The organism is Rhizobium favelukesii (genome assembly GCF_000577275.2).
GTDB lineage: Bacteria > Pseudomonadota > Alphaproteobacteria > Rhizobiales > Rhizobiaceae > Rhizobium > Rhizobium favelukesii.
In genome coordinates this window covers 401729-515001 of the sequence record NZ_HG916855.1, presented here as the reverse complement: position 1 = coordinate 515001, position 113273 = coordinate 401729, and the positions used below count along the sequence as shown (strand labels likewise).

Here is a 113273-nt window from a genome sequence, read left to right as displayed (position 1 = left end):
TCTGTACAAGAACGACGCGCGGCCGACGAAAATGGATCTCGGCGTCGGCGTCTACAAGAATTCGCAGGGTGCGACCGTCATCATGCGGGCCGTGCGCGAGGCCGAGAAGCGCCTTTATGAAAGCCAGACGACGAAGACCTATGTCGGCATGGCAGGCGATGAGGGTTTCAACAAGGCCATGCTGCAGCTGGTCTTTGGCAAGAAGGCCGACCTGTCGCGCATGTTCGCCTGCCAGACGGCGGGTGGCTCGGGCGCGCTGCGCACGATCGCCGACTTGCTCGCAAAGGCCCGGCCTGACGCAACCATCTGGCTCTCCGATCCGACCTGGGCGAACCATGTGCCGATCCTGAAGGCTGCAGGCTTCAAAACCGCGACCTATCCCTATTTCGATCCCGCAAGCGGCACGGTGAAGGCCGATGCGATGCTAGAGGGATTGAAGCAGGCGAAGGCCGGTGACATCACTCTGCTGCACGGCTGCTGCCACAACCCGACCGGCGCCAATCTGACGATCCAGCAGTGGGCTCCGGTCGTGGATCTTCTCGTCGAACGCGACCTCTTCCCCTTCGTCGATCTTGCCTATCAGGGCTTCGGCGATGGTCTGGAGGAAGACGCCGCCGCCGTTCGCCTGCTCGCCAGCAAGATGCCGGAAATGGCTGTCGCCACATCCTGCTCGAAGAACTTTTCGGTCTACCGCGACCGCGTCGGCGCCGTCATCCTGATGGGCAAGGACGCAGAAGGCGCAAAGATCGCCGGCAGCCAGGCGCTCGCCACGACCCGCGTGCTGTATTCCATGCCGCCGGACCATGCCGCCGCCGCCGTCCGCATCATCCTCGAAGACGATGCGCTGTGCGCCGACTGGAAGTCCGAACTCGAAGCCATGCGGCTTCGCATGCTCAACCTGCGCAAGGGCTTTGCCGAGGCGCTCCGTCGCCAGTCCAACTCCTCGCGCTTCGACTTCATCGCCGACCACCGCGGCATGTTCTCGCGCCTCGGCCTGACCGAAGCGCAGGTCGACCGCCTGCGAGACGAGTTCGGGATCTACATGGTCGGCGATTCCCGCTTCAACGTCGCGGGCCTCAGGGAAGACCGGCTCGATGACCTCGCCAAGGCTGTTGTTTCGGTGCTCTGAGCCTGAGACCTTTGCCAGCTCAGTTGATGAAGGTATGGCGCGTATTCTGCTGATTGGAACTGATACCTCAGCAAATTGAAGCCTCAACGCCATTCGAGATCGTGGCAACGAGCTCTGACAGCGAGGATCGTCTTAAGTAGATTTGAAGTTCCGACTCTCCATATCATTGAACGACGAGCTTCTGCGATGAGCCGCAACCCACGCTCTTGAAGGGAATCGAACAGCTGGCGACCTAACTCATCGCTAGGAAATCAGTGCTTGAAGCAGTTCTCTCGGCGCCACTGTAGAAATCGAGGATGTGGCCGCTCGCGGTTCTCGCTATGCCATACCAAGCCACAAAGGACTAAAGCCTCAAAGCTCGATCGCCATGAAGCAGCGGCCGCAGCGCCTGGAACTCTTTGGCGAGGAATTCAGACAGGACCCTAATGCGGCTTGTGTGGCGAAGTTCGCTATGCGTCAGGGGTCGATGCCATTTGCGACGGCTTCGGTGAGCGTTTGGAAGCTATTCACCTGCAGGGCGGCGCCGGCGTATCGGCCAGTTTCCTTCGGCTGGCCACTCCAGCGGCTGGGCGACCCGAAGCAGATCGGTGTGACCTTGGCAGTGGCGGGAACGTTGCAGGCAGACGCCGCGACCTTCTCCAAGCTTCGCCCGGCAAACTACCGATCCGCCATATCTGACCGCCTCGGCCGGGCAGCATAGGCGGCGCGATGACCCAGCTTCGTTCTCATCCCCGTCTCGTTCGTAAACTCCGGGAAGCGCTCGGTGATCAGCTGTGTGTCGTTCTCGACGAGTGCAGTATCGCAATCCGGCCACCACGAAATCCCGGTCCGGCTCCAGGCAGGCTTGCGAATCGCATAAGTGTGTGCTTATGTGTAATCATGATCGAACATGATATTTTCCGCGCTCTGGCGGATCCGACCCGCCGCACGATTTTCGAAAAGCTCGCGAAGGGCAGCATGAATGCCACCACGCTGCGCCAGGGCATGGATATCAGCCAGCCGGCGATGTCCCAACATCTCGCCGTACTGCGAGCGGCAAGGCTGGTGCGTGAACAAAAGGAGGGCCGCTTCGTGAACTATGAAGTCGATCCGGACGGGCTGGCTCTTATCGCGCAATGGCTGGCGAAATACCGCGCCTACTGGCCGGCTCGCATCGACGCTCTCAAGCTCTTGCTGAAGGATATGGATCAATGAACGACGTGAAGGCCGAGGTACAGGCGAAGGTGCAGGAAAGCGGTTTCGAGCAGAGATACGAACTGGACGCGTCGCCGGAGAAGGTCTGGCGGGCGATCAGCATCGCGGAATTCCGGGAGAAGTGGCTGCCGAGGGAGGCGCTTGCCGATCCACGCTCGCTCTCCGAAACGCCGTGTAAGGAAATCCGCTACAAATTGCGCGACGATACCCCGCCCCATCTCGAAAGCACCGTCACCTTCACGATCGCCCCGAATGGATCGGGCGGAACCAGCCTGCGGATCGTCCACGAGCTGACCGGGGCGACCTTCGAGCGGCTGGCGAAAACGGTCGCCAACGGCAACAGCCCGACTCTCATGCTCGCCGCCTGACGCGGCAAGCCCTCCCGAAAATCTCGAATGATTGGAGTTCGCCGATGCGCGAAGCAATGCAACTCGTCCCTATGGTCGTCGAACAATCCAGCAGAGGAGAGCGGTCTTTCGACATCTATTCCCGCCTACTTCGTGAGAGGATCATCTTCCTCAACGGGGAGGTAAACGACACGGTCTCGGCGCTTGTCTGCGCACAATTGCTGTTTCTCGAAGCCGAAAACCCCAAAAGGCCGATCCATCTCTACATCAATTCGCCAGGTGGCGTCGTAACCAGCGGTCTCGCGATGTACGATACGATGCGTTACATTCACGCCCCGGTGCATACGCTGTGCATGGGAACCGCCCGCTCGATGGGCTCGTTCCTGTTGATGTCCGGCCAGCCGGGCGAACGCACTGCGCTTCCCAATGCCAGCATCCATATTCATCAGCCGCTGGGTGGATTCCAAGGACAGGCATCGGACATGCTGATCCATGCCGAGGAAATGCAGAAGACCAAGCATCGCATGACACGGCTCTACGCCGAGCATTGCGGCCGCACCTACGAAGAATTCGAGCAAGCGATGGATCGCGACCGCTTCATGACGGCGGAAGAGGCATTGGAATGGGGCCTTATTGACCGCATTCTGCAGGTTCGGGCAGTTGCCACCGACCACGTCGGCGCGACGTGAAACGAGCCCGGCGCAATCCGGCGCGACCGCTACTTCGCGAACGCACCTCACGCGCGGGTTTCGATCGAGCCTCTTTGCATTCACCGGTCTTGAGTGGATATGAACCGACGTGCCGCGCTCTTGCCAAAGAAGCTATTGTATCCAAACGCTTATTATTCCCTTTGCGTGGTTTGACTTCACGTTGAATCATCAAGAACCCCCACCTCGAGCTGCGCCCCGGCCCTGAGACGGGTACGCATCCCGTCCGTCAGCGCGCCGGTATGACGTGGCGCTGCGCCCTCGCGACGGTCGCCGGCACGCGCACAGATTGCGCGGCCCCAAGATCATGGTCGTAGTCGCCGAGGTGAAATTGCAATCCGTTCAGGATCCGCTCGCAGGCGTCGACGATCTTCTTGCGGTCCTTAATCGGATTGCTGTGAAACAGCTCGTTGCGTGTCTCCTTAATGACCCGCATCGTGTCGTTGAACATGGTTTTCGTGAAAGTGAAGCCGAGAACGTCCGTAGCGAACATGTTGCGGATCAGAGGCCAATCTGCCTGCATAATCGTCCAGAGGTCACCCAGGGTAAGGCAGTAGTAGAACTCGTCGGTCTTGTTGTTGCCGGTAACATTGTTGATATGCTGCTGATTGACCATATTGTCGAAGACTCGCCAGACAGCTTTCACGAAGGCTGGATTGACGGGCGTACCGAGAATGTTGGGAAAGGCAGTATAGCTCTGCCCGTTCTGCCGGGCATTGCGGACCAGCGTCCACCACTCCATCCGCCCGAAGCGTTCCTCTAAGTAGTCGGCGAGCACCGAGCGCAGTGCGTTCTCCACCGCGAACACGAAGGGGTAGATCGACGAAAATTCTTTCACCTTGCGAGTATAGATCTTGTGGATCACCAGCCTCTGCTCAGGTATGGGTATCTGCTGTAGGGCCTGGACCTGAACCCCTTCGTGGATACTGTCGCGTAAGAGGGTCGGGTTAAGGGTGCGCATGTCCGCCTTGAAGTGATCCACCTGCTGCGGGGTGGGGACGAATGTCAGTTATTCACCCAGTAGATGTGATGTCGGCACATGCCGCTTGGTGATGCTGGACACTTGCTCCCCCTTGCAATGCGAGTCTCTTTTCCCTATAACAAAGCTACTCGCTGAGTGGTGGCACAATGGTGTTGCGAGCCCATGGCCTTACCATGGCACTTGGAGAGTCTAAACGGAATTCGGCTAGGCGTGGTCTTCACAGACTGCGCCTTTAGTCGTTCAGGGATATTGCTGGACTTTGGTATGCAACGATTTGGCATCCTTGAAAGGGGTCGAACCTACGACCCGGTCGTTCAGCTTTATAAATATGCGAACTTTTGCAATTAATTACCCTCCGCTTTGGCAGGCCTGGGACCGTCAGCGGTCCAGCAGGTTTGGCAGTATAGATCTGGAGCGCATGCCGGTACTAGGCTGCGTTATGCCGGCATGCGTATGCGATTTCGAGAGTGAACTGGACGGCTAAACCTGTGGCTTTCTAACAGTTCTCCCTTGCGACAAGGCGGCAGGCTTATAGCTTGCATCGAAGCGCGTATAGCGCGACGATCAGGATGAGATGCCGTATTGCCTCGTTTGTGAATGTTCCTGGTCTCCTGGACCATTGCCTCACAAGATTGCTCCTTTCCGCTGTGAGCGTTCAAGTCGCGGAGAGTTGAGCTGTTTCGGAATTTGCGCCGAAGATCATGGCATGGGCTTTATTTCGACGCCACTCTTTGACGCGCCGTTGCACTGTTCGCAGGAGTCCGTCGGGGTACTCATTCGGATAACGCGCTTGAAGCCGCTAGAGCAACTCGCGGCCTGTCCGCCAAGGTTCCTCCTCAAACCAAGAGCGGAGATCGTCGGTCACGCGGATGAGCGGGTCTGGTCTACGTCGCTCTCGGCGCAGTTTTGGTTTCGCTTTGGCCGTCGGACGGATTTCGCCTTCCGTCCAGGCGTGGCTCAGGTTCTGCAAGAACGTTTCGATATCCGGCGTGGCTGTTGACAGCGAGGCGATTGCTGGCAACCTCGACAAGACGCTGCTGCGCTGTTCGAATATCGCGCAATAGTTTCACAGGATCCAACTGATCGCAGATGTGCGATAGCTAGCGCATCGCACTTGAATTGAGAATCGAGTGGGGTTTTCACGAGGGTATTGGTGTGATTCACTGCGGTTGGAGGTGAATCACATGGGTAAATCTCATTCTGTTGATCTTCGTCAGCGTGTTGTTTCCATGGTCGCTAGCGGCCAATCACGGCGAGCCGCTGCCCGTCATTTCGCAATCAGCGACAGCAGTGCGATCAAGCTGCTGCAACGCCGGGAGCGGACTGGGCTGATAACCCCCGCGCGTCAAGGAAGGCCACCAGGTGCAGGGAAACTGTCGGCGTTTCGCGATTTCCTGGTCGCACAGGTCGAAGGCAAACCGGATATCACCATGCCAGAGCTTGCCCGTCGCCTTGAGGATGAACATGGATTGGTTATTCCACCATCGTCCCTGTCGCGGTTTTTGATAACGCAGGGATACACATATAAAAAAACAGATAATGGCGTCGGAACGCGCTCGCGCTGATATCCGAAAGGATCGTGATGTCTGGATTTCGAAACGCCAACCCCGGATGCGATTTGAACCGCATCGACTTGTTTTCTTGGACGAAACCTCGGTGAACACAAAGATGGTGAGACTGCGTGGGCGCTCCCCGCGCGGCGAGCGTCTCATCACGGATGCGCCCTTTGGCCACTGGGGGACACAGACATTCATTGCAGGCTTGCGCTGTTTCGGTCTTACTGCGCCCTGGATTATTGACAGGCCGATGAACCGGGAAATCTTCGACACCTACATCGAGACCCAGCTTGCGCCGACACTCGAACCAGGCAATGTCGTCATCCTGGATAATCTTCGCGTTCACAAGAGCGATAAAGCCAAAGCCTGCCTCAAGGAAGTTGGTGCGTGGCTCCTGTTTCTGCCGTCTTATTCGCCAGATTTGAACCCGATCGAAATGGCCTTCGCCAAAATTAAGGCCCATCTCCGAGCCGCCGCCGCTCGCACGTTTGACGCACTCTCAAATGCGCTCGGATCCATCTGCAACCTCTTCAACGTAAGCGCTAATTTCTGTGCGCCTTCTGTAGCGGAGTGCTGTGAGGCATGAAGCGTCCACCAAAAAATAGGTGGACACCAAATCATGGATGAAGATGCTCCTAAACTGCAGGTACGGCTTGTTGGTCGCGACGGCCGCCGTCGATATGACCCTGCGTCGAGAGATCAGCTTGTCGCGGCGTGCTTAGAACCCGGCGTTTCGGTCTCGCGGCTGGCGCTGGAGCACGGCGTCAATGCGAATCTCGTCCGGAAGTGGATGAAGAAGTCCAGAGCGGAGCGTCAATTGCCTTTGGCCTCGGCGTTCGTTCCGGTTCAGATTGCTCCGGATATGCACTCGGGTTCTGCTGGCGATCTGAAGAAGACCAAGCCATTGAGCCAGTGCCTTCCCGCATCCAAGGTGAGCGCACTCCTGCCGAACGGGGTCAGCCTGACCGTCGAGTGCGCCGGTGTGGAAGTGCTGGAAGCAATCATAGGAGCGCTGGGTCATGTTCAGACTGGGCGGTGATCTCAAGGTTTACCTGCATCGCGAACCGATCGACTTCCGCGCGGGCATCAACAGCCTGGCGGTCCTGGTCCAGGAGACGATGGCGCTGGATCCGTTTGCGCCTGCGGTTTTTGCCTTCTGCAATCGCCGGCGTGACCGAATGAAGCTGCTGTTTTTTGATCGTTCCGGTTTTGTGATGGTCCTGAAGCGGTTGACCGAGGACAGGTTCAGATGGCCCCGTTGCGAGGTGCCGGTGGTCATGCTGACGACAGAACAGCTTCACTGGATCCTCGATGGCATCGATATCGACGCAATGGTGCGCCATCCGGTGCGGCAATATCAGATTGCCGGCTGACGGATGTCGAATTGAGCAGTTGACGCGGCTGGGCGGTTCAGATTCAAGAATCTGATGACTCGCACCGGCGAACCGAGCATTGCAGAACTGATGGCGCAATTGGCAGCCAATGCTGCCGAAATCGCTGCGCTCAAAGCCGAGAAGGAAGCGCTCTCGCAGCGGGTCGTCAAGCTGGAAGAAGAGCTTGCACTGGCAAAACTCCATCGCTTTGCCCCCCGCAGTGAAAAGCACATTGATCGTCTCTTCAACGAGGCCGAAGAGGCTGCGGTCGAGGATGGCAGCGAAGCAGGCGATGTTGTCGAGCTTCCGGACACCGGCCTGCCAGCGGTAGAAGGTCAAACGGGAAAGAAGCGTGGACGCAGACCTCTGCCAGAAGACCTGCCACGCGAGCGCGTCGAATATGACCTCCCCGACGATCAGAAGTCTTGTCCCTGCTGCCAGGGTCAGATGCATCGCATGGGCGAGGCTGTTACCGAGCAGCTCCATATCGAGGTCAAGGCAAAGGTCCTACAGAATGTGCGGTTCAAGTACGCTTGCCGCCATTGCGACCGCACCGGGATCAACACACCCGTCGTGATCGCACCGATGCCGACGCAGCCCCTGCCGGGCAGCATCGCTACCGCCTCGACGTTAGCCTTCGCGCTCGTCCACAAATACGTCGACGGCACACCGCTTTACCGCGTGGCTCAGACATTCGAGCGTGCTGGTGTTCCGATCAGCCGCGGCGCTCTCGCTCACTGGGTCATCGGCTCAAGCGAGAAGCATCTGCACCGCATCTATGATGCGCTGAAACTGCGGTTGCGATCGCAGCCTCTCATTCATGGCGATGAGACGACGGTTCAAGTCCTCAAGGAAAAGGACAAGGAGGCCACCAGCACATCGTACATGTGGGCCTATCGCAGCGGCGAGGACAGTGACCAGCCAATCGTACTGCTCGATTATCAGCCCGGGCGCGGCCAGATCCACCCGCAGACCTTCCTTGGTGACTACCGCGGCATATTGGTGAGCGATGGCTACACAGCCTGGCGCACATTGCATGGCGCAACCCATGTCGGATGCATGGCTCACTCCAGGCGGCGCTTCGTCGAAGCCCTCAAGGCAAGAAAGAATGGCGGCGGCCCGCCGGAGCAAGCGCTCAGGTTCTTCGAGCAGCTCTACCGGATCGAGAGGCAGGCGCGAGAGATAAAGCCCGACGCCGGTGAAACGCAGGCCGCCTGCATTCGCCGCTTCCGGCAACAGCACAGTTTGCCTGTCCTGAACGCCCTCAAGACGTGGCTCGATAACATCGCGCCGAAGGTCGTGCCGGATACCAAGCTCGGCGATGCTGTGTCCTACACCCTGAACCAATGGGATTATCTGACGCGCTACACCAGCGACGGCAGGATGCCGATCGATAACAACATCCTGGAACGCGACATCAGGGTTTTTGCGACCGGAAGAAAATCGTGGCTGTTCAGCGACACTGCTGACGGAGCCAAGGCCAGTGCTGTGATTTACAGTCTGATGCTGACATGCCGCGCCTGTGGCGTCGACCCTCTGATCTGGCTGCGCCACGTACTCACCGAGTTGCCACAGCGCGAAGAGAATGCCGACATCGGCGACCTGCTCCCGTTCAACTTCTCCAAGACCTCCACGACCGAATAGAGCCGGATACCGCGACCGATGCTATCCGCCGTTCGGTGTGGAACAGGCGTCAATACGCATCGAAAATCGCGCTTACTCTTCAACAGCCAAGAATGTCGAAACTATTTTACAGCCGCAGGCTATGGGTTCGATTAAAGGTACGGCGCTCTAATTTCGGACTTCGGTTGGTGTTCTCGGATCTGCCAAGAGCCTCTGATAGGGCGTTGCAGGAGGATGATAGATCTTTTTGACCACTGCGCCATCGCGATGCTTCTCCCGCAGCTTAAAGGATGGCTGAAAGAAGTTATGAAGAAGCGCACCGATCGGTAGAGATCGGTCAGGGTCGCAGCGGCCTCGACCCCCTCATAGCGATGATAACCAACAATGCGGCGAACGATCGACCCATTCTTCTGCTCGACGAAAGCCCGATCATTCTTGCGGTAGGGACGGCAACGCGTGAACTCGATAGAATTTCGATGCAGACTTTCGACAGCATATCGGCCGCGCTTCGATCCATGGCGATGCGCCGGTTTGGGGTACACTAGAGATAGTGAGCCTCGAAGGCTGCACAAGCCGGCAGAGATCGCTGTAGAAGACGATCCGATCCAATATAGTGCCACCTTCCTGACGATCTTCACGCAGGTCCAAAGACGCTTCCACAGGCATCAGAGCAAAAAATATTTCCAACGATGCATCCAAACGGAATGACCTGTCTTTCTCTTATCGGTTGGCGCGCATAGAAACCTCTCTTGCTGCACTCGCATGTCAGGGCGCACGTTTTGAGAAGGCTCCGCAAGCAGTTCGATGAAAGCTTCAATTTCAGATCACATCCTCGCGTCTGCCGGCGCACTCTTCTACCGCGAAGGCATCCGCGCTGTCGGCATCGACCGCATCATCGAAGAAACCAAGGTCGCCAAGGCAACGCTCTATAGGCATTTCCCGTCCAAGGATCATCTCGTGGCGGCCTATCTTCAGGACCGTCACGAGCGGGTCATCCGCTCTCTGGAAGAGGTTTTGAACGAAGTCCCGAGCCCGCGGGATCAGCTCAATCTCATCTTCGAGCGGCTGCATGAGAAGGCGGACAGCCCCGAGTTTCGTGGATGCGCGTTCGCCCTGGCGGTGGCCGAGCACGGCGATTCAGAACGCGTTGTTACCGTCGCGCGCGCCCACAAGGCGACCGTCAGCCAGATGTTTCGCGCGCTGATGGAAAGAGCGGGTGTAGAGGCCGCCCAGCCGGCCGCTCATCTTTCTCTCCTCTACGAAGGAGCTCTGGCGACCGTCGCCGTTGGTCGCGATCCCCAGGCTGTTCTCACCGCCAGAGACTGCGCTCTCTTCGTATTCGACACCGCACTTTCTTCGATCAAGACCGCTGAAAAAGGCAGAGCATGACAAAGGCAATAGACTATTTCTTCGGCATCGGTTCACCCTGGTCCTTCATTGGTCTTGATGCTTTTTCAGAACTTGCATTGAGACATGGAGCGTCGATCCGACCACATCTGATCTCGGTGATCGAGGACAACGGCGGGATCTATTCCCGCAACCGGCCGGAAGCCCGGCGTGCCTACTGGACCAAGGACTTGAAGCGCTGGGCATTCCTGCGCGGCAAGGCGCTGAACTTCGAAAACCGTGCTGCCCTGTCCGATCCCACGCCCGCCGGCTTCATGGTCATCGCCGCCATCGAGGACGGCTTGGACTGGCTCGGGCTCACCCGCGCGCTGCAGACGGCATTCTGGACGGACGCGGCGGATATCGGGCGGAGCGAGGTGCGTCAGGCGATCGCCAGTTCTGTAGGGATCGACGGGGCGAAGCTGGAAGAACGCGCTCAGGCCGAGGCCACCCAATCGATCTGGAGATCCAATATCGAAAGCGCCAGGAACTCCGGCGTCTTCGGCCTTCCGACGTTTCGCTACGAAGACGAACTTTACTGGGGGCAGGACAGCCTGCCTTTCCTTGAGCGCCACCTGAACGGCGAGAAGATCGCCGTCTGACGGCTCACTTTTGAGACTTGGTACCGGTCAATCTGCATCCATGCCTGATCGTGACGGCATGGCGCGATTTCGGCTGGCACGGTCAGCACCGAAAAGGACGTGAAAGATGGGTATCCTATCCGCTGAGCTATCGGGCCAATTGCAGGCAAGGTTCGGCGATCGCTTCTCGATCTCGCAGGCGCTGCGCGAGCAGCATGGCCGCGGCGAGTCCCATCACACACTGGCAATCCCGGATGCCGTGGTATTCGCGCAAAGCACCGACGACGTAGCCGAAACCGTCCGGCTCTGCGCCGCGGCAGGCGTGCCCGTCATCGCCTCGGCGCCGGAACCTCGCTCGAGGGGCACCTGACCGCAGTGCGCGGTGGCGTTTCGATCGATCTTTCGCAGATGTCACAGATCATTCGCGTCAGCGCCGAGGATCTCGACTGCACCGTCCAGGCCGGTGTCACGCGCGAGCAGCTCAACGCGCATCTGCGCGACCAAGGCCTGTTCTTCCCGATCGACCCTGGGGCCAACGCGTCGATTGGCGGCATGGCGGCGACACGGGCATCGGGCACCAACGCCGTGCGCTACGGCACCATGCGCGAAAATGTGTTGTCGCTGACCGTCGTGCTGCCAACGGGTCAGATCATTCGCACCGGTGGCCGGGCGCGCAAATCGTCTGCCGGTTACGATCTCACGCGCCTCTTCGTCGGCTCGGAAGGCACGCTCGGCATCATCACCGAAGTCATCTTGCGGCTCCAGGGCGTTCCGGAAACCATTTCGGCAGCCCTCTGCTCATTCGAGAGCGTGGAGCAGGCGGTGAAGGCCGCGATCGCGATCGTGCAGCTTGCCATCCCTATCTCGCGGATAGAGCTTTTGGACCGCGGCCTGATTGCTGCCTCCAACGCCTATTCCGGCCTCTCGCTGAAGATCGAAGATACCCTCGCCTTCGAATTCCACGGGTCTCCTGCCTCGGCTCAGGAGCAGGTCGAACTGGTTGCGGAAATCGTCAAGGATCACGGCGGCAAGGATTTCGAATGGGCCAATGCGCCAGAGGAGCGAAATCGCCTCTGGAAGGCCCGGCATAACGCATTCTACGCAGTCGTCTCGCAGAGACCGAATGCCAAGGGCTGGTCATCCGATGTCTGCGTTCCGGTATCGGAACTCAGCGGCTGCATTCTCAGGACCCGCGCACTGTTGCAGGAGTGCAGTGTTCCGGCTGCCATTCTCGGCCATGTCGGCGACGGCAACTATCATGTAGTCTTCGCCGTGGATCCCGAAAACACGGCGGAACTCACCGAGGTCGCGGCCATCAACGAGGCGATGGTCGAACACGCAATCTCTGTCGGCGGAACCTCGACCGGGGAACATGGCGTCGGCACCGGCAAGATCGGCTATCTACGTCAGGAACACGGAGACGCCGTCGAGCTGATGGCCCTGCTGAAGCAAGCCATCGATCCCCAGGGCATCATGAACCCCGGCAAGATCCTGCCGGTGTGAGTGTTGCCGATCTTTCCAACGTTGTTCACGGGAGACGGTGCGATGGACGGCTTCAAACCCCACAGCTCTCATTGGGGCGCATTCTTTGGACGGCATCAGGGCGAAGCCCTCGAAATCCGCCCGCATCCCGCCGACCCACACCCATCTCCCCTGCTCGGCAATCTGCCCGCAATCGCCCATAGCCCCGCCCGCATCCGGCGCCCGGCCGTCAGGCGCGGCTGGCTTCAAGGCAGGCCCGATAATGCCGCGAAACGCGGGAGCGACGGTTATGTCGAGGTCAGCTGGCCGGAAGCGCTCGATCTTGTCGCCAACGAGCTTCGCCGTGTTCACGCCGAAGCCGGACCGCGGGCCATTTTCGGCGGCTCGTACGGCTGGTCCAGCGCAGGGCGGTTTCATCACGCCCAAAGCCAGATCCATCGTTTCCTCAACGTGCTCGGCGGATATGTCAGATCGGTCAATACCTACAGTTCAGGCGCGGCGATGGTCATCATTCCGCATGTGCTCGGTCCTTACGATACCTTCGACCGAAAGAGCGTCACCTGGGACGCAATCGAACGCAGCAGCGAGCTGATCGTTGCCTTCGGCGGCATGGCGGTCAAGAACACCGACGTCCATGGCGGCGGCATCAGCCGGCACGTCGTGCGCCCGGCGCTGAGCGGTGCCCGTGCGCGCGGCGCCCGCTTCGTACTCATAAGCCCGCTCAAGGATGACATTGCGAGTGATCTCGATGCCGAATGGCTGCCGGTCACCCCTGGAACCGACGTCGCGCTCATGTTGGCGATCGCCTTCGTCCTCGTCAGCGAGGGACGTCACGATCGGGGATTTCTCAACCGCTATACGACAGGCTATCCACGCTTCGAGGCTTATCTGCTGGGACGCGAGGATGGCGTCGAGAAGAGCCCGCAATGGGCAGCCGGTATCTGCGGTATCGCGACCCAGACGATCGTGGATCTGGCGCGGCGCATGGCCAACGCCCGAACGCTGATCACCGTCAGCCATTCCCTGCAGCGCGCCGACTACGGCGAACAGCCGGTCTGGATGGGGATCGTGCTCGCGGCCATGCTCGGCCAGATCGGGCTCGATGGCGGCGGCTTTTCCTATTCGCTCGGCGCGCTCGGCAACATCGGCAAAAGCCAGCTCGCCGTTCCCTTGCCGACGCTCAAGCAATTCCACAATCCAGTGCCGGATTTCATTCCCGTCGCACGGATCGCCGACATGCTGCTGAACCCGGGCGAAGCGTTCCACTACAATGGCCAGGCTCTGTGCTATCCCGACATCCGCCTTGTCTACTGGGCGGGCGGCAACCCGTTCCATCATCATCAGGATCTCAACAGGCTTCGTCAGGCGTTCAAGAGGCCCGAGACGATCATCGTGCACGAGACGGCCTGGACGTCCTCGGCACGCCACGCCGATATCGTCCTGCCCGCGACCACGACGCTTGAGCGTGACGATATCGGCGCGGCCGACCATGATCCGATAATGATCGCAATGAAGAGGCTGATCGAACCAGTCGGCGAAGCACGCGATGACTATGAGATATTCGCAGATATCGCAGAGCGCCTCGGCAAGCGCGGCGAATTCACCGAGAACCGGTCGAACCGCGAGTGGCTCGCTTTCCTCTTCGAGAAAACACGCGCGGCACTTGCCACCGCTGGTCACCCCGCGCCGGATTTTGAGACGTTCTGGGAGATGGGCGAACTGCAACTCCCGGTAAAACCTGACGATGGTGGCCCTGCGCGCGCATTCCGGACCGATCCGGACGCCAATCCGCTGCCCACGCCATCGGGCAAGATCGAGATCTTCTCCGAAACGATCGAAAGCTTTGGCTATGACGATTGCCGCGGCCATTCGCGCTGGTTTGAACCGGACCCGACGGCGAAGGCGGCGGAGGGCCGCTATCCACTCTATCTCGTCTGCAATCAGCCGCACTCGCGCCTGCACAGTCAGCTGGACTACGGCGACTTCAGCCGCTCCACCAAGATCAACGGCCGCGAACCGGTGCGCATCAACCCGGTGGATGCGGCAGAGCGTGGCATTTCGGATTGCGATATCGTCAGGCTGTTCAACGCCCGCGGCAGTTGCCTGGCGGCTGCGGTGATCAGCGCGGATGTGAAACCTGGAGTGATGCAGCTTGCCACCGGAGCTTGGTTCGAGCCTGATGATGCCGATGCCGAGATCGCCATGTGCATTCATGGCAACCCGAATATCCTCACCCGTGATGCCGGCACGTCGCAGCTTGCCCAGGCCTCGACCGGACAGCTGACAAAGGTCGATGTCCAGCGCTATGCCGGAGAATTGCCGCCGGTGCGCATTCTCGACGGGATGGCGTTCATCGAGGAACAGAACGCCTGAGCGATCGAGCTCATCGCGCTAGCAATTGCTGGAAATCCTGATCCTCGTGCTTCAGATTGCGCTGATAAAATAATCTACAAATTTGGTCGAAAAAGAACAACCAGTCTTTCTCGAAATCGATCCACTACCATAGGCTCCTGTTCGTAGTCAGCCCGGCAACCAAACAGGACCGCTTCATGAACGACCATTCTTTCCGCCCTCTTCTTTCCCGTCGTCGTCTGCTGACCGCCACCTCTGCACTGGCATTTGCCGCTCTGGTCGCGACAGCTAGTGTAACCCCGGCCCTGGCTGAGGACGGAGCGCATGATGGCGGAGACGTCGTGTTCCTGATCGACTCCCTGGGCGACACCTGGATCCCCAACAACAGCGCGATCTCCAGTTTTCAGGGCCATATCTGGGGTCATGTAACCGACAAGCTTCTCTACGTCGATGCCGATGGCAAGGTCAGCCCGTGGATCGCCGAACGCTGGGAGCAGAACGACAATGCGACCGAATTCACCTTGCATCTCAAGACCGGCGTGACTTTCTCCGATGGCAGCCCGCTGGATGCGGCAGCCGTCGTCGCCAATCTCGACATCTGGTATGCCGGGCGCAAGAGCGAGGGCATCAATCCAATCGGCCTGTTCCCCAAAACCTACGATCATGCCGAAGCCGTCGATGCGGCAACCGTTAAGGTTTTCTTCAAGAAGCCGACCCTCGGCTTCATCCCGACGCTCGGCTACCACGGCTCGATCCTCATCTCCCCGAAGACCATCGCCTCGCCGGCAAGCGCCCAGGCGGACCTGGGCAAGACCTCCGGCAGCGGGCCTTATGTCGTCGAGTCCTGGAAGGAGGGCGACTACGTCAAGCTCGCCAGGCGCAAGGATTACAACTGGGGCCCGACAGCGGTCGGCCAGACCGGTCCCGCCCATCTCGATACGATCACCTACAAGCTCGTCTCCGAACCGTCGCTGCGCGTTGCGGCAGTCCAGTCCGGCCAGGCAGACGTCGCCTACAACGCGTCGCCTCAGGAGCTTGAATCCCTCAAGTCGGAAGGCCTGACGGTGGCGACGCCCCGCTATCTCGGCTTCGTCAACGGCTGGGCTGTTAACACCAAGCTTGCCCCCTATGACGACGTGAAGGTTCGCCAGGCGCTTCAGGCCGGCATCAATCGCCAGGAAATCATCGACACCGTCTATACGCCCGACTGGAAGCTTGCGACCTCCTTCATCCAGAGCAACGTTCCGGGTGCGACCGACCAGAGCGCGCTGCTGGCCTACAATCCTGAAAAGGCGGAGAAGCTTCTCGACGAGGCAGGCTGGAAGAAGGGCTCGGATGGCATCCGCGTCAAGGATGGCAAGCCGCTGTTGCTGACGCTGAATTCGAATCCCTACCTCGCAACATCGAAGTCGATCGACGAACTGATTTCGCAGCAGCTCGGCAAGATCGGCTGGAAGGTTAATATCCGCGCCTATGACGTGGTCACGTTCGGCCAGAAGGTCAAGTATGGCGGCGCCGGAGTGCCTGCCTATGAGGTGACGCGCTCCTTCATCGACGCCGGCACAGTCGCCGGCATTCTGACCAGCGCCAACAATGGCGAGAACTGGTTTGCGCTCGACGAGAGCGACAAGACCCTCAACGATCTGCGCGACAAGATCGCCGGCGCCGGCTCCATCGACGCTCGCAAGCCGCTTCTCGACGAGCTGCAGAAATACGTCCTCGACCAGGGCTACTTCATTCCGCGAACGCAGATCGTCCAGCGCATCTACGTGCAGTCGCCGAAGCTCAAGGGCGAAATCTACAACGGCGTCGCCTATGCCAGCTACTACACGGCAACGAAGAGCGAATAGCCCGGCATTTCAACAGACACAGAGGTGATGGGCATGAGCAAAGCCTATTTCAACTATGCCCGAAAACGGCTGCTGCAGGCGATCGTCGTGATCCTGCTGTCTTATGTCTTCACCTTTGTCGTCGTCAGCATCCTGCCCGGCGATCCGATTACCAATGTCCTCAACAACCCGCAAAACGGCTTCACGCCGGATGAGATCAAGGAGATCATCGCTGCGCAGGGACTGGACAAGCCGATCCCCGTGCAGCTTTGGAACGCCTTTTCCGGCTTCGTGACAGGGGATCTCGGCCTGTCGATGCGGACCAACAGACCAGTGGCGACGCTGATCGGCGAGGTTCTGCCATCGACCCTCGTGCTTGCCTCGGCCGGCCTTGCGGTCGCGCTTTTCCTGGCAACGATCATCGCTTACGGCACACAATTTTTGCCCCGACGCTACGGACAGGGTCTGCTGCGCGGCTTCCCCTCGCTGTTCCTGTCGGTTCCGAACTTCGTGATCGGACTGGTGCTGATCCACCTCTTCGGTTTCCAGCTCGGCGTCTTTCGCGTCATCGAGCCCGACAGCTTCTGGGCAACGATTTTCGCAGCGATCGCCCTCGGCATTCCGATCTCGGCGCAGATTGCCGAAGTCCTGATTGCCAATCTCGACCATGAGTCCGGCCAGGACTACGCCGCAGTCGCACGCGGCCGGGGACTTGGCCAGATGCGGCTCTTCGTCATGCACCTGCTGAAGCCGTCATCGCTGCCCGTCATCACGGTCGTCGCTCTGACGATCGGCGAGTTGCTCGGGGGCTCGCTGATCACCGAGACGGTGTTTGGCCGCAACGGGCTTGGCAGCCTGGTGCAGCGGTCGGTCAGCACTCAGGACCTGCCGGTCCTACAGGCCGTCGTTTCGCTCGCGGCGGTGGTCTTCGTCGTCGTCAACTTGATCGCCGACCTGACCTACCCGCTGCTCGATCCTCGCGTGAAACTCCTCGGCACGCAGCCGCGTCGCCCGACGACCGCTGATGACAGCTCTCTTCCCATATCGAAGGCGGTGACCCCATGACGCTCGCCTCGATTTCTTCCATTCCGCGTGTGCCGCTGATCGGCCGCCTAACGGGCCTGCGTGTCCCGCCAGTCGTGATCCTGTCGTTCCTGGTCGTCGCCCTGGCGATCGCCTGGTCCTTGGCGCCTGGCCTCTTCACGAGCTACGATCCGGTGAACGGCACCCCCGCCCAGAAATTGCTCGGCCCGAGTGCAGCGCACTGGTTCGGCACCGATCATCTCGGCCGCGACCTCTACGCACGCGTCGTCTATGGCACGGCCTCATCGGTGGCGAGCGCTCTGATCGCGGTCGTGATCGGCGTTGTCGCCGGCGGAATTATCGGGCTGCTGGCCGGTTTCTTCGGCGGCTGGGTGGACACTGTCTTTGCCCGCCTCGTCGATGTCTTGCTGGCAATCCCCAAATTCCTGCTTGCCGTCATCGTCGTCACCGCAATTGGTTTCGACACGACCAATGCAGCAATCGCGACGGGCGTCTCCGCCGTTGCCCTTTTTGCCCGGGTGATGCGCTCCGAAGTCATCAAGACCAGGCAGGCGACATTCGTCGAATCGTCCTTCCTGCTCGGCGGATCGCGCTGGCACATTCTGTGGCGCCACGTGCTTCCGAACGCATCGCGATCGGTGCTGCCGCTTGCCGTCCTGCAGTTCGGCGATTCCATCCTGGTGATCGCCAGCCTTGCCTTCCTTGGCTACGGCGACCCGCCGCCTGCTTCCGATTGGGGCCTGCTGATCTCGATCGGCAAGGATTACCTCAAATGGCCCTGGCTGGTTTACGCCCCGGCCCTCGTCACGATCGCAACCGTTCTCTCTGTAAACAGGATCAGCCGATGGCTCCGCAAGACAGACTGACCACGTTTTTGAATCGCCCATCTTCCCCATTGCTGCGGGCCGAAGGATTGTCGGTGGCCTACGGTACCCACAAGGTCGTGACCAGTGTCGGCTTCGAGCTTGGACGCGGCAAAAGTCTCGCGCTGATCGGCGAATCCGGATCGGGCAAATCGACGATCGCCCGCGCCGTCCTGCGGCTGCTTCCCGCAACGGGGCACGCCACCGGCCGCGTCGAATTCGATGGCCAGGAGCTTCTGGGGCTTCCTGAGCGCCGCTTTCGCCCGTTCAGGGGACGCAGGATCGGCTTCGTACCGCAGGACCCCGGCAATTCTCTGAACCCGGTTCGCACCATCGGCGCGCAGGCAATGGAAGCCGCCGCACTGCTGGACGAACCGGACAAGGCGCTTCGCAAGGCGCTCATTCTGGAGACATTCGCGCAGGTCGGGCTCGACAATCCGCAGCGTGCCTATGACTCCTACCCCCACCAGCTTTCCGGCGGCATGCTACAGCGCGTTCTGATCGGTCTCGCCGTTCTGCCGCGGCCGTCGCTGCTGGTCGCAGACGAGCCGACCTCCGCACTCGATGTGACGATCCAAAAGCGCATTCTCGACCTGCTGTCGAAGCTGCAGGAGGAGCTGCAGATCAGCCTTCTACTGATCACCCATGACCTGGCGATCGCAGCCGAGCGCGCGGATTCTATTGTCGTCCTCAAGGACGGCGCGATCCAGGAAGCCGGAAACACCGCTACAGTATTCTCCGCCCCTTCCTCGTCCTACGCCAGAAAACTCCATGGCGACGTGCCGGCGCTCAATCCTGACCGTTACAGGCCATTGCGAGAGCCCGGTTTCCGGCACCTTGTCGCGAGGCGCGAAAAGGCACCGAAGATCGAGGTCAGCGGCGTAACAAAGAATTTCACCGTCGACGGCAAGGTTCTGACCGCCGTCAACGACGTCTCGTTCGAGGTTCAGGCGGGCACGACGCATGCGCTGGTCGGGGAATCCGGATCCGGGAAGACGACGGCCATCCGCCTTCTGCTCGGGCTGGAGCAACCCGATACCGGAAAGATCGCCGTTGGCGGCGAACAGGTGAACGGTCGGTCCCCCGAGCAGCTTCGCTCTGTCTGGCGGCACCTGCAGCTTGTCTATCAGAACCCGTTCACATCCCTCGATCCGACCTGGACCGTCGAGAAAATCGTGCGCGAGCCGCTGGACCGCTTCAGGATCGGAACACATCAGGAGCGGGCACTCGCGGTGCACAAGGCGTTCGCAGATGTCGGGCTGGGCGGGCATCTCTTGTCCAGCAAGCCGGCCGCCTTGTCGGGCGGCCAGCGCCAACGCGTTGCCATCGCCCGGTCGCTTGTCCTGAAACCCGATGTGATCGTGCTTGACGAGCCTACCTCGGCGCTCGACGTCAGCGTTCAGGCCGACATCGTCGAAGTGCTGCTGTCGCTGCAGGTCAAGCTCGGCCTCACCTATGTTTTCGTGTCGCATGATCTGGCGCTGGTGCGCCAGCTTGCCCACACGGTCTCTGTCATGCAGCGCGGTCGCATCGTCGAGCACGGTACTGTCGGAGAGATCTTCGACACGCCCCGCCAGCCCTACACCCGCTCGCTGCTGGAATCGATCCCGTCAGGGACCGCGCGCTTTGCGCGAACCCAGCCCCTGCAGCAGCGGCAGATCTTCAATGGGGAAAAGATCGCATGACCGTCATCGCCCCCGCCCCGACACCGTTGGCGTCATTCCGTCCGAAGAAGCGGCTCGGGTTCAACACGCGTGTCTCGTTCACCGATGAAATCGGCCCCGCACACGGCTTGCGGGAAGGCATCGAGCTTTTCAAGGCGGCCGAACGTCTGGGCTACCAGTCAGGCTGGGCCTATCAGCGGCATTTCGACCACTATCTATCCTCGCCGCTGCCCTTCTTCGCCGCGGCAGGTCAGCATACCAGCCATATCGTGCTGGGTTCTGCCGTCATTCCGATGCGTTATCAGGACCCTATCCTGCTGGCGGAAGCCGCAAGCACTACCGACCTCCTGATTGGGGGCCGATTGGAACTGGCGATCTCGACCGGCGCCAACGCAGCCTTCGATGCCGTCTTCGGCACGGTCGACACCGACGCCAGGACGGAAGCCAAGCGCCGTCAGGCGCGCTTCCTGTCCGCGATCTCCGGCGAGGTTCTGCACACCGTCGCAGAACCAGGCCAGGGTGTCGCGGAAGGCAGCCAACTGAGGGTGACACCGCACAGTCCGACCCTTCGCTCGCGCATCCGTCAAGGTTCCGCCAGCCTCGGGTCAGCGATCCAGGCCGCCGAACTCGGCATCGGCCTGATCGCCGGAACCGTACAGCACGACCACGCCGAGGGTGAGAGTTTCGGAAGCTATCAGGCCCGTTGCATCGAGGCCTTTAGGGCCAACTGGCGAAAGCAGCGGACGAGCGAGCCGCCGCCTGTCGCCGTGGCGGCTTCGGTCCTGGTCGGCACGACGCCGGAGCTTCGCGAGAAATACGCAGCCTATGATCTCGAGCGCCGTACCCAAGGCATCGCCGCATCGCGGCCGAAGGGCGCTCTCGAACCGAGCTCGCGAACCAACCAACCGCCTGGAAGCCAGATCTCGCCCGTCTTCCACGGGACAGCGGATCAGGTAATCGAAGCGGTGCTGAGTGATCCTGGGCTCGCTGCGGCCGACGAGATCGTTTTCTTCCTGCCGCCGGCCTTCGGCCTCGCCGAGAATATCCAGCTGCTGACCGACCTTGCCGGGACCATCGCCCCGAGCCTCGGCTGGTCACCGGACTGGTAAAACCTACACCGGATCTTAAAGCAGGGAGCTGCGGGTTAGAGATATTTTCTATAGTTTCAGTAGAAATAGAAAGACCTGTCTTCCTTAGCCTTTGTCTGCCGCCTAACTTTCGACCACCATCGACAATCAGAGGAGCTCCCATGTCCGCGGAATTCATCAGCGTCAGCTTTCCCAACGCCTCGAACGATCTCAATCCTCTTCCCGACGCTCCGGTCGATCCCCGCTATCTCGAGCGCTACTCGCGCGCCCTCGACGACTACGGCTTCAACTACACGCTGATCCCATACTCCTCCTCGTCCTTCGACCCTTTCACGATCGGCGCCACGGTTCTCGCGCATACGAAGAACATCAAGATCATCGTCGCGCTGCGGCCCAATACCGTCTACCCGACGGTTGCTGCCAAATCGCTTGCCACCCTTGATCAGTTGAGCGGCGGCCGCGTCGTCGTCCACTTCATTGCCGGCGGCAGCGATGACGAGCAGGCCCGCGAAGGCGACTTTCTCAACAAAGAGGAGCGGTACGAGCGGCAGGAAGAATATATCCGGATCCTGCGTCAGGCCTGGACGTCGGAAGAGCCTTTCGACTTCGATGGGAAATATTACCAGTTCAAGCAGTTCCGCAGCGCGGTGCGCCCAACGAACGGGCTGATCCCGATCTCTGTCGGCGGCTCTTCTGATGCCGCGTATCGCATCGGGGGATCACTGGGCGACATTTTCGGGCTCTGGGGCGAGCCGCTGGCGGAAACCAAGCAGCAGATCGAACGTATCTACGCCGAGGCGGCAACGGCAGGCAGGACGGACCGGCCGCGGATCTGGGTGACCTTCCGCCCGATCGTTGCGGAAACCGACGAACTGGCCTGGGAGAAGGCACACCGGGTGCTCGACCGTCTCAAGGACAACCGGGAAAAGGGCCTTCATCGCGCGCCGCCCTCTGCCCCTCGCCCCGCCAATGTCGGATCGCAGCGGCTCCTTGATATCGCCGCGCGTGGCGACGTCCATGATCGCGCACTCTGGTATCCGACGGTCACGGCGACCAACGCCTCCGGCGCCACGACCGCACTGGTCGGATCACCGCGCACCATTGCCGATTCCATCCTCGACTATATCGATCTCGGCGCCGACCTGATCTCCATCCGCGGCTATGACAATTTCAACGATGCCGTCGATTACGGACGCTATATCCTGCCCCTCGTGCGCGAGGGCATACGCGAGCGGGAAGAGGCAAAGAAGAAGGCCGCCGCCTGATGATCGCGCGCGAGACGGCTTTCGATCCACGTCTGCTGAGCGCGACGACGCGCGCTCTTGCGGACGCAGCTCCCGAGGCGGACCGGACCGGGGATTTTCCTTGGACGGGTATCCGGGCGGTTCATCAAAGCGGCCTGCTCGAAAGCACCGTCGCGGCGAGATATGGCGGCGCCGGCGCAACACTCCACGAGGCCGCAACGATCCTTGCGGCCCTCGGCCGCGGTGATCCATCGGTCGCGCTGATCAGCGCCATGACGATCTTCAATCACCTCGGTCAGGCAACGAAAAGCCATTGGCCCGAGGACCTCTACAAGCGCCTGCTTACTCAGGCCAGGCAGCATCCGCTGCTGCTCAATGCCGCGCGTGTCGAACCGGAACTCGGCTCGCCCGCCCGTGGCGGCCTGCCGGCGACGGTTGCCCGTCGTACCGCATCCGGCTGGTCGATCACCGGCCGCAAGCGCTTCGTCACCGGTGCGCACGGTCTGACTCATTTCCTGGTCTGGGCACACACCGATGAAACACCCACCCGGGTCGGAACATTCGTCGTTCCGAACGAGCTTCCCGGCATTCGCGTCATCGAGAACTGGAACAGCCTTGGCATGCGGGCCTCCGGCTCTCATGATGTCGAATACACCGACGTGGAAATCCCGCTGGAAAATGTCATCGATCTGGTCGATCCATCCGTTGCGCAACAGGACAACCGCGCGCACGCGGCAATCACGCTGGCGCTGACCGCGCTCTATCTCGGGGTGGCCGAAGCGGCACAGGAGGCGTTCATCCGCTTTGCTCACGAACGTGTTCCGACCAACCTCGGCCATCCGATCGCCCGCACCGAACGCTTCGTGACGCTTTCCGGCGAAATCGACCTTCTCGTCTCCGGCGCCCGGCAAATCATTTTCGATGCCCTGAAGGACAAGCAAGCCGAGGCAGAAAAGCACATCCGGGCCCGGCTGCTTGCAGGCCGGCAGCTGCGCGACGCGGTGCAGATCGCCGTGCGTGGCATCGGCAATCCCGGCCTCGGGAACGAACTGGGGCTGGAGCGCCATTTCCGGGACATTCAATCGGTGCTCGTCCATGCCCCCCAGGAAGACACCTCCATCTCCATTCTCGGGCGCGCTGCCTTCGAACGTTGGAAGAGCGAAAGCGACGCATCATCGGCGCCTCCGGTCAATCTCACTGTGTTGAAGACGGCCTGAACATGACACGCTACATCATCATCGGCGCCGGTGCAGTCGGCGCGAGCCTCGCGGCCGAGTTCGAGATCCATGGCATCCCCTATGTGCTCGTTGGGCGCGGCGCCCAGATTGCCCATATCGCCGCTCACGGTCTCTCGTATCGCCGGCCGGGCGGACACCGTGTGCTCCGGCTCACCACCGCCGACACGGCTACGCCACCGGCGCTTCAGCCGGATGATATTCTAGTCCTTGCGGTCAAGGCACAGGATGTCGAGTCGGCCACGGAATTCTGGGCCTGGCGGCAGGTCGAGGGTGCAGGCTTTGCATCCGAACTGCCCCTCGTGACATTGCAAAACGGGCTGGCTGCAGAAGACATCGCACTGAGGCGCTTCGATCGTGTCTATGCTGCCAGCATCCGCATTCCGGCGCGCTACACCGTCACCGGCGAGGTCGTTGTCGGAGGCGAGCCGAATGTCGGCATCGTCGCCCTGGGACGCCACCCCGACGGGCTCGACGACACGGCCTTGTCGATCGTCGCGGATCTTTCAAACGCGGGCTATCTCGCCGAAGCGCGCCCCGACATCCGGCGATGGAAGGCGGCCAAGCTGGAGCATAACGTCACCAATGCGGTCGAGCTTTTCGCAGGCCCTCCCGAAATCCGTTCAAAGGCCGCAGCCGGCCTGGCGCAAGAGGCACGTGCCGTTCTCATGGCCGCCGGTTACGATCCGGCGGCCCCCTCGGAGTGGAAAATCGACATCTCATCCTGGCGGGTCGCACCAGAGAGCGGCATCAAGCCCGGCCAGCAGTCGACCTGGCAAAGCTTCACCCGCGGGACTTCGAGCGAGGTCGATTATCTGAACGGCGAGATAGTCCGGCTGAGCCGCATCCACGGCGTAGCGGCCCCTCTCAACACCGCGTTCCAACAAGCAGCAGCGAGGCTTGCGCTAGAGGGCCACGCGCCGGGCACCAGGGGTATCGCCGAGGTCTTGGACGGCGTTGCCCTTTAAGGCAAACGAAGCTTTAAGACTGCATCGAGAGGAAAAACACGAGAACACCAAACATCGTCGGGATTGCAGGGAGCTTCAATCGGCCTTCGAAAACTCGGTCGCTGGTCAGCCATGTCGCCGAAGTCGTAAGTGGCCGGTATGGCTTTAATTTCGACGTCTACGACATGATTGATGTCGGGCCATCGCTTGGCGCTGCCCTTTGGCGCAAGCAGCTCGATGAAAAGGCTCAACATGTGCTGCAAGAAATTGTCGCCGCCGATGCCCTTATCATCGGCGCGCCGACCTACAAGGGCTCATATCCGGGCCTCTTCAAGCACCTGATAGACCTCATCGATCCGCATGAGCTGAAATCTAAGCCAATCCTCATCACCGCAACAGGCGGCGGCGATCGTCACGCGTTGATGGTAGAGCACCAACTTCGCCCCCTCTTGGGCTTCTTCGTGGCTCACACCCTGCCAACAGCCGTCTATGCATCGGATCGCGATTTCATCGACTATGCTGTCGCTTCCGAGCACCTCAGCAAGCGCATTGAGGAAGCGGTAAACGAGATGGGTGTCTTCTTCCCCGGACGAGTGCCGGTGGAATATGCCGGCAAGATAGATATCGTCTCCTGCTCCTCCGACGAGAGCATGCCCTGAAGTGGAAGAGCCCAAGGTATCGGCGAAGGACGAGCCAACGACGCGCTCGAAGCTGCTCAGAACGTCGCCCGCCCCATCGCCACCGCTTACGGTATTGGTCGTCAGGTTGACGTCAACCGCAGCGCTGGAGAGCGAATAGCGAATAGTCAATCGTATCGAGCGTGCCAACTCCACCGTTAAGGTTGTCAGCAGAAGAAGAAGCAAAGAAAGTATCGTTGAAGTTCGATCCCGCAAATGCTTCGATGCTGCTGAAGATATTGTCCGCGGCGTCGCCAGTGTGAACCCCGGTCTGCAGATTGAGAGTGAACGCTCCCCAATGGCTTCCAGAAGCGCGGTCGCGAGCCGGCCGGCGGACGGATTTCATGAGCGATCCGGAAGTCATCGCCAAGAAGTAGAAGGCGCTGGCGCATGTCCACCTCTTCGGGCCGCCGGGAACAAACATACGCCACTTGCCTATCGCAGCACTTCATCTCCAGGCATCACCGCTGTAAGGAAGCGGTAAGAATGGTTGGCAAGGTAGCGAGGATCGGCCTTTATCAACTGCATGAACTTTCTGTGCCCATCCTTTGTTCGCCCGACCAAACAGCCAGCGCTTGTGCGACCAAGGTCATCTTTTGGCGCGTCGTAGCCCCAGTGCTGATTGATCGCGAACAGACCGGTGTCTAGTTCATCGCCAGTTCTCTTGAAATCCTTGTTCAGGTCGCGACAAACCGTAATGGGCTCAACTTGTACCAGAGCCTCGTGTGCTGAGGCCGAGTTTGGATGATGGGTTCCGACCACCCATGCCTTGTACTGGTTGAAAGCGATCCGGGCAGCGCCTTTTGGGTTCATTGGGTTCACTGTCCAAAATTTCCCGGGTTCGGTGGTTCCTTCCCATATGGAATTCTGCAGTTTTACCTGCCCATCAGCTCCCACACTAAAGAAAATCCGGAGGTCGTTGAACTTATTGGGTGCATCGTCATTCAGTGTTCCGTCCTGGTTCGCACCTTCGAGATAGACGATGTTCTTGCAATCCGGATGGCGAGAAATGAAATACTTTCTGTTTCGCATGTAGCTTATAACTTTGTCGAACCAGGTTCCACTCGCAGCGATCTCGGGAAGGAGAACGGCTGGGGAAATAAGTCGCTCGGCCACAGATCGGTTGAACCCATTTTTGAGCGAGATATTGTTGCTCGCACAGAACTCGGTCAAAGCCCAAGTTGATACCGGTCCAAAACTTCCATCGGCGGGAGGATCGAGGTAGCCTAGCTCGGACAGCCGCCATTGCACGGCCTTTGCTAACCCGGTATTGCGGCTCATCTCTGACAGGACGATGGGCGTGCCATCGTATTGAGAAAGTTCTTTGGCTGCATCGCTTCCTAACAAAGGAGCTTCGACATCAGCTGCCTTTCTATAGCGTTCCGGCTGAATATGCTCTTGGATGTAGCTGTTAAGCCAGTTTCGATAGGCCTGTGCGGCATTACCGCCGGCGGCATCGAGGTATTTCTGGGCCTTCGTCGAACCTACTTGTTTTGCCAAATCGCTGAACGTGTAGCCCTTGTTTCCCCGCAGAAAAGCCGTCGCGCCCCCAAGGCCTTCGTGGTGCGCAAGATAGATGAACTGAGCCTTTTCGTCGTCACCTGTCTCGTCGTCGACTAGGCCAGCGGCAATGAGGGCCTTCAGGTTGGAAGCTCCGTATTCTGCTGCCGCGACGATTGACATTTTCGGTTCGAACCGCAGCTTGAGCAATTTGTCTTCGCTGCCAGGAGATATCGCGTTGGCGTCGGTGACATACCCTTCGCGCCTCGCATGTTCATTCAAGTAAGTTCGGCTTTTTTTGGCTTCTCCGAGCCAGGTCGCGGCCAGGAATTGGGTTAATCCGGCTGCGGTGCTCGTGGAAGCTTTGCTATTCCTATCCCATTCACCATTTGCGAGCTTTGCGGCCTCCGCGTTGATCACTGCCGCTAGGGCCGCCGCGTCTATTTCAGTTCGCTCTTCAGCGAGAAGCAAGTGAGGCCGATAAACATCATTTACTCCCAGCACTAACTCACCCGCAGCTTCTGGCTTGGCATCGGCGTCTCCCTTTGGGACCGTAGGTGACGATGTTGAAGCGGTGTTCAGCCACCCTGACTCGACCGTTCCGTCCTCGATCAAGACATCGACCTTCTGCCACGGCGGCAGCGACAGACGAATAGTCAGGATTGAGCCCTTAACGCTTCTGGACTGGCCATCCGGTTCGTCGAAGAGATCAAATGTTATAGCTTCTGACTTTTTAAGAATGGCGGAGTGAACCCAGCCAAGAAACTGCCGGCCATCGCGAAATAGCGAGATTTTCATCCACGGTCCGATCTCCCGCAGGGCCGAGACCTGTTCCCCTTCCAAAAGTCCCGTAACGTCGATGGAAGCATCATCAGGGTCCGGTCGCAGGACCGCAGCTTCGGCAAGCGTATAATCAACCACAATCGCCCTCCCCGGGCGCAATGTACGCCCAAGCCTTGTTCGCCTGCGTTTAATATGGTACTTTTTGCAACCTACTCGCAAAAGTTACTTATGTCACGCAGAAACCTTCTTATAGAATACCGTAAGAATGTCTCGCTCGCGCGACGGAGACTGGTCTATGTTTCAGCAATAGATCGAATGGCTGACTTAGGCTTCGTTTTTAAAAGAAATCATCTCCGTGTTATTGGCGCGGTAGTCGGCACGTAGGAGATGTTTGCCGTGAGAGTTCCCGTTAGCTCACGAGTTGCAAGCATTCGTAGTGACATCATTCAGCGCTTCGATAGCAGGTTTCAGCCCTCAGACGTTGCGGGTCCCAAACAGCTATTGGAGGCCTGGTCCGCAAAATACTATTTGAATCTAAATTCAAAGTTGCTAATATAAATTGAGTAACAGGAGCGCGACCGATGACTAGGATTGTATTGGCCTTGGTCGTCTACAGCATAACATTTGCTACACCCTGCGCGTTCTTTCCACATTGGAACGCGACGCTAGTCATGGCACAAGCATGTCCGAATGGTGTTTGTCCCAATAGATGAGGCGCGACAATGGCCGAATTGGTGTCGTCACTCCAGTTCTGGGTCGGGGCTGCGCTATTGATGTGCTTCCAAATTGGCAAGTACGGTGAGCTAAACGACCAAGATGACGACCTAAAGCCGTGGTACGGCGCAGTGCCGAACTTGCGCGTCCGGCATTTCCTTGGGTTTCAAAAGTACCTCGCAACGCTCTTGCTGTTTCTTGCAGTCACCTTTGCCGGATATGTCATTGCCTGCCTCGTCTCTCCGTCAATCATCTCCGGATGGCTGCGTGTCACGGCAGAGGCTCCTACCGCTGACAAGATGAAGGCATACATCGACTCGGTGCCCTACCCGCTCTTCATTGCCGCTGCTTTCATGGGTCTGACCAACCAGTCAATTCCGGGCTTTTCGAAGATTGCGAACCTTCAGCGAGACGTGTTCCATGAACTTGTGGGAGTTCCGCGGATCGTGGCGACAACGGCAACTGACATTTCAGTTCAGCTCTGGGCCAAGCTTCCTACCGACGCCGATCGACTAAGAGAGATTGAACTCTGGGCTAGCCCGACCTGGGAGGCCTCCATACGTAATATCGCCGACCTCTCCTTCTACGACGCGGAACTCAAGCGACGCTCCAACTCCTTTACAAACTTGAAGAGCAAGTCGTCAGCAGAATCCATGGCGCTGTTTAGGGAAATGATCTACGTGATGGCGATCGCAGCCGTCAGAAAAGATGGTGGCGCCGCCTTGCGGACACTCGCCTCCAGGCTTGGAGTGGATCTTCCGCCCAAGCCCAATCCGTTTAGAGGCTTGATAGTTGCTGGGCTTTTTTCGATCGTTGCCTTGTCGGTGCTTTGTTTCGCTGTTCCCATGCTCGCGCCGATCGTTGACGCCCTGAACGGAGCGCAGCCACTCACGTTCTGGCCTAATGGAGGCGAAGCTTTGAGGGCGTCGAGCATATACGTGGTAGCTCAATGCTTCCCGGTACTCTTGGCTTCCACGTTCCTTTTCCTGTCGCTGCCACCAGGCGCCGCCGGCACGGAAATTACCGTCAGGAGCCTCACAGAGAAACATGCAGGGAAACTCGTGCTCATTATTCTGCTAGTTCTGGCATTCGATTATGCTCAGCTGATTTCCGATTATGGAATCTATAATCCCGCGCTGACGTCGTCACCTGGCAAGATCTTCGGTGGGTGGCTGCCTTATAACATTGTTCACTCGATCATTTCCGTGGCGATCTGCGTGGTGCTGCTTCATTATGTGGCTCGTGGCCAAGCAAAGACGCCAGGTGTGTCAACCGCATATATTGCGGTAATGACGGGGGTCGCGATCGCGACCGCCAGTTTTTATGCCATAATCAGATTACGCTTCGACTTCAGAGTCCCACTAGCCTTCGATTACATATTGATTATTGGTCTGTTAAATGCGGTAGCGGCAATGATCGCGCTCTTCATGTCGCAGTCGCTCTACTATGGGCGGATGGCAAGACAAGTTGAACAGATACCTCGTGTGGTGGAGCCAGTCCCGAGCCCTCCTTCTGGCGCGATAGCGAAACCGGCGATACCAACACCTTAAACGGTACAGTAACATAGCAACGGTCTATCCTCGACGTTGCCTGGTGGGGCCGAACCCGCTTCGCTTGGCAGGACGAAGTTCGATGCGCTTAGTTTGTCACTTTGGGCATTCACCTTCGCACCCACAATCAAGGCTAAATCGTCCAACTCCTGTAAGGGTACTCGTGCCAGGACGGCGGGTCGTCGACCTGAAGATTGGCGTCCTGCTGTCAAGCCCCAACTAGGTAGCGCTCGGGTTTGAATAGATAGCCCGATCCGTCCGGAAGCTCAATCGAGAAAGGCACTGCGTCCGGCGCGGGGCGGATTTTCAGGCATCAGGAAGCTGATGGTCGTGTCAACGAACTCTACGGGTCCCGATTTCGCATTTGCACGAATGTCGTACCCGGCGTCGCGTAGCTTGTCCGGATAACCAGCATGACCAATGACGCCGCCATCAAAGATCATAGCGAGCCTTTTCCACGGCCGAGTGAAGCAATTGCGCTCGAAGATCATCAAATCCTCGACGTGACTTTAAAGTTGCTTATCCGGCCGCCACTTCGAACTGAAGGGCAAACTCGCTTTCCATTCAGACCTACCCCCCTCTCAGCGTAACCAACTAGGTTGTTGCGGTGTTGAAGACCCGGGAACCGCTTCTTCGTTTGCAACTCGCCGGCGTTCAGGAAGTCGAGCGTAGATGACACCATTCGAGCTGCTGACGGTCGCGCCGACAGCTTTGGGGGCGTCAATATTGACAGCCCAACGTAATTTCCGACGGGCGTATATTACCAAATTTACAGTACGCCGTAAGTTGAATTCAAAGCTCCCATTATGCTCGCTCAACTAGAAGATATTTGCTATATTCACCGGAGGCAGAGGGTCAAACCAATGGCTGACGGAAACTATCCGCAACCGGCAATGCGCCGGCTACGCGTTTACGCATTCGATCCGCAAGCATCCACTAGACTGGATAGTGCTGGGGTCAATGTTGCTACGATCAAGCTTCCATGGGAGCAGCCTTATGAGGAGCCTCTTTGCCCCGGGCCCGTCAACGATTATTTGGAAGTAATCGACGTTGATCCCGTCAGCGGGCAATTTTACGAAGCTGTCGACCTCAACGATCCATATCTGCTGGCACAAGATGGCTTGGCTCCCTCAGAAGGGGATCCGCGGTTTCATCAGCAGATGGTTTTCGCCGTCGCCATGAAAACTATTCGGACGTTTGAACGCGCCCTCGGTCGCCGTGTATTCTGGGCGCCGCGTTACGTTCCCAAGTCCGAGCGTAAATCCAAGAGCGATATCTATAGGCCAGTGCGTAAATTACGCATATATCCTCACGCGCTTCGCGAACCAAACGCCTATTACAGCCGCGAAAAAAAGGCGCTGCTTTTTGGATACTTTAAGGCCAACGCTCAAAGCGCTGGGGCAAGCTGGGTGTTTACAGCCCTGTCTCACGATATCATCGTACATGAGATGACACATGCAATTCTCGACGGGTTGCATCGCCGTTTTGCGGAGCCGACAAGCCTCGACAGCCTTGCTTTCCACGAAGCCTTCGCCGACATTGTCGCGTTGTTCTCGCACTTCACGCTTGAGGAGGCCGTACGAACGCAAATCGTCAAGGATGGGGGGCGCCTTGACAACCGGTCGCTGTTGAGCGGCCTCGCTAAGCAGTTTGGGGACGCGATTGGTCGGGAAGGAGCTCTTCGGGAGGCGATCGACGAAGAGCCTGGCAAGGCCGCTCCGATCGTGCTCACTGACGACATGACAGAGCCACACGAAAGAGGCTCCGTACTCGTGGCAGCAGTTTTCGATGCCTTTCTGTCGATCTACGAGAAGCGGACCGCCGACCTTCTACGCATTGCCGGCATTCGACCCAATGCCCAATACGCGCAAGACCTTCATCCCGACTTGGTGACCCGGTTGACACGCGAGGCGAGCAAGTCAGCTGAGCACGTTATGCGGATGTGTATCCGCGCTCTCGATTATATGCCTCCGGTTGACCTACGCTTCGGTGACTTTCTGCGAGCCATCATTACGGCTGACCAAGATCTTGTTCCCGATGATGTGCTGGGCTACCGGCTCGCAATCATCGAAGGATTTCGCAGGCGGGGCATCATGCCGAAGGACTGCCTGTCACTGGCGCCGGACAGCCTGCTTTGGGAGGCACCACAGCATGTTCTTTCAGTTGACCGTGATCTGATTAAGCTCGATCTTGAAGCAAAATTCAGCCGCGAGGAGGCAATCAATGTTGCCGAAGCAAACGCGCTGGCTGTCTGGAAGTGGATGATCGAATCGGACGATCTGCATTCTGGCAATGGAATGCCCCTGACCCCAGACGCATCTCAGGATGCGAAATGGCAGGAGGTTTGTGGCGTCGTCTTCCACCGTGATCTCATTCCCAGCGACAACCGCGAGACCATTCTAAGCCGACCGAAACTAAAAAACGGCGTGAGCCCAGGCATTGAAATTCATTCCGTTCGAACCACACGGCGTACGGGGCCTGATGGGCAGGACCTGCGACAGCTCATCATAGAGATCACTCAGACAAGAAGGGGCTTTTCTGATCGCGACGTTCAGATACAGCAAGACTGTCCCAGTGCGGGCAATGCCCCCCAGGCGGCGGAGTTCACGTTCCGCGGTGGCGCTACGCTGATATTCGATCTTCGTGAAAGGAATCTTCGCTACACTATTCGCAAGCGCGTGACCGACGACGCACGGCTTGATGCACAACGAGACTTTCTAATCAATCAAGGCATTGGCCAACTAGGTTTTGCTTACACGGAAGCCGACACCCTATCCGGCTCGAGCGAACCTTTTGCACTCGTCCACCGCGGAGCATGAGATGTCCAAGCTCAAGTCCCTTAAAATCAGGATGTATCGGGGAATCCTCGGCGACTGCTTCCTACTTCAGACGACGGTCGTTGACGAAGGCAATGAGGAAGTTCGAAAGATCCTTATTGATTGTGGTGTTTTGCAAAACATTCCTTCGGGCGAAGAACTGATCCGCAAGCTTGCTAGAGAGGTTGTCCAGGAAGTTGGGATTCTCAAGTTGCAGGAGATTGTCGCAGGCCCCGAGCGAATCTCAGCGGTCGTAGATGATTTGATAGAGACTGTCGGAAGCCGGATCGATTTATTGATCCTCACACATGAGCACTTTGACCATCTTTGCGGCTTTGCTGTTAAGAAGGATGTGTTCCTCGACAAGAATCTGGAGATAGGTGAGCTTTGGCTCGCTTGGACCGAGGATCCAAATGACGAACAAGCGAAAACATTACAGGCTCGGTTCAACAAGGGCCGACAAGCGCTTATTTCTGCCGTGAAGCTTACCGAAACACTCGGTGCGGATACGCCTGCGCGTTTACAAAGCGTGGCTTCGCTCGCAGCATTCGCCGGCCCCGGCGACCAGCCGAATGCTTCCGACGAAGAGAAAGCAAGCGGCCGGATGAGCACGGGTGCGATTATCCAGATGATGAAGAACAAGGTCGGCGCGGCCAAGACGCGATATCTCGAACCAGGGGAAGTGATCGATCTAAAAGCATTCGGGCTTATAGCATATGTCCTTGGTCCACCGCGGGACGAAACACTCTTAAAGAAGGATTCGCCATCCAGCCAAAACAGCGAAGTCTACCTGATGCGACTGGATGCTGTCGCGGCCGTTGAAAGTAGCCTCGCGTCACAGCTAGCACTTCAAAAAGATGCAGACGCACCGGCATCGACAAATGACGGAACCCCGTTTGCGCGACCACATCAACGCCCGTTTAAGAGCCAGGTCACAGCAGAGGCATACGGACCCGAGACATTCGCTCGGGCACTCTATGCCGATCCAGCGGAGAGTTGGCGGACAATCGATGACGAATGGTTGGGTGCAGCGGAAGCTCTCGCGCTCAAAATGGATTCGGATACCAATAATACCAGCCTCGCGCTTGCTTTTGCACTGCCCGACGAGCAAGTCCTGCTTTTTCCAGGCGATGCTCAAGTGGGCAACTGGCTCTCTTGGAACAACCAGACCTATCCGCACACTGCAGCGAAAGGCATTACCCCTACCACTGCAGAGGAACTACTCAATCGTGTGACCTTCTACAAGGTTGGCCATCACGGAAGCCACAACGCCACACTCAAGACGCTTGGGCTTGCGAGGATGATCGATCCCCGACTAACCGCCGCAATTCCGGTTGTAGAAGCCGTCGCAGCCATACAAGGCAAGGGTCGTTCTGAGCCGGGGGCGGGATGGAAGATGCCGTACGGCAAGATGTACGACGACCTCCAGAAGCGCACAAAAGGCCGCATCTTGCGCGGCGACGGTGACATTGAAACAGAAACGCTTGCTTTCCAATCCAATCCCACCCACCCGGAGAGGCCTGTAACGGTGACATATGAGGCGAGTGGCCTTTGGACTGAACTTCACTTGCCGCTTGAGTGAGCAATTTGATCACAACGAAAACGACCATCATCGGCAGCTAACTAAAACGGGGAACGACAATGTCTGTGAATGTAAACGGGAGCCAAAAGAAGATCGGCCTTGCTCTTTCCGGTGGTGGCTTCAGGGCGGCCGCATTTCATCTCGGAGTGTTTACGGAGCTCAATGCTCTAAAGCTGCTCGACAAGGTGGATCTAATCAGTTGCGTTAGTGGCGGCAGTATTGCGGGAGCGTTCCTAGCGACAAACTGGGGACAGCCCGACGTGCTCGATAAGCTCAAGAAATATCTAACCACCAAATCGATCGCGATCTCCTCCTTTGTTGGCGGCCTCCTTAGTCCGTTCGAAAGCCGCTTGGAAAAGCTAGCTGAGACATATGACCGCGATCTTTTCTTTGGCAAGACGCTCTCTTCTCTACGGAACGGCCCCCGCATTTATCTGAATTCGACTAACCTCGCGACGGGCAACATGTTTTTCTTCGTTGCTGGGCACGCCCTTGCCGATGGCGAAGACACGGGAGAGACAATCGGAGAACATGAGAGCGGAACGGTTGCCGCTAGCGAGTTTCCAATTAGCCGCGCAGTTGCCGCCTCTTCAGCTTTTCCGCCAGTATTCCCTCCCCTGCGAATTGATGCTGACATATATCCAAACGCAATGACGGAGTACGTTACACTCACGGACGGAGGCGTTTATGACAACCTTGGCGTAAACCCACTCCTACGCCTGAAACGAAATCCTCTGGACTATTGCATAGTCAGCGATGGTGGCCTGCCCTTTGCGGTCAGTAGCGAACCTACGGAATCGGGAACCATCGTTCTAAGGGCAGCGCTGAATATCCTGATGGAGCAGGTACGAGGACTGCAGTTTGCTCGCCTTCAGCTGTCCTTCGATGCCCAAAAAGGGCCGAGACCGCTCTGGTTTTCGATCGACAGTGCAATCGGACAGGAGCGCGACGGCGATGCCGCGTTTGCCTCTGCGATCGCAACTGATCTCAAAGCGCTCAGTGCACCTGAGATGGACGTGCTGATCCGGCATGGCCGATCGTTGGTGCGCGCTCGCTTGACCCAGTATGCCGCTGAGTTGTTGGCGCTCGAATGAAGAGATGCGAGCGAACTCTTTAGTAGGACGCCTTGAAAGACGATCCCGAGTTACAGGCGATGTTCTTTCCCGGCTTTGTCTCACGGATAGCTGGAACATCGTCCCGTGCCGCTGAGCTGGATACAACCCGTATCTTATTTCAGCTTTGACGCTGCCTTGTCAGCCGCGTCACGGTCGGAACCGGGATCATCGCCGCTCGACCACGTCGAGGATCCGAGCGAGCGCTTCAGTATCGACATCGCTCTCCACACGAATGCGCCGGCCGCGGCCAAGCTCGATCGTCACAATGCTTATCTTCTGTGAGCGTCCGGCGAACGCATTTTTTGCGTCTACGAGGCGCGGTTTAGGACTTGCGGCTTAGTTCATCTGCCATGACGCGCTCGATCATCTCGGGATCGCATTGTTCATCGACGAGGAACTGGCGGATTCCACCATCCCACGTCCGTATGTCGGCCAGGAGATCTCGAAGGTCGTCAATTCCATTTTCGGTCAGGCCTGTTGTGCCATCTTCACTGCCATCGCGGACATATACCAGTTCGCCCTCGGCGATATTGTCTGAGTTGGCGGTCACCTCCTCGATTAATTCGAGGTTCTCGCCGATCATGCCGGCGACTTCTTTCAGCGTATAGATGAACCTCGAGCGTGCCATCACGCAGCCTCGTATCGGTCTTTTGCAGGCGCCCACTGCCACGGTAGCAATTCCTGGAGCCGATCCTTTGGGTGGCTCTGTATCCGGGTCAGGACGTCTGTGAGATAGACCTCCGGATTGTGGCCATGGAGTTTGGCAGTCTCGATGATGGTCAGGATGTTGGCGATGCGCTCACCGCCCTTGTCTGACCCGGCGAAGAGCCAATTTTTTCTTCCGATTCCAAGCGGACGCATGGCTCGTTCAGCTATGTTGTTATCGATTTCGACACGGCCATCATCGATGTAAACGCTCAACGCTGCCCATCGCGAGAGGGCATATCGCATCGCTTCAGCCAGCTTCTGCTTCTGTGGCAGCGTCGAAAGCGTCTCTTCTATCCAGCTCTTGAGGTCCTCCAGAAGGGGCCTGGCGTGTTGCTGGCGCAGTGTACGCCGCTGGTCAGCCGACATGCCGCGGATACGATCTTCGATATCGTAGAGCGTACCGATGCGCGACAGCGCTTCGTCAGCGATTGGAGATGGCTTCAGCTTGATCACATCGTGGAACTTGCGGCGTACATGCGCCATGCACGCAGCCTCGATGATCTGGTTGCCGTAAAGCTTCTTATAGCCACCATAGCCATCCGCGTGCATCACGCCGCTGAAGGCAGCGAGATGGTCGGCTGGATGCGCGCCCTTGCGGTCGGGGCTATAGTAGTAGGCAATGGCTCTTGGAGTGGGATCTTGATAGCCGCTGCCATCGAAGACATAGACCCAGACCCGCCCGGTTTTTGTCTTTCCTCGCCCAGGGTCGAGAACATCCACCGGGGTATCGTCCGTATGTATTCGATCGACCGCCGCGATATGGGCTCTAATCAGCAAGATGAGAGGAGCCAGCAGAACTGACACGCGGCCGACCCAGTCGGCCATCACGGATCGGGAGATATCTATCCCCAGCCGGTCGTACATCTCGGATAGACGGTAGAGCGGGATGTGATCGTCGAATTTGGCGACCATGATATGGGCCAGCAACCCCGGTCCGGGCTTGCCGCGTTCGATCGGCAGGGTCGGCATTTCGCCTGCCACCGTCGTATCGCAGTCCCTGCAGATCATGCGCTTTTCGACGTGGCGGACAATCTTGACGGACGCCGGCACGTGCTCCATCACCTGGACCACCCTGTCAGCGGCCTTCAGGAACGATGTACCACCACAGGTCGGACAATTGCAGGGTGCCGCATAGACCAGTTCTTCGGTTGGAAGACCATCGGGCAATGGTTTGCGCTTCGGCTTGTCCGGTGCGTCGTCCAACTCCGGCAAAGGAGCTTTCCCGGAGCGAAGCTCGGCCTCGGCACGGGAGGCTTCGATCTCCTCCAGCATCAGCTCGAATTGCTCGATCTTGCGGTCGATCTTTTCCGAAGAAGCGCCATGCTGCCGATGGCGGAGCAAATCCAACTGCGCGCGCAGGAGCCCGATAATGGAGTCTCGCTTGCTGACTTCAGCTTCTTGGCTCTCAAGTTTCGCCGCCTGTTCAGCGACGAGAGCGCGCAAAACAGATAGCTCGTCCTGACTGTCCAGCGGCGTCGTTTCCATACCCGCATACGTAGCCGATTTGCGCCGGAAACGCTAGCATTATGCCTCGGATGTCATTGCAAAATATAGCTTTTAACCCGTTCGACCGGGAGCGGAAGTCCACGCAGGTCGGCGCCAGTCGATCCCCTCAACAAGCATCGACAACTGGGCTTGCGTCAGATGCGCAACCCCTTCTTTCGCCGTCGGCCAGGGAAAGTATCCGCGTTCCAAAATTTTGTAAAATAGGCAGAACCCTTGGCCATCCCACCATAAAAGTTTGATCCGATCAGCACGTTTTCCGCGGAAGCCGAAGATTGCGCCGGAACCTGGCGCCTCCTTGATAACCGTCTCAACGAGCGCCGACAGTCCATCAAAGATAAACCCGCACATTTCCCGAAGGCCCGATCATGCTGCCTCCACACAAGCGACCAGCGACGATAACACCTGGAGATCCATGTCCGCTGCAATTCTTAGCAAGCGGCCATTCCTCAGAACGATCTCAACGTCTTTACACTTCGACCGAACACCGCTCTTCTTGGTATCGTCGCTGTGGCTCGCCGATGCTCCGATAAGCGAGACCGGAATGAATGCGGTCTCCGGAGATTTCAATTCAGGTGGAAAGAACTTCTTTCGCCAGGCGTATATCTGTTGCGGAAGGACGTCGTGCCGGCGCGCTACGTCGGAAACGCTCCCATCCGCACTAAACGCTTCTTGCAAAATCGAAAGCTTCAATTCTGTGGACCATCGACGTTGTCGCTCCGTACCCGTCAGGATCTCAACCTTGGCCATTCATACCCTGTTACGTCACAAATGATTCATCTGTGTCGTAACTTGCGCCAATTCCCCGCCTGACCAAAATCCCCTCACCGGACGCTCACCTTGAACTTGTCATCTGTCATGCATGATCTCCTCTTGCCGAAGCAGAACGCCTGAAGGAATCCAAAGTTCCAGACGCACACCGACTGCGGCGGAACCTGTCGCCGTGGGCAGAGTTCGATGAGATCGCCTTACGAAGTCCAGGCGATCGAGAGCATCATGGAACAGTGAGCCTGTGTCGGGGATGGGATGGTTGGTCGTAATCGTGAGACGCAACGAGGCGGTCTACGCGATCGCCTCGGCAGAAGAGGCGCTCGGCCTATTATTCTCTGATTGGCCAGTTAACAGCGGGCTCCCCTTCATTCTGGCGATGGAAGCGTGCGCAGGGGCCGCGAGGGGCGCCATTGCCGAAGAAGAAGCGCAGTTCGCCTTTCTTGCCGCCGCGATGGATGCGCAAGTCCCATTCGACTTCCCTAGCAACCCAGAGTTTCGCGATTAACTGCGTCATCGGACAAAGCCGCACGTGCTGGACAGCAGCATGGTCTTGGACTGACGCGGAACAAAAGACCGGCAATCGCATTTTAGCGATCAGAGGCTTTGCCTCGACCTTTCCTTGTCTTCAACACTAGCTCCGCTGTCATGGCGGAGCCTCTTTCGCGATGGCAAACGCGATGTTCTTCATGGAGGATGTTGTGATGTCTCGAAAACAATTCAGTCGCCACGATGAACCCTTGGATTCTGATGACCTGCGCAAATGTCGTGCAGTTCTCGATGCGATTTGCGGAGACTTCAGAATAGAGCCTGGCTCCGAAGAGGCGAATCGCATGGCCGCGATGACCATCGAGCTTTATCGGCAGGGCGTGCGCGACGTGAAGCAGCTGCAGCAGATTGTCGATGCCGCACGCGGTCTCAATCTTAGCCGAGAGGGGACCAGGGGGTTCGGGAAGTTCTGAAATTCGCTTTAAGGCCTCTTTAAAGGTCTACATGCTGCCTCGAGTGCCTTCGACGGCGAGCCGGTCTAGCCGAAGATCAACCCAAGTCTGTGATCTCGTATACCGCCGCGTTGTCTTGCTCCTCTCGTAGTCCCTTGTAGGACGCGCTGCTTGTAGGGCAGTGTCGGCAACATCCTGTGCGGCCCGATCAAAAGGAACTCAGCGCGAGGGCGCTTATTCATCAGAAGCGCGGTCACCATGATGCCGGCGCCGCCCGTCGTCTTGGAATTCTTTTTCGGCGCCAGGCCGAAGACGTTTCTCACATGGCGCTTCTCATCGATCGAGCCGAAGATCGCGCGGACGATATCGCAAAACCATTCTCCGGCCGCGTCATCCGTGACGGCTTTCATGGAAGACCCTCGCTTCAACCGCTTTCGCTATGGAGTGGCGGTGCTTCTGATGCGCCACCCACATCTCCGACCCTATGCCCATAGCGCCCATTGGTGGATCGAAGATATCGAGAACTATGCTGACGCCGTCCGGTTCCCCGACAGGTTGCGTGCTGCTAGCCTATTGGGAGCCTATGCTCGGATTATGGAAGGTTATCTTCGGCGAATAAGGACACCGTATGGCGGAGGACAGGCGCGCCCTGAGCCTTACGGCCACTGGAAGCCTTGGGCTGGCCGGCACGGTGGAAGTTTACCCCCATGCGCACCGATAAACTCGAAGAGAACATCCTCGCTCTGTTGAACCGTGGCGAAACGCGCGGCGGCCTTAACGAGTGCCGGGAGCGCGATCGTGCTTATCGGTGGATCTCGGATTTCCGGCGTGGCCGCTATCGAAGCGAAAACCAACGCCGGCCATCGCGCTCAGTGCCCGACGGCAGCTCTTGCGAGCGAGATTGATGTCGAGACCGCTCCCGGGGATGTTCGTCGCCTTTTCGCGCTGGGCCAATATCGTCGCACATTACACCGAGGCGATCGCCGCCGCTAATAGAGCCGGTGCGACTAACGCTCGCAAGCCGGAGCGAGTAAACGTGCCAGCACTCTGGCGACGAACATCGCTCGCTTGATACGCCATCAAGCGGCTTGGGAAGTCGACGAGACAAAGGGCCTGAGAGCGTCTTCCGTCAGGTATCGTAGCACCGATCGAGTTCTCTGAGGGCAGACTGAACCTCATCATCGAAACCGGCTCCGGTGTCCCTGGAACGTGACGGAGGCACGCTTTCGAATCGATCGCGTAAAAGTCCGAAGCCCATGCCGCGAGGATCGTTCGCTTATCGTCGACAGAAAGTGCGGGCGCCCCTACCACAATCGATTGGCCGTCGAAGCCCTTGCGGCGCTAGAACTGTTGGCCCGATCGTCATGGCATTGCTGGCAGCCTGCTCCAACATGTTGTCCATCATCGCTTTACCTCAGCGTACGTGCGGATCCCTGTCCCGGCGCAGGCGAGACGCGGCGATGACGTTGGTTTCCGGCGCCAGCAGATCGTGCTTTTCAGCAAAGGCGGCAAATAGGCCGCGGGCGGTCTCCGCTTCGATTTCACCGCGCAGCGCTGCTCCGCACGCCTTAAGCGCTACTGAGTGCGCGTTATCTCTGAGCGCCGCCGGCCACTCGACGAGATGCCGGTAGGCGTCCATCACGCTGCGAACCTCTGCCGGAAAGCCGAGGCCGACAAGAATGAAAACAGGCTGTTTGAACATATCGGGTTTCATAATGCTCTCCTTCCCAACCCGCGATGTAGACGGGCGCCGCCACAGCGACGCCCCCTCCTTGATGGGTTCTGCTTAAGCGGCGTTCTGCGCTTCGATCTGCGCGGGAGAAGCCGACGGCTCAAGAGTCGGCGCAGTCTCGATGTCGATTTTACGCGGCTTCATTTCCCCCGGAACCTCACGAACGAGATCCACGGACAAGAGACCGTTCTTTAGGTCCGCTCCGTTCACCCTGACATGGTCGGCGAGCTCGAACCGGTGTTCGAACGGCCGGCCGGCTATGCCGCGATGAAGGTAGGCTTCGGCAGCCGCCTCCTGCTTCTTGCCGGTTACGGTCAGAAGGTTGGACTGGAATGTGATGTCGAGATCGTCCTGGGCGAAACCTGCCACCGCGATCGAGATCCGATAGCTGTCATCGCCGGTCTTGACAATGTCATAGGGCGGCCAGTCGCTGATCGAGCGGGCGCGCTGAGCACTTTCGAGAAGATTGAAGACCCGATCGAAACCGACGCTGGATCGGAACAGCGGTGCATAGTCGTAGGATGTTGCCATAGCCATATCCTCCTTGAAGCAACATGGGTACGGAGCGCCGAAAGATGGCGCTTCCAGCAAGGCCAGCTTTATCCTCAGCGGCTGGCGGCTATCGATTTGGTTTTTGAGAATTTCGGATTCAAGAGCTGCGCCTGAGAAAATTTAGGGTGTCTTCAGTCCTAGCGAACCGCTCGATCGAGCTCAAACTGCAGCTATATTCTCTATATAGCGCAGGCTTTCACAAAAGGCGGCGCAGATCGCCGCCGTCGGTCCAACCGCGGAATTCAAAGCCGGCAAAGACGGAAGAAGGGTTGGTCAACCAGGCATGGAAGGATAGCCACGACTCCATTTTCCACGCGGACGGTACGCTGGCCAAGGGGTCCGATCGCGATCGCCGAAGTTCAGGCCTATGTCTATGGCGCCTTTCATGCGGCCGCCGAGATCTTTCGGATCCTCGGCCGGCCAGAACGGGCCGCGGGCTTCTTAGCGCGGGCGGAGGGCCTGCGCCGCGCCTTTGATACAAGCTTCTTCGACGAGGAACTTGGCACATACGTGCTGGCGCTCGACGGGGACAAGCGACCCTGCAAGGTCCGCTCCTCCAATGCCGGCCATGCCCTGTTCACCGGCATCGCCTATCCCGAACGGGCCGCGCGGCTCGCCCTCACCTTGATGAGTGCCTCATCCTTCTGTGGCTGGGGCGTCCGCACTATTGCCTCCACAGAGGCGCGCTATAATCCCATGAGCTACCACAATGGGTCGATCTGGCCGCATGACAATGCCCTGATCGCCAGCGGCCTTGCTCGCTATGGCTATCGCACTGAAGCCGCGCGGATCTTTGAGGGACTATTTGCCGCTTCGACCTATATCGACTTGCGGCGGCTTCCCGAACTCTTCTGCGGCCTGCCGCGCCGGCGCGCGCAGGGACCGACCTTCTATCCGGTCGCCTGCTCGCCGCAGGCATGGGCAGCGGCAACACCTATGTCGTTATTGCAGTCGTGCCTCGGTCTCGAGTTCGATCCGAATGCCTTGCAGATCAGCTTGAACGAGCCGCGGCTTCCGAGCTTCCTCGACGAGGTCACGTTGCGACATCTGCTGATCGGCAATGGTTCGGCCGACATTGCTGTTCGACGCTCCGGTCGCAATGTCGTGGTGGACGTGATCGATCGCAAGGGCGATATCCGCGTGCTGGCGACGGCATGACCGGTTGGGTCGATCGCGCCCGGGCAGCGGCAAGTAATATTATCTATCCTGCTCTTCCTCGTCGGCGGATAGCAGATCAACGAGCGCGGCAACCCTGCCTGTCGGCAGACGGCGACCTTCGCCCATCAAGGCTTCGTCGTTGCTGGCCCACGCAAATGCCTCGGCGAGTTCAGCCTGCGTAGCCCCTGTCGCAATGACCTCGGCCACCAGCGTTTCGTCGGCAGGCCCAAGGACGGCGATGACGTCGTCTGAAGTCATTGTCATAGCCATTTGCTCCTCTCTACCTCGGCTCAGATATGGTGGCGCCTCGGAGAGAATTCAATTTTCCGCTGGGAACTCCCACCTCTCTTGAAACCGTAAGGCACTGAATTATATTAGTATTGTCGGTCGCCCAAATGGGGGTCGGCATAAGGTCCAGGAGACGCCGGTCGCTCTTGGCGTCTCCTTGTATCCATGTTGCTTATAAGGAGGATATGGCTATGAGGACAAACCTCGATTTCTCTCCCCTCTTCCGGTCCAGCATCGGCTTCGACCGGATGTTGAACGCGCTCGAGGCTGCTAGCCGCGCCGAGACGATCGACACTTGGCCGCCTTACGATATCGCCAAAACTGGCGAGAATGATTACCGCATTGTCATGGCAGTGGCGGGCTTGTCACAGGACGAACTGGCGATCACCCAAGAGCAGAACATGCTCATCGTCGCGGGGCAGAAGGCGAACAGCGATGACGTCGAATATCTGCATCGCGGCATCGCCGGCCGTTCGTTCCAGCGTCGCTTCGAACTGGCCGACCACGTCAAGGTCGTGGGTGCGGGTCTCGTCAACGGTCTGCTGACCATCGATCTCAAGCGCGAAATCCCTGAGGAGATGAAGCCGCGCCAGATCGAGATCCGAACCGGCCAGGGAATGCCGAAGGCCGAGACCAAGCAGATCGAGGCCAAGAAGCAGGCGGCTTAAGCCTTCCGCTAGCAGTGGGCAAAATATGGCGCCGGGCATCCGGCGCCGGCAGGAAAGCTTTTCCACCGAACCAACTGAAAGGAGAAGAACCATGAGTGTTCGTGATCTGATCCCCTGGAGCCGCAACAATGGCAACCAGGTTCCAAGTCTCTTGCGCGATAACGACCGTGATCCCTTCCTGTCGCTTCATCGCGAGGTGAACCGTCTGTTCGATGACGTCTTCCGCGGCTTTGGCTCCGGCCTGCCGTCCTTCGGCAACAGCGCCACGTTCGGGGGCGGCTGGCCGAGTGTCGAGATCTCAGATACCGACAAGGAGATCAAGGTGACGGCCGAAGTCCCCGGCCTTGAGGAAAAGGACATCGAAGTCCTGCTTAATGACGGCGTGCTGATGCTGAAGGGCGAAAAGCGCTCCGAGAGCGAGGACAAGGATCGGCAGTTCTCCGAGCGCTACTACGGCCGCTTCGAGCGCCGCATTCCGCTCAGTGTCGAGGTCAAGGAAGACCAGGTCGACGCCACCTTCAGGAACGGCGTGCTGACTGTCACCTTGCCGAAGACGGAGAAGGCGCAGTCGCAGGTCAGGCGCATCGCCATCAAGAGCTGATCGAGACGAATGCACGGCGGCGGCCTGGTGGCCGCCGCCGCGCATCCTTCGCCAACATGGGAAGGACAAATAATGGAGAGAGCTGTCAGACACACACACATAAGCAACGGCTTCCGGTTTGCGCGTCTCGAACGATACCGGCGGAGCTATCGACCCTCCGCAGCGTTGAGCGCGGCCCCGAAGCTGGGCATTTCGATCGCCGACGGCGTTGACGCCAACCTTTTGAAAGGCCTGACTACTGCAATCACAAAGAAGAAAGCCGTCTTCGAGGCATCGTAAACTTAATTGCAGTTAGGGTCAGGACTCACTAATCAGAGCCAAAAGATCACGGCCGCTGCTATGCATATGCTTGAGAAAAAGGTGTGGGCGCAGCGGTCGTATCGAGTGTGAATACGACGCCAGTCTTTGAGTTTTCCGAACATGTTTTCGATCTTGTGACGTTGCTTGTAGAGCACAACGTCATGCGGGATTGGGACCTTTCTGTTGGCCTTTGACGGAATGCAGGCGGTGATTCTGCGATCAGCCAGCGCGTTTCGTGCGCGGCGACAAACAAGGTGAGACTCGTATTGCCTCGCCTGTGAATGTTCCTGATGCACTTGATCATTGCCTCACAAGATTGCTCCTTTCTGCTGCGAGCGTTCAAGTCGCGGAGAGTTGAGCTGTTTCGGAATTTGCGCCGAAGATCATGGCATGGGCTTTATTTCGACGCCACTCTTTGACGCGCCGTTGCACTGTTCGCAGGAGTCCGTCGGGGTACTCATTCGGATAACGCGCTTGAAGCCGCTCGAGCAACTCGCGGCCTGTCCGCCAAGGTTCCTCCTCAAACCAAGAGCGGAGATCGTCGGTCACGCGGATGAGCGGGTCTGGTCTACGTCGCTCTCGGCGCAGTTTTGGTTTCGCTTTGGCCGTCGGACGGACTTCGCCTTCCGTCCAGGCGTGGCGCAGGTTCTGCAAGAACGTTTCGATATCCGGCGTGGCTGTTGACAGCGAGGCATTGCTGGCAACCTCGACAAGACGCTGCTGCGCTGTTCGAATATCGCGCAATAGTTTCACAGGATCCAACTGATCGCCGATGTGCGATAGCCGATTTCGGACTTCGGTCGGTGTTCTCGGATCTGCCAAGAGCCTCTGATAGGGTGTCGCAGGAGGATGATAGATCTTTTTGACCACCGCGCCATCGCGACGCTTCTCCCGCAGCTTAAAGGATGGCTGAAAGAAGTTTATGAACAAGCGCACCGATCGGTATAGATCGGCCAGGGTCGCAGCGGCCTCGACCCCCTCATAGCGATGATAACCAACAATGCGGCGAACGATCGACCCATTCTTCTGCTCGACGAAAGCCTGATCATTCTTGCGGTAGGGACGGCAACGCGTGAACTCGATATTGGAATCAAGGCAGTAATCCCTGATCGTTTCGTTGATGAACACGCTGTCATTGTCCGTATCGAAGCCGAGCAGCGGAAACGGCATCAGACGCCGCAACTCACTCAACACTTCCGTCAGAAGCTTCTGCTCACGCACAAGCAGAGGCGCACATTCCGTCCAGCCACTGGCAATATCGGTGAGGACTAGCGTTTGGACGAAGCTGCCCCGCGCAACGGGGCCGGAGTGGGAGACAAGATCTGCTTCAACAAACCCAGGCGCGGGATCATCCCAGTCAGAGAATGTCCGGACGGGGACGCTACGCCTTAACGCAGACGAAGCCACCGAATGCCGGCGTCGCCGGCCGCCCGCTGTTTCGCGAATGTCTTTCAGAGCGCGATCCATCGTCGCGGCGCTCATCTGCAATAACAGAGCCCGAACCCGGTCATCCAGGTTGAGGTGTCCGTGCCGCTCCATGGAGATGACCAGCGTCGGGAGCAGCGCCTTTAGCCGCTTTCCACAAACACGGTCGGACGACTCCCACAACACGATAAGCGCTTGGCGGGCGGCTTCGTCATAGATCCGAGGACGTGGTCGAGACGCGACTTGATTATGTGTGCCGCGGAGTAACCGCATCGCATGTTTCCGGTGCATGCCGCTGATCGCAACGAACTGATCGAGAATGCGCGATTTTTCCTCTCGGCTGCCTTGGAGGTAGCGCTTTGCTAAAGCTGCAATCAATTCTTTCTTGGTCGTCACGCTGATGTGCCTCATCTGATTTGCTCCGCACCCACAAATGCTGGGAGCAAATCAGATGAGGCAACGGCCAATAATCAAGGAGCATTTTTGGCGAGGCAATGCGGCGTCTCATCCTGATCGTCGCGCTATAGCGTTTCGAAACCAGTCGGGGTCGTATCCCTTGTCTGCAAGCATTGCTTTGGCCTTGGGCAAGGCTTTGAGCATAAGAGCGGCCCCTCTGTAATCGCTCATCTGGCCTTCGCTTAGCAACATGACCAAAGGTCGGCCCTGGCCATCGCAAACCGCGTGTAGTTTCGAATTCAAACCACCTTTGGTCCGCCCGATACGTCTAGGAACATCCCCTTTTTTAGCAGGCTAGCTGCCGTCCGATGTGCTTTCAAATGGGTAGCATCGATCATCAATTGTTCCGGCTTGCCGCGTTTGGCTGCGAGTTCGGCTAAGATTCGACTGAACACACCAAGCCTGCTCCATCGGATGAAGCGATTATAAATCGTCTTGTGGGGACCATATTCTTTAGGCGCGTCGCGCCAGCGCAATCCGTTCCGAATAACGAAGACAATACCACTGATGATCCGGCGGTCGTCCACTCGCGGAATACTGTGCGACCATGGAAAGTATGGCTTAATGCGGCGCATCTGCGCCTCGGACAACAGCATCAAATCACTCATGGCAGCGCCTCCTTGCGCAACCATTGAATCAATCCGTCGAAGACGACGCAAGTGGAAATGCCACTCCCCTGTTGGCCCGAAGCCGCCCCACATCCCACGATCCGCAAGGACCGCAATGGGTGGAAAGCGGTCAGACGCTGACCTCATTACTCGATGGATGCAGGTCTGCCTTGCACACGCTCCCGAACCGTGAAAGCACCGCCTTTGCGTTTGGCCCGTCTGGCTAAGGTGGTGCTGGTTGTGCGGAACGAGAGAAGCATGTGCTGCGGCAATACCGGTCTGTTCGTGACTATCGTGCCGTTATCGCAGGACCGTCCAATCTGGGTGTAATCACTTGCGTCTCTTTCGCACCATGCATCGATTTCGGCTCGCAACCTACCCAGATCGTAGGGTGAGAATATCCCGTTGTGCTCAAGTCTTGGAAGGGACATGAGGAATCCCCTTGTTGGGGCGAGAGCGCTTCGCTCTCAAGCAGCAACGCCCGTTCAGTGGTTGCCGACAAGTCACTCTATACCTTCAGTTCAATCATGTAATGCAATTTAATGACGCGAAGACTTTGCCGCTGATAACCGTCATTGGCGCTTCGCGGACGTTATAACCATTGCTGGCCTGTCGTGTTCGTGCCCCCGTGGGCGGAACTGCTTTCATAGTTGGGCGTTTTTGTCAGTTAGATCGTAAGCGGTTAGCCGACCACGCTCGACTCGAAGTTCCAGGGCATTAGAGTGTCGATATCCTGCGCGGGCCATCCGTTGGCCATGCGAACTAAGGTCTGTGTCAGCCAGGCGAGCGGATCGACGTTGTTCATTTTAGCTGTCTGCAAAAGCGTGGCGATCGTGGCCCATGTGTTGCCACCGCCTTCGAAGCCGGGTTCATAATGCCGGGTTTCTGGCATTCGAATCCAAGGTCACTTATCCCTTCCATCCACTGGTTGACCAAACCGTATTGGTAACCGGCAGCCATGAGCACGAAGGTGTTCATTATCTGCTGATTCGACAAGTCCATGGTGGCTCATTTCAAATCCCCGCATGGATGTTTGATCCTGCGGCAAGTTCGATCGAGATTGTAGCCGAGCCGCGCCTTTCGGCAACGAAGCTTATTGAACTGCGCGCTTTCATTGATTCTCTCGTACCCTGTCGCTCGGTGCAAGAAGCCGAAGGGATAAGCCATGAGAAAGCAATTTCGCATGCAATTGGATCTGTTCGTGACAGCCCGGCCGGTAGACCTGAGCGACACCCAGCGCCGGGAAGCCTTAACACTCCTGCAACTACTGTTGACAGAAGCGGCGGCAAAGCTGGCCGGCAAGCGGCGCGCCGACGGCGGAAAGGAGGCGGGCAATGAGTAAGATCACTGCCGACCATCTTAGCCTTAGCGCCTTCGTCTACGTCCGGCAGTCGACGGCCTACCAAGTTGCCAATAATCTGGAAAGCCAAAGACGGCAGTACAGCTTAGTCGAGCGTGCTCGACAGTTGGGTTGGGAGACCGTCGAGATCGTGGACGATGACCTTGGACGATCCGGAGGTGGCACGGCCCGCCCGGGATTCGAGAAGCTGTTGGCGGCGATATGTGAAGGTCGGGGTGGGAGCAGTCGTATCGCTTGAGGCCTCACGTCTGGCGCGCAATGGCCGTGATTGGCACACCTTGCTGGAATTTTGTGGTCTGGTCGGCACTCTGATCGTCGATGAAGAGGCTATTTACGATCCGCGCTCGCCTAACGATCGTCTCCTTCTTGGCATGAAGGGCACTATGAGCGAGATGGAGTTATCCGTGTTCGGCAACGATCCGTCGAGGCCATGCGCCAAAAGGCGCGGCGCGGCGACCTTCATCTCACCGTTGCCGTCGGATACGTGAAGACGGATGATGCCCGTGTCGAGAAGGATCCAGATCGGCGCGTTCAGGAGAGCATTCTGCTCGTCTTTCGCAAATTCGCCGAACTGCAGACCGTCCGCCAGGTGTTGCTCTGGTTCAGGCAAGAGAATGTCTTGGTCCCGTCTGTCATTCAAGGGCGCGGCAAACGGCCGATCGAGTGGAAAGCTCCGGTTTATCACACCCTTCATCACATACTGACAAACCCGGTCTACGCCGGCTCCTACGCCTACGGCCGGCGTGCGACACGTGTGATGATCAAGAATGGGCGCAAACGGGTCACCCGTGATACGTTGCGGCGTAATTCGAAGGACTGGGAGGTTTTGATCCACGACCATCATGAAGGCTATATTAGCTGGGCCGAGTTTGAAAGGAATCAGCATCTGATCGCCGAGAATGCGAATGGAAAAAGCTACATGGGACGAGGTTCGATAAGACGTGGCGAAGCTTTATTGCCCGGACTATTCCGCTGCGGTCGCTGCGGTCGCCGACTGCATATTCAATACTCTGGGAAAGGCGGCAATACGCAGCGATATGTTTGTCGCGGCACGTTCGGCGACATGGCGGTCGGCAACTGTATCGGCTTCGGTGGCATGCGAGTTGATCGGGCCGTCGCGCAGGAGGTTCTCGAACGGTTGCAACCTCTCGGAATCGAGGCGGCCTTGCGAGCAATGGAGGCGCACACTCAGCGTCATAGCGATAAGCATCAGCAACTCGAGAACTCAATCAAGCAAGCACAATACGAGGCTGCCCGGGCGCGCCGCCAGTATGACGCTGTCGATCCCGACAATCGGTTGGTCGCGGGCGAGTTGGAAAGGCGCTGGAATGAGAAGCTGATCCAATTGCGTGACCTAGAGATCGAGCTTGAGACGCTCTCGACCGACCGTGACATGCCCGCACTATCGGCAGATGACTGTGCAAGACTGATGAAGCTCGGTAGCGACCTGGGGCAGGCATGGGACAGCCCCAGTGTATCCACCGAGACGCGCAAAAAGATCATTCGGTTACTGATCACGGAAATTATCGTCGATATCGTCGACGACACATTGGCGATCATCATTCATTGGCAAGGTGGCGATCATACCCGGATGACAGTGAGGAAGAACAAGATCGGCCAGACCCGCTGGGCAGTTAAGGCTGATGTCGTTGATCTCGTGCGCGCTTTGGCCAGGCAGTTACCTGATTTGTCAATCGCAGCGATCCTGAACCGTTCCGGCAAGCGGACCGGGCATGGCGCCAGCTGGACGCGAAGCCACGTCTGCAGTCTTCGCAACATCCATGGTATCTCCGTCTATCGAGAAGGTGAGCGGGCCGAACGCGGTGAGAGAACCCTCGATGAGGCCGCGGACATTCTGAAGGTGAGTCGAGCTACGGCCTATCGGATGGTCAGCAGCGGCGCCCTTCCGGCGCGCCAGCTATGCACCGGGGCGCCTTGGATCGTTCGACTTTCCGACCTCCAGCACGACGTCGTGCGCCGCGAAGCCGATGCCAGGCGATCACGGCGCCCGAGATCTCAGGATCTGGTTCAAAATCCCCTTTTATTATAAGGACATCATCAGATGAGCAGTATGACGCGCCAACGTCGCTTCCGGCAAATAGACTATTCTTCCGTGTGATCGTTTGGGGACGGATTGCGCGCTCGACGATATTGGAGTCAATCTCGATGCGGCCGTCACCGAGAAAGCGATCCAGAGATTGTCGGCGGGTCATTGCATAGCGGATCGCCTCCGCGGTCTTGGACTTGCCAGAGACCTTCGCCAGCTCCTTTTCCCAGATGTCAAAAAGGTTGGCGACAATGGCCGCAGACCGCTCTTGTCGTGCGGCAGCACGGATGTTGGCATCCTTTCCCCGGATCTCGTCCTCGACCTTCCACAACTCGGTCATCGCCTTCACCGAGGCTGTCGCGGCCTGATTGATACCACCGATATGGAGTTCGTAAAATTTGCGCCTGACATGCGCCCAGCACCCTGCCAACGCGATGGTCTCCTTGCTGCCGGCCTTGACCTGCTCTTTGACCATGCTCGTATAGGCGCCGTGCCCATCCACCTGGAGAATGCCGTTGAAGCCGCTCAGGTGACGGGCCACACAGCGCCCGCCTCTGCTGTCTTCAAATCTATAGGCGACCATTGGTGGCCCTGATCCCCCGAACGGCCGATCATCACGTGCATAGGCCCACAGCCATGCCGTCATTGTTTTTCCCGAACCAGGCACCAGGGTCGGCAATGTCGTTTCGTCGGCAAAGATCCTTTCACCTGCTTTGATTTTCTCCAGGATGTAATCCGCAAGGATCTTGAGCTCGAAGCCGAGATGTCCCATCCATTGAGCCATCAACGAGCGGCTCAGCGTCACGCTATCGCGCAGGTAGATTGTTTCCTGACGGTAGAGCGGAAGGCCGTCGGCATATTTGGACACGGCGATGTAAGCCAGGAGCCGTTCGCTCGGCAGCCCGGCTTCGATGATATAGCAAGGCGCTAGAGCCTGCAGCACACCGTCACGCCCTCTGAATGCGTATTTAGGCCGGCGGGTAACGATGACCCTGAACTTCGGCGCGATGACATCGAGCCGCTCGGATCGGTCTTCGCCAATCAAAACCTTTTCCAGCCCTCGGCATTCTTCGGGGATTTCAGGCTCGATGACCTCCTCAATGCGCTCGAGATGGGCGCCAAAGCCCTTGCGCGGGCGTGCTTCCCGCTTCGGCTTGTCTTTCCGTGACTGGTCGAGCTCGCTGTCGATCGCTGCCAGACCGGTCTCGACTTCCTCGAACGCAAAGTCGATCTGATCGTCGTTGATCCCCAGTCGCAGCCGTTCCGAGCGCGTGCCTTTCTGAGCCCGCTCAAGCACTTTCACAATCGCAGTGAGAGTGGCTATCCGCTCGTCCGTATCCTTCTTGAGCGCCTCAAGCCGGGTGATCTCCGCTCGGGCAGCGGCGCCTTCTGCGCTCATGGCGACGATCATCGCCTTGAGTGCATCAACGTCGTCAGGAAGGTCCGAAGCAGAGAACGCCATAGCAGGAAGTAGATCACAAATTGTGAACTTTTCCTAGCGTTTACAGCAACATGCGTCGGATTTCTTGGAGGGATTCAGCCTGTCGAAAGCGGCCTCCTGATTGCCGCCGGGAGGATCCTCTTCCAGTCCATTCCGGCCAGAAGGGCCATGAGCTGGGCATGATCCAGACGGATGCGCGCCGCCGTCGCAGCCGGCCAGCAAAAGCCGTTTCCTTCGATAACTTTCGAATAGAGACAGACCCCACTGCCATCCCACCACACGATCCGGACACGGTCCTTCCGCTTGGAACGGAACACATAGAGGGCGCCATTGAACGGGTCGAGACCGCCATCCCTGACCAAAGCCATCAACGAAGCCGCTCCCTTGCGAAAGTCGACCGGTTGGCAGGAGACGTAAACAACAACGCCAGACGCAATCATGCCTTGCGCACCGCCCGTAGGATCTTGGCAAGATGATCCGGCTCGATATCCCCGGCCACGCGCACCACGACGTCACCCATGACGATTCCACCGGCGAACTTGCAACAGCTTCGACGCGCGCGAAACTAACCCTTTCATTAGCCTCTTTCGAAAGGGGCACAACCGATCCCGAGGCCAATGCCTTGCGACGCCAGCCGTAAAGCTGCGAGGGATCTAGCCCCTCAGCGCGGGCGATCGCTGATACATTCGCCCCCGGCAGCAATGTCTCCGCAATCAGCCGAGCCTTCTCAGCATCCGGCCAATCTCGTGGCTTGCGCCTCGTCCGTATTGGTGTCGCCGTCAGAACCTCAAAGGCACGAGCCTGATTCACACTGTCGCTCATAGGTTTCTCCGCATGATTCATGCCGAAAATGAGCGATCTTTCGATGCCGCGCTACGTGGGATGGCCTACCCGCTTACGTTAGATCGGGTACTGCTGGCATTCCGCCGGCACTGCCGAATGGGAGAAAAATCATGAGAACGATATTGATCGCGATAGGTGCGTTAACTGCTTTAGCCGGGTCTGCTTTTGCGGCCGAGCCTGCCAAGACGGTGGACACGAAAATGGGCAAGATCCTGGCTACTGAAAATGGCATGGTCCTTTACACCTTCGACAAAGATACAAAAGGCAAATCCAACTGCGATAAGGATTGCCTGAAGAAGTGGCCGGCGTTCCACGCCGGAGCCAAGGCCAAGGCAGAAGGCGAATGGACTCTAGTCAAAGCTGCGGATGGCAAAGAGATGTGGGCCTACGAGGGCAAGCCGCTCTACACCTATGTCGAGGATAAGAAAGCCGGTGAAGCCAACGGCGATGGCGTTGGGGGAGTTTGGCACGCGGCCAAATAGCTGAACCGGCGACCGTTTGAACGGGCGGTCGTCGGATCGCCTTGAACCGCAAGACCGACCTCTGGAACTACATATCCCTTCTCTACGGCTTTCGCCGACAACCCGGCCTCCGCCGAATGCTGCTCCATTCCTCGCGACATCATCTACTAGATCCCAAATGCTGGTCAGAAGCAGGGATCGGGGACGCAGATTGTATGCGGTCTTTAGTTTGCGCTGCAGCCCACTCGAGAAAAAGGTTGTAGGCAACCGCCAACAAGGTCGGCCCGAGAAAAAGCCCAATCAGGCCGAACGCCAAGACACCGCCAATAAGCCCAAACAGGCCGAGCAGCACAGGTAGGTTGCTGTTTTGGTTAAGCAGATACGGTCGAAGGAAATTGTCAATGCTGCTGACGAGAAGCAAGCCCCAGATCGCGATGAAGATGCCCCATCCTACTGATCCTTGCAGGAGCAACCAAAGGGCAACCGGTCCCCACAAGAACGGTGGTCCGACGGGCACAAACGACAGCGCAAAGGTCAGGCAGCCCAATAACAGCGATTGAGGTACGCCGGCGATCCAGAAACCGATGCCAGCCAGTAGGCCTTGCGCAAGGGCCGTTCCGATCATTCCGTAGATGACACCCTTCACGGTCATGCCGATTATCGTGAGCAACCTCTTGGCACGAGGACCTGCAACGCGCTCACTGATCTGACGCATGAAACTGATCATGCGTCGGCCGTGCAGGAACAAAAAGAAGGTGATGAATATGCTTAGCCCGAGTTCGAGGAGGCCGGTGCCGAAAGCTGCCCCGCCAGCGAGAGCAATATCGGTGACAGGACCGGTCAGCCTCTTGAGCTCGACGATAAATGCAGGAGCGTCGTCAGTGAGGTTTTCCCAGTAAGCAGCCACGCTCTCGCCAACAATCGGCAGGCCTCTCACCCAGTTGGGTGGCGCGGAAGGACCCTGCTCCAGGACGCGCGTTATTCCCCCGGCGAGTTTGGTTATGTCGTCGGCGAGCGCCGTTACGAGGACAGCAAGCGGTGCGACCACAACAATGACCACCAATATCGTCATAGCTGCGGCAGCCGGCGCTCGGTAGCCCCCGACAGCACGTTCGCATTGGCGGTAGATTGGCCAGGTCGAGAAACAAATTACTGCGGCCCACAGGATTGCCGACAGGAAGGGCCAAAGCACAAGTGTGCAACCAACAGTCAGTAGCAGAAGGGCACCGATACCCAGAGCTGGTTCAATCAGTCGGCTAGGTGGCACCATGATTAGTCCGCCTGTTCCCTTGCGACGCCGTTCCATCTGCAAACACGAGGCGTGATCTTGAGCGCGGTTAGCATAGCGGTCGATGGCTACCGTGTGGCCGGCACGCCGGACGGAGATCATCTTGCTCCCTAGTTTAAGGTTGTCAATTTCCGCTATTGGCGGCGCTTTTGAGACCTTGGTCTAAATCTCATAATGGCGGGAAGTTGCCGTTCGTGGCCTAGTCCGAAAGCGATGGCTCGTGGCAGTTGATGCCAGATTAATAGGTCCTGACCCTAGGTCACGGGGCATATGCCTACCGATTTTATCGTTCACGCCCGAGCGATTTTCGCCCATAGGTTCATCGCCGCTGCGCGCAGTTTGCGATGATGGCTGGATATAATGTCGTGGCGCGAGATGCGGAAGAGGTTGGCAATCGGGTCATGGATGGAGACGAAGCGCTGGAGATGTCGGGCTGACTTGAAACGCTTCATAATCCGCTCGCGCCGTCGCGTCGGTTGGTGGGAGTTTTCAGCCCGGTTGTTAAGCCCCTTGTGTGACCGATGCTCGATGCCCGGCATAACGCATCAGGCGCTTGGCCGCCTTCGCGTTGCGGCGGCTCTGCACGAGAACGTCAATCACAAAGCCGTCCTGATCCACCGCACGCCAAAGCCAATGCTTCTCGCCACGGACCAGGCGCACCGAGGACAAGCCTTTATCCGACTGCAGCATAAGCCACATGCCCTTCAGCCAAACACGCAAAGGAAGCTTTGTGGAATGCAAAGGCGTGTGTGTCGTCACCGTGAACTGGAACCGGCAATCGCCGCTCGAGCATTGATAGAGACCCGGACGCGCATGCCGCTTGCCAGTATCGCGACCGGCGATCGCGATCGAGCGTTTAACCACAGGCAGGGCAAACTCTCCCACCCGGCCACACCATGCTTTCCAGCAACCGCCGACATTGCTCTTCATCGCGAAAAAGGCCATGATCATATCTTCCGCGGTCCGAATGTTGGTAAGCGCTGCTAGCATCGTTTCCGTCATTCTTTATCTCCTTCGGATCATGTCCGAAAAATCGCATGGTAAGCCCTTGGAAAACAAGGCAATTGCTGTCTTTGGTTGATAAAGGCCTCGTACGATTTCGAACTGCTCTTGTTCCGACCCCAGCTCGGCAGAACCCTTGAAGCCGTGAAAAAAGACGAACGCACCGCGAAGATCGTCGTCTTCCGGTAGCTCAATCCTATAGTTGCCGCCAGTAACCATGCACGGACGATCGCCTCCACAGGAAGCCGTCGCGGATGCGCCTCCGGGAACGATGAACATGATCAGTAGAATGCAACCCAAATATCGAAACATGTCGTCACCTCAACATCGCCCAGGCAACGATGCTTAGTGCCCTTCCCCGGAGCTGACAATTTGCTCGGCTATCACATCAACGAGAGGTGAAGAGGCCTGGTGATGTAGAGAACAAAATCCTGAATCCAGCAACAGATAGATGGTGCGCACGGGAGAAGTGCGCCCCTAGGCTCTCTTTGATTTTAGTCGGTTCGCCGCCCTGCTTCATCCAAGTAACTCAACTGAACCCTTTTATTGCTTGGCCAGACGAGGGAAGCTAAACAGCGGTTTTTTCGGATGCTGGTCAGCCAACCTGCTCAGTTGGTTTCACGCCGGTTATATCCGGGTCAGCGTAGCCGATAGGAAAAAGGCCCGAGCATGCGAGGCTCGGGCCAAGAGTCTTGGCGACACAGCACGGGAGGAAATGCCGCGGCCGTCTTGAGAGTAGTCGCCGATGGTTTAACGCTTAGTAACCATCTAACGACGCATGACAGAAGCAATCAGGACACGCCAGCGCTTTCAGCAGAACGCCTCTGCCGCCATTCAGGCTAACCCGTCCGTCCAAGGGCAAAGTCAGAGCTTCTGCTGCTCAATTGCGGTGAAGCGCAGCGCCCGTCCATCGGCTGCAACTAAGCTCTCCATGTCCTTTTCGAGCCCGTCGCGATCGTCAACACCGCGCAAAAGACGACCAGCAAGCACGTCGAAACGGCCAGCAGCGATGTCTGTGATCAGAAGTGCAGCGCGTGAGGGATCGATGTCGACGCCATCGTCAAAGAGCTGCTGGATGCCAGGCAGGTAGGTTTTACCGGCCTCGGAAAACAGCTGCATTTCGGTCATCGCGCTCCGGACAAGCCCCGGATCGACTGCGAAGGCGCGCACGTTATGAGCGATCGTTGTATCATTGAGACACTCCGTCAGGCGCATGATGGCCGCTTTGCTCGATGCGTAACCGGAGCCGTGGGGGAAGCTGTTGCCTGTTCCACCACTGACTAGGTTGACGATCCGGCCCTTGCCGCGCGCCAGCATTGTTGGAGTTGCCGCGCGGCTGGTGTGGAAGGTTCCGCGCAGATTGATCTCTACATCCCGCCACCAGACGAGCGGATCACACTCCCATACAGGACCGAAAGCCTGGAAAGAGCCATGGTTGTTGACCAGTGTTTCGACTGGACCCAATTCGGATGCAATCCGGGCAAAAGCGCTTTCGACGGCGCTGTATTCGGCAACGTCGGTCGTCACAGCGATCGCTCGCCCGCCCCCGCCTTGAATCAGCGAGACAGTTTCCTCGATCTCGGTCGCTGTCCGCGCAAGCACAGCGACCTTGGCGCCCTCCCGCGCCTGCTGCAGTGCAATCTCCCGACCAATCCCCCTACCGCCACCGGTGACGACAGCTACGGTGTCCGTAAGCCGGGCCATTTTTGTACTCCTCGTTCTGTTGTAGGTCGGTTTTTGCAAGTCGATCTTATGTAGACGATCACCTCTACTTCAGGAAGCCCCGGCCGGAGTGGCCCGCATGGCTGTGCTGCCAACTCGTCGTCGCCATCGCCTCGCAGAGCCAGCCCGAGGGATGGCGATCCCGTTCCGAGCGCTGCAGGCGCGGCTGCTGACTGGTTTGGGCGCAGAAGCGTTGCGGGGGATTCCTCCGTGCGCGGATCTTATTTTGTCGGCAAAAGGTGGGTCGGCCCTCGAGTCGTGGTTTCGCGACTGGGTGGCGTTCGCACAAGGTCACAGGGGCGTCGTCAACCTCATGGCGGCGGCCCACACCAACCCGCAGTCCGCGCTATATGCGGCCTGTGCGTCCGTACATTCCGCGAGCGCGCGGCTCCTGCTCCGCGCCCAGTCCGACGGCTCTGCCCGTCATGACATGAACGGAGACGACCTGTTCGCCCTGATGACGGCGCTGGGCTGGGCGATCGACCAGCCCTCCTTCGCTCCGCCGGCCGATCAGCTCGTGCGTCTGATCACGGACGCCGTCCTTGCGGAGCGACAAGGCGCGACAGATGCGATTGACGCGCCCATCCGATCACGCGTCTGAGGCAGTTTCATGTGAAGATAGGGCCTCCACGACCGAGCCTTTTCAGTTCAGCGCGCTGATGCCGTTTCGATGATGTCTGCACCGCGCCAAAGAGCCTTGACCCGATCGACAAACCATTTGCCTGCCGGTCCAGAGGCTGCGACGTCTGGTGAGACACCGATATAGTCAGCATGTATCCATCAGCCTTACTATCGGAAGAGCGATGATGCCGATGCTCGCCGGACCGCCGTGACCTACGTCTCGCGCGGATTGGTTCGACTTGCTCTTGAACGGATTCGAACCGCAGACCATACGATCCCAAAAAGGTTCTGGGGTGATCTAAGGAATCTAAAAGGACATCGCTAGCGGGTGCCCGCGCCCGATTTCAGTCTTGCCACGGGTCGACTACGATCACGCCGGTATCATCGAAATCCTGAACATTACGCGTGACTACAGTTAAACCGCGAACCAGCGCGGTAGCGGCGATCAAAGCATCAGCCTCGTTGCGGCGGTCTGGAATATGTAAGTGGGCACAACGCGTCGCTATCGCGTCATCGATTGGCAGAACTCGCTCTGCGAATTCAGGACGAACACGGCTATCCATCCATCCCCGCAAGCGAGAGCCCTGGGCAGCGTCGCGACGCTGGATGGTTAATATTCCGCGCTCAATTTCCAGGATCGTAATTGCGGAAATGAACAAGTCATTGGAATCTTGCGCACCGACCCACTTCGTCACATTGGCATCTGCTTTACCGTCTCCAACTTTGCGCAACTCGGAGACGACGTTTGTATCCAGCAGGTACTTCAAGACAGATCGACCTCGCGAGGCGCAATTTCGGCTCTCAGTGGATCTAATTCGATCGTCGACAAACCAGGCATTGAAAGAGTATCGACGAGATTCCGTCGCTTGCCGGTCAGGCGGACGAATTCGCTGTACGTCATCAACACATGGGACGGCTTCCCGCGATCTGTAATAACTACAGGTCCTCTTTTGGCAGCCTTCTTTGCCTTACTGACGTCGTGGTTCAACTCCCGGCTAGACAAACTTGTGATGCTCATAGAATGCCTCCATGTAGGAACATACCTACATATATGATATTATTGACTGTGGAGCAATATACAAGATAGCCGCCTTGAAGGGCTACGAACGTTGGATCCCGTAATCGGCCAAGGAAATATCTGTTTCGCGCTAATTTAGGAGCAGCGTTGAGCTGCTAATCTATCCAATGTCGGAGAACTTCTGTGGCTCATTTGGTTCTCGCGATCCTCAGCCTGCGATTCACCCAAAAATGTGGCCACATGGGCCCGCGCGCCCGCTTATTCTTCAACAAACGCTCGTTGCATCGAGTCCAGAACTGGCTTTGATAGGTACTCAAAGAAAGTGCGATCCCCGGTCGTGATAAAGGCCTCGACCGGCATGCCTGGGTGCAGATCGTTCGCGGTTATGGCCGCCGAAAGCGGATCGGCTATCCTCAACAGCGCCCTGTAGTATGGTTGGTGTGTTGTCTCATCGATCAATCGGTCAGCCGACACCTGTTCAACGACCGCATCAACTTCGGGCGTCAATCGAGCATTGAGAGCTGTTAGTCGCAGTCGCGCTTCTTGTCCCTTATGGACGGCATCAATGTCATTTGGCTGCAGTCGTGCCTCTACAAGCGGCCGCGAAGTTGTCGGCAGTATTTCCATCACCTTTTCACCAGGACTGATGACGTTGCCAACGAAATTATAAATCGAACTCACCACGATGCCGTCGGCGGGGGCCCGGATGTGCATGCCGGATAGTGAGCGCCCGGTTTGACTGGCTGGCGCTCCTCCAGCCGGATCTCGTGCCCCCAGGGAATGCTGGGTCGTATTCGTACAGGAACCGGCTGCCTTTGCGCAGCTTCAATTCGCCAAGCGTCATGGCCGGGGAACGGGCACCCGTCTCCCACGAGCCGTACCGCGCCGTGTGAATGATGAATTCGTAAAGGTGGATGCCTTCCCACCCCATCGCGACCTGAAGGACGCCATGAAACTCGCGCAACGTCATCGTCGAGGCTACCTGAACCCTACGCCACACCATCGGGTTCACGTCCTTTAGCCAGATGCGAAATTGCAGGATAAAAACCTCATCCTCCGAGGCGGGCGTCTTCCCGCTGCTCTTTGCTGACTTCCGTTTTGCCCCACCCGCCGGCTCCGCCAAAATTCAATGACGACGACATACTCCGCTCCATCCCGACCCACAAATCCTCATGCTCCCCGTGTTGCCACGTGCCATGTTGACGAGCACGCCTTCGGGGCCAAGTGCCTCCAGAACTTCGCGCGAGATGATCCGGTCGTTGATGCGTTGCCGGGCGCGATCACCTAGCGCGAAGCGTGTGCGGTGCCTAGCCTTGGTCTAGCATTACAGTTGCATATCTATCTGTGGTCTGAATCTATGGGTCTCCATGATTCGGAGGTCATGGATGACAGGTGCATCAATCGAGACGACGCTTGAGCTTTGGGCATCATCGTTGCGCGACGTGAAGGCTCGCATGCGCAGACTGTTTACGCAGGAGCGAGTTGCAGCCTCTGCGAACCTTTTCCTGGACGGCTTGCTGGGTGACGAGCGGCGTAAGACAGGTTGGATGCGTGCTGAGGCGGCCGGTGATCCCGGCCCGTGGCGGCAACAAGCCATTCTGGGGCGCGGGCGCTGGGACGCGGACGCACTTCGCGACATCGTGCGAGAGTATGTCGTAGAAAACCTCGCCACGGATGATGCGGTCCTGGTCATCGACGAGACGGGCTTCCTCAAGCAGGGCAAGACATCGTGCGGTGTTGCACGTCAATATACAGGTTCGGCTGGCAAGATAACGAACTGCCAGATCGGTGTGTTCGCCGCCTATGTGTCCGTTCGCGGTCATGCCTTTATCGATCGGGCCCTGTACTTGCCCAAAAGCTGGACCGGCGATCCGGCAAGGCTGGCAGCAGCTCATGTTCCTCAGGCTACAGCCTTCGCTACCAAGCCAGGCCTGGCTGTCGAGATGATACGGCGTGCGCTGGCAGCCGATGTGCCGTTTTCATGGGTGGCCGCAGATGCGGTCTATGGCGTCGGGGACGTTGAAGGGACCCTGCGTCGAGCCTGCAAAGGCTACGTTCTTGGGGTTAAATCGGACCACCATTTCGGCTCCTGGTCGGGTAAGCCTCCGGTCGCCGGCACAGCGCAGGAGATCGCCCGTGATCTCGATTCAAGTGCATGGCAGCGTCTTTCCGCCGGTGAGGGCACCAAAGGCGCGCGGCTTCATGACTGGGCCTACTGTGAACTCGCCGATCTCGATGCCGACGAATACAACGAGACGACATCAGGGCTTTGGACCCGTGGCCTCCTGATCCGGCGCAATATCAGCGACGGTGATCTCGCATTCTTCACCACATGGTGCCTGGCCGGGACGGACATCCAGACGCTCGTTTCCGTTGAAGGCCATCGCTGGGCGATCGAAGACAGCTTCGAGACCGCCAAGAACGAGCTCGGACTCGATCACAATGAAACCCGGTCATGGCATGGCTGGCATCGCCACGTCTCCCTCGTCATGCTTGCCTTCGCCATGATGGCGGTGATCCGGTACCGCGCCAATGACGCGACGCCCCCAAAAAGACCGCGGATGCCGACCATCAGGATTTGATCCGCTGGTCTATCCAGGAAGTCCGGCGCATCGCCATCAGACTCGCCCAGCGTCGCATAAACCCCGCCTACGTCATCGCATGGTCATGCTGGAGACGCGCCCATCAGGCGGCCGCTCGACGAGCTCATCTCAAAACTAAAATGCAACTGTAATGCTAGGAAAAGCTGCGGCCGCGGGCGAAGGAAGCTCCGACGACCATTTTTCCAGCCGGCGCTCGCCGGGGCGATTGTCGCGACGGCATCGGCAGCCGAGGGGGCGTCGAAGAGGACGATATCTGCCGCGCTGCCGATCGCAATGTCGTAACCCTTTCTTCCCAGGAGGGTGGCAGCCTGCGTCGTGATCATGGCGAAGACACCGTCGAGGCCATCGGCGGTGCCGATCTGGGCAACGTTCGCGTAGAGATTGGCCATGCGCAGCAGGTTGACGTCGCCGAACGGCGTGAATGGATTCAGGACATTGTTGGTAGAGATGGTCGTGACAACACCGAGCGCTGCCAGGCGGTGAGCGGGTGTCACGCCGCGTGGAACGAGATGGGTCGCATTGCGGCCCGTCAGGAAGAGATCAGTCGACGGCAGGACGGTCAATGCGATGCCGGCCTCGGCAAGACGGCGGCCGATCGGCTCCAGCTCTTCCGGTGGCAAGGCCGAGAGCTTGGTGACATGGCCGACCGAGACGCGTCCCTGGTAACGGCGTGCGACGGTCTCGGCGATGACGACAGGGAGATTGGAGCCGGCGGGGTCGAGGTCGAAATCAAGGTGGAAATCGACGGCAACGTCGTTTCGCATGGCGAGGTCGAAGATGCAGCGGATGTGTTCGGCGGGTTCGGGATCGGTGTAGGGGCAGCCTCCCACCAGATCGGCACCCGCCTTCAGCGCCTGTTCCAGCATCGCCTCCGTGCCGGGGTCATTCGTCAGGCCTTCCTGAGCGAACGCGCAGATTTCGATGTCGATGAGGCTGATATAGTCAGCCTTCAGATGTTTGATCGCCTCGAAGGAGCGGAAGCCGACGCGCGGGTCGATCTCGACGAAGGTGCGCAGGCGGGTTGTGCCGTTGAGGATTGCCTTTTCGACGACTGCGGCAGCACGGACATAGACATCTTCCTCGGTGAAGGCGGCCTTGGCTCGAGAAGTTTCGCTGATGGCTTCGGCGAGTGTCCCGGTGCAGAGATTGCAGCGGCTGATGATACCGGCCTTGTCGAGGTGGATGTGGGTTTCGATGAGGCCTGCGCAGGCAAATCTTCCCCCGGCGTCATGGTGCGGCGCATCGCAGACGAAACGAGGCGCGATCGCCGCGATGCGGCCTGTGTCGAAGGCGATGTCGGTCGGCTCGGTCAAGCCGGCCATTCGGGCATTGCGGATGACAAAATCGATCGCCATGGGACCTCCTCAGACCGACAGAAGGAAATTGCGGGCGACGCGGTTGTGATCGGCGATCAGCGCCTCGATATCGACGTTCGCGGGTATACGGTCGGTAACGCGCCATTCGCCTGCGATCATGACGCGGTCGGCCGTGGTGGCGCCGCAGAGCACGAGGGCTGCCAGCGGATCGCCGGCACCGGAGAAACGCAATTCGTCGAGCTTGTAGAAGGCCAGATCCGCCTGGCGGCCGGGCGCGATGATCCCGATGTCGTCGCGGCCGAGCAGCCTTGCCGAGCCAGCGGTGCCCCAGCGCAGCGCGTCGAGATGGGTGACCGCTTCGGCGCCGTAGATCAGCCGGTTGAGCATTAAGGCATGGCGCACACTTTCCATCAGGTTGGAATTGTCGTTGGAAGCTGAGCCGTCGACGCCAAGGCCGACAGGCACCCCGGCGGCTTCCAGCTCGCAGGTGCGGCACATGCCCGATGCGAGCACCATGTTCGAGGTCGGGCAATGGCAGACGCCAACGCCGTGCCGGCCGAGCTCGGCGATCTCGGCATCATCGAAATGAATGCCGTGGGCGAGCCAGGTGCGGGCGCTCAGCCAATTGCAGCGATCGAGATATTCCACCGGCGTGCAGGCGAATTTGCTGCGGCAGAATTCTGCTTCCGCCCTGGTCTCGACCAGATGGGTGTGGAGCCGGCAATCGTAGCGTTCCGCCAGCGCCGCCGTTTCGCGCATCAGTTCCAGCGTGACGTCGAAGGGCGCGCAGGGCGCAAGCGCCACCTGCGTCATCGCCCCTTCGGATCTGTCATGATAGCGCCGGAGCACACGCTCGCTGTCGGCAAGGATCACGTCGTCGTCCTGCACGACATTGGCCGGCGAAATCACGCCTTGCTGGTCCTTGATATTGAGACTGCCTCGCGTCAGCGTGATGCGCATGCCCAGGCGAGCCGCCTCCTCGGCTTCGACATCCATGGCGTCTTCGAGACCGGCAGCATAGAGATAGTGGTGGTCGGAGGTGGTGGTGCAGCCGGAGAGGAGGAGCTCGGTCAGCGCGAGACGGACGGCAAGACGGAAGGCTTCGGGCGTCATGTGCTTTGCCCAGATCGGATAGAGCGCGCGGATCCATGGCCAGAGCGATTTGTTGATCGCAGCCGGATGGGCGCGCGTCAGCGTCTGGAACATATGGTGATGGGTGTTGATGAGACCGGGGATGACGACATGCCGGCCGGCGTCGAAGTGTGCATCGACGGGGGTCGAAGGCTGCCGTCCAGCCGCGACCAGCTCGACGATGCGGCCATTCTCGATGACGATGCCGCCCTCGGCGCCCTCAGCCATGATGGCGAGCGGCGATTGGATCCAAAGTCGGCCCTTCATCTGCGGTGCTCCCAGCGCCATACATTGATGGAAAAATCAGACGACGAGCCGGCCCCCGCGGGCGATGATGGCGCCGCCGCGAAATACGATGCGATCGAGGGGACGGGAAGCGACGGCTTCTGCCAGCGACGCGGCGGGCAAAATAACAAAATCAGCAGGTGACCCGGCCTTGAGCGGGCCGACGGAGCGGCCGAGGATTTCGGCCGGCGTTTGAGTCGCCAGGCGGAAGGCCGCCGCCAGATCCTCATCCGAACGGAAATCCTGGCGATCGCAGAGGATGCCGACACGCTCCAGCATGTCGCCATTGCCGAAAGGCGACCAGGCGTCGCGGATATTGTCGTTGGCGCAGAAGAGCCGGACACCGGCGGCGGCAAGCCGCTTGACCGGTGGCATCGGCACGGCTCCTGGCGCGCTGGTCATGATCGCCACGCCCGATCTGGCGAGTGCGGCGGCAGTGCGGCCGAATTCGGCATCGTCCAACTCGCCGAGGCAGAAAGCGTGGCTGACGACCACCTTGCCTTCGAGGCCGAGTGCTGCCGTGCGATCGGCGATCTGGCGAAGTTCGAAGGCGCCGAGTGCACCGCCATCATGCAGATGGATATCGAGCCCGACACCGTATTTGCCGGCGACGGAAAAGATCGCATCGAGATGGCCGGTCACATCGTTGTCGATCCCGGCGGGATCGAGGCCGCCGACGAGATCGGCGCCAGCGGCGATGGCCGTATCGAGCAGCCCGGCCGTGCCGGGATCGCGCAGCACGCCGGATTGCGGGAAGGCAACGGTCTGGATATCGACGAGATGACCATGGCTCTGCTTCAGCGAAAGCACGGCCTCGAGGCCTTTCAGGCCGACTTCGGTATCGATGTCGACATGGCTGCGCACGAAAAGTGTGCCGTAGGCTGCAAGCTTCTCCAGCAGGGCGCCGCCGCGGGCTTCGACCGGCAGCGCCACCGTGCGCCGCAGGGATTTTTCCGCCTCGATGCGCTTGGCGACCGTATCGCCCGGAATATGCGGGATGAATGGCACGCCAATCAGCGTCTTGTCGAGATGAATATGGCCGTCGACGAAGGGAAGGCAGAGAAGGCCGCCGGCACCATCGAAACGCGGCACTACGGGGTCGATGCCGGCGGCCGCATTCGGGCCGATCGCGGCGATCCGGTCATTGTTCAGAATAAGCGAGACGATCTCGCCGGCTTCTGTCCTGGCGTTTTCGACTACGAGGCTCGGCGTCATTAATTCTTCCATCATCCGCTATGCAATCAGCCCGACCCGGCGCGCCGCGACGACGCGATAGAGCGGATCCTTCCACACCTCTTCCTCCTGCAAGGCAGAAAAGACCAGGCTGACATCGTGTTCGTCGTCCGAGGATACCGCGGCGCGTTTGATCTCCGCCCAGGCGGGCGCCTGTCGTCTGCGCATTTCTTCCAGCGCCTCGGCGGTGGGGAGGGCTGGAAAACCGATCTTCGGCACCAGCGAGGCGATCACCTGCCAGAAGGCGCGGTAGAAAGGCTCGGCATTTTCGAGGTGCGGAGAGACGAGGCGCAGCCAGTGCATACCGGTGACGGAATGGAGTGCGGAGAAATCCATGGTTCCGGCAAAGAGGGCAAGCGAGGTCGCGGCCATACGGCGCGGTGTATCGGCATTGAAGGCAAGGCGGTCGATAACGGGGCGGAAGCCCGGAAGTGCGGCGACGGCGCGGATATTATGCCAGAGCAGATCGGTTTCTGGCTCATAATCGCGGATGCCTTCAATATTGCCGACATCGGCAAGCACCCTCCCCGGATCATCCGTATCGGGCGCGGCACCGGTCGCGGATGGCAGCGGCAGATAGCAGGCCGCCCAATAGCCGAGCGCAGTGCCAACCTCCTGGTCGTCCTTCTTGAGCACACCATAGGCAAGGCGCATCAGCGGATGCGTGGCGCTGCCGGCAAGGCCGTTCACCATGGCGGGCAAATAGGTACGGATGACGGCATCGATGCCGAGCCGGCGGGTTTCGGCGATGAAGAAGGCACGGTAATCCGCCTCACGCGTGCGATCGCCGAGCGCCTCGGCCCATTGCGCCCTGACAACCGGGGCAATCGGCGGCGGCACGGGCGGGAGTGCATGGCTCTCGTGATATTGCTCGTACCATTGTTCCAGCCGTTCCGGCGAGGCGCCGAGGCGATCGAGCGCGATCAGCACCATCGGAACATGGTTGGCCAGCAGATAGGGAAATTCGACGCTATCCTCGCGTGCCCGCAAAAAGACGGTCTCCAATCCCGAAAATTGAACGGCGGCAGCCTGTCTCATGCCAAAACCTCCCTTGATGTCGTGACGTCTTCGTCTATGCCGGGATCGAAATGCGGTTCGTCATAGGCGGCCAATGCTGCAAGATACCGGTTGGAGTCCTCGATGAACAGCGCTTTCACCAAGGCGCTGACGATGCGTGGCACACCGTATTTGAGACCGGTGACGCCATTGCTGACCGGGCCGAGGCTCGCGAGCGCGCCGGTATTGAACATATGGATGCGCGAGACCCAGCCGGCTTCGGCATATCTAGGCGTGAGTTCAAAACCAGGGCCGAGATAGGGATGGTCGGCAAGCAGGGCGTTCTCCTCTCCCTGTGGCGGTTGGAAACAATCCTTCCAGAACGCTGCGGCCTCGACGAGGCCGGCAAGCTCGGGCCGGAGCGCGAAATTAATCTCGTAACCGGTGCCGAGCAGGAGATGATCGGCATGACAAGTGCCGTTTGCGGTCGTCAGCTTGACTTTGCCGCCGTCCATCGAGAGTTCACGGACACCACAACCGAGCTGCATGGTGAAACCAGGGTGGCTACGGGCCCGGTCATATTGCTCCTGGGTCGGTGGCACCTTGAAATTGAAGTAGAGATGGGCGAACCGCCAGCGCTCCAGATCCGGCAAGTCGGCGAAATGGCCGAGGAAGCCGGGAAAGTTTGTCCAGGCGAGAACCTCGGTGCGCGGCAGATCGGCGCTTCGCGCAAACATCGTCACCTCTCGGGCGCCGGTTTCCAGCGCCGCCACCGCCCAGTCGAAGCTCGACGTGCCGCCGCCAAGGATCGCGACATCCCTGCCCTTGAGGAAATCAATCGCTATCGGCTCGTTGCTATGTGTCCAGGCGGATTTCGGCAGCGCCTTGACCATCGCAGGTATGCGCGGGCCGCCGCAGCCGTCGATGCCGGTCGCCATCACCAGCTGGCGGCAGGTGACCGTGCGGCTGGTGCCGTCACCCTTTGACAGCGTGAGAGCGAGTCCGCCCTCCCCCTGATCGATCGAGGAAAGCGTCGTGTCGTTTTCGACGTCGATGCCGACGGTCCTTCGAAACCAGATGAGATAGGCCATCCAGTCCTGGCGGCCGATCTTGTCGAGCGCTTCCCAGGCGTCGGCGCCATTCAGCGCCTCGTACCAGGAACGCAGCGTCAGGCTCGGGATGCCGAGATCCGGGCCTGAGAGATATTTGGGCGAACGCAGGGTCTGCATGCGGGCGCAGGTGATCCAGGGGCCTTCGCGGCCCTCCTCGCTCTGATCGATCACATGAACGGACCTGATACCGCGCCGCTTCAGGGCGAAGGCGATCGACAGGCCGGAGAGGCCAGCGCCGCAGATCACAACGGAATGCAGGTCGTCGCGGTCTTCATCGCCCAGCGTCGACCAGCCGGCGCAGAGCGCCTCAATGCGCGCCATTTCATCATGGGCGCGGCGTTCCAGCTCTCTCAGGCGCTCATCCGGCGTGGTCTTCATGAATGTGCAGCTCGCCGCGTTGGACAGGACAGTATAGACGCGCAGGGAATGATCAACTCCCTGCTATTTTTTATGCAACGCGCACAAAATATGGACATATCTGCGCGAATATGTTCTAATTTGTGATTTTTAATGTTTGCGCTTTTTTGTCAAGTGCGCTTGAGTGCGATTTTGTTTGATGTATAGTGCCTCAAGCCAATCAAAAAAGGGGAGCAAACATGAAATCGCTCAACAGTCTCACACGGAAATTGGCGATGGCGGGCCTCGTCTCGGTCGCATTTGTGGGCTCCGCCATCGGCGCCGACAAGAAATATGAGGGCATCACGCTCACGCTTGCCTCGCAGAACGACCAGTTCGCCGCTGTTCTGGCTGCCATCGCCCCTAAGTTCACCGAGGAGACGGGCGCCAACGTCAAGGTCGACATTCTCGATTACGGCTCGCTGCTGACCAAGACCACGACCGATTTCGTCGGCGGCACCGGCGGCTACGACCTGGTGACGATGGATATCGTCTGGGCGGGCCAATATGCAGAAAACAAATACACCGTCGATCTCACCGAGTGGATGAAGCGCGACGCCGCCGAACTGAAGCTCGACGACATCTATCCGACGCTTCTCAACGCGCTTGGCCACTGGGGAGACAAGCAGGTCGCATTTCCCTTTGCCGGTTATGCCAACGTGCTTGCCTATCGCAAGGATCTCTTCGACGCCGCCGGCCTGAAGGCGCCGACGACGATGGAGGAAATGGTCGAGGCCGCCTACAAGCTGACCGACCCCAGCAAGAAGACCTATGGCTTCGTCGCCAACGGCCAGAAGGGCCCAGCGGTCGCCCAGGATTGGATGCAGTACAATACCGAGATGGGCGGTTCGATCCTCGGCTCCGACGGCAAGCCGGCGCTGAATTCCGAAGCCAATATCAAGAGCCTGATCGTCTATAAGGACCTCTTCATGAAAGCGGCACCTCCCGGCGCCGTTAATTATGACTGGGGCGGACGCGAGGAAAGCTTCCGCCAGGGCATTGCCGCGACCATGCAGACATGGTCGGTCGGCGCGCCCGGCTATTATGATCCGTCGATTTCCAAGATCGTCGACAAGGTGGCGATCACGACGGCGCCCCGCGGCGCCGGTCTGCCGAAGGTCTATGGGATCGGCGGCTGGGGCATGGCGATCAACGCCGGCATCAAGGACACGCAGAAGGAAGCCGCCTGGGCCTTCATCAAGTGGCTGGTCAGTCCGCCGGTGCACAAGGAATTCAACATGATGGGCGCCGGCAGCTTCCTGCGCAAGAGCGAGATGACCGACCCCGATCTGCTGAAGAAGTTCCCCTTCCTGCCTGTCATCGCCGAAACCTTCGAGCATGGTGACGGCGAATATCGTCCGCGCATCCCGCAATATCCAGAGATTCAGGACCTGCTCGGCACCGCCGTCAACGACGTGCTCGTCGGCAATGCCGATCCTAAGAAGGCGCTCGACGCCGCTCAGGAAGCCGCTGCAAAGCTCTTCTAAGAACAAAACGGTTTCCTCCCCAGGGCCGCGGCCTATGTCGCGGCCCTGCCATTTCGAGACCATTGATCCGATGCGCCTCGGGCTTCATGATCGGGTGAGCCCGGGCTCGATCCCCGGGACGCGCATCGAACCAGGAACCCGATGGACATGACGTGACCCTATCCCTCACTTCCGCGCTGAAGCCCTCCCCGGCCTTGAGCGTTCCCTATCTGGAGCGCAGGCGGCTGTTCTTCATCCTGATGACACTGCCGGCCGTCATCTACGTGCTCGTCATCGGCGTCTGGCCGCTGGCGCAGGGCATCTGGTTCAGCCTCTACGAATATAATTTGCTCAAGCCAGCGCGGACGCATTTCGTCGGCCTCGGCAACTATGTCGACCTTCTCTCCGACCCGGTGACACGCGGGGCCTTCGTCAATACCGTCATCTTCACGGTCGGCGCTGTGACTGTCGAACTGCTGCTCGGCTTTGCCATTGCGCTGGCGCTCTGGCGCGACGACCGCTTCAACCGGATCTGCCTGGCGCTGATCCTGATACCGGTGACGATCACGCCGCTGGTGGTCGGACTGATCTTCCGGGCGCTGCTGCTCGCCGACTACGGACTCGTCGGCTATTATCTCGCCGAGTTCGGGCTTTCCGATCCGCGTGGGCTTTTCGCCAATCCGAGTTCGGCGCTGGCGACCCTTATCTTCGTGGACATATGGGAATGGACGCCGCTGGTGGCGCTGATCCTGCTTGCTGGCCTGAAAGCGCTGCCGGGCGATATTCTCGAGGCATCGGAAGTGGATGGGGCAACGGCGCTGCAGCGGCTGAGAATCATCGTCATTCCGCTGATGTTGCCTTCGATCCTGCTGGCGCTGACGCTGCGCACCATCGATGCCTTCCGCATCTTCGACAGCGTTTACGTGACGACGGGCGGCGGGCCGGGCAACGCGACCAACACGCTGATGCTGCATGCGGTGAAGCAGGGGCTGGAATTCTTCAATATCGGCCGCGCCTCGGCGATCTCCAACCTGACACTGATCTGCATCGCCGTAATCGCGGCAGGCTTCATCCTGTTGATCCGCAAGGCGGACAGAAAGGCGAACGGGCGATGAGCACACGCACCCTCAGCCGCATCGGCGAGCGCGCCTTCATCCTTGTCATGCTCGCCTTTTTCCTGCTGCCCTTCCTGTGGCTGGCATCGACCGCCTACAAGCCGTCGCGCGACATCTTCTCGATCCCGCCAAAACTGACTTTTACACCGACCCTCGAGCAGTTCGCGACGGTCTTCCGCCTGTTCGACGTCTGGAGCCTCGTATCGTCAAGCCTGCTGATCGCCGGCGGTTCGGTGATCCTGTCGCTGCTTCTCGGCGTGCCGGCAGGCTATGCGCTGGCACGCTCGACCAGCCGCTATGCCATTGCAGTTGCCTATTTCTTCATGGCGATCCGCATGGTGCCGGCGGTGGCGGCGCTGATCCCCTTCTATCTGATGATGCGCGATGTCGGGCTGCTCGGCAACTGGGTCGCCGTCGTCCTCATCAACGCGATGCTGAATTCGGCCTTCGTCACCTGGATGATGTTTTCCTATTTCCGCAGCCTGCCGAAGGAGCTGGAAGAGGCGGCGCTAACGGATGGATGTACGCTGTTCGGCTCCTTCTGGCGCGTGGCGCTGCCGGCGGTGCGCTCAGGCGTCGTCGCCTCCACACTGTTCTGCCTGATGTTTTCCTGGAACGACTTCCTCTACCCGATGTTTCTCACCCGGCTCGATTCCAAGCCGATCTCGGTGGCGCTGCTTTCAGCCTATGGAACGAAGGACATCACCTGGGGCACACTCGGCGCGCTGGCGCATTTTTCGACGATCCCGATCGTACTGATCGTGCTCTTCCTCAACCGTTATTTCGTGCAGGGCCTGACAAAAGGCATTCACTAAAGAGACGATGCGCTCAAGCGCTGATCGCCGCTTCGGTCGCGGCATCGAAGACGTGAATGCGGGCGGGGTCGGCGGCAAGCGACAGGCGCTCGCCGATCTTGACGCGGCGGGTGCCGTCAATGATGAGGCGCAGGCGCGGGGCGGACAGCGCTACGTCGTCCTCTTCGGCCGAAAGCGACTTCAGCCGGTCGGCGGCCTCGACATCGACATGAACGAGCAAGTTGGCGCCGAGATCCTCGACGAAGGCAACGGTTCCAGTGAGACCGCCTGCGTCGACCGGCTGGAATGCTTCCGGTCGGATGCCGAGCACAACGGCGCAACCGACGGCGGAGGCGATGCGCGGCCGCTCGGCGAGCACCTCGCCCGAGAAAAGGATGGAGGCCTGGCCGAAGCGGGCCTCGGGGCCGTTCTCCGTCGCGAAGAGATCGGCCGCCAGCAGGTTCATCGCCGGCGAGCCCATGAAGCTCGCGACGAACAGATTGGCCGGCTGATCGTAGAGGCTGCGCGGCGTGCCGAGCTGCTGCAGGACGCCGCTTTTCATGACGGCGACGCGATCGCCCATGGTCATGGCTTCGACCTGATCGTGGGTGACATAGACCGTGGTAATGCCCGACATCTTCTGCATGCGGGCGATTTCGGCGCGCATCTGGCCGCGCAGGCGAGCATCGAGGTTGGAAAGCGGCTCGTCCATCAGGAAGGCCTGAGGGCTGCGGGCGAGCGCCCGGCCCATGGCGACGCGCTGGCGCTGGCCGCCGGAGAGTTGGGCGGGCTTGCGGGCGAGATAGTCCTCGAGCTCCAGGAGCTTTGCCGTCTCCTGCACCTTGCGGGCGATGTCGGCCTTGTCGAGGCCGCGGACGCGAAGGCCGAAGCCGATATTCTCTGCCACCGTCAGATGCGGGTAAAGCGCGTAGGACTGGAAGACCATGGCAATATCGCGATCGCGCGGGGCAAGGTCGTTGACGATGGCACCGTTGATCGTCAGGCGGCCATCGGTGATCTCCTCCAGGCCGGCGATCATACGCAACGCCGTCGACTTGCCGCAGCCGGAGGGGCCGACGAGGACCAGGAATTCGCTGTCGCGGATGGTCATGTTCAGGTTGCGGATCGCCGCATAGCCATCGCCATAGCTCTTGCTGATCTGGTCGAAGACGATTTCAGCCATGCTCTTTCCTTGCTGAACGGGAGGCCTGTTGCAGATCCTTGACGGATCAGGTCGTGTAAACGCCGCCGGTGACGTTGACGCCCTGCCCGGTCATGAAGCGGGCCGAATTCGAGCAGAGGAAAACGACGACATCGGCCACATCTTCAGGCGTTTCCAGCCGGCCGAGCGGCGTCTGGGAGATATAATCCGCAACGACGCGTTCGGGCGTGACACCACGCAGGCTCGCTTCCCAGGCGATCTCGCGTTCCTGCATGCCGGTCTTGACGAAACCGGGGCAGACGGCGTTGACGCGGATGCCCGAAGGCGCGAGCTCGCGGGCGAGCGCCTGCGTCCAGCCGAGCACGGCAAACTTGCTGGCGGAATAATGGGCCAGCAGCGGCGCGCCGATCTTTGCGGCGAGCGAGGCGGTGTTGACGATGACGCCGGTGCCGGTGCTCGTAAAGCGCCGGGCGGCAATCTGGTTGGTCAGAAAGATGCCGCGAATGTTGACGTCGAAATTATAGTCCCACTCCTCGTCGGTCAGTTCCAGCGCATGCTGCATCGTGGAGACACCAGCATTGGCGCAGAGGATCTCGTAACCGCCTGTCCTTTCGACCACCTCGGAAAAGGTCGCCTCGACGGAGGCGCGCTTGCGAACGTCGATCGCATAGGCAGTGGCGCCGTTGCCGATCTCGGCCGCCGTCTGTTCGGCGGCCGCCAGGTTGATGTCGCAGATCGCCACCTGGATCGACTGGCGGGAGAGCGCGGTCGCGATCGCGCGCCCTATCCCAGTCGCCCCGCCGGTTACGATCGCACGCTTGCCGGATAGTTCTGGAAAGCTCGGAGACTGCATGTTCGCCCTCATCGACTGGAAACATCACCGATCATATAACAACAAAATCATACACAACAAGAAAAATTTATGTTTGAATTTGTTCGAGTCATTCGATACATAGGAAGCAACAATCAGACAATCGTAGCCACGAGTTACGACGGCGGGAGGATGAGAACGGTTCATGGACGCGGAACAGCAGATGGTCGCCGCAGCGGAAAAACCGAAGGTTCTGGCCCAGGTGCGGCATGCGCGCATCCTGGAGACGCTGGCGCGCAAGGGCGCGGTCTCCGTCAGCGATGTCGCCTCCCAGCTTGCCGTGTCCGAAATGACCGTCCGCCGCGACCTGATCGAACTCGAAAAGGACGGCAGGCTGGTGCGCACCCATGGCGGCGCGGTGCGCAGCGGCAAGGCCTTCGAGCCGATCGCCAACGAGGCTGTCGACCGCGAGGAGCCGACTTTCGAATCCCGGCTGACGCGCAATGCCGCCTCGAAGCGGACCATCGCGATGGCGGCGGCAGGCGTTGCCGCCGGAGCGCGCACCCTGGCACTCGACGTCGGCACCACGACCTATCTGCTTTCCGGCCTGCTGCTCAACCAGCCGCACACGAAGATCTTCACCAACAGCGTGCGCAACGCCATGCAACTCGGCGCCGGCTTTGGCGAGGTCTACCTGCCGGGCGGGCGCATGCGTGGCGAGGAAATGGCGATCAGCAGCCAATCGGCCGTCACGCAATTCGAGGAGCTTTGGTTCGACATCGCCTTCCTCGGCGTGTCCGGGATTACGGAGCAGGGAATTTACGACTATTCCTTCGAGGACACCGACATGAAGCGGGTCTATCTGCGCCGCGCCACGCAGAAGGTGGTGCTTTGCGATTCCACCAAGTTCAAGCGCATGTCGCTGGTGCATATCGCGCCGCTGCAACAATTCGACATGCTGATAACCGATGCCATGCCGCCGGCCGATCTTGCCGATGCCCTCACCGCCGCTGGCGTCGAGGTGCGCATCGCGCCCGAGGAGCAGCCACTGCTTTGATTTGCTTTTCCACGCATCCGTCCCCCAGCGGATGCCCGTCCACTCGATTCCGCTTCAGGAGTTCTCGCATGGTCTTCGATTTTTTCGGCGTCAAGAAGAAGGCGGTCATCGCCATGGCGCATATCGGAGCCCTGCCCGGCTCGCCCGCCTATGACGCCGCCGGCGGTGTGAACAAGCTCGTCGACGACGTGCTTTCCGATGTCGAGAAGCTGCAGGCGGGCGGTGTCGACGCCATCATGTTCGGCAACGAGAATGACCGGCCCTACGTCTTCCAGGCGCCGCCGGAAGGGCTGGCGGCAATGACCACGATCGTCGAGCGGGTGAAGCCGCATCTGACCGTGCCGTTCGGCGTCAACTATCTCTGGGATCCCTCGGCAAGCGTTGCGATCGGTGCGGTGACGGGTGCAAGCTTCGTTCGCGAGATCTTCACTGGCGTCTTCGCCTCCGACATGGGCATCTGGCAGCCCGATTGCGCCAAGGCGGCACGGTTGCGGCATAGCCTCGGCCGCGGCGAGATGAAGATGCTCTTCAACATCAACGCGGAATTTGCCCATTCGCTGGACCAGCGCCCGATTGAACTCAGGGCGAAGAGCGCCGTGTTCTCGTCGCTCGCCGATGCCATCCTGGTGTCGGGACCACTCACCGGACAGGCCGTCGATCAATCGGACCTCAGGCGCGTTTGCGAGACGGTCAAGGATGTCCCCGTCTTTGCCAATACCGGCGTCAACAAGGATAATGTGCGCGACATATTGAGCGTTGCCAGCGGCGTCATCATCGGCACGCATTTCAAGGTGGACGGCAATACGTGGAACCCGGTCGACGGCGACCGGGTAAAGCGCTTCATGGAGATCGTCGAGAGGCTGCGCTAAGTGAAGGGAGCCGCTATGTCCATCACGCTCGGCCTCGATATCGGCACCACCTCCACCATCGGCATCTTGATCGAACTGCCGAACCGCGTCCTCGGCCTCACCTCACGACCGTCGACGCTTCATTCCCCGCAGCATGGCTGGGCCGAGGAAGACCCGGCGGAATGGTGGTCGAATGTCTGCGAGATCACCAGAGAACTGATTGCAACGAGCGGGATCGAGGCCGGGGAAATCTCGGCCGTCGGCGTGACCGGCATGCTGCCGGCCGTCGTGCTGCTCGATGACGCCGGCTACGTGCTGAGGCCCAGCATCCAGCAGAGCGACGGGCGCTGCGGCGAAGAGGTCGAGGAACTTAAGGCCGAGTGGGATGAGGCGGATTTTCTGCGCAGAGCGGGAAACGGCATCAATCAGCAGTTGGTGACAGCGAAGCTTCGCTGGATCGCCCGGCATGAGCCCGCTGTTTTCGAGCGCATTGCCACAGTCATGGGGTCCTATGATTTCATCAACTGGAAACTGACCGGCGAAAAGGCGATCGAACAGAACTGGGCGCTGGAAGCGGGCTTCGTCGATATCAATACCGGCAAGCTCGACGACGAACTGATCGGGCTTGCCAGAGTTCGGCGAGGCGCCATTCCTGGGAAAGCGGTGTCACATGCGGTACTTGGCCATGTGACCGACGACGCCGCCAAGGCGACTGGGCTTGCACCCGGAACGCCCGTCATCGGCGGGGCAGCCGACATGATCGCCTCGGCCTTCGGCGCGGGTATCAACAAGGCGGGCGACGTGCTGCTGAAATTCGGGGGTGCCGTCGACATCCTGACGGCGACGGATGCCGTGCTGCCCGATCCTCGCATGTTTCTCGATTATCACCTGGTGCCCGGGCTTTACATGCCGAACGGCTGCATGTCGACCGGCGGCTCGGGGCTCAACTGGTTCATCAGCACCTTCGCCGGACGCGAAGAGGTCGCGGCAAAGGCAGAGGGAATATCCGCGCACCGCTTTCTCGACCGGCTGGCCGCGCAATGCACGCCCGGTGCGGACGGGCTGACGATCCTGCCTTACTTCCTCGGCGAGAAGACGCCGATCCACGATGCCGGCGCGCGCGGCCTGATTGACGGGCTGACGCTGTCGCATCATATCGGCCATCTCTGGCGGGCGATGCTGGAAGCCTATGCCTATGCGTTGCGCCATCATATCGACGTGCTGAACGACATCGGTCATCCGACGACGCGTTTCATCGTTTCAGACGGGGGTTCGCAGAGCCGGATCTGGATGCAGATCGTTTCCGACGTGCTGCAGCACCCGCTACAGGGTCTCACCGGCCATCCCGGCTCCTGTCTCGGTGTCGCCTGGGCGGCGGCAATCGGTGCCGGACTGACCGAGGATTGGTCCGGTGTGACCGCCTTTGTCGGCCAAGGTGAAAGGATCGAGCCCAACCCCGACAATGCGGCGGTTTATGATCGGGGCTATCGGACCTATCGTGCGCTGTATAGGCGATAGACCGAGTGGGATTTGATCGCGATGACACTGACGGATCGGGATTCTAAAAAGCAGGTGGCCGGACGCGGTGGTATGGTAACAAGCCCGCATGCGCTGGCGAGCGAGGCAGGCGCGGCGATCCTGCGGGCCGGGGGCAATGCGCTGGAGGCTGCGATCGCCATCGGCAGCACGATTGCCGTCGTCTATCCGCATTTCTGCGGACTTGGCGGCGACTCCGTCTGGATCGTTGCCGATCGTATCGGGCGGAAGACATGTTTTCTTGGCATCGGCCAGGCGGCGCAGAAATTGCCGGATTTCGACGGCAGCATTCCGCTGCGCGGGCCGCTTTCGGCGCTGACCTCGGCCTGCGCCGTCGATGCGTGGCGGCACGCGCATGAGTATTCCGCGCAGCACTGGGGTGGAAAGATCGGTTTTCCTGCCTTGCTTGCCGATGCGATCCGCCACGCTGAACAGGGCTTTCCGATCACGCGCTCGCAGAGCTTCTGGCTTGCCTTCCGGCAAGAGGAGGCGGCCGGCTGGCCGGGTTTTGCCGCGCTCTTCATGCCGGATGGCGCGGCGCTGGAAACAAAAAGTCTGTTTCGGCAGAGGAATCTGGCGCGGTCACTTTCGCTGATTGCCGGCGACGGGCCGCGCTCCTTCTACGACGGCGAGCTCGGGACGAGCATTGCGGCAGGGCTGCAGGCGGCGGGTTCTCCGCTGACTGCCGACGATCTCAAGGCGACCCGAACACGCGAAGTGGCGCCGATCAGCCTCTCCTATCGCGGTTTGGAACTGCTTGCGCCGCCCCCACCAACACAGGGTCTGTCGACACTGGGGATCATGGGCATTCTTGCTCATTTCGATCTCGCCGTCCATACGGCCGGCAGCGCTGACCATCTGCACCTCTGCGTGGAAGCCGTCAAACGCGCCTTCCTCGACCGCGGCGGTATTGCCGATCCCGATGTCGCGCCGCAGCCCGTGGAGGAATGGCTGAGCGCGCAGCATCTCGCGCAGGTGGCGGCCTCCATCGATCCCGTGCGGGCACTCGAATGGCCAGCACTCTTTCGCAGCGGCGACACCGTGTTCTTCGCCGCCACCGACGCAGAGGGCGGCAGCGTCAGCGTCTTGCAGAGCACCTATTTCGACTGGGGCAGCGGCGTGGTGGTCGGCGATACGGGTATTCTGTGGCAGAACCGCGGGGCTGCCTTTTCGTCGGATCCCAAGCATGTCAATGCCATCGCACCCGGCAAGCGGCCTTTCTATACTTTGAATCCCGGCCTCGGCCTGCGCAACGGCAAGCCTGCGCTGCTCTACGGCACGCAAGGCGCAGACGGCCAGCCGCAGACGCTGGCAATGCTGCTGACCCGGCTGATTGACTTCGACGAAGAACCAGCAGCAGCGCTGGCCGGTCCACGCTTTCTCCTCGGCAAGACCTTTTCCGACAGCCGTGACAGCCTCAAGCTAGAAAGCGATGCCGGCGAAGCAGTGCTTGCCGAACTGGCCGCACGAGGCCACGCACTGTCACCGATCGAGGCGCAGAGCCCGCTTGCAGGGCAGGCAGGTGTGATCGTTATCGACGAGGACGGCATGGCGACCGGCGCACATGATCCACGTGGCGACGGACTGGCGATCGGGATCTCTTCCGGAGCATGAGTTATGGGGTTACGCAGCGAGACGCCTTCAAACGCACGGAAGCGGGAAAAAGCTAATAGTTGATCAGACGGACCGCTGAAGACCCTTCCGGAGCATCGTACTCCTCGCAGATCGGCGATGTTCTCCGCATTGGAGGTACCACAAAGCAGCCAATGGGTTAGACGACCTCATCTGTCAGCTCACCCATGCGTCCGTCTTGACCCCCGAGCAGAGCGGTCCTACAAGATAGACTATGGCAACACACCTCTGATTGGCCGCGCCTTGCGGCATTGAGCGAAGCGCAGTCCCGCACGACACCGCGGGGCCAGTTCCACTTGCCAAGCCAGAATCAGAGATTTTCCAATGCCCACGCTCTACCTCACTTGCGGTCTTCCCGGTTCGGGGAAGACGTCGCTCGCCGAGATAATACGAAGCATCTGCCCTCCGGCTGACCGGAGACGACTGGATGCACAAGCTTTACCCCGGCATCTCTACGCCAGAAGCCGAAACTGGTCCGTGCCGAGGTCGGGTCGAGACCCTACAATGGCAGATCGCTCTGCGTGCCCTCAGGCTTCAGTGTAACGTTGTCGTGGATTGGGGAGTGTGGTCACGGGCAGAACGCGAAACCTGCCGGGAGGAAGCTCGCGCAACTGGTGCCCGCGTCGTCCTCTGCGTCCTCGACGTTCCCTTTGACGAGCTTTGGGACCGGGTCTCCCGGCGAAACGCCGAGCTTCCAGTCGGCACGTTCGACATCTCGCGGGCGGACCTGCTTAGGTGGTCGAAGCTGTTCGAGCCGCCAACCGCCGAGGAGTTGGCCCTTTACGATCGACAAATCCATCCAGCCATCACCGCCCTTACATGAAACGCCACAGCGCCAGGGTATTCTCAATCTGCGGTAGTCCGGACCAGCTCGTTGATTTCGCGTAAGATGACAGCGCAATTATTTATAGCAGCTTTCTGGCCGTCGTGCTCATGCTGCGAAGGTCTGCTTTGGGGTCGCGAGGGGTCCGACTGCTTTGCGCCTCGAGCACGAACCCGCTTCGCGGGAGGGCGTGCGCGGTGAGGTTGGTGTGATTATCTGAAGTTCTGGGCAGGCTGTTGGTGTTGCCTGACCATTGAGTTCCCTTCAACGAGAGGAACGTTCAATGGCCAGCTTCTCCAATGATGCCCCGACCACCCCGCTTCGCCAGCGCATGCAGGAAGACATGGTGATGCGAGGGTTGGGATCCCACACTCAGCAGGACTACATCCGTCATGTCCGGCGCTTCGCCACGTTTCTTGGGCGTACCCCTGACACCGCAATGGTCGAGGACATACGACATTTCCAGTTGTATCAGCATGAGAACGGTGTGGGTCCGGCCACGATCAACGGCACGGTTTCGGCGCTACGCTTTCTGTTTGCGGTGACGCTAAAGCGGCGGGATCTGGCGCGAGCGCTGGTGATAACCCGCAATCCACGCAAGCTACCCGATGTGCTGAGCATGGAGGAAGCTGCGCGGTTGCTCGAGGCGGCGCCAGGCATCAAATACAAAGCGGCGCTTGGCGTGGCCTATGGCGCGGGCTTGCGCGTCTCCGAGGTCGCGCATCTCAAGGTCGATGACATCGACTCGACGCGCATGCTGATCCGCGTTGAACAAGGCAAGGGACGCAAGGATCGCAATGCCCTGCTTTCTCCGCAACTCCTTGAACTGCTGCGACTGTGGTGGCGCGAAGGAAAGCGGCGCGGCGTGATGCTGCCTCATGGCTGGCTGTTTCCGGGGCGCAGTCGCACCGACCCGATCTCGTCGCGGCAACTGCATCGCGCGGTTCAGGAAGCTGCGGAGGTCGCCGGCATCCACAAGCGCGTCAGCCCGCATACCCTACGGCACAGCTTTGCCACCCACCTTCTGGAGGATGGCACCGATATCCGCGTCATCCAGGTTCTGCTCGGACATAGCAAGCTGGAGACGACCGCGCTCTATGCGAAGGTCTCCACCCGGACTATTCACGCGGTCGCAGGGCCCCTCGACCGGCTGATGGCGCTGATGGAAGGCAAAACGCCCGACGGCTGAGCCATGCGCACCTCGATTGAGGTCGCCGATATCTTCCGTGTTGCCGGGCCGACCTATCGGAAAGCCCATGGGGGACACCTCAGCTTGGCCCAGTTCAAAGTGATGTCGGCGGTCGAGCACTGCCGCACCGCTGCATTGGGCGGCCATGTCGAGGCCTGCGAGGATTGCGGAGAGTGGCGCATTGCCTACAATTCCTGCCGGAACCGGCATTGCCCGAAGTGCCAGGGCGCCGCCGCACGCACATGGCTCGCCGAGCGCGAGGCTGATCTCTTGCCGGTCGGATACTTCCATGTCGTCTTCACGCTGCCTGCCGAGATCGCCGCGATCGCCTTCTACAACAAGGCGCTCGTCTACGACCTTCTGTTCAAGGCCGCATCGGAAACGATGCTGACGATCGCCGCCGATCCGAAGCATCTCGGCGCGCGCATCGGCATGACCGCCGTGCTGCACACATGGGGATCGGCCATGACCCATCATCCCCATGTTCACATGATCGTGCCAAGCGGCGGCATCTCCCTTGATGGGTCACGCTGGATATCGTCACGTCCTGCATTCCTCTTGCCGGTGCGTGTGCTAGGCAAGCTCTTCCGGCGCTTGTTCCTCACGAGACTGCTCCAACTCCACGATGCCGGGCGGCTCGGCTTCTTCGGTTCGGCTGCGCATCTCACTGACCGTCGGGCATTCGTACGGTACCTGTCGCCGGTGCGAAAGAAGCGTTGGGTCGTTTATGCCAAGCCGCCCTTCGCGGGACCTGAGGCGGTTCTTGCCTATCTGTCACGATATACGCACCGGGTGGCCATCTCGAACAGTCGTCTGATCTCGTTCGACGAGACCGGTGTCACCTTCCGCTACAAGGACTACCGCCGCGACGGCCGCGACCGGCAGCAAATCATGACGCTCGCGACCGTCGAGTTCATTCGCCGCTTCCTGCTCCATGTCCTGCCGCGCGGGTTCCACCGCATCCGGCATTACGGTCTGCTCGCCGGCAGCTCCCGAAAGATCAGCATCGCTCGCGCCCGCGAACTCCTGAACGCTGTCCCGCCGCCCGCTGACGACGCAACCGATGAGCCGAACGATATCCGCCCGCCATGCCCATGCTGCGGCGGACGTATGATCGTCGTCAAGGTGTTCGAACGCTGGCGGCAACCGCGCGGACCGCCAGATAAGGCAACAACGAACCGGGAGAGTGCGTCATGACCCGGCATGGCAGATCCATTCATATGGTCCACTCAAAACAGAGCCGGCCAACGGGAGGGCCTGCGCCAGTCCGAATGGCGCTGGCTTCCAACCGGCCAAACGCTCTCCCAATCACCACGAAACTCTCGGCCGTCACACCCGAAAACACCAATCTTCACCCGCTGGGACCGACAAGCGACGCTGCGAGCAGCGGCCCGCCGGAAGATCCGATACACAAAACCCCATAGCTCACGGAATGCCGACCGCGGGTTCCTGCATGAGAGGCTTTCGTACGCCTGACGGCACCCGAAACCCTTCACCATGTCGGTCGTTAAGACACCGGTTTGTCGTTCTGAGAGCTGCCGGTCGACTACGAAAGCGATAATGCCGCCTGTGAGCCGTTCAGACGGCTAGCGTTCCCACAATAATCGAGTGCTCCCCATCCCATTCTCAATACTTTCAGGGCGTCAGGTGAGTTGAGCGAGGATATCGTCGACGACACTTGGGACGGTACCCGCCGTGTCGATATTGATGCCGACGGGAAGATATTCCCGGGTATGATGGTAGCGGAGTACCAACGCCCGCTCGGCCGGCTCGAAGCCCGGCTCATTCGGCCGCCCATCTAATCGTCGGTTCAACGTCTCTACGTCGATGTCGAGTACGAAAACCTTGTCGAATAGGTCCAGGAATTTGTGGACATTGCGCGAGCCGCCACAGAAGAAGGTGGCAGGATATGTGGTGTCGGCAGCAATAGCGTGGACCTTGTCGACAGGCCAGATCCAGTGCGCGTATCCCCAAACGATGCGGTCCGCGCCTTCGGGCGGTCCTGCGAGTGCCTGGCCTGTCTCGGGGTCGCCGACGTAGGCCAAGACCCGGTCACCATGGACGACATGGTAGCCCCGCCGCTCCAGTTCGGTAGCGACCGATGTTTTTCCAGTGCCGGAACCGCCTTCGATCAGATAGTTTTTGATTCCCATAGGCGCCGTTTATCATGGCCTTCAATCTGGTGAGAAGACACTCTACCTGGGAACGCTCCGCCAACGAGCTGACCTGATCAAGGTATTTCGGCACTTTTCGAATTAGCGGCGAATGTCTGGCGGATACGCGCCCACGCTCCGGCCAGAAAGGCCGGTGGGGTCACTTCCCAAGAGCAGACGTTCCCCCGAGGCGAGTTTCCCGACCCGCGCTACTCGCCTATGCTGGAAAGCAATTCGTCGAGCTGATCCAACTGCTCCGGCAATGCGGCCGCCGAGCCCTGTAGTGCTTCCTCAAGCGCCTCCTTGGACGGATAGACTTCGTGGAAATTCACTAGTGTCCTCCCGCCTTGGTCCTCGAAGGTCACGGTCGTGATCGCGCCCTCTTCGCCCTCGTCGTTGGTCCAGACGATGCGCTCGTTCGGCACCACCTCGAGATACTTGCCATAGAAGGCCATGGTGTCCGAACCCGTGGCGGCAAATTCCAGCCGATATTTGCCGCCGGTACGGACGTCCATATCGCACGATACGAGCGAAACGCCGGACACCGATTTTGGCACCCACCAGCGCTGGAACAGCTCAGGCTGGCTCCACGCCCTGTAAACCGTGCTCAGCGGCGCATTGAATGTCCGCGTTACGACGAGTTCGCGATCCCCTCTGCGCTCGACTGACGTGCGGTTCTGCGCACCACCTGCACTGTTAACTTGCTGAGTCATGGCTTCCCGCCTGTTTCATTTCGCTGATGATTTCGTCCAATGCTTCGAAGCGAGCCTCGAAGAGCTTGCGATGCGCCTCGATCCACTCGGCCTCCGCCTTGAGGCCGCGTTTCCCAAGCTTGCATGTTCTCACCCGTCCGACCTTCTGCGTGACGACGAGCCCCGCACGCTCGAGAACCTGGACGTGCTTCTTCATGCCGGTCAGCGTCATCTGGAACTCATCCGCGAGACTGGTGATCGACGCATCCCCTCGCCCAAGCTGATCGATGATCCCGCGGCGGGTCGCATCGGACAGCGCCGCAAACGAGAGATCGAGGGGAGGACTTAAATACTGAACCATCTAGTTCAGCATGTAACCCGCTCGCGCAGAAAGCGCAAGCGTCCCGAACTTTCCTGCCGTAGACTGGTCATTCGAGGTCATGCACCGCGGCGGGCAGCAAAATCGTCTGCTGCGGGTCAAGCGGACCTTCGAGCCGCTAATGAACGAATGTCAGCTTTCAGCGCCTGCTCCCCGAAAGCAGTCCGCCGGCTACGGCCCCGTCGCTCCTTGCGTTCGCACGTTTTTCCGACGGCCAATGGTGGCCGAAGGAGAACTCAAATGGGTACCGCGCAATACGATCCTGCTGCACTCGGTCGACCGGCATGGAACGTCGGCCGGAAGGTCGGCGTAAAGAAGCCCCTGAAGCGGCGCCAGATTTGGGCAATTCGTTTCTTCCTCGCTAGGGAGGGGCGCATGCGAGACCGGGCGCTGTTCGATCTCGCAATCGACAGTAAGCTACAAGGCTGCGATCCGGTTAAGATCAAGATCGGAACCCTCGTCACCGAAGCGACGGGCAATCTTCGTGCAATCCAGATCCTGCTTGGACATACCAAGATCGAGAAACGGTTAGGTACCTGGGCGTGGACATCGAGGATGCGCTGGAACTGGCGGAGCATACAGAGATTTGACAATGTGCGGCCCCGCTGCGTGCGGGGCCAAGCTGCTTGGGGAAAGCATTCTGGATTCTCGCAGTCCTATCGAGCGGCTATGCGCCCTCACTGCGGTCATTCGCGGTACAGATCGACGTTCCCGGAACCGGCCTTTCTTTTGGCGCAGGGAACAGATGAAAGGGCTCGTCGAGGATAAGCGTTATGGTCGGCTATCCAGAAATGACGAGAGGATTGCCATGTGCGTTTCTCCTTCGAGAACTGCTATTTTCACATGGGGATACAGGACTGACGGGCGGGAAAAGAACTGGTCCCTACTTCCGAGGACCACCAATACATCCGGTCCCTCAGCTTCAGGCGTCGCGGAGAGGGTCAGTTGCTCCCATTCCCATTGATGACCTCAGAGCCGGCCATGACACAGATGCCTTACTTGCAGTCCGGACGGTCGGCATATAAATTATCCCAATGCTTGATCGTTCATCCCAGTCTCCGACGCAAATTCCTACGGACGCACTAAGCGAAGTTCTACAGGACTTTCGCCTGAGTGGAGTCAACTACGGCCGCTGCGAGCTACGTCATCCATGGAGCATCGCCTTTCCGCAGCAACAGCTGCTTCGCTTTCATTTCGTCAGTGAGGGGCCATGCTGGATCCATACCGAAGCCCAAGGATGGCAGGAGTTGCAAGACGGCGATCTGGTGTTGTTGCCACAAGGTGTCGAACACCGACTGGCCAGTAAGCCTGATGTTGTCGGGGACTCGCTTAAGAGCTGCCAGGTCACCAAGTTGGGGGGCAATGTCTGCGAAGTGGTGCAGGAAGGAACAGGAGCGACGAGCACCTTGTTCTGCGGTTCCATGGCTTTGGGTGCGAATGCCCTCAACCCGTTGATCGCTCTGATGCCACCGATCATCAAGGGTTGTGATGTTGCTGGCAATGATCCGATCGTCGGCCCCCTCCTCGCCGCCATGACGGCAGAGGCGTCGCAGCCCCAGATAGGCAGCGCCACGGTCTTGTCACGCATGGCGGACGTACTCGTCGCGCGGCTTATTCGCTGCTGGGTCAATTGCAGCGGAGCCTCGACCAGCGGCTGGCTCGCCGCGATCCGTGATCCTCATATCGGTCGTGCGCTGGCAGCCATGCACCGAGATCCCGGCCATGACTGGACGCTTGAGACCCTTGCTGGCGTGGCAGGTCAATCGCGCTCGATCTTCGCGGAACGCTTCAGCGCCATCTTAGGGGAAGGCGCGGCACGGTATCTCGCCCGTCTGCGCATGCAGCTTGCACGAGAGTTGCTCGGTCAAAACATGTCGGTTGCCGAGGTCGCTTCTCAACTGGGCTATGAATCTGAAGCTTCTTTCGCTCGCGCCTTCAAGCGCATCACCAGCGTTTCACCTGGCGTTGTGCGCCGCACCATTTCCGGACGAACGGACATAGAATTCGGACTTTAGGACACATATCATCCTGTTAGACTCCGCTATTAAGACCTCCAAACCTTGGAGGTACTTCAATGACGGACACAACATCACAGCTTGACGGCCCCGCGATTGGCCTCGATTCTACCGTCCCGAGTACATGGAGCCCCACGACCTGGTTTGCCGTTATTTCAATGGCAGCCACAAGCTTTGCGCTGGTGTCGGCTGAATTCCTGCCGGCAGGTCTGTTGACGCCAATGGCGCGTGACCTTGGCGTCAGCGAGGGAACCGCCGGTCAGGTTGTCACCGCCACCGCGTCTGTTGGCGCGGTGACGGCCTTGTTGAGCAATGTTCTCATCGGCAAACTGAACCGGAAGACTGTCCTGGTTGGCCTAAGTGCCTTGGCTATCGGCTCCAATCTCGTGGCCGCGCTCGCGACGGATTTTTGGCTATTGTTGTTGGGCCGAGCCGGGCTGGGCATCGCGCTCAGTGGTTTCTGGGCGCTTTCAGTTGCCGTCGTGGCGAGATTGGTTGGCACCAATGCGACAGGTCGGGGTATGGCTATAGTCACCCTCGGCGTCTCTCTTGCCACCATAGCTGCACCATCTATGGGTGCTTTGATTAGCGATTGGCTCGGCTGGCGTGCCGCCACGGCCATGACTGCAGGGCTCGCAGCGATTGCGATGCTGCTGCAGATACTCAGCTTGCCGACGCTACCCGCAAGCACAAGCAATAGTCTTTCCGACGTCTTCCGGCTGACGAAACGGCGCACTGTTCAACTTGGAATGCTTGCCATCCTCTTGCTGATGACGGGACATTTTGCCGGCTCGGTCTACGTGCGACCCTTCCTCGAACAAGTGACGCTCCTTGGCACCGGGCCGATTGCCTTGGCGCTCCTCGGGTTTGGCATCGCCGCTGTGATCGGCAATGTCGCCGGCGGCCGACTGGCAGACGCAAATATCCGCATGGCGCTCGCTGTCACCGGCGTATTGATGGCGTTTTCGGCGCTTGCTCTCGTACTCTGGGGTGCACATAGCGGCATCGCGTTTGCCCTGGTTACACTTTGGGGTTTCGCTTTTGGGATGGCTCCGGTGGTACTGCCTACCAACTTGTCCCGGGGCGCAGCGGACGCCTTGGAGGCTGCTGGCAGCCTGATGGTCGTTTCGTTCCAGGTCGCCATCAGCATCGGTGCGCTATTCGGCGGCTATGTGGTCGATCACTATGGTGCCTCAGCGCCATTGACATTTACAGCCGTCTTAGCGGCATCGACTATCGTTCTGGCGTTGCTTCAGCCCCGCAGCTGACTCTTGGAGCTCCGGCCAAGGTGAGCAGAAGAGGCGAGGTCTCAAGTGGCCGGAGTGTCGGGTGAGGCTAAATCCGTGACATGGCGGTGCTTTCTCGTTCCGGCGAGGAAGCACCGCCCGATCGCCGATGACCGCGACAACAACAATCTCGATTAAGCGGCGTGGAAGATCGGCGCTCACGACTAGCACGGCCGGTGTGCGCCTCATGTCGATCGTTAAGACACCGGTTTGTCGTTCTAAGAGCTGCCGGTCGACTACGAAAGCGATAATGCCGCCTGTGAGCCGTTCAGGCGGCTAGCGTTCCCACAATAATCGAGTGCTTTCCATCCCATTCTCAATACTTTCAGGGCGTCAGGTGAGTTGAGCGAGGATATCGTCGACGACACTTGGGACGGTACCCGCCGTGTCGATATTGATGCCGACGGGAAGATATTCCCGGGTATGATGGTAGCGGAGTACCAACGCCCGCTCGGCCGGCTCGAAGCCCGGCTCATTCGGCCGCCCATCTAATCGTCGGTTCAACGTCTCTACGTCGATGTCGAGTACGAAAACCTTGTCGAATAGGTCCAGGAATTTGTGGACATTGCGCGAGCCGCCACAGAAGAAGGTGGCAGGATGTGTGGTGTCGGCAGCAATAGCGTGGACCTTGTCGACAGGCCAGATCCAGTGCGCGTATCCCCAAACGATGCGGTCCGCGCCTTCGGGCGGTCCTGCGAGTGCCTGGCCTGTCTCGGGGTCGCCGACGTAGGCCAAGACCCGGTCACCATGGACGACATGGTAGCCCCGCCGCTCCAGTTCGGTAGCGACCGATGTTTTTCCAGTGCCGGAACCGCCTTCGATCAGATAGTTTTTGATTCCCATAGGCGCCGTTTATCATGGCCTTCAATGTGGTGAGAAGACAAGGCCCCTCAGCTCACCGCTGACGGGAAACCTGTCGTTGACAAGGTGACTGCGATCCGATCTGCGCGGGGTTCATGAACGGCTCCCTGGGCGTCGTCACGAAGTCTCATTCTAAGGGTGCCTGGGTACGGTTCGACGACGGCGCTGAAGATGTGATCACTACGGCCGACCTTGAGAAGCTCACCCACGGCTGGGCGATCAGCGTCCACAAGGCTCAGGGATCGGCGTTCAAGCGGGTCATAATCCCCGTCGTCCGGTCGAAGCTGCTGGACCGAACCATGCTCTACACCGCGATAACACGCGGCATAGAAACCGTCGTTCTCGTCGGCGACATCGATGTCATCAACGAGATAGTCGCGGCGGCTCCAGCGAGCCTAGCCAGAGGACACGGTCTTGAGTTTGATGTTTAAGTGCATGATTATGTTCCTTGGTTTTATAATCAGATATATTTGAATTGGGGATTGTATTGGAACGCTTCGCATTACGCCGCCTCCGCAGTGATGACGCGTCGGCATTCAGGCAAGTCCGCCTCCGGGCACTTCGCGAGCATCCCGAGGCGTTTGGAGCCTCTTGGGAGGAAGAGCAGGATCAGCCCGAATCTCGCTTTGCCGAACGGCTCGAAAACGGACATGTCATCGGCGGTATATCCGAAGGGGAAATGATCGTAGGGACCATAGGCATCTCCCGCTCCAAAGGCCAGAAGACGCAACACATTGGGTCCATCTGGGGAATGTACGTGAGCCCGGCTGCGCGGGGAAAAGGTTTGGCTCGGCAGTTACTCAACGCGGCAGTAGCGGAATTTGGACCATCAGTAAGATCGCTTCGGCTTTGCGTAGAAGCAAACAACGATCCGGCTATCAAGTTGTATGAATCAGCGGGCTTTAAACGTTGGGCCCTGGAAGCGGAGGCCCTCAAGGTCGGCGACACATTCCATGATGAAATATTGATGCGCTTGGACGTGAGATGAAATCGGGGAAATAGGTCTCGACGGCCCCGAGATCGGTCCCGCCAACCACAGCCTCCACTTAGGTGGATAAAAGACTGATAACTTCATCTGTCGGCCGCACATCGCCAAAGCTCCGATAGATATTGTGAAGTGCTGCGTTGTGGTCCTGATCGCGCCTTGCAGCCGTCCCGTCAGCTACGAAAACTACCCGGAACCCGCTGGCGTAGGCGTCTCGGGCCGAGGACTCACAGCAGATGTTCGTCACGGTTCCGGTGATGATGACCGTGTCGATTCCGCGAGCGCCAAGGGCCGCAGGCAGGTCTGAAGAGCCAGGGAAAAACGCGCTATAGGCGGACTTCTCGAAATACAGGTCTTCCGCTTGCGGTGACAGGCCAGCCCACACTCTCCCCGATATCGGGCCAGCGCCGCCTGACGTCCTGAATACTTCGGTTACCTCTTCGCCAAAGAACTCCCGTGTGAGGTCTGGGTGAGGTTGATCGGAGCCCGGAACAACCCACGCCACGGTGCCACCAGCGCTGCGAAGGGCGTCTCCGAGGCGAATGACGTTGGGCAGTATCCCTCTGCAGTAGCCGCTTTCCTCAACGAAAAACGGGACCATATCGATTACGATCAGGGCCGTGCGGCGGGCGTCGACAGATTCATATGCATACCGTCGCCCACGTCTCTGCTCCTGCCGGTCATACTCACGCTCCTCAATCATCCAATTGTGGAGCTTTGGGCGTGGACCGGAAACATTCGGCACAATTGCTCTGCCCTGATCAGAATCCATCTCGGCGAATCCTCGTACGATGCAAGGATGATCACCGTCCTTTACTTGCGCGTCAACGACTTCACACCAAGCAGTCTTAAAGCCACAGACGGGTGTTTGGACCTAGACCGTATGTTCGCTTGGTGAAGGTGGCCCGCCCCCGCGTTAAGCTAAAATCGGGGGTTGCTCTGGATAGGCCGGAGCCTTGCCCCATGCTTAGCGAGGGCGAACCATGAAAGAGGATAGCGTAATTTTCATCGGCTTGGATACGTCGAAGTTGAAGATTTCGGTGGCGATTGCTGACGGAGCACGCAACGGCGAGGTACGGTTTTTAGGCGACATCTCCTCGGAGCCGGCGTCGGTGGCATCAATGGTCAATAAGCTTTCCAAGCGCGGAGCCAAGCTTCACTTTTGCTATGAGGCGGGTCCCACGGGGTAAGGATGCAGCTTGAGACAAGTCGCCATGAACCCGGGCTGTTCCCCCGACGCCGCCAAAGGTGATATTTCAAATGACCTTCAAACCGATCATGTGTCGGAAAATTAGTCCGGTCAGTTGGAGCGAGCGCCTTTAAATAAGCATCAAGCCTAGATAAGTGCGCTTAATTAACGAGACGACCGTCCATCTCCCAAGCGCGGATTCAGAGCAAGCCGCATAGATTTCAATGACAATGGATTTGGCCAGCATTCAACGTGCCGCGTCCCACTCCGGAGTGCGCGCTGCTTCCTCCGCTATTCCCCGTTGCCGAAGGAAAGCCGTTTACACCATTGGCAAGTGAGCGTTGGTTACGAGCTGCGCTTTTAGACGCGCCGTCTCCAACCCGAGCTCCATGAACCGCCGCGCATGCTCGGCAAGTGCAACATTGTCGCTCCAGAGGTTCCTCCAGATCGCCGTTTTTAACGACAGGTCCTTGTCGACGATTGTGGTGGAGAATGACTCAAATGTGACAAAGTCATCCCATCCAATTGATATGAGGGCGTCAAAGATCGCGACAAAATCGATGTTCCCCGTACCGAGGTAGCCACGGTGGCTTTCACCGATGTGAACGTAGCCGATCTTGTCCGCAGCATTGCGAATCGCCAGACCCACGTCGGCCTCCTCGATGTTCATGTGGAATGTGTCGAGGTGAAGAAAGACGTTCGAGGCGCCTGTGTCCTTGATGTAGGCAAGACCCTGGGCGGCGGTATTGAGCATGTTGCTCTCGAAGCGATTGACGATCTCCAGGTTCAAGGTAACGCCAGCCGACTTCGCACGTTCCGCGACTTTCGACAGCGTCCTTACGCTTGTGTCCCAGGCCTTTTTGGTCAGCGCGTTCTCCTGCTTCCCATGTGCGGAACTCAGGATACCTGCAAGCTTCGATCCGCCGAGGTCCCTGACGAGGGCAACCGCACGGTCGAGAATATCGACACCGTTGGCGACGACGGATGCATCGTCACTGGAGATATCCCCTTCCGCCGGCAGCCCCATGCTGATCGCGACATCCAGGTCGAGTTGTTCGATACGCGAGGCGAGCCATTTCACGTCGACCTGTTTTGGATCGAGATACGAGAATTCGACAAGCTTGAAGCCAAGCTCGCGGGAGCGTTCAAGAGTTCTCGCCAGCTCGTCTTTCGAGGAGCCGGCGCTCCAGACGAAGGAGTGGACGCCGATTTTGGACATAAGACCGTATTCCTGATTGCTTGAGATCACGACCCGCCGAGCACAGAGGCATCGGCGGGCCGCGCGGGAGGAGACCTTAGCGAGCTGCAGTCCAGCCCTTGTAGTCCTTGATGTTGTCGGCCGTGATCAGCTTCGGATCCAACAGAACGGTGTTTTCGGCAGGCTTCTTGCCGTTCAGCACGTCGACAGCCATCTTGAGCGAGTCACCTGCCATGACGTAGGGGTCCTGGGAGGCCGAGGCCTTGATCATCGACTTGCCGCTGGCGAGAGACTTTTCGATATCAGGGGCGCCATCGACGGCAGTGATGATGAACTCGTTACGGTTCAACTGCTTTGCCGCCAGTTCAGCGCCGATACCGGTCGGGTCGTTGATCGCGAAGATCGCGTCAATCTTGTCGAAGCGGGTTAGAAGCCCCTGCATGACCGCAAGGCCGCCGTCGCGCGAGCCCTGGCCGTTCTGATCGTCCGAGAGGATCTTGATATCAGGGCTCTTGCCGAGAACATTCTTGCATCCCTGAACGCGGTCGATGATCGACGACGATGCCGGTCCGTTGATGATGATCACGTTGCCCTTGCCCTTCAGCTGATCAACGATGTACTGGCAGGCTTCCTCGCCGGCCTTCACGTTGTTAGTCATGACGGTGACGTCGGCACCCGGTGCGGAAACGTCGAATGCGGCAACGATAACACCGGCAGCCTGTGCCTTCTTGACGGCTGGAGCGATCGCCTTGGCGTCGACTGCGTTCAGCATGATAATGTCGACACCGGCAGCGATGAAGCTGTCGATCTGCGATACCTGCTTGTTGAGGTCATAGTCCGCGGAAACCGAGGTTACCTGAACGTTCGGATTGATTTCCTTGGCGCGGTCCTCGATGCCCTTGATGGTGGCGACGAAGAAGGGGTTGCCGAGAAGGCCGACGGAAATGCCGATCTTTTCGAGGTCCTTTGCAGCCGCCGGCATTGCGATCGATGCAGCCAGCGCGCTGGCGGCGAGCAGTTTCGAAATCATGCGCATTCTTTCCTCCATTGGGCGCCTCCTGCGCCTTGTTATCCGGTAACCCCCGGTCCCATCAGCCGCACCTTACGTGCGGCTAAGCCCCTTCAGCCGATAGCGGTCGAGCGCCACGGCCACGATGATGACAAGTCCCTTGATGATGTACTGCCAGATGTCCGAGACACCGACGAGGATGAGACCGTTCGACAAGACGGCGATGATCAGGGCACCAATGAGCGTGCCCCAGATCGAGCCGACGCCGCCGACGAAGCTGGTACCGCCAAGAATGACAGCTGCAATCGCATCGAGTTCGTATGCCTGGCCAAGCTGAAGACCATTGGCCGCGTAAAGCCGCGCTGCCGACATAACCCCGCCAAGACCGGCAAGAAGACCAGACATCGAATAGACGAACAGCAGGACGAGCGGCACCTTGATGCCTGTCAGGCGCGCGGCCTCGACGTTGCCGCCAACCGCATAGATCCAGGTACCGAGGACGGTTCGCTTGAGGATGAACCCGGAGATCAGGATCGTCGCAAGCGCGATGATGGCAAGCCATGGCACGCCGAGGAAGCTTCCGTTTCCTATGAAATCGAAGGGCAGATCGGGATTGAACACGGTCGTGTCGTTTCCGATCAACCGCGCAATGCCGCGCATGGCAGTCAGCGAGCCGAGAGTCACGATGAACGGCGGCAGCTTCAGAGCCGAAATGATCGTCCCGTTGATAACGCCACAGGCAAGGCCAACGGCGATCGCAGCCGGAATCCCGAGCATGCCGATATCGGGCCAAAGTGAAACGATGACGCCGACCATGGCGGATGCCGCCAGGATCGAACCCACGGAAAGATCAATCCCGCCGGTAAGGATGACAAAGGTCATGCCAGCGGCAAGCACCGTATTGATCGATGCCTGCTGCATGACGATGGACAGATTGTTGACGCTTAGAAAGCGTCCGCTGAGAAGATGGAATCCGATTGCCAAAATGACCAGGACTGGAAGCATGCCAAGCGCCGTCAGCGTTGATCGGAACCTGGCCTTGCTGGCGTTCAGCTGTTCGGTTGATGTCGCGGTCATGCTTCTTGTCCCGTCTTTTTGAATGGGCGAACTCAGGCGACTTTCGGCGCAGAGCCGGTCGAGAACGCCATGATGGCTTCCTGGCGGATTGGTTGCTCGGGCGTCGACGACACCTCGCCTGCGATGTGGCCCTCGCGCATGACAAGAACGCGATCGGCAATCCCGATGATTTCGGGAAGGTCGCTGGAAATGACGACAATCGCGATGCCGGTCTGCGCAAGTTCGTCAATGATCCGGTAGATCTCGGACTTCGCGCCGACGTCGACGCCGCGCGTCGGTTCGTCGAAGATGATGGCCTTCGGCTTGGTTTCCAGTAGGCGCGCGATCAATGCCTTCTGCTGATTTCCACCCGACAGCGCTCCAACATTGATGCTGGCACTCAGCGTTCGGATGGAAAGTGAGGAGATCGCCTTTGCCGCGCGTTCGCGAGCCGCCGCGAAATTCAGAATGCCACCCTTCGCCGCGTCCTTGCCGATCACACCGATGTTGATGTTTTCGTTGATCGTCATGTCCAAGAACAGCCCCAGACCCTTCCGGTCTTCGGTAAGATAGGCAATACCGGCATCCATGGCATCGCGCGGGCCGCCGATCGTCAATTCGCGGCCTTCGAGCAGCACGGTTCCCGAGATCTTTCTGTCGGCCCCGAAAATCAGGCGGGCGAGCTCGGTTCGGCCGGAACCAACGAGACCGGCGATCCCGAGGACTTCCCCGGCTTTTGCATCGAAGGAACATCCGTGGACGCGTCGGCCGTCTCCGATATCGCGGACGGACAATATCGTCCGAGCGGCCTGCTGCGGCGCGCGGTGCTCCTTCTTGTAGAAAGACGACAGGTCGCGACCGACCATCATAGAGACGAGTTTTTCGGCCGAAAGCTCGGCGCGCTCCAGCGTTCCGACATAAGCGCTGTCGCGCAGAACGCTGACACGATCGGCGAGTGCATAGACCTCTTCCATACGGTGACTGATATAGATGATGGCGATACCGCGGGCCTTGAGGCCGGCAATGACGTCGAACAGGCGCTCGGTCTCTCTCGACGTGAGGGAGGTCGTCGGCTCGTCCATGACGATGATCTTCGCGTTGGTCGTCAGCGCGCGCGCGATTTCCACCATCTGACGCTCGCCGAGAGACAGGGCCGCGACAAGCTGTGACGGGCCGAACTCAATGCCGAGTTGCTTGAGGATCGGTTCGGCGCGCTCGCGCGCTGCCGACTTGTCGATCACCCCGAAGCGAGCGGGCTCCGCACCGAGAAACATATTCTGGGCAACCGTCAGGTTCGGCGCGAGAGACAGTTCCTGATAGATGACCGCAATACCATTTGCCTTTGCGCGAATGGGATCGCCAGAGACGATCGGCTGACCATCAACCGCAACAGTGCCGCCTGGATCAGCCGTATAGGCGCCTGACAGCACCTTCATCAGCGTGGACTTTCCAGCACCGTTCTCACCCATCAGGGCGTGAACCTCGCCTGGGTAGGCTGTCAGCGACACGTTGGTCAGAGCTCTCGTGTTGCCAAACGTCTTGCTGATGTTCTTCATTTCAAGAACGGGCGCATTCGCCCTTGGCGCTGCCGCACTCATGCGTGGAGCTCCTTTTCTGGCTGCATCGCGGACGCGTCTTTGATTTCCAAGAAGCCGCTCCAGCCGCGCCGGTAGGCATCAAGGCCCTCGACACCGAGCGAGGCAGCCTCAACCGTCTCGTTGGCGAACGGATGCTGGCCGAGTTCATCGAAAACGAGCGCGGCGGCTCCGAAAGCGCTTCCTTCGGCAGTCGTGCTCGTGAATATCGGCTGGGCCGGACGCAATTGGGCAAGCAACTGTGCAAACAAACCGGTCTTGACGAGGCCGCCGTCGATAACGATGGGGTTGCTTGAGCGTATGAGGTCAAGCGAGAGGTCGGTCATCAGCACGACATAGAGAAGAGCAGCAGCCGCCCTCTCTTCGCCACCGACAACAGGCCCGACAAAGCGACCATCGAACCCTTGCATTGGCCCACCGGGGGCAAATGAGGGCAATGCGAACGCGCCCTTGGCAATCACGCGCAACAAGGCTTCCAGGCTGACGGGCTTGTTCCAGCCACCGCTCGCGATCTCGTATTCCCGACCACCCATGAAGCGAATGGTCGGCGCGGGCCTACCATCGACAGTCACATTGGCGAGCATGTCGCGGTGTTCATCCAGCGCCTCAAGAGGGCAAGTGGAGTTGAAGATCACAACCCAGGTCCCCGTGGACACCAGCGTGAAATCATCGAACCCGACCGAGCGATAGAAATAGAGGGCCGCGTTGCTGTCGTGGACTCCGTTATGAACCGCGACCGGAACAGCCTCACCGGATTTCGTCTCAACCGGAAATGTGCCGAGCTCGTCGCCCGCCTTCGCAAAGGCCGGCATTTTCTCCCGCCAACCCCTGTTGTCGACCAGACTACTGAAATCTCCGATCAGAGGCGCCCAGAGATGGGAATGGCAACCAATGTAAGAAACTTCCGACACCTTCCGGCCTGAGAACGTCCAGGACCAGAATTGAGGATAGGACAAGATGGCATCTGCCTGAGCCAGAAGCCCAGGCCTCGTCGCCTCGACCCAGAGAATGTGCCGACCATAATTGAACCCGAGTGGAAGGCGAGGCGAATAGGTCTCGCTGAAGGTCGGAACCAGCATGTCGATGCGATCGGTGACCTCGCGGGGCGGCTCCTGCTCGTAGTCGAGGATCGGATGGACAAGGCTGTCACCCTTAGTCAATGCGAAGGTGCAGCCATGTCCGGAAAAGGTCACGTGCCGTGCCCCATGATCTTCAACAGCCGTCTTCAATACGTCCTTCATCCACGCGAAGAGCGCCTGATCGTCAAGAACCCGAATTCCATCATGATCGACCCAGCTTGGCTTGCTGCGAGCGTCCCAAAGTATCGAGCCATCGTGACCGAGGACGAACAGTTTCGAGTTCGTCTTGCCGAGGTCAAAGACCGCTACTGCTGCCTGCCCGGTCATGACGGCACTCCGATCGCAGCAATCAGGATGGTTATGCCGGCATCCTCGAGCATCTTTGCGCCAGAGTCGGACAGGCTATCGTCGGTGACGATCGTCCCGATCCTGGAAAGCGGCAGAACGATGTTACGCGGCTGGATCGAAAACTTCCGGCTGTCGGCCAAAAGGACGATCTCGTCAGCGCAGGTGCTGAGCTCGCCAATTGCCTTGGTCAGGAGCGGATGCGATTCCAACAGTCCTTCGGCACTGATGCCTTGCGTGCCGAGAAAGAAGCGAGACGCAAAGAAATCCGGCGCGCCAGCGGAAGGGTCGTGAATTATGCCCGGCTCGCGATAAAGTTCACCGCCGGCGAGCGTCAGGTGACACGTTCCGTGCTCCCCGAGATAGGCAGCGAGCGGCATAGAATTGGTGTAGATGCGGACGTTGCGCCGAGCAAGCTGCTGCCCGAGCTGATAGCAGGTGGAGCCGGCGTGGACGATTATGGAGTCCCCGTCCCGGACAAGGCCGGCCGCCTTCTCCGCGATTGCACGCTTTGCGTCCACCGCAATGTCGCGATTTTCATCGTAGGGCCGCGCGGAGAGACGCCCGGTCGCAGAGACATCATTTGCGGAAATGCCGCCATAGACTTTCCGCGCCTTGCCGATCTCGTGAAGCTTGTCGATATCACGCCGAATGGTAGCCGGAGACACGCCAAGGCGCTCCTGCAGATCGCGCACCGATGCGAAAGGCGTTTCGAGCAGCATCTCGGTGATCAGGCGATGGCGATCGGAATCGTTCAAGAAGTGCCTCCATTCGCGCTTCTCCTCAAGCGCTATGACGAACTATAATCACACTGACGTAACTGTCGCAATAGATTAGACTGAAAATCTTCACAGTTGACGATCTTCGATCACGTTTATAGGATCGCGCCAAAGTTTGCTCAGCATATCCAGCACGGTTGAGCAAATGCGCATTAGGAGGAGAACCAGATGACAATCCCGGACTTGCGGAAAACCGACCTGTTCGGGGATTTCCTCCACCTCTCAAGCGGGATCGGCAACGACATACAGAAAACCCAGGGCGCCGGCGGCAATACCTCGATCAAGCATGACGGCGTCATGTGGGTGAAGGCCTCGGGAACCTGGCTTGCGAAGGCCGGCGAACAGGACATCATGGTTCCCGTTCTTGTGGATCCGCTGGTCACGGCACTGCGGGAAGGCGACGCCAGGGCCGAAAAGTCGATCGATTTCGTCGTTGACGAACTGAACTCGAGCGGCCTGCGACCGTCGATCGAGACAAGTTTCCATGCCGCGCTGCAGAGCCCGGTTGTCGCCCACTACCACTGCGTGAACGCAATTGCGCTTGCGGTGCTGGACCGGCGCGACGAGGTGCTGGCGGCACGGATGGCAGCTGTTCCCGACCTGAAATGGGCCTCTATACCTTACAGGCGCCCCGGCACCCCTCTGGCTCGAGAGATTGGAAAAGCCGCGGCAGCAAGGCCCGATATCCTGATCCTCTTCAACCACGGCATCATCGTTTGCGGCGACACGGTAAGCGAAGTCGCCGAACGGATTGATCGCGTCACCGAGGCCCTTCGTTCAGAACCGCGTGCAACCGCTGCACCCGATCTCGACGCCCTGGCCACTGCGGCAAAAGGATCAACCTTTCATGCCGCAAAAGATCTCGAAAGCCATGCGATTGCGCTACCGGGGATCAACCAGGCGCTCGCCCTTGGCGGCTCGCTTTATCCCGACCATGTGATCTTCCTCGGAATCGAGATCGGTACGCTCACGCCCGGACAGAACGCCACCGATCTGGAAGCGGCCTGCGCCAGGGAGGGACGCGAGCTGCCCAAGCTGGTAATCGTTCCTGGCAAAGGCATCCTGTTGTCGAATACGCTGACGGCCGGAGGCGAGGTCATGGCCCGCTGCCTTGCAGAGGTCGTCGGCCGAATTCCTGATGGCGAGAAGATCGCCTATCTCTCTGATGCCGATGAATACGAACTGACACATTGGGAAGCGGAACAATACCGCCAGGCACTCGACCGACAGTCAACGAGGCACTCGGCGTGAACACCGGTTCTGAGCAGGCATATGCGCTTGGCATCGACATCGGCACGTCGGGTGCGCGGGCGAGCGCCGTCGACCGGCATGGAAACCCAATAGGCTTCGCGGCTGCGCCATTTGAAAGCCCTGCCGAGACTCGGCAGCCCGACGCGTGGTGGACACGTGTGCGCCAGGCCGTCGAAAACCTCAACTCCAAGGTCGACCTGACAGCTGTCAGAGGCGTTGCCGTCGATGGCACGTCCGGCACCGTGCTAGCACTCGACAGCCGCGACCGTCCGACGGGCTCGGTGCTGATGTACAACGAGCCCTGCCCCGAGTCTGAGATCGCCAGCCGGATCGCTCGCCATGCTCCTGCGGGCAGTACTGCGGTCGGCGCCAATTCGGGGCTTGCACGGGCCATCTACCTGTCCCGGGGGCAAGACGCCGTTACCGCCGTTCACCAGGCTGATTGGATCTTGATGATGCTAGGTTGCCCGGCGCGCATCAGCGACGAGAACAATGCTCTGAAAACAGGCTATGATCTCGCCTCGGAGCGTTGGCCTGAGTGGATCGAGCGCGCCGGGATGGATGTGGGCGCACTGCCCAAGGTCGTGCGCGCCGGCAAGAAAGTCGCACCGGTCGCAGGCTATTTGCGTGACCTCGGCCTTCCGAAATCGGCGTTTTTCCATGCCGGCACGACGGACGGATGTGCGTCATTCCTCGCGACGGGAGCATCGGAGATTGGCGACGCGGTAACGGCGCTCGGCTCGACGATCGTGCTGAAACTCGCCTCCGCCCGCCCGATCAACGCCCCGGAATTCGGCGTCTATTCCCATCGGGTGGGCAAGTTTTGGCTGCTCGGAGGCGCTTCCAACAGCGGTGGCAACGTGGTTCGAGCCTTGATCGGCGATAGCAAGCTCGGCGAATTGACCGCCCGGACCAACCCCGAGCAGCCGCTCGGTCTCAACTACTATCCCCTTCTACGGCCGGGCGAACGGTTTCCTTTCAACGATCCTGATTATCAACCTCGGCTAGATCCGCGGCCTGCCGATGACGCGCAATTCTTCCAAGCCATTCTGGAGGGGATGACCGAGATAGAACGTCTTGGCTACCGACGCCTCGAGGAACTGGGCGCCATGCCTCTCAAGACCTTGAGAACTGTCGGGGGCGGCGCACGCAATCCGGCCTGGACGTTAATGCGGTCGCGCGCCCTCGGCGTCGAGCCTTTGACGGCCAAATCGCTGGAGGCCGCCGTCGGCACGGCATCTCTGGTTATTGCCGCGCTGGAGCAGGAAGATGCCTAGACCTGTCACAGTGAACATGGCGTCGCGATTGAGCGCTGAGTATGACGTGTTCTTCGTCGATCAGTTCGGCGTCCTTCGAGACGACATCGGGCCGTATCAGGGCGCGGTCGATGCCCTTCGGCAACTGAGCCACGCGGGCAAGAGGATCGTGATCCTCTCAAATTCAGGGCGGAGCGGCGAGTACAACGCCGAACGGCTGGTGAAGCTCGGCTTCGCGCCGGAAAGCTTCGACTTCTTCGTGACATCGGGTGACGTTGCATTTGAGATTCTGTCACGTCCCGGTGTCGCCATCTACCAGGGATCGCGAGCGCTGACGATCTCAAGCGGTGGGGATACCAACCTCGCCGATCGATTGGGACTAACCTCCATACGTAGCGGGAAGGAAGCAGACATCGTCATCATCTCAGGCAGCGAGGCCGAGCGCATTTCCATGCACGACTACCGCGAGATGTTGAGGCCGGCTGCCGAAAACAATGTGCCGTGCTACTGCACCAATCCTGATATCCACAAACTCCACGAGGGTTCCGTTGCGCCGGGTGCTGGCAGCATTGCCATGCTCTATGAAGCGATGGGCGGAAAAGTGGTCTGGATCGGAAAGCCCTATCCTGAAATCTACGATCACGCGCTTAGGCTTGCCGGCGTTGAGGACAGGAGACGCGTCGTCTGCATAGGCGATAGCGTCGAGCACGACATCCTCGGAGCGGCGTCTGCCCGGTTGGACAGCGTACTCGTCAGAACCGGAATACTGGCCGACATGAGTGACGGCGAACTCGACCGCATCATCACCGACACCGGTGCGTCTCCGACCTATGTGATGCAAGCCTTCGTGTTTTAAGACACAAGCTCCAAGGACCGTCGCGTCGGACCGAGTCTTCACCAGGGGCCTGGGCCTGAAGGTTCGTTTCATCGGATTCGACGTCTCAAATGACCCTGCGTTCGCAACCGAGAACGGCAGGCACGCAGTCGAGGACACCTGCCTCTGCTTCCTGACAGACGATGGTCTTGCTGATGACGCAGCAGGCGCCGCCGAGCTAGTCGATCGGCGGATGCTTGACATCGACGATCTGGCGCTCTGCCAAAGTTAGATCAGGAGTGTTTTCGGCCATTGTTCATCTCTCCGGCAGTAGCTTGAAGGGCCTGCTTCGCCTCTTGAAACAGATTAGGTGTTCTCCCGCATAACATTCCTTTCTGCCGGCTCTATTTCGTTGTTCGGCAGAATTTACTCGCGGCTTCGAGCAAAGTGGACTGATCGTAAGGCAATATCCACACGACCGGCAGTCGCCGCATGTTCGAAGAAGCGGTCACCCGCGTCACGACGCTGCTGGTCCGCCACCCAATGGCGTGCTTGGAGCAGCAATGTGCCTCGTTGCGATTTTTCTGCCCGGATTCTTGCTACTCGTCGGTTCCTTGCCGTTCTGGGACAGCTTTCCGGAAACGACCCCATGCCCCAGGCTGCGATGCGCGGCGCCAACGCCGCCGTCGTCGGAATTCTCGGGGCGGTTCTCTACGGCCCGGTTTGGACCAGCGCCATCCTGAACCCCTACGACTTCGCGCTTGCACTGATCGGCCTCAACCTGCTGGTCGTGTGGAAGACCCCGCCATGGGTGGTTGTCCTGCTGATGGCGGCAAGCGGAACAGTGCTTCACCTCATCAGAATTTTGCGCGAGCTTCCACGAGCAGCGTCCCGGAGCGCATGATGAACCCGGCATGTGACGCCCGAAGACTGCGACCGGCATTTCGCCATCAACACGCGCGGCGAGCGCCGGATCCTGCGATAAGGGCGAATGTACCTGTGGACCGGCAAGGACAATCAGACGTCCAGCCCTCATGTCCGTCTTTGAGACGAGCCAACCCGACAAGCCCTTGGTGAACAAAATTGGGGCACTTCAGACGAGCGCTAGCGTCCGTAGCAAGCCATCGAAAGTCACGTCCGATTTCATATTATCCTTCATCCCACGCAAGGCTTGATCGCCGGGGGCATTTCGCTTGAATATGTTGCTCGGGCTGTATCCAAAGTGTTGTGTGAACGCGCGGCTGAAATTCGCAGCGGAATCGAAACCAATTGTCAAACCAATTTCAGCGACTTTACGATTATCCGCGGGATCCGCGAGCATGGCGTGAGCTGCGAGGAGACGGCGGCGGCGGATATAATTTGCGACGCCACCGGACGCCTCAAACAGTTCGTAGAGACGCGTTCGTGAGATCGCGAGCTCTTTGCAAATACCTTCGATAGTCAGATCGGGAGAAGATATATTCCCGAGGATAAAGCGCCTGGCCCGCGTCATCAATCCAATTTGCGAAATATGATCGTGGCCTTGATCACGGTCCACCAAAGGAGTCACTGCATCGAACACCATGTCTCGCATACGATCCTTCACGGTCGGCAAATCGCCCTCCGTGAAATGTGTGAGATTTGTTTCCACGCTGGAAATATAATCCAGAAGCAGCTTGACCCGATGTCCTCCCAAGATGACGTTGTTGCACGCAGCCGGCAGTCCGCCGTGATTGGCAAATAGATCGGCAGGCATTATCAAGCTGACGGTCGTGGTTGCTTGTTTTCGTCCACGAAATGGACGACCAAGCGAACGAATAGACATCATACCCGGTTTGTTTTCGGCTACATGACCATCCGCTTCTACCCAACTGCATCCCGTTCGAAGAAATGTAATGTACCAATGATCGATCGGACTGAGGCGCACCATTTCGGGTGAGCGGACGAAGCTGAATGCCGGGGTTGTTTGCTGCAGGAGCAATACCCCGCCCAAATTCCAGATCGCTTGTTCCGCGAGAAACCCACTTTCTGGGTCAGCATGGTCCGGCAACCGACAATCCATCAGCGCTGCCATGTGTTCCCTCCACGTGGGAAACTGCCGAAAAGCTGGAAGCGACGACGTTTCAAATCGCAACGGAGTGAGGGTTCCTTCTTTGCCCTCCTCGACACCCAGGGCTTCTTTGGCCACACGCGGGTGGCGCCTGCGTTCAACAAATCCTGGTGATAATGGGTTGTCCTGATTACTCATCAACTAACTCCCAGCTGCCACGCGAAACGATGGAATGTCCTTTTAAGTATTCAGCCGATCTTGAACCGACCTTAAAAGCCGCCCTCACGCAAGAGCTGCCCTACGACATAAAAGATGTCATTGACATGTAGGGAGAGCACGACCTGCGGAGGAGCTTAGGTTGTACGGGGCTATTAGTCGAGCATTCAGCAAGGACTTTGCCGCCATCCTCGGGCAGTTTTGATGACTGCCCAGTGTAGCCAGACGTTCGACGTGGCGACATCCAATGCGCCACTGGGATAGCCAAGCTCGTCTGTAGGCTCCTTTCCGGTACTTGCGCTGCCGCCGACATTCCGACCCTGATAAAATTCACAAGGGCATTCAATGCCTTCGCACATCCAATTGCGACAACGATTGCCGTGGATGTCCAATTAGCGACAAGAAAGATCCGCTCACAGTTGATGCAATGACGGGGATCGTGAGCGACGTAGTGGGCCGGCGAGGGGTGGTTCTGGCTCTCCCCTGCAGACGACTTCATCAATGCCACTCCGGCAGGCAAGAGCTCCGCCTTGCGGAGCAATGATTGATCGCGTTGCGTCGTCCCCCTCCAAGCCGCGAATCAAAAATGGATGTTTTGAAAAGTTCGCGGATTCGTTGATATCGCCGCTTTAGGTAGTGATCGATATCTATTGGACATCAAATTCGCAATAAAAACGAAGAGCGAGATAAGAACTGAGAGTTGGCGGTAGTAGAAATCTATTCGTCGCTTGGACGCTTAGCAAAGCACTTCTTCATATACTGGAGGACTCTTGGAAATGATTTCCAATATATCGAACGGAAATTCCCTGAACACATCCGCGCGCCGCATTCTCGTTGCCGGAGGCGCAGGGTTTCTTGGGTCCCATCTTTGCGAAAGACTTCTGAATCAGGGCCATTCCGTTGTCTGCCTGGACAACCTTTCCACTGGACGAATGGAAAACCTTAGCCATCTTCTGAGTTTTGACAGGTTCAGTTTCGTTCGACACGACATTGTCGCATCACTCGACCTGCCGGTGGACGAAATCTACAATCTTGCCTGCCCAGCATCGCCGCCACATTATCAGGCCGACCCGATCCACACGATGAAAACGAACGTGATTGGATCGCTCAATCTCCTGGAGCTGGCCACTCGCTACCAGGCCAGAATCTTCCAGGCTTCCACCTCGGAAGTGTACGGAGACCCCCATGTGCACCCGCAGCCGGAACACTACTGGGGAAATGTCAATTCCTTTGGTCCGCGCTCCTGCTATGACGAAGGCAAGCGTTCCGCCGAAACCCTGTTCCACGACTTCCATCAGCAGCACGGTGTCGATATCCGTGTTGTGCGTATCTTCAACACCTACGGTCCGCGCATGCGCCCGGACGACGGCCGGGTCGTATCCAATTTCATCGTGCAGGCACTGAAGGGCGAGGATATCACGGTCTATGGCGACGGCTCCCAAACCCGTTCCTTCTGCTACGTCAACGACCTGATTGAGGGTTTTCATCGTCTGATGTACAGCCCGAACGCCATTCACACGCCGGTCAATATCGGCAATCCCGACGAATTCACTGTCGGGGCGCTAGCAGAGCAGATCATAGATATGATCGGGTCGCGCTCCAAGGTCGCCCATCGGCCATTGCCCGTTGACGATCCGCGCCAGCGCCGTCCGGATATCGAGGTGGCGAAGCGAGAACTTGGATGGCAACCGACAGTCGAGCTGGCTGACGGCCTGAGGTCGACGATCGCTTACTTCGAGCGTCAACTGGCTAAGCGGACAGGGAAACTCGCAGCGGCAGCCTAAGGGGCCAACGTCCATTCACACCCCAAAACACAGATGAACAGCAATGAACGATGCGTATCTGTCAGATGCGCAAACGGTTCGATGCGCTCCGGGAAATTACAATAATGACCAACAAGACAGTATTTGTGGTCGGGGGGGCAGGCTTTATCGGCAGCCACACCGCTAAACTTTTGGCCAAGCAGGGCTATGAGCCAATCGTCTACGACAATCTTTCGACCGGACATCGCGCATCCGTTCGCTGGGGAACCTTGGTCGAGGGAGACATCCTTGACACACCGCGTCTGATCAAAGCCGTTGAAAGACACGACCCGATCGCGGTTATTCACTTTGCGGCTTCCGCCTATGTTGGGGAATCGGTCGGAAACCCCGCAAAATACTACCGGAATAATGTCAGCGGCACGCAATCCCTACTCGAGGCATGCCGGTTGACCGGCGGCCGGAACATCATCTTTTCATCCAGCTGCGCGACATACGGGATTCCAGAACGGCTTCCTATCCGCGAAGGTGAGGTTCAGCGTCCCATCAATCCCTATGGCCGCACGAAGCTGATCGCGGAGCACATGCTCGCTGATTACGCGGCTGCCTACGGATCGCGCTATGTGGCCCTTCGTTATTTCAATGCGTCCGGAGCCGATCTGGACGGCGAACTGGGGGAAGCCCACGATCCGGAAACGCACCTCATTCCGCGCGCGTTGATGGCCGCTGCCGGCAATATCGATTTTCTTGAAGTCTACGGCGAAGATTACGACACAACAGACGGCACCTGCATTCGCGACTACATTCATGTTACCGACTTGGCGCGCGCACATGTGCTCGCGGTCGAGCATCTGGTCAATGATGGAGACAACCTCGCCGTCAATCTCGGCAGCGGACACGGCACGTCCATCAAGGAAATCCTTGACGCCATCAGCCGCCTGACTGGCCGCGAAGTGCCGGTTGCGATGCGCGCGCGCCGTGCAGGCGATCCGCCTGCACTTTACGCCGACCCCGCTCTCGCTGCCGAGAAACTCGGCTTCCAGACTGTCTATTCCGACCTCGACACCATTATTCGCACAGCCGCTCCACACTTCGGGCTGGAGGTGCGCGCATGAGAATTTTCCAAAAGAAGAGGAAACCCACAAACGCTGAGCCCCTATCCGTGTCGATTTTCACGGGCTGGCAACGGAAAGAGTATCTGGTCAGTGCAGGGCTTTGGGCGATAGCACTAGCATATTTCTGGCGCTGGTGGCTTTCCCCCGCCAATCATATCCATCTTCTCGGATCCATCCTAGTGACTGCTATCCTGGCATGGGTCACACTCTTGCCCGCCTATTTCATTGTCGTGTTCTTTCGCGCGCGGCGCCCAAGCGGTCCTTTGAATCTTCCTTCGGGTAGCCGTTTTGCTATGGTTGTGACAAAGGCACCGTCCGAACCGTTCCCCGTCGTCGCCGAAACACTCCGCGCCATGCTGGCCCAGGATGTGCCGCATGACACATGGCTTGCCGACGAGGATCCAACTCCTGAAACACTCGCATGGTGCGAGGCTCACGGGGTCTTCGTTTCCACTCGCAAGGGCCGGTCGGATTACCATCTCCAGACTTGGCCGCGACGCACTCGCTGCAAGGAAGGCAATCTTGCTTTCTTCTACGATCAATATGGCTACGAGCGTTACGATTTCGTGGTGCAGCTCGACGCCGATCATGTTCCGGAGCCAGGCTATCTGTTCCAGATGCTGCGCCCGTTTGCCGACCCCGCGATTGGCTATGTCTCTGCGCCGAGCATCTGCGACCGAAATGCGGCTGAGAGCTGGTCGGCACGTGGCCGCCTGTATGCAGAAGCCAGTATGCACGGCTCACTTCAGGCCGGATATAACAGTGGTCTTGCCCCGCTTTGCATCGGATCGCATTACGCCGTTCGCACTGCCGCATTGTGCGAAATTGGGGGTCTGGGCCCTGAGTTGGCGGAAGATCATTCCACCACGCTCATGATGAATTCCTATGGTTGGCGTGGAGCGCACGCGCTCGATGCTATCGCTCATGGCGACGGACCGCGTACGTTTGCCGATCTCGTCACCCAGGAATTCCAGTGGTCGCGCAGCCTTGTGATGCTTCTGCTGCAATATTCGCCCAGGTTCGTTCGCCCCCTGCCAGCGCGACTGAAGTTCCAATTCCTGTTTTCGCAGTTCTGGTATCCGCTGTTTTCCTTCTTCATGGCGCTGATGTTCCTTCTGCCGATCACGGCACTGCTGACGGGAGATAATTTGGTAGGCGTCACCTATCCTGATTTCCTCAGCCATTTCCTGCCTCAATCGCTCATGCTGATCTTTATGGCCTACCGCTGGCGCGCTTCGGGAACCTACCGCCCTTACAACGCGAAAATTCTCAGCTTTGAGAACACGCTCTTCGTGTTTGCACGCTGGCCATGGGCGCTCGCAGGAACGCTTGCGGCGGTGCGTGACTGGTCAACCGGTTCGTTCGTGGATTTCCGCGTGACGCCGAAGGGGGCAGCCGATGTGGATCCACTTCCGTTCCGTGTGCTGGCCCCGTATGGCTTCCTTGCGCTGACCTCCGTCCTGCCGGTGCTACTGGTGCCGAATGCCAGCGATGCCACGCGTGGTTTCTACGTTTTCGCCATCTTCAACGCAGCCATCTATGCCCTGCTGCTGCTTGTCATCGTCGTGCAACACGCTCGCGAAAATCGGGTGCGCTATCGTACTCGCATCTATCGGCCTGCGCTTGCAGCCAGCCTGCTCGCCCTTGTGACACTGCCGGGTTTGGCGGCTGTTGAACACGGACGCGATGGCGTTGAGGCGCTTGCCTGGGGCACTCGCAGTTTCTCTCTTTTTGATGACCACTTCTCAGTGGCCGGAGCAGGCATTGGCGGCAAGAACGTACACAAGACCGTCTTCAACCCCCGTTGGCGCGGCTACGCCGGCAGCAATTCGATCCAAGAATAAAAGGCAACTACGTATGAAGATCGCAGTTATTGGAACCGGCTATGTCGGATTGGTCAGCGGGACCTGTTTCGCAGCTTGGGGCAACGAAGTGGTGTGTGTCGACAAGAACACCCAGAAGATCAACGCTCTGGAACTTGGCGTTGTGCCAATCTATGAGCCCGGTCTCGACGAACTCGTCGAGCGGAATGTAGCTGCAGGCCGATTGAGCTTTACTTGCAACCTGGCAAACGCCGTAAAGGGTGCAGCCGTTGTGTTCATCGCCGTCGGTACACCGCCCCGCGCCGGTCACGGCGATGCAGATCTGTCATTCGTTTACATGGCAGCACGCGAACTCGCACCTCTAATCGACGACAATGCCGTCGTTGTGGTGAAGTCTACCGTCCCGGTCGGTACGGGCGATGTTGTGGAGAAGATTATCGGTTCAGTGCGCAAGGCTGGAACGTTCTCCGTGGCATCAAATCCGGAGTTCCTGCGGGAAGGCGTTGCAATCCGCGACTTTATGGAGCCTGACCGCGTAGTGATTGGCGTCGAGGATGAGCACGCGCGCAAGGTGGTCACGGAACTCTATAACGCGCCGCTCGAAGTACAGATGACTCCGATCGTGGTCACACAGCGCCGCACTTCAGAACTGATCAAATATGCCGCCAATGCGTTTCTGGCGACCAAGATTACCTTCATCAACGAGCTTGCCGATCTGTGCGAACAGGTGGAAAGCAATGTCAGTGAACTAGCACTCGGTATGGGGCTCGACAAGCGTATTGGAACAAGCTTCCTCAATGCCGGCCCAGGCTATGGCGGCTCGTGCTTCCCCAAGGACACGATGGCACTTCTGCGCACCGCCCAGGACTACGGGGTTGCTGTGCGGATCGTGCAGGAAACCGTTACCGCCAACGAAGCACGAAAGCGTCGCATGGCCTTGAAGGTGATGGACGCGCTCGGAGGTGAGGTCGATGGCCTGACCATCGCGGTTCTCGGTCTCACGTTCAAGCCCGATACGGACGATATGCGCGACGCTCCTTCGGTTCCGCTTATCGAAACCCTACAGCGCTTTGGCGCTCGCATTCGCGCCTATGATCCAGTCGGGATCGAGAATGCCCAGCAGATCCTATCAGATGTCGAGCTAATCGAAGACCCGTATGAATGCGCACGAGGAGCCGATGCTGTTGTCGTCATTACTGAGTGGGGCGACATCCGGTCTCTTGACCTCTCGCGCCTGAAGACGATTGTTCGCCAACCAGTTCTGGTCGATCTCAGAAATGCTTACGAGCCCGGCGCCGCTGAGAAGGCCGGGTTTCGGGTTTCGGCAATTGGTCGCTCCACTTCGGCGCGACATGATGCGCGGAGCTCCGAACTCCTGCCGCATCCAGCAGATGTCGTCACTTCCAGCCGAGGCGCCAGCGGGGTTCATTGCGACGTGATGGGAGGCTCCGTTGACAATGGCTAAGTTCCAACAATCTCGAACTCAAAGCGGCGTCCGATTGCTGACGGCGATCGCTACGTTGGCGTTGGCTCTCTCCGGATCGACCTACGAAGCTACGTCCCAGGACGCTGTTTTACCAGCGAGCGCGCAGGCAATGACCGCCGGCGAAGTTCACGAACTTTTCAGCAACAAAAGCTGGAAGTGGGAAAACGGCGCCGGACGGATGAAAGCCGAAGGGCGGCGATTCAGCGCATGGGTCGATGGCGAGAATGACAAATCCTGGGCAGAGGGCCGATGGCTCGTTACCAAGACTGGTCAAATGTGCCTCGATGCCACATGGCATTCGGCAAGCGGCGCTTTTCCCGCCAGAACGTGTTTCTCGCACATGGTTGACGGCGGAACCATTTACCAAAAGCGCGAACCCGACGGCAAATGGTTCGTGTTCCGTCATGTCCCACCCCAGGGCGGGGATGAGGCGAACACGTTGCTTGCCACAGACCTCGTGTCCGGACGGCTGAAAGACATGAAGGCTGCCGTCGGTCCAACAATGCAACCGTCCAAGGAATAGAAAGGAGAGAGCTATGAAAGGTCTCTTGAAACTCAGCGCGGTCTTGCTCGGGAGTGGGATCATTTCCGGTGCGGTCTACGCCGCCAGTGGCGTATCCGGTGCCAGTGTCGACAGTCGCAATCTTTTTCACGACAAACGGCCTGTTATCACCGCGGATTCAGTTACGGCTGGTGCCTATGATCCCAACGGAGACTACACCAACGACGCGAACTCGAAAATTGAGCACCTCTTCCTTCCCTGGGAAGATGTGGATTTGGCAACCCTAAGCGCCGCAGATGACTATGCCGGCCAGCGCGGCCGATCCCTGCAGATCACCGTTGAACCGTGGTCATGGGCTCGTGACTGGCGTGTCAGCCCGGACGACCTGTTGGACGGGATTCTTGAGGGTCGCTACGACTCGAACATGTCCGCTGTCTGTTCGGCAGCCTCCAAGCTGAAGAGCCCTGTAACCATCCGCTGGGCGCAGGAAATGGATGACAAGGAAGGGCAGTTCAGCTGGTCCTTCTGGAAGCCGGAAGACTATGTGAAGGCCTATCAACACGTCGTCGATATCTGCCGCAAGGATCTTCCTCATGCTCGATACATGTGGTCGCCGCAAGGGGATGAAGGTCTGGAAGCTTACTATCCGGGCAACGAATATGTTGACGTTATCGGATTGTCCGTCTTTGGCTACCAGCCCTACGACAAGTTGGTAGTGGGTCGGGACACGACGTTCGTCGAGCGCACAAAGCCGGGATACGATCGTGTCGCTGCCTTTGGTAAACCCGTCGTGATTGCCGAGCTCGGTTATGCCGGCAACGACAACTATGTACGAGACTGGGCGAAGGAAGCCAACAAGCCGCACGCCGAATTCCCTGCGTTGACAGCCGTTGTCTATTTCAACGATCGCGAAGTCTATCCGTGGCCGCAAGGCGTCGGACGGCCCGATTGGCGCGTCGCAAACCATCCGCTGGATTGACCGACGTAACGACCAGAGCGGTTCGCGTTCGCAGGCTACGCTGAGCCGCTCTTCTCTTTGCTCTGTGCAGTTCCGCCCAGGGCAGTTTGCTGAAACCACTCGATCGACAGGAAAGAAAAATGATACGGAAGTGTTTCACCATCGCGAGCGCAGTCATGTTCGCTCTCTTGCTGGTAGGCAATGCGAGCGCAGCCCCCAGGCCCAAGGCTGAGGATCCGATTGCCCGGCTTGCTGTGAAGGCGAGCCCGATGAAAGCCAATGCACTTGAAAAGCTCTACGCCGGGCGCACGTGGAAGTGGACTAGTGGAGGAGGATATTTCTCTGCCGAGAAAACCAAAGTTTGGCTGCTCCCAGCAAGCCGCAATAAGTTTGCAGCTCAAGTCCGCAACGGTACCCATTGGTCCTATGCGGAAGGGACTTGGCGCGCGACCGACGACGGTGAGCTATGCATGCGTGCGAGTTGGTTCTCCAACGACTACAGAGCCGGGACGCAAGCGGTCACCTGTTTTCTGCACCGCGAAACAAATGGCGTGATTTACCAGAAGCCGTCAATCGGCGGGAAATGGTATGTCTTCCGGAACAATCCCGTTCGGAAAGACGATGAGGTGCGCAAGCTGGTCAATGGTGACCGGGTGAGCACGGCTGTCGCACGGATCAAAGCCAGCGGCCGCTAAGAACGAGACGCCGGTGTGGGTTTCCTGAGTTCGCTCGGGAGCTCTTGTAAGTCTACCTGTCCCAGCCTCTCCGCATCAATCGATGAATAGTTTAACGTAGAAGGTGAAATCATGATGATGAAGAATAGCGTCTCCCCATATTTTGCATCGCGCCTCGGCAAGAACTGCGCACCGATCATGGCTGCCTTGGTAGGTGCGATGTTGACCTCATCAAATGCGATGGCTGAGGACCTTGCATGCGGCACGCCGGAAACTGGCCAAGAGCGTCTGAGTCTGCGTCTGCCGGAAAATGTCCGGCCAATGACGGCGGTGGAGCTTCACGAGCTTTACCGCGACAAGAGCTGGAAGTGGTGCGATGGCGCAGCCTACATGCAGGATAAAGGCCGGGTCTTTAAGGGATGGTCGGGTTCGGGCGATCGCGCGTCCTGGGCTGATGGCCATTGGACCGTGGCCAACTCGGGAAAGCTGTGCTTCGAGGCTGATTGGCACGTTAAGTCCGGCCCAACGGGCGGCACCACATGTTTCCTGCACATGACAGATGGCCAGACGATCTACCAGCGCAAAGAGCCGACCGGCGGCTGGTATGTGTTCAAGCATTCCGAAGCCCAGGACAATGATGAGATTTCGAAGCTTGTCCCCGAGGACCTGGCGTCGGAAAAGATCAAAGGTATCCGCAATCAATAGGCCGCTGTGCTGTACATGAAAAGAGCTGTCGGACACCCGTCCAACAGCTCTTTGATGATGCCCCAACGTAGCGGAGGAATTCGCTCTAGAGCGACAGGCCACGCACGTAGCAGCGCGCCTTCTGGCCAAACCCGCTCGGCGTACAGACATAGGGATTGCTTTTGATATATTCAGAAGCAGAAACGTTGATGATGACTTTCTTGCCTGGATTCTTGTTGTATCGCACCTGACTGCCTGAGCCGGACTTGACGAGGTACACCGCGCGAACCACCGGATTGCCATTTCTGGCTCCGCCGGCTTCAGCTCCGGTGGCAAGTATTGCTGCCACTGCCAACCCGAGCGCCACGGCCTTGGCGAAGTGCTTGCAAGCTCTGTTTGCACTGGTGTGATTCATATTCTACCGCCTCCAGATGTGTGTCTGGGGATGTTTTACCCATCCCAAATTAATGTATCGGGTGAACAATCATTAGAATTGTCCTCATTGACAATGATGACAACGGTCGGATGCCGGACAAGTGAAAATACCGAGGTTACGACCTTCCGGTGTCGGTCCGGGGCCACCGCCAAGGCGGCGCACAAAAGGCGTGCGTCATTGCGGCTGCTGCAAAAGTCCGTTCTACGACATCGCAAAATTCGGCTTTGATGAACTGATGTTCCCGGGTGAAGAGCAGGGACGAGCATGATGAACGAATGTCGGAGGCCATATTCTCCTTCTCTCTGGCCATCCGGTCCGCCTGGTCGCCATTCTCTGACGAGCCTGTCCATGAATGAAAGCCGTCTGTCGCAGCTTCTCTGCAAAGCACGTCCAGTTCATCCGGTAGGGCGATGTCACGTTGTTCGCTTAATCCCCGACAAGGCGTTTGCCGATGAACTTACGCAGTTGCGCCGGTCACGGCTTTCCAATGCGCTATTGTGCGGATGCGATGAATGCGAGTGGCGAGGGCTGAGCGTTTCTGGTGCGACGGGACGAAAAGATTTCTGATTGCTGAAAAGACCGAGATGAAGCGCGCCCTGGCGCCGCCCAGCCATGCTTGCGGCTGCCGCCGCCGCCAGCCGGGCATAAGCCTTGATATTGACATCGAGCAGCCGATCGAGACCCGGCGTATGACCATGAGCAAGCAATCCAGCCGACGGCAGTTCGAGATTGTTGACAATGAGGTCAACCCCGGCGAGCGCGGCCTCGACATCTTGTAAGCCGCGCTCCCTCGTCAGATCGTTGACGCTGACGTCGATCGCTGCCCCGGTTTCGCGTCGAAGATCACGCGCAAGCGCGGCCGAGCGCTCGCGATGGTGTGTGAGCAGCACAAGATCGTATCCGCGGCGCGCCAGGCGATCGGCGTAGACCAGGCCAATCGCACAGGATGCATGGATGATGAGAGCTCTGGGGCGTGTTCGCGACATGACGGTTCGTCCTTTCGCGGTCGGTCTAACGCGTTCCCTGCCTTTGGGAACTTGCCAAATTCAAGAGGCTGCCTCTCGGCTTGACTCGCTACCGCCGGCGCGGGAATTGCGCGATCTTCGCAGCACTAACCCGAGATCGTGGCCTCAAGAGGTAGCTACGATCTCCCATCCAGCCAGGAGACCGACGTGAACACGCATCTCAAACGCAAGATCGCCTTCGCCCTTTCGATGGGTATCCTAACCACGGGACTGATCTCTTTCGCGCTGCTCGCGCTCAATCTGG

General features: G+C 59.0%; 99 protein-coding genes and 18 pseudogenes (2 of these 117 running past the window's edge). 66 read left to right on the top strand and 51 right to left on the bottom strand.

The window, feature by feature from the left end:
* The 4 genes from LPU83_RS65920 to LPU83_RS65905 form a co-directional block, all read left to right on the top strand.
* Positions 1-1129 carry the 3' portion of an amino acid aminotransferase gene (locus LPU83_RS65920; RefSeq protein WP_040680899.1) on the top strand. It extends 53 nt beyond the left edge of the window, so 1129 of the gene's 1182 nt are visible here — the last part of the coding sequence; the start codon falls outside the window, past its left edge; its stop codon occupies positions 1127-1129.
* Between the two features lie 879 nt (positions 1130-2008).
* On the top strand, positions 2009-2323 hold the full coding sequence (locus LPU83_RS65915; RefSeq protein ID WP_024319179.1) for an ArsR/SmtB family transcription factor: 315 nt from the start codon (positions 2009-2011) through the stop codon (positions 2321-2323).
* On the top strand, positions 2320-2691 hold the full coding sequence (locus LPU83_RS65910; protein WP_024319180.1) for an SRPBCC family protein: 372 nt from the start codon (positions 2320-2322) through the stop codon (positions 2689-2691). Before LPU83_RS65915 ends, LPU83_RS65910 begins: the two co-directional genes overlap by 4 nt.
* Before the next feature lie 44 nt (positions 2692-2735).
* Entirely contained in the window at positions 2736-3359 is a 624-nt protein-coding gene (locus tag LPU83_RS65905) for an ATP-dependent Clp protease proteolytic subunit (RefSeq protein WP_024319181.1), read from the top strand.
* Between the two features lie 247 nt (positions 3360-3606).
* On the opposite strand, the gene LPU83_RS65900 is transcribed toward LPU83_RS65905, so the two are convergent.
* Entirely contained in the window at positions 3607-4359 is a 753-nt protein-coding gene (locus LPU83_RS65900; RefSeq protein WP_157997391.1) for a hypothetical protein, read from the bottom strand.
* A gap of 1184 nt (positions 4360-5543) precedes the next feature.
* On the opposite strand from LPU83_RS65900, the gene LPU83_RS65895 reads away from it, so the two are divergent.
* The 4 genes from LPU83_RS65895 (at position 5544) to tnpC (LPU83_RS65880) (ending at position 8932) form a co-directional block, all read left to right on the top strand.
* Positions 5544-6501, top strand: a protein-coding gene (locus LPU83_RS65895) for an IS630 family transposase (RefSeq protein WP_269148180.1) whose coding sequence is annotated in 2 segments (ribosomal slippage) — positions 5544-5894 and positions 5896-6501 — 957 coding nt in all. Because the reading frame shifts where the segments join, the coding sequence is not laid out codon by codon here.
* A 33-nt stretch (positions 6502-6534) separates the two neighbouring features.
* Positions 6535-6954, top strand: a complete 420-nt coding sequence (gene tnpA / locus LPU83_RS65890; RefSeq protein ID WP_037069550.1) for an IS66-like element accessory protein TnpA — start codon at positions 6535-6537, stop codon at positions 6952-6954.
* A complete protein-coding gene (gene tnpB / locus LPU83_RS65885) occupies positions 6935-7288 on the top strand; it encodes an IS66 family insertion sequence element accessory protein TnpB (protein ID WP_037069548.1) in 354 nt (117 codons plus the stop codon). Before tnpA (LPU83_RS65890) ends, tnpB (LPU83_RS65885) begins: the two co-directional genes overlap by 20 nt.
* A 54-nt stretch (positions 7289-7342) precedes the next feature.
* Positions 7343-8932 carry an IS66 family transposase gene (gene tnpC / locus LPU83_RS65880; RefSeq protein WP_037069545.1) on the top strand — a complete coding sequence of 530 codons (1590 nt, stop codon included), beginning with the start codon at positions 7343-7345 and terminating at the stop codon, positions 8930-8932.
* 150 nt (positions 8933-9082) lie between these two features.
* Here tnpC (LPU83_RS65880) and LPU83_RS72865 read toward each other — a convergent pair.
* Positions 9083-9381: pseudogene (locus tag LPU83_RS72865) on the bottom strand (transposase); the annotation flags it as partial.
* A 334-nt stretch (positions 9382-9715) separates the two neighbouring features.
* Between LPU83_RS72865 and LPU83_RS65875 the strand changes: the two are divergent.
* The 13 genes and pseudogenes from LPU83_RS65875 to msuE all read left to right on the top strand — a co-directional run bounded on the left by LPU83_RS65875 (position 9716) and on the right by msuE (position 25285).
* Entirely contained in the window at positions 9716-10300 is a 585-nt protein-coding gene (locus tag LPU83_RS65875; protein ID WP_024318178.1) for a TetR/AcrR family transcriptional regulator, read from the top strand.
* The gene (locus LPU83_RS65870; protein ID WP_024318177.1) at positions 10297-10899 is read left to right on the top strand and encodes a 2-hydroxychromene-2-carboxylate isomerase; all 603 of its coding nucleotides are present in this window, start codon (positions 10297-10299) and stop codon (positions 10897-10899) included. The genes LPU83_RS65875 and LPU83_RS65870 overlap by 4 nt, the downstream gene beginning before the upstream one ends.
* A 106-nt stretch (positions 10900-11005) precedes the next feature.
* Positions 11006-12381 (top strand): annotated as a pseudogene (locus LPU83_RS65865) (FAD-binding oxidoreductase).
* Between the two features lie 42 nt (positions 12382-12423).
* On the top strand, positions 12424-14733 hold the full coding sequence (locus LPU83_RS65860; RefSeq protein WP_024318176.1) for a molybdopterin guanine dinucleotide-containing S/N-oxide reductase: 2310 nt from the start codon (positions 12424-12426) through the stop codon (positions 14731-14733).
* A gap of 176 nt (positions 14734-14909) precedes the next feature.
* Positions 14910-16562, top strand: coding sequence for an ABC transporter substrate-binding protein (locus tag LPU83_RS65855; protein ID WP_040680894.1), 1653 nt, complete (start codon positions 14910-14912; stop codon positions 16560-16562).
* 33 nt (positions 16563-16595) lie between these two features.
* Positions 16596-17606 carry an ABC transporter permease gene (locus tag LPU83_RS65850; protein ID WP_024318174.1) on the top strand — a complete coding sequence of 337 codons (1011 nt, stop codon included), beginning with the start codon at positions 16596-16598 and terminating at the stop codon, positions 17604-17606.
* Positions 17603-18451: an ABC transporter permease gene (locus LPU83_RS65845; protein ID WP_024318173.1), complete on the top strand. Its 849-nt coding sequence runs from the start codon at positions 17603-17605 to the stop codon at positions 18449-18451. The genes LPU83_RS65850 and LPU83_RS65845 overlap by 4 nt, the downstream gene beginning before the upstream one ends.
* Entirely contained in the window at positions 18430-20133 is a 1704-nt protein-coding gene (locus LPU83_RS65840; RefSeq protein ID WP_024318172.1) for an ABC transporter ATP-binding protein, read from the top strand. Before LPU83_RS65845 ends, LPU83_RS65840 begins: the two co-directional genes overlap by 22 nt.
* Positions 20130-21221 carry an LLM class flavin-dependent oxidoreductase gene (locus LPU83_RS65835; RefSeq protein ID WP_040680893.1) on the top strand — a complete coding sequence of 364 codons (1092 nt, stop codon included), beginning with the start codon at positions 20130-20132 and terminating at the stop codon, positions 21219-21221. Before LPU83_RS65840 ends, LPU83_RS65835 begins: the two co-directional genes overlap by 4 nt.
* Before the next feature lie 140 nt (positions 21222-21361).
* A complete protein-coding gene (locus tag LPU83_RS65830) occupies positions 21362-22465 on the top strand; it encodes an LLM class flavin-dependent oxidoreductase (protein WP_024318171.1) in 1104 nt (367 codons plus the stop codon).
* Positions 22465-23661: an acyl-CoA dehydrogenase family protein gene (locus LPU83_RS65825; RefSeq protein ID WP_024318170.1), complete on the top strand. Its 1197-nt coding sequence runs from the start codon at positions 22465-22467 to the stop codon at positions 23659-23661. Before LPU83_RS65830 ends, LPU83_RS65825 begins: the two co-directional genes overlap by 1 nt.
* Before the next feature lie 2 nt (positions 23662-23663).
* Positions 23664-24647, top strand: a complete 984-nt coding sequence (locus tag LPU83_RS65820; protein WP_024318169.1) for a ketopantoate reductase family protein — start codon at positions 23664-23666, stop codon at positions 24645-24647.
* 53 nt (positions 24648-24700) lie between these two features.
* The gene (msuE, locus tag LPU83_RS65815; protein WP_051166751.1) at positions 24701-25285 is read left to right on the top strand and encodes an FMN reductase; all 585 of its coding nucleotides are present in this window, start codon (positions 24701-24703) and stop codon (positions 25283-25285) included.
* Positions 25286-25397: 112 nt separating this feature from the next.
* Here the strand turns inward: msuE and LPU83_RS65810 are convergent, their stop codons facing one another.
* Both LPU83_RS65810 and LPU83_RS74735 read right to left on the bottom strand, forming a co-directional pair.
* A complete protein-coding gene (locus LPU83_RS65810; RefSeq protein ID WP_141652607.1) occupies positions 25398-25649 on the bottom strand; it encodes a hypothetical protein in 252 nt (83 codons plus the stop codon).
* Positions 25650-25738: 89 nt separating this feature from the next.
* Positions 25739-27724 carry a peptidoglycan-binding domain-containing protein gene (locus LPU83_RS74735; protein WP_024318166.1) on the bottom strand — a complete coding sequence of 662 codons (1986 nt, stop codon included), beginning with the start codon at positions 27722-27724 and terminating at the stop codon, positions 25739-25741.
* Between the two features lie 584 nt (positions 27725-28308).
* Here LPU83_RS74735 and LPU83_RS65800 point away from each other — a divergent pair.
* Positions 28309-29850 carry a hypothetical protein gene (locus LPU83_RS65800; protein WP_024318165.1) on the top strand — a complete coding sequence of 514 codons (1542 nt, stop codon included), beginning with the start codon at positions 28309-28311 and terminating at the stop codon, positions 29848-29850.
* A gap of 266 nt (positions 29851-30116) precedes the next feature.
* Here LPU83_RS65800 and LPU83_RS65795 read toward each other — a convergent pair whose 3' ends face one another.
* Positions 30117-30341, bottom strand: a complete 225-nt coding sequence (locus tag LPU83_RS65795) for a hypothetical protein (protein ID WP_141652606.1) — start codon at positions 30339-30341, stop codon at positions 30117-30119.
* A 372-nt stretch (positions 30342-30713) separates the two neighbouring features.
* Between LPU83_RS65795 and LPU83_RS65790 the strand changes: the two genes are divergently transcribed.
* Genes LPU83_RS65790 through LPU83_RS65780 form a run of 3 tightly spaced genes read left to right on the top strand, consistent with a single transcriptional unit; the run spans position 30714 to position 35342 of the window.
* The gene (locus tag LPU83_RS65790; protein ID WP_024318164.1) at positions 30714-32669 is read left to right on the top strand and encodes a gluzincin family metallopeptidase; all 1956 of its coding nucleotides are present in this window, start codon (positions 30714-30716) and stop codon (positions 32667-32669) included.
* Position 32670: 1 nt separating this feature from the next.
* Complete coding sequence (locus LPU83_RS65785) at positions 32671-34248, top strand: ComEC/Rec2 family competence protein (RefSeq protein ID WP_024318163.1); 1578 nt, start codon at positions 32671-32673, stop codon at positions 34246-34248.
* Positions 34249-34307: 59 nt separating this feature from the next.
* Positions 34308-35342: a patatin-like phospholipase family protein gene (locus tag LPU83_RS65780; RefSeq protein ID WP_024318162.1), complete on the top strand. Its 1035-nt coding sequence runs from the start codon at positions 34308-34310 to the stop codon at positions 35340-35342.
* 343 nt (positions 35343-35685) lie between these two features.
* Here LPU83_RS65780 and LPU83_RS65775 read toward each other — a convergent pair whose 3' ends face one another.
* The 4 genes from LPU83_RS65775 to tnpA (LPU83_RS65760) all read right to left on the bottom strand — a co-directional run bounded on the left by LPU83_RS65775 (position 35686) and on the right by tnpA (LPU83_RS65760) (position 38324).
* Positions 35686-35991: a hypothetical protein gene (locus LPU83_RS65775; RefSeq protein WP_037069005.1), complete on the bottom strand. Its 306-nt coding sequence runs from the start codon at positions 35989-35991 to the stop codon at positions 35686-35688.
* Positions 35991-37556, bottom strand: a complete 1566-nt coding sequence (gene tnpC, locus LPU83_RS65770) for an IS66 family transposase (RefSeq protein ID WP_037069003.1) — start codon at positions 37554-37556, stop codon at positions 35991-35993. Before tnpC (LPU83_RS65770) ends, LPU83_RS65775 begins: the two co-directional genes overlap by 1 nt.
* Before the next feature lie 72 nt (positions 37557-37628).
* Entirely contained in the window at positions 37629-37925 is a 297-nt protein-coding gene (tnpB, locus tag LPU83_RS65765) for an IS66 family insertion sequence element accessory protein TnpB (RefSeq protein WP_112334138.1), read from the bottom strand.
* A 15-nt stretch (positions 37926-37940) separates the two neighbouring features.
* Positions 37941-38324, bottom strand: coding sequence for an IS66-like element accessory protein TnpA (gene tnpA, locus LPU83_RS65760; protein WP_037068998.1), 384 nt, complete (start codon positions 38322-38324; stop codon positions 37941-37943).
* A 292-nt stretch (positions 38325-38616) separates the two neighbouring features.
* On the opposite strand from tnpA (LPU83_RS65760), the gene LPU83_RS65755 reads away from it, so the two are divergent.
* Positions 38617-38850: a DUF982 domain-containing protein gene (locus LPU83_RS65755; RefSeq protein ID WP_231052127.1), complete on the top strand. Its 234-nt coding sequence runs from the start codon at positions 38617-38619 to the stop codon at positions 38848-38850.
* A 325-nt stretch (positions 38851-39175) separates the two neighbouring features.
* The gene (locus LPU83_RS75485) at positions 39176-39304 is read left to right on the top strand and encodes a hypothetical protein (RefSeq protein WP_341353391.1); all 129 of its coding nucleotides are present in this window, start codon (positions 39176-39178) and stop codon (positions 39302-39304) included.
* A gap of 65 nt (positions 39305-39369) precedes the next feature.
* Here LPU83_RS75485 and LPU83_RS65745 read toward each other — a convergent pair whose 3' ends face one another.
* The 4 genes and pseudogenes from LPU83_RS65745 to LPU83_RS65735 form a co-directional block, all read right to left on the bottom strand.
* Positions 39370-39693 (bottom strand): hypothetical protein, encoded by a 324-nt coding sequence (locus LPU83_RS65745; RefSeq protein WP_024319051.1) that lies wholly within the window; start codon positions 39691-39693, stop codon positions 39370-39372.
* Between the two features lie 719 nt (positions 39694-40412).
* A pseudogene (locus LPU83_RS74730) lies at positions 40413-40688 on the bottom strand (hypothetical protein).
* 9 nt (positions 40689-40697) lie between these two features.
* Positions 40698-40997 carry a DUF982 domain-containing protein gene (locus tag LPU83_RS65740; RefSeq protein ID WP_024319049.1) on the bottom strand — a complete coding sequence of 100 codons (300 nt, stop codon included), beginning with the start codon at positions 40995-40997 and terminating at the stop codon, positions 40698-40700.
* Between the two features lie 72 nt (positions 40998-41069).
* Positions 41070-41546, bottom strand: coding sequence for an Hsp20 family protein (locus LPU83_RS65735; RefSeq protein ID WP_024319048.1), 477 nt, complete (start codon positions 41544-41546; stop codon positions 41070-41072).
* Between the two features lie 278 nt (positions 41547-41824).
* On the opposite strand from LPU83_RS65735, the pseudogene LPU83_RS65730 reads away from it, so the two are divergent.
* A pseudogene (locus LPU83_RS65730) lies at positions 41825-42725 on the top strand (amylo-alpha-1,6-glucosidase); the annotation flags it as partial.
* A 39-nt stretch (positions 42726-42764) separates the two neighbouring features.
* Here the strand turns inward: LPU83_RS65730 and LPU83_RS65725 are convergent.
* Complete coding sequence (locus tag LPU83_RS65725; protein ID WP_024319046.1) at positions 42765-42989, bottom strand: hypothetical protein; 225 nt, start codon at positions 42987-42989, stop codon at positions 42765-42767.
* Between the two features lie 215 nt (positions 42990-43204).
* Here LPU83_RS65725 and LPU83_RS65720 point away from each other — a divergent pair, with 215 nt between their 5' ends.
* Together LPU83_RS65720 and LPU83_RS65715 are read left to right on the top strand one after the other, a co-directional pair.
* A complete protein-coding gene (locus LPU83_RS65720) occupies positions 43205-43681 on the top strand; it encodes an Hsp20 family protein (protein WP_024319045.1) in 477 nt (158 codons plus the stop codon).
* Between the two features lie 91 nt (positions 43682-43772).
* The gene (locus LPU83_RS65715) at positions 43773-44282 is read left to right on the top strand and encodes an Hsp20/alpha crystallin family protein (protein ID WP_024319044.1); all 510 of its coding nucleotides are present in this window, start codon (positions 43773-43775) and stop codon (positions 44280-44282) included.
* A gap of 311 nt (positions 44283-44593) precedes the next feature.
* Here LPU83_RS65715 and LPU83_RS65710 read toward each other — a convergent pair whose 3' ends face one another.
* From LPU83_RS65710 to LPU83_RS65690, 4 genes and pseudogenes are all read right to left on the bottom strand, one after another.
* The gene (locus LPU83_RS65710; RefSeq protein ID WP_082321323.1) at positions 44594-44878 is read right to left on the bottom strand and encodes a transposase; all 285 of its coding nucleotides are present in this window, start codon (positions 44876-44878) and stop codon (positions 44594-44596) included.
* 43 nt (positions 44879-44921) lie between these two features.
* Entirely contained in the window at positions 44922-46418 is a 1497-nt protein-coding gene (locus LPU83_RS65705) for an ISNCY family transposase (RefSeq protein ID WP_040680892.1), read from the bottom strand.
* A gap of 111 nt (positions 46419-46529) precedes the next feature.
* Positions 46530-47071 (bottom strand): annotated as a pseudogene (locus LPU83_RS65695) (IS5 family transposase); the annotation flags it as partial.
* 682 nt (positions 47072-47753) lie between these two features.
* Positions 47754-47936: pseudogene (locus tag LPU83_RS65690) on the bottom strand (transposase domain-containing protein); the annotation flags it as partial.
* Between LPU83_RS65690 and LPU83_RS74725 the strand changes: the two are divergent.
* From LPU83_RS74725 to LPU83_RS65680, 3 genes and pseudogenes are all read left to right on the top strand, one after another.
* Positions 47912-48133 (top strand): annotated as a pseudogene (locus tag LPU83_RS74725) (DUF5372 family protein); the annotation flags it as partial. The pseudogenes LPU83_RS65690 and LPU83_RS74725 overlap by 25 nt on opposite strands.
* Positions 48134-48236: 103 nt before the next feature.
* Positions 48237-48413, top strand: a complete 177-nt coding sequence (locus LPU83_RS74720; RefSeq protein ID WP_208245142.1) for a hypothetical protein — start codon at positions 48237-48239, stop codon at positions 48411-48413.
* A pseudogene (locus LPU83_RS65680) lies at positions 48406-50481 on the top strand (recombinase family protein). The gene LPU83_RS74720 and the pseudogene LPU83_RS65680 overlap by 8 nt, the downstream one beginning before the upstream one ends.
* Before the next feature lie 28 nt (positions 50482-50509).
* Here the strand turns inward: LPU83_RS65680 and tnpC (LPU83_RS65675) are convergent.
* A pseudogene (gene tnpC, locus LPU83_RS65675) lies at positions 50510-51940 on the bottom strand (IS66 family transposase); the annotation flags it as partial.
* 74 nt (positions 51941-52014) lie between these two features.
* Positions 52015-52287 carry an IS66 family insertion sequence element accessory protein TnpB gene (gene tnpB / locus LPU83_RS65670; protein ID WP_231052124.1) on the bottom strand — a complete coding sequence of 91 codons (273 nt, stop codon included), beginning with the start codon at positions 52285-52287 and terminating at the stop codon, positions 52015-52017.
* 104 nt (positions 52288-52391) lie between these two features.
* Between tnpB (LPU83_RS65670) and LPU83_RS74705 the strand changes: the two genes are divergently transcribed.
* Positions 52392-52559, top strand: a complete 168-nt coding sequence (locus LPU83_RS74705; RefSeq protein ID WP_225039980.1) for a hypothetical protein — start codon at positions 52392-52394, stop codon at positions 52557-52559.
* Between the two features lie 5 nt (positions 52560-52564).
* On the opposite strand, the pseudogene LPU83_RS74700 reads toward LPU83_RS74705, so the two are convergent.
* Positions 52565-52741, bottom strand: a pseudogene (locus LPU83_RS74700) (transposase); the annotation flags it as partial.
* 131 nt (positions 52742-52872) lie between these two features.
* Here LPU83_RS74700 and LPU83_RS65660 point away from each other — a divergent pair.
* On the top strand, positions 52873-53244 hold the full coding sequence (locus tag LPU83_RS65660; protein WP_024318952.1) for a COG4315 family predicted lipoprotein: 372 nt from the start codon (positions 52873-52875) through the stop codon (positions 53242-53244).
* A 139-nt stretch (positions 53245-53383) separates the two neighbouring features.
* On the opposite strand, the gene LPU83_RS65655 is transcribed toward LPU83_RS65660, so the two are convergent.
* The 4 genes and pseudogenes from LPU83_RS65655 to LPU83_RS65640 form a co-directional block, all read right to left on the bottom strand.
* Positions 53384-54493: an AI-2E family transporter gene (locus tag LPU83_RS65655; protein ID WP_024318953.1), complete on the bottom strand. Its 1110-nt coding sequence runs from the start codon at positions 54491-54493 to the stop codon at positions 53384-53386.
* A gap of 308 nt (positions 54494-54801) precedes the next feature.
* Positions 54802-55162: pseudogene (locus LPU83_RS65650) on the bottom strand (DDE-type integrase/transposase/recombinase); the annotation flags it as partial.
* Positions 55163-55513 (bottom strand): annotated as a pseudogene (locus LPU83_RS65645) (transposase); the annotation flags it as partial.
* An 864-nt stretch (positions 55514-56377) separates the two neighbouring features.
* Entirely contained in the window at positions 56378-57217 is an 840-nt protein-coding gene (locus LPU83_RS65640; RefSeq protein ID WP_024318957.1) for an SDR family NAD(P)-dependent oxidoreductase, read from the bottom strand.
* Between the two features lie 97 nt (positions 57218-57314).
* Here LPU83_RS65640 and LPU83_RS65635 point away from each other — a divergent pair, with 97 nt between their 5' ends.
* The gene (locus LPU83_RS65635) at positions 57315-57836 is read left to right on the top strand and encodes an SbtR family transcriptional regulator (protein WP_024318958.1); all 522 of its coding nucleotides are present in this window, start codon (positions 57315-57317) and stop codon (positions 57834-57836) included.
* Positions 57837-58200: 364 nt separating this feature from the next.
* On the opposite strand, the gene LPU83_RS65630 is transcribed toward LPU83_RS65635, so the two are convergent.
* The 4 genes from LPU83_RS65630 to LPU83_RS65615 all read right to left on the bottom strand — a co-directional run bounded on the left by LPU83_RS65630 (position 58201) and on the right by LPU83_RS65615 (position 59877).
* Entirely contained in the window at positions 58201-58623 is a 423-nt protein-coding gene (locus LPU83_RS65630) for a type II toxin-antitoxin system VapC family toxin (protein ID WP_040680888.1), read from the bottom strand.
* Entirely contained in the window at positions 58620-58874 is a 255-nt protein-coding gene (locus tag LPU83_RS65625; protein WP_024318960.1) for a type II toxin-antitoxin system prevent-host-death family antitoxin, read from the bottom strand. The genes LPU83_RS65630 and LPU83_RS65625 overlap by 4 nt, the downstream gene beginning before the upstream one ends.
* A 258-nt stretch (positions 58875-59132) precedes the next feature.
* A complete protein-coding gene (locus LPU83_RS65620) occupies positions 59133-59558 on the bottom strand; it encodes a beta-barrel domain-containing protein (RefSeq protein WP_225039982.1) in 426 nt (141 codons plus the stop codon).
* Complete coding sequence (locus tag LPU83_RS65615; RefSeq protein ID WP_082321380.1) at positions 59539-59877, bottom strand: plasmid pRiA4b ORF-3 family protein; 339 nt, start codon at positions 59875-59877, stop codon at positions 59539-59541. Before LPU83_RS65615 ends, LPU83_RS65620 begins: the two co-directional genes overlap by 20 nt.
* Positions 59878-60241: 364 nt before the next feature.
* On the opposite strand from LPU83_RS65615, the gene LPU83_RS65610 reads away from it, so the two are divergent.
* Positions 60242-61456, top strand: coding sequence for an IS701 family transposase (locus LPU83_RS65610; protein ID WP_082321218.1), 1215 nt, complete (start codon positions 60242-60244; stop codon positions 61454-61456).
* Positions 61457-61539: 83 nt separating this feature from the next.
* Here the strand turns inward: LPU83_RS65610 and LPU83_RS65605 are convergent, their stop codons facing one another.
* The 5 genes from LPU83_RS65605 to LPU83_RS65585 are packed head-to-tail and all read right to left on the bottom strand — an operon-like array spanning position 61540 to position 67928.
* A complete protein-coding gene (locus tag LPU83_RS65605; RefSeq protein WP_024318464.1) occupies positions 61540-62832 on the bottom strand; it encodes an amidohydrolase family protein in 1293 nt (430 codons plus the stop codon).
* 9 nt (positions 62833-62841) lie between these two features.
* The gene (locus tag LPU83_RS65600) at positions 62842-64191 is read right to left on the bottom strand and encodes an 8-oxoguanine deaminase (protein ID WP_024318463.1); all 1350 of its coding nucleotides are present in this window, start codon (positions 64189-64191) and stop codon (positions 62842-62844) included.
* A 36-nt stretch (positions 64192-64227) separates the two neighbouring features.
* Positions 64228-65424, bottom strand: coding sequence for an amidohydrolase family protein (locus tag LPU83_RS65595; RefSeq protein WP_024318462.1), 1197 nt, complete (start codon positions 65422-65424; stop codon positions 64228-64230).
* 18 nt (positions 65425-65442) lie between these two features.
* A complete protein-coding gene (locus tag LPU83_RS65590) occupies positions 65443-66480 on the bottom strand; it encodes a questin oxidase family protein (protein ID WP_024318461.1) in 1038 nt (345 codons plus the stop codon).
* On the bottom strand, positions 66477-67928 hold the full coding sequence (locus LPU83_RS65585) for an FAD-dependent oxidoreductase (RefSeq protein ID WP_024318460.1): 1452 nt from the start codon (positions 67926-67928) through the stop codon (positions 66477-66479). Before LPU83_RS65585 ends, LPU83_RS65590 begins: the two co-directional genes overlap by 4 nt.
* Positions 67929-68146: 218 nt before the next feature.
* On the opposite strand from LPU83_RS65585, the gene LPU83_RS65580 reads away from it, so the two are divergent.
* From LPU83_RS65580 to LPU83_RS65570, 3 genes are all read left to right on the top strand, one after another.
* The gene (locus LPU83_RS65580) at positions 68147-69433 is read left to right on the top strand and encodes an ABC transporter substrate-binding protein (RefSeq protein WP_024318459.1); all 1287 of its coding nucleotides are present in this window, start codon (positions 68147-68149) and stop codon (positions 69431-69433) included.
* Between the two features lie 152 nt (positions 69434-69585).
* On the top strand, positions 69586-70527 hold the full coding sequence (locus LPU83_RS65575; protein ID WP_024318458.1) for a carbohydrate ABC transporter permease: 942 nt from the start codon (positions 69586-69588) through the stop codon (positions 70525-70527).
* A complete protein-coding gene (locus tag LPU83_RS65570) occupies positions 70524-71342 on the top strand; it encodes a carbohydrate ABC transporter permease (protein WP_024318457.1) in 819 nt (272 codons plus the stop codon). The genes LPU83_RS65575 and LPU83_RS65570 overlap by 4 nt, the downstream gene beginning before the upstream one ends.
* A gap of 13 nt (positions 71343-71355) precedes the next feature.
* Here LPU83_RS65570 and LPU83_RS65565 read toward each other — a convergent pair whose 3' ends face one another.
* Both LPU83_RS65565 and LPU83_RS65560 read right to left on the bottom strand, forming a co-directional pair.
* Positions 71356-72504 (bottom strand): ABC transporter ATP-binding protein, encoded by a 1149-nt coding sequence (locus tag LPU83_RS65565; RefSeq protein WP_024318456.1) that lies wholly within the window; start codon positions 72502-72504, stop codon positions 71356-71358.
* Between the two features lie 46 nt (positions 72505-72550).
* Positions 72551-73336, bottom strand: coding sequence for an SDR family NAD(P)-dependent oxidoreductase (locus LPU83_RS65560; RefSeq protein ID WP_024318455.1), 786 nt, complete (start codon positions 73334-73336; stop codon positions 72551-72553).
* A gap of 163 nt (positions 73337-73499) precedes the next feature.
* Here LPU83_RS65560 and LPU83_RS65555 point away from each other — a divergent pair, with 163 nt between their 5' ends.
* The 7 genes and pseudogenes from LPU83_RS65555 (at position 73500) to LPU83_RS65525 (ending at position 81576) form a co-directional block, all read left to right on the top strand.
* Complete coding sequence (locus LPU83_RS65555; protein ID WP_024318454.1) at positions 73500-74351, top strand: DeoR/GlpR family DNA-binding transcription regulator; 852 nt, start codon at positions 73500-73502, stop codon at positions 74349-74351.
* Positions 74352-74419: 68 nt separating this feature from the next.
* Positions 74420-75220 (top strand): BtpA/SgcQ family protein, encoded by an 801-nt coding sequence (locus LPU83_RS65550; protein ID WP_024318453.1) that lies wholly within the window; start codon positions 74420-74422, stop codon positions 75218-75220.
* Positions 75221-75235: 15 nt separating this feature from the next.
* Complete coding sequence (locus tag LPU83_RS65545; protein WP_024318452.1) at positions 75236-76717, top strand: FGGY-family carbohydrate kinase; 1482 nt, start codon at positions 75236-75238, stop codon at positions 76715-76717.
* A 72-nt stretch (positions 76718-76789) separates the two neighbouring features.
* Positions 76790-78349 (top strand): gamma-glutamyltransferase family protein, encoded by a 1560-nt coding sequence (locus LPU83_RS65540; protein ID WP_024318451.1) that lies wholly within the window; start codon positions 76790-76792, stop codon positions 78347-78349.
* 342 nt (positions 78350-78691) lie between these two features.
* Positions 78692-79190 (top strand): annotated as a pseudogene (locus LPU83_RS65535) (P-loop nucleotide/nucleoside kinase family protein).
* Positions 79191-79473: 283 nt separating this feature from the next.
* Positions 79474-80379, top strand: coding sequence for a tyrosine-type recombinase/integrase (locus LPU83_RS65530; RefSeq protein WP_040680778.1), 906 nt, complete (start codon positions 79474-79476; stop codon positions 80377-80379).
* A gap of 3 nt (positions 80380-80382) precedes the next feature.
* The gene (locus LPU83_RS65525; protein ID WP_040680885.1) at positions 80383-81576 is read left to right on the top strand and encodes an IS91 family transposase; all 1194 of its coding nucleotides are present in this window, start codon (positions 80383-80385) and stop codon (positions 81574-81576) included.
* Between the two features lie 446 nt (positions 81577-82022).
* Here the strand turns inward: LPU83_RS65525 and LPU83_RS65520 are convergent, their stop codons facing one another.
* The 3 genes from LPU83_RS65520 to LPU83_RS65510 form a co-directional block, all read right to left on the bottom strand.
* Positions 82023-82532 (bottom strand): DEAD/DEAH box helicase family protein, encoded by a 510-nt coding sequence (locus tag LPU83_RS65520; protein WP_040680883.1) that lies wholly within the window; start codon positions 82530-82532, stop codon positions 82023-82025.
* 209 nt (positions 82533-82741) lie between these two features.
* Positions 82742-83245 (bottom strand): SRPBCC family protein, encoded by a 504-nt coding sequence (locus LPU83_RS65515; RefSeq protein ID WP_024319143.1) that lies wholly within the window; start codon positions 83243-83245, stop codon positions 82742-82744.
* Positions 83229-83585, bottom strand: coding sequence for an ArsR/SmtB family transcription factor (locus tag LPU83_RS65510; protein WP_024319144.1), 357 nt, complete (start codon positions 83583-83585; stop codon positions 83229-83231). The genes LPU83_RS65515 and LPU83_RS65510 overlap by 17 nt, the downstream gene beginning before the upstream one ends.
* Positions 83586-83843: 258 nt before the next feature.
* Between LPU83_RS65510 and LPU83_RS74695 the strand changes: the two are divergent.
* The 3 genes and pseudogenes from LPU83_RS74695 (at position 83844) to LPU83_RS65495 (ending at position 86886) form a co-directional block, all read left to right on the top strand.
* A pseudogene (locus tag LPU83_RS74695) lies at positions 83844-84193 on the top strand (hypothetical protein).
* Positions 84194-84637: 444 nt separating this feature from the next.
* Positions 84638-85618, top strand: a complete 981-nt coding sequence (locus LPU83_RS65500; protein ID WP_024319145.1) for an AraC family transcriptional regulator — start codon at positions 84638-84640, stop codon at positions 85616-85618.
* A 59-nt stretch (positions 85619-85677) separates the two neighbouring features.
* Complete coding sequence (locus tag LPU83_RS65495; protein WP_024319146.1) at positions 85678-86886, top strand: MFS transporter; 1209 nt, start codon at positions 85678-85680, stop codon at positions 86884-86886.
* A 351-nt stretch (positions 86887-87237) separates the two neighbouring features.
* Here LPU83_RS65495 and LPU83_RS65490 read toward each other — a convergent pair whose 3' ends face one another.
* Positions 87238-87747, bottom strand: coding sequence for a DEAD/DEAH box helicase family protein (locus LPU83_RS65490; protein WP_040680880.1), 510 nt, complete (start codon positions 87745-87747; stop codon positions 87238-87240).
* A 113-nt stretch (positions 87748-87860) separates the two neighbouring features.
* Here LPU83_RS65490 and LPU83_RS65485 point away from each other — a divergent pair, with 113 nt between their 5' ends.
* Both LPU83_RS65485 and LPU83_RS65480 read left to right on the top strand, forming a co-directional pair.
* Positions 87861-88196: an ATP-binding domain-containing protein gene (locus LPU83_RS65485; protein WP_024317137.1), complete on the top strand. Its 336-nt coding sequence runs from the start codon at positions 87861-87863 to the stop codon at positions 88194-88196.
* 56 nt (positions 88197-88252) lie between these two features.
* A complete protein-coding gene (locus tag LPU83_RS65480) occupies positions 88253-88753 on the top strand; it encodes a GNAT family N-acetyltransferase (protein WP_024317138.1) in 501 nt (166 codons plus the stop codon).
* Between the two features lie 58 nt (positions 88754-88811).
* Here the strand turns inward: LPU83_RS65480 and LPU83_RS65475 are convergent, their stop codons facing one another.
* Positions 88812-89522, bottom strand: coding sequence for a cysteine hydrolase family protein (locus LPU83_RS65475; RefSeq protein WP_024317139.1), 711 nt, complete (start codon positions 89520-89522; stop codon positions 88812-88814).
* 211 nt (positions 89523-89733) lie between these two features.
* On the opposite strand from LPU83_RS65475, the pseudogene LPU83_RS65470 reads away from it, so the two are divergent.
* Positions 89734-89937 (top strand): annotated as a pseudogene (locus tag LPU83_RS65470) (IS110 family transposase); the annotation flags it as partial.
* 321 nt (positions 89938-90258) lie between these two features.
* Here LPU83_RS65470 and LPU83_RS65465 read toward each other — a convergent pair.
* The 6 genes from LPU83_RS65465 to LPU83_RS65440 all read right to left on the bottom strand — a co-directional run bounded on the left by LPU83_RS65465 (position 90259) and on the right by LPU83_RS65440 (position 96979).
* Positions 90259-91158 (bottom strand): sugar phosphate isomerase/epimerase family protein, encoded by a 900-nt coding sequence (locus LPU83_RS65465; protein WP_024317141.1) that lies wholly within the window; start codon positions 91156-91158, stop codon positions 90259-90261.
* Between the two features lie 76 nt (positions 91159-91234).
* The gene (locus tag LPU83_RS65460) at positions 91235-92173 is read right to left on the bottom strand and encodes an ABC transporter substrate-binding protein (protein ID WP_024317142.1); all 939 of its coding nucleotides are present in this window, start codon (positions 92171-92173) and stop codon (positions 91235-91237) included.
* Positions 92174-92239: 66 nt separating this feature from the next.
* Positions 92240-93223: an ABC transporter permease subunit gene (locus LPU83_RS65455; protein WP_024317143.1), complete on the bottom strand. Its 984-nt coding sequence runs from the start codon at positions 93221-93223 to the stop codon at positions 92240-92242.
* Positions 93224-93255: 32 nt separating this feature from the next.
* Positions 93256-94800, bottom strand: coding sequence for a sugar ABC transporter ATP-binding protein (locus tag LPU83_RS65450; RefSeq protein WP_024317144.1), 1545 nt, complete (start codon positions 94798-94800; stop codon positions 93256-93258).
* Entirely contained in the window at positions 94797-96203 is a 1407-nt protein-coding gene (locus LPU83_RS65445; protein WP_024317145.1) for an FGGY-family carbohydrate kinase, read from the bottom strand. Before LPU83_RS65445 ends, LPU83_RS65450 begins: the two co-directional genes overlap by 4 nt.
* A complete protein-coding gene (locus LPU83_RS65440) occupies positions 96200-96979 on the bottom strand; it encodes a DeoR/GlpR family DNA-binding transcription regulator (protein ID WP_024317146.1) in 780 nt (259 codons plus the stop codon). Before LPU83_RS65440 ends, LPU83_RS65445 begins: the two co-directional genes overlap by 4 nt.
* 189 nt (positions 96980-97168) lie before the next feature.
* On the opposite strand from LPU83_RS65440, the gene LPU83_RS65435 reads away from it, so the two are divergent.
* From LPU83_RS65435 to LPU83_RS65420, 4 genes and pseudogenes are all read left to right on the top strand, one after another.
* On the top strand, positions 97169-98251 hold the full coding sequence (locus LPU83_RS65435; RefSeq protein WP_051166719.1) for a class II aldolase/adducin family protein: 1083 nt from the start codon (positions 97169-97171) through the stop codon (positions 98249-98251).
* On the top strand, positions 98248-99528 hold the full coding sequence (locus LPU83_RS65430) for an FGGY-family carbohydrate kinase (protein ID WP_024317148.1): 1281 nt from the start codon (positions 98248-98250) through the stop codon (positions 99526-99528). The genes LPU83_RS65435 and LPU83_RS65430 overlap by 4 nt, the downstream gene beginning before the upstream one ends.
* Positions 99521-100363, top strand: a complete 843-nt coding sequence (locus LPU83_RS65425) for a TIGR01459 family HAD-type hydrolase (RefSeq protein WP_024317149.1) — start codon at positions 99521-99523, stop codon at positions 100361-100363. The genes LPU83_RS65430 and LPU83_RS65425 overlap by 8 nt, the downstream gene beginning before the upstream one ends.
* Positions 100364-100851: 488 nt before the next feature.
* Positions 100852-101225 (top strand): annotated as a pseudogene (locus LPU83_RS65420) (chromate transporter); the annotation flags it as partial.
* 189 nt (positions 101226-101414) lie between these two features.
* On the opposite strand, the gene LPU83_RS65415 reads toward LPU83_RS65420, so the two are convergent.
* On the bottom strand, positions 101415-102548 hold the full coding sequence (locus tag LPU83_RS65415) for a helix-turn-helix domain-containing protein (protein ID WP_029710275.1): 1134 nt from the start codon (positions 102546-102548) through the stop codon (positions 101415-101417).
* A 794-nt stretch (positions 102549-103342) separates the two neighbouring features.
* Between LPU83_RS65415 and LPU83_RS65410 the strand changes: the two genes are divergently transcribed.
* The 8 genes from LPU83_RS65410 to LPU83_RS65375 all read left to right on the top strand — a co-directional run bounded on the left by LPU83_RS65410 (position 103343) and on the right by LPU83_RS65375 (position 111589).
* A complete protein-coding gene (locus tag LPU83_RS65410; protein WP_029710276.1) occupies positions 103343-104350 on the top strand; it encodes a UDP-glucuronic acid decarboxylase family protein in 1008 nt (335 codons plus the stop codon).
* A gap of 104 nt (positions 104351-104454) precedes the next feature.
* Positions 104455-105441, top strand: a complete 987-nt coding sequence (gene galE / locus LPU83_RS65405; protein WP_024317153.1) for a UDP-glucose 4-epimerase GalE — start codon at positions 104455-104457, stop codon at positions 105439-105441.
* Positions 105438-107285: a glycosyltransferase gene (locus LPU83_RS65400; protein ID WP_024317154.1), complete on the top strand. Its 1848-nt coding sequence runs from the start codon at positions 105438-105440 to the stop codon at positions 107283-107285. Before galE ends, LPU83_RS65400 begins: the two co-directional genes overlap by 4 nt.
* A gap of 13 nt (positions 107286-107298) precedes the next feature.
* Positions 107299-108729 (top strand): UDP-glucose dehydrogenase family protein, encoded by a 1431-nt coding sequence (locus LPU83_RS65395; protein ID WP_024317155.1) that lies wholly within the window; start codon positions 107299-107301, stop codon positions 108727-108729.
* Positions 108730-108763: 34 nt separating this feature from the next.
* Positions 108764-109273, top strand: coding sequence for a DUF995 domain-containing protein (locus LPU83_RS65390; protein WP_024317156.1), 510 nt, complete (start codon positions 108764-108766; stop codon positions 109271-109273).
* A gap of 13 nt (positions 109274-109286) precedes the next feature.
* Complete coding sequence (locus tag LPU83_RS65385; RefSeq protein WP_024317157.1) at positions 109287-110231, top strand: glycoside hydrolase family 26 protein; 945 nt, start codon at positions 109287-109289, stop codon at positions 110229-110231.
* Positions 110232-110350: 119 nt separating this feature from the next.
* Positions 110351-110905 carry a DUF995 domain-containing protein gene (locus tag LPU83_RS65380; RefSeq protein ID WP_024317158.1) on the top strand — a complete coding sequence of 185 codons (555 nt, stop codon included), beginning with the start codon at positions 110351-110353 and terminating at the stop codon, positions 110903-110905.
* 111 nt (positions 110906-111016) lie between these two features.
* Positions 111017-111589 (top strand): DUF995 domain-containing protein, encoded by a 573-nt coding sequence (locus tag LPU83_RS65375; protein ID WP_024317159.1) that lies wholly within the window; start codon positions 111017-111019, stop codon positions 111587-111589.
* Between the two features lie 85 nt (positions 111590-111674).
* On the opposite strand, the gene LPU83_RS65370 is transcribed toward LPU83_RS65375, so the two are convergent.
* From LPU83_RS65370 to LPU83_RS74685, 3 genes and pseudogenes are all read right to left on the bottom strand, one after another.
* Positions 111675-111983, bottom strand: a complete 309-nt coding sequence (locus LPU83_RS65370; RefSeq protein WP_024317160.1) for a hypothetical protein — start codon at positions 111981-111983, stop codon at positions 111675-111677.
* Between the two features lie 478 nt (positions 111984-112461).
* Positions 112462-112608, bottom strand: a pseudogene (locus tag LPU83_RS74690) (IS6 family transposase); the annotation flags it as partial.
* Positions 112609-112654: 46 nt separating this feature from the next.
* Positions 112655-112990, bottom strand: a pseudogene (locus LPU83_RS74685) (SDR family NAD(P)-dependent oxidoreductase); the annotation flags it as partial.
* Positions 112991-113176: 186 nt separating this feature from the next.
* Here LPU83_RS74685 and LPU83_RS65360 point away from each other — a divergent pair.
* A protein-coding gene (locus LPU83_RS65360; protein WP_024317162.1) for a DUF2798 domain-containing protein crosses the window boundary here: on the top strand, positions 113177-113273 show its beginning. It continues 125 nt past the right edge of the window; only the first 97 of its 222 coding nucleotides appear in the window; it begins with the start codon at positions 113177-113179; its stop codon lies off the right edge, out of view.

What these genes read in the sequence shown, in the direction of transcription:
- LPU83_RS65915 (WP_024319179.1), top strand. Translation starts at nt 2,009, where the DNA reads ATGATCGAACATGATATTTTCCGCGCTCTGGCGGATCCGACCCGCCGC.
- LPU83_RS65910 (WP_024319180.1), top strand. Translation starts at nt 2,320, where the DNA reads ATGAACGACGTGAAGGCCGAGGTACAGGCGAAGGTGCAGGAAAGCGGT.
- LPU83_RS65905 (WP_024319181.1), top strand. Translation starts at nt 2,736, where the DNA reads ATGCGCGAAGCAATGCAACTCGTCCCTATGGTCGTCGAACAATCCAGC.
- tnpA (WP_037069550.1), top strand. Translation starts at nt 6,535, where the DNA reads ATGGATGAAGATGCTCCTAAACTGCAGGTACGGCTTGTTGGTCGCGAC.
- tnpB (WP_037069548.1), top strand. Translation starts at nt 6,935, where the DNA reads ATGTTCAGACTGGGCGGTGATCTCAAGGTTTACCTGCATCGCGAACCG.
- tnpC (WP_037069545.1), top strand. Translation starts at nt 7,343, where the DNA reads ATGACTCGCACCGGCGAACCGAGCATTGCAGAACTGATGGCGCAATTG.
- LPU83_RS65875 (WP_024318178.1), top strand. Translation starts at nt 9,716, where the DNA reads ATGAAAGCTTCAATTTCAGATCACATCCTCGCGTCTGCCGGCGCACTC.
- LPU83_RS65870 (WP_024318177.1), top strand. Translation starts at nt 10,297, where the DNA reads ATGACAAAGGCAATAGACTATTTCTTCGGCATCGGTTCACCCTGGTCC.
- LPU83_RS65860 (WP_024318176.1), top strand. Translation starts at nt 12,424, where the DNA reads ATGGACGGCTTCAAACCCCACAGCTCTCATTGGGGCGCATTCTTTGGA.
- LPU83_RS65855 (WP_040680894.1), top strand. Translation starts at nt 14,910, where the DNA reads ATGAACGACCATTCTTTCCGCCCTCTTCTTTCCCGTCGTCGTCTGCTG.
- LPU83_RS65850 (WP_024318174.1), top strand. Translation starts at nt 16,596, where the DNA reads ATGAGCAAAGCCTATTTCAACTATGCCCGAAAACGGCTGCTGCAGGCG.
- LPU83_RS65845 (WP_024318173.1), top strand. Translation starts at nt 17,603, where the DNA reads ATGACGCTCGCCTCGATTTCTTCCATTCCGCGTGTGCCGCTGATCGGC.
- LPU83_RS65840 (WP_024318172.1), top strand. Translation starts at nt 18,430, where the DNA reads ATGGCTCCGCAAGACAGACTGACCACGTTTTTGAATCGCCCATCTTCC.
- LPU83_RS65835 (WP_040680893.1), top strand. Translation starts at nt 20,130, where the DNA reads ATGACCGTCATCGCCCCCGCCCCGACACCGTTGGCGTCATTCCGTCCG.
- LPU83_RS65830 (WP_024318171.1), top strand. Translation starts at nt 21,362, where the DNA reads ATGTCCGCGGAATTCATCAGCGTCAGCTTTCCCAACGCCTCGAACGAT.
- LPU83_RS65825 (WP_024318170.1), top strand. Translation starts at nt 22,465, where the DNA reads ATGATCGCGCGCGAGACGGCTTTCGATCCACGTCTGCTGAGCGCGACG.
- LPU83_RS65820 (WP_024318169.1), top strand. Translation starts at nt 23,664, where the DNA reads ATGACACGCTACATCATCATCGGCGCCGGTGCAGTCGGCGCGAGCCTC.
- LPU83_RS65810 (WP_141652607.1), bottom strand. Translation starts at nt 25,649, where the DNA reads ATGAAATCCGTCCGCCGGCCGGCTCGCGACCGCGCTTCTGGAAGCCAT.
- LPU83_RS65800 (WP_024318165.1), top strand. Translation starts at nt 28,309, where the DNA reads ATGGCCGAATTGGTGTCGTCACTCCAGTTCTGGGTCGGGGCTGCGCTA.
- LPU83_RS65795 (WP_141652606.1), bottom strand. Translation starts at nt 30,341, where the DNA reads ATGATCTTCGAGCGCAATTGCTTCACTCGGCCGTGGAAAAGGCTCGCT.
- LPU83_RS65790 (WP_024318164.1), top strand. Translation starts at nt 30,714, where the DNA reads ATGGCTGACGGAAACTATCCGCAACCGGCAATGCGCCGGCTACGCGTT.
- LPU83_RS65785 (WP_024318163.1), top strand. Translation starts at nt 32,671, where the DNA reads ATGTCCAAGCTCAAGTCCCTTAAAATCAGGATGTATCGGGGAATCCTC.
- LPU83_RS65780 (WP_024318162.1), top strand. Translation starts at nt 34,308, where the DNA reads ATGTCTGTGAATGTAAACGGGAGCCAAAAGAAGATCGGCCTTGCTCTT.
- LPU83_RS65775 (WP_037069005.1), bottom strand. Translation starts at nt 35,991, where the DNA reads ATGGCACGCTCGAGGTTCATCTATACGCTGAAAGAAGTCGCCGGCATG.
- tnpC (WP_037069003.1), bottom strand. Translation starts at nt 37,556, where the DNA reads ATGGAAACGACGCCGCTGGACAGTCAGGACGAGCTATCTGTTTTGCGC.
- tnpB (WP_112334138.1), bottom strand. Translation starts at nt 37,925, where the DNA reads ATGTGCGGGTTTATCTTTGATGGACTGTCGGCGCTCGTTGAGACGGTT.
- tnpA (WP_037068998.1), bottom strand. Translation starts at nt 38,324, where the DNA reads ATGGCCAAGGTTGAGATCCTGACGGGTACGGAGCGACAACGTCGATGG.
- LPU83_RS75485 (WP_341353391.1), top strand. Translation starts at nt 39,176, where the DNA reads ATGGCCGCGATGACCATCGAGCTTTATCGGCAGGGCGTGCGCGACGTG.
- LPU83_RS65745 (WP_024319051.1), bottom strand. Translation starts at nt 39,693, where the DNA reads ATGAAAGCCGTCACGGATGACGCGGCCGGAGAATGGTTTTGCGATATC.
- LPU83_RS65740 (WP_024319049.1), bottom strand. Translation starts at nt 40,997, where the DNA reads ATGAAACCCGATATGTTCAAACAGCCTGTTTTCATTCTTGTCGGCCTC.
- LPU83_RS65735 (WP_024319048.1), bottom strand. Translation starts at nt 41,546, where the DNA reads ATGGCAACATCCTACGACTATGCACCGCTGTTCCGATCCAGCGTCGGT.
- LPU83_RS65725 (WP_024319046.1), bottom strand. Translation starts at nt 42,989, where the DNA reads ATGACAATGACTTCAGACGACGTCATCGCCGTCCTTGGGCCTGCCGAC.
- LPU83_RS65720 (WP_024319045.1), top strand. Translation starts at nt 43,205, where the DNA reads ATGAGGACAAACCTCGATTTCTCTCCCCTCTTCCGGTCCAGCATCGGC.
- LPU83_RS65715 (WP_024319044.1), top strand. Translation starts at nt 43,773, where the DNA reads ATGAGTGTTCGTGATCTGATCCCCTGGAGCCGCAACAATGGCAACCAG.
- LPU83_RS65705 (WP_040680892.1), bottom strand. Translation starts at nt 46,418, where the DNA reads ATGAGGCACATCAGCGTGACGACCAAGAAAGAATTGATTGCAGCTTTA.
- LPU83_RS74720 (WP_208245142.1), top strand. Translation starts at nt 48,237, where the DNA reads ATGAGAAAGCAATTTCGCATGCAATTGGATCTGTTCGTGACAGCCCGG.
- tnpB (WP_231052124.1), bottom strand. Translation starts at nt 52,287, where the DNA reads ATGGCTTTGGTCAGGGATGGCGGTCTCGACCCGTTCAATGGCGCCCTC.
- LPU83_RS74705 (WP_225039980.1), top strand. Translation starts at nt 52,392, where the DNA reads ATGATCCGGCTCGATATCCCCGGCCACGCGCACCACGACGTCACCCAT.
- LPU83_RS65660 (WP_024318952.1), top strand. Translation starts at nt 52,873, where the DNA reads ATGAGAACGATATTGATCGCGATAGGTGCGTTAACTGCTTTAGCCGGG.
- LPU83_RS65655 (WP_024318953.1), bottom strand. Translation starts at nt 54,493, where the DNA reads ATGGTGCCACCTAGCCGACTGATTGAACCAGCTCTGGGTATCGGTGCC.
- LPU83_RS65640 (WP_024318957.1), bottom strand. Translation starts at nt 57,217, where the DNA reads ATGGCCCGGCTTACGGACACCGTAGCTGTCGTCACCGGTGGCGGTAGG.
- LPU83_RS65635 (WP_024318958.1), top strand. Translation starts at nt 57,315, where the DNA reads ATGGCTGTGCTGCCAACTCGTCGTCGCCATCGCCTCGCAGAGCCAGCC.
- LPU83_RS65625 (WP_024318960.1), bottom strand. Translation starts at nt 58,874, where the DNA reads ATGAGCATCACAAGTTTGTCTAGCCGGGAGTTGAACCACGACGTCAGT.
- LPU83_RS65615 (WP_082321380.1), bottom strand. Translation starts at nt 59,877, where the DNA reads ATGGTGTGGCGTAGGGTTCAGGTAGCCTCGACGATGACGTTGCGCGAG.
- LPU83_RS65610 (WP_082321218.1), top strand. Translation starts at nt 60,242, where the DNA reads ATGATTCGGAGGTCATGGATGACAGGTGCATCAATCGAGACGACGCTT.
- LPU83_RS65605 (WP_024318464.1), bottom strand. Translation starts at nt 62,832, where the DNA reads ATGGCGATCGATTTTGTCATCCGCAATGCCCGAATGGCCGGCTTGACC.
- LPU83_RS65600 (WP_024318463.1), bottom strand. Translation starts at nt 64,191, where the DNA reads ATGAAGGGCCGACTTTGGATCCAATCGCCGCTCGCCATCATGGCTGAG.
- LPU83_RS65595 (WP_024318462.1), bottom strand. Translation starts at nt 65,424, where the DNA reads ATGACGCCGAGCCTCGTAGTCGAAAACGCCAGGACAGAAGCCGGCGAG.
- LPU83_RS65590 (WP_024318461.1), bottom strand. Translation starts at nt 66,480, where the DNA reads ATGAGACAGGCTGCCGCCGTTCAATTTTCGGGATTGGAGACCGTCTTT.
- LPU83_RS65585 (WP_024318460.1), bottom strand. Translation starts at nt 67,928, where the DNA reads ATGAAGACCACGCCGGATGAGCGCCTGAGAGAGCTGGAACGCCGCGCC.
- LPU83_RS65580 (WP_024318459.1), top strand. Translation starts at nt 68,147, where the DNA reads ATGAAATCGCTCAACAGTCTCACACGGAAATTGGCGATGGCGGGCCTC.
- LPU83_RS65570 (WP_024318457.1), top strand. Translation starts at nt 70,524, where the DNA reads ATGAGCACACGCACCCTCAGCCGCATCGGCGAGCGCGCCTTCATCCTT.
- LPU83_RS65565 (WP_024318456.1), bottom strand. Translation starts at nt 72,504, where the DNA reads ATGGCTGAAATCGTCTTCGACCAGATCAGCAAGAGCTATGGCGATGGC.
- LPU83_RS65560 (WP_024318455.1), bottom strand. Translation starts at nt 73,336, where the DNA reads ATGCAGTCTCCGAGCTTTCCAGAACTATCCGGCAAGCGTGCGATCGTA.
- LPU83_RS65555 (WP_024318454.1), top strand. Translation starts at nt 73,500, where the DNA reads ATGGACGCGGAACAGCAGATGGTCGCCGCAGCGGAAAAACCGAAGGTT.
- LPU83_RS65550 (WP_024318453.1), top strand. Translation starts at nt 74,420, where the DNA reads ATGGTCTTCGATTTTTTCGGCGTCAAGAAGAAGGCGGTCATCGCCATG.
- LPU83_RS65545 (WP_024318452.1), top strand. Translation starts at nt 75,236, where the DNA reads ATGTCCATCACGCTCGGCCTCGATATCGGCACCACCTCCACCATCGGC.
- LPU83_RS65540 (WP_024318451.1), top strand. Translation starts at nt 76,790, where the DNA reads ATGGTAACAAGCCCGCATGCGCTGGCGAGCGAGGCAGGCGCGGCGATC.
- LPU83_RS65530 (WP_040680778.1), top strand. Translation starts at nt 79,474, where the DNA reads ATGGCCAGCTTCTCCAATGATGCCCCGACCACCCCGCTTCGCCAGCGC.
- LPU83_RS65525 (WP_040680885.1), top strand. Translation starts at nt 80,383, where the DNA reads ATGCGCACCTCGATTGAGGTCGCCGATATCTTCCGTGTTGCCGGGCCG.
- LPU83_RS65520 (WP_040680883.1), bottom strand. Translation starts at nt 82,532, where the DNA reads ATGGGAATCAAAAACTATCTGATCGAAGGCGGTTCCGGCACTGGAAAA.
- LPU83_RS65515 (WP_024319143.1), bottom strand. Translation starts at nt 83,245, where the DNA reads ATGACTCAGCAAGTTAACAGTGCAGGTGGTGCGCAGAACCGCACGTCA.
- LPU83_RS65510 (WP_024319144.1), bottom strand. Translation starts at nt 83,585, where the DNA reads ATGGTTCAGTATTTAAGTCCTCCCCTCGATCTCTCGTTTGCGGCGCTG.
- LPU83_RS65500 (WP_024319145.1), top strand. Translation starts at nt 84,638, where the DNA reads ATGCTTGATCGTTCATCCCAGTCTCCGACGCAAATTCCTACGGACGCA.
- LPU83_RS65495 (WP_024319146.1), top strand. Translation starts at nt 85,678, where the DNA reads ATGACGGACACAACATCACAGCTTGACGGCCCCGCGATTGGCCTCGAT.
- LPU83_RS65490 (WP_040680880.1), bottom strand. Translation starts at nt 87,747, where the DNA reads ATGGGAATCAAAAACTATCTGATCGAAGGCGGTTCCGGCACTGGAAAA.
- LPU83_RS65485 (WP_024317137.1), top strand. Translation starts at nt 87,861, where the DNA reads ATGAACGGCTCCCTGGGCGTCGTCACGAAGTCTCATTCTAAGGGTGCC.
- LPU83_RS65475 (WP_024317139.1), bottom strand. Translation starts at nt 89,522, where the DNA reads ATGGATTCTGATCAGGGCAGAGCAATTGTGCCGAATGTTTCCGGTCCA.
- LPU83_RS65465 (WP_024317141.1), bottom strand. Translation starts at nt 91,158, where the DNA reads ATGTCCAAAATCGGCGTCCACTCCTTCGTCTGGAGCGCCGGCTCCTCG.
- LPU83_RS65460 (WP_024317142.1), bottom strand. Translation starts at nt 92,173, where the DNA reads ATGCGCATGATTTCGAAACTGCTCGCCGCCAGCGCGCTGGCTGCATCG.
- LPU83_RS65455 (WP_024317143.1), bottom strand. Translation starts at nt 93,223, where the DNA reads ATGACCGCGACATCAACCGAACAGCTGAACGCCAGCAAGGCCAGGTTC.
- LPU83_RS65450 (WP_024317144.1), bottom strand. Translation starts at nt 94,800, where the DNA reads ATGAGTGCGGCAGCGCCAAGGGCGAATGCGCCCGTTCTTGAAATGAAG.
- LPU83_RS65445 (WP_024317145.1), bottom strand. Translation starts at nt 96,203, where the DNA reads ATGACCGGGCAGGCAGCAGTAGCGGTCTTTGACCTCGGCAAGACGAAC.
- LPU83_RS65435 (WP_051166719.1), top strand. Translation starts at nt 97,169, where the DNA reads ATGACAATCCCGGACTTGCGGAAAACCGACCTGTTCGGGGATTTCCTC.
- LPU83_RS65425 (WP_024317149.1), top strand. Translation starts at nt 99,521, where the DNA reads ATGCCTAGACCTGTCACAGTGAACATGGCGTCGCGATTGAGCGCTGAG.
- LPU83_RS65415 (WP_029710275.1), bottom strand. Translation starts at nt 102,548, where the DNA reads ATGAGTAATCAGGACAACCCATTATCACCAGGATTTGTTGAACGCAGG.
- LPU83_RS65410 (WP_029710276.1), top strand. Translation starts at nt 103,343, where the DNA reads ATGATTTCCAATATATCGAACGGAAATTCCCTGAACACATCCGCGCGC.
- galE (WP_024317153.1), top strand. Translation starts at nt 104,455, where the DNA reads ATGACCAACAAGACAGTATTTGTGGTCGGGGGGGCAGGCTTTATCGGC.
- LPU83_RS65400 (WP_024317154.1), top strand. Translation starts at nt 105,438, where the DNA reads ATGAGAATTTTCCAAAAGAAGAGGAAACCCACAAACGCTGAGCCCCTA.
- LPU83_RS65395 (WP_024317155.1), top strand. Translation starts at nt 107,299, where the DNA reads ATGAAGATCGCAGTTATTGGAACCGGCTATGTCGGATTGGTCAGCGGG.
- LPU83_RS65385 (WP_024317157.1), top strand. Translation starts at nt 109,287, where the DNA reads ATGAAAGGTCTCTTGAAACTCAGCGCGGTCTTGCTCGGGAGTGGGATC.
- LPU83_RS65380 (WP_024317158.1), top strand. Translation starts at nt 110,351, where the DNA reads ATGATACGGAAGTGTTTCACCATCGCGAGCGCAGTCATGTTCGCTCTC.
- LPU83_RS65375 (WP_024317159.1), top strand. Translation starts at nt 111,017, where the DNA reads ATGATGATGAAGAATAGCGTCTCCCCATATTTTGCATCGCGCCTCGGC.
- LPU83_RS65370 (WP_024317160.1), bottom strand. Translation starts at nt 111,983, where the DNA reads ATGAATCACACCAGTGCAAACAGAGCTTGCAAGCACTTCGCCAAGGCC.